Origin of the sequence: Clostridium oceanicum (assembly GCF_039521385.1) — a bacterium.
GTDB classification, from domain to species: Bacteria; Bacillota; Clostridia; order Clostridiales; family Clostridiaceae; genus Clostridium_F; species Clostridium_F oceanicum.
The window spans coordinates 576715-664213 of the sequence record NZ_BAAACG010000019.1; the positions used below are offsets into that span (position 1 = coordinate 576715).

General features: G+C 26.6%; 78 protein-coding genes, 3 tRNA genes and 1 riboswitch (1 of these 82 cut by a window edge). Of the genes, 16 read left to right on the forward strand and 65 right to left on the reverse strand.

Annotation, left to right across the window (positions count from 1 at the left end; genetic code table 11):
- The 4 genes from ABDZ71_RS19210 to ABDZ71_RS19225 all read right to left on the reverse strand — a co-directional run.
- Nucleotides 1-195: the 5' portion of a hypothetical protein gene (locus tag ABDZ71_RS19210; RefSeq protein WP_343764416.1), read on the reverse strand. 132 nt of this gene lie to the left of the window's left edge; the window shows 195 of its 327 coding nt (coding positions 1-195); the start codon lies at nucleotides 193-195; its stop codon lies beyond the left edge, outside the window.
- A gap of 211 nt (nucleotides 196-406) precedes the next feature.
- On the reverse strand, nucleotides 407-1162 hold the full coding sequence (locus tag ABDZ71_RS19215; protein ID WP_343764417.1) for an ABC transporter ATP-binding protein: 756 nt from the start codon (nucleotides 1160-1162) through the stop codon (nucleotides 407-409).
- A 2-nt stretch (nucleotides 1163-1164) separates the two neighbouring features.
- A complete protein-coding gene (locus tag ABDZ71_RS19220) occupies nucleotides 1165-3660 on the reverse strand; it encodes an FtsX-like permease family protein (RefSeq protein WP_343764419.1) in 2496 nt (831 codons plus the stop codon).
- Between the two features lie 284 nt (nucleotides 3661-3944).
- A complete protein-coding gene (locus ABDZ71_RS19225; RefSeq protein ID WP_343764420.1) occupies nucleotides 3945-5507 on the reverse strand; it encodes a P-loop NTPase family protein in 1563 nt (520 codons plus the stop codon).
- A 176-nt stretch (nucleotides 5508-5683) separates the two neighbouring features.
- Between ABDZ71_RS19225 and ABDZ71_RS19230 the strand changes: the two genes are divergently transcribed.
- Entirely contained in the window at nucleotides 5684-6706 is a 1023-nt protein-coding gene (locus tag ABDZ71_RS19230; RefSeq protein ID WP_343764421.1) for an ABC transporter substrate-binding protein, read from the forward strand.
- 70 nt (nucleotides 6707-6776) lie between these two features.
- On the opposite strand, the gene ABDZ71_RS19235 is transcribed toward ABDZ71_RS19230, so the two are convergent.
- The 3 genes from ABDZ71_RS19235 to ABDZ71_RS19245 form a co-directional block, all read right to left on the reverse strand.
- Nucleotides 6777-6995, reverse strand: a complete 219-nt coding sequence (locus ABDZ71_RS19235; RefSeq protein ID WP_343764422.1) for a helix-turn-helix domain-containing protein — start codon at nucleotides 6993-6995, stop codon at nucleotides 6777-6779.
- A gap of 10 nt (nucleotides 6996-7005) precedes the next feature.
- Nucleotides 7006-7470, reverse strand: a complete 465-nt coding sequence (locus ABDZ71_RS19240; RefSeq protein ID WP_343764424.1) for a DUF2975 domain-containing protein — start codon at nucleotides 7468-7470, stop codon at nucleotides 7006-7008.
- Nucleotides 7471-7778: 308 nt separating this feature from the next.
- Complete coding sequence (locus tag ABDZ71_RS19245; protein WP_343764425.1) at nucleotides 7779-12062, reverse strand: acyl-CoA dehydratase activase-related protein; 4284 nt, start codon at nucleotides 12060-12062, stop codon at nucleotides 7779-7781.
- A gap of 774 nt (nucleotides 12063-12836) precedes the next feature.
- Between ABDZ71_RS19245 and ABDZ71_RS19250 the strand changes: the two genes are divergently transcribed.
- The 3 genes from ABDZ71_RS19250 (at nucleotide 12837) to ABDZ71_RS19260 (ending at nucleotide 15150) form a co-directional block, all read left to right on the forward strand.
- Nucleotides 12837-13601, forward strand: a complete 765-nt coding sequence (locus ABDZ71_RS19250; protein WP_343764426.1) for an ABC transporter ATP-binding protein — start codon at nucleotides 12837-12839, stop codon at nucleotides 13599-13601.
- Nucleotides 13595-14404 carry an ABC transporter permease gene (locus ABDZ71_RS19255; RefSeq protein ID WP_343764428.1) on the forward strand — a complete coding sequence of 270 codons (810 nt, stop codon included), beginning with the start codon at nucleotides 13595-13597 and terminating at the stop codon, nucleotides 14402-14404. The genes ABDZ71_RS19250 and ABDZ71_RS19255 overlap by 7 nt, the downstream gene beginning before the upstream one ends.
- Before the next feature lie 386 nt (nucleotides 14405-14790).
- Entirely contained in the window at nucleotides 14791-15150 is a 360-nt protein-coding gene (locus tag ABDZ71_RS19260) for a tetratricopeptide repeat protein (protein ID WP_343764429.1), read from the forward strand.
- A gap of 121 nt (nucleotides 15151-15271) precedes the next feature.
- Here ABDZ71_RS19260 and ABDZ71_RS19265 read toward each other — a convergent pair whose 3' ends face one another.
- The 3 genes from ABDZ71_RS19265 to ABDZ71_RS19275 are packed head-to-tail and all read right to left on the reverse strand — an operon-like array spanning nucleotide 15272 to nucleotide 18600.
- Nucleotides 15272-16477, reverse strand: coding sequence for a transglutaminase-like domain-containing protein (locus tag ABDZ71_RS19265; protein ID WP_343764430.1), 1206 nt, complete (start codon nucleotides 16475-16477; stop codon nucleotides 15272-15274).
- Between the two features lie 29 nt (nucleotides 16478-16506).
- Nucleotides 16507-17340, reverse strand: a complete 834-nt coding sequence (gene recX / locus ABDZ71_RS19270) for a recombination regulator RecX (protein ID WP_343764432.1) — start codon at nucleotides 17338-17340, stop codon at nucleotides 16507-16509.
- A 30-nt stretch (nucleotides 17341-17370) separates the two neighbouring features.
- Nucleotides 17371-18600 carry a M16 family metallopeptidase gene (locus ABDZ71_RS19275; RefSeq protein WP_343764433.1) on the reverse strand — a complete coding sequence of 410 codons (1230 nt, stop codon included), beginning with the start codon at nucleotides 18598-18600 and terminating at the stop codon, nucleotides 17371-17373.
- A 268-nt stretch (nucleotides 18601-18868) separates the two neighbouring features.
- Here ABDZ71_RS19275 and ABDZ71_RS19280 point away from each other — a divergent pair, with 268 nt between their 5' ends.
- From ABDZ71_RS19280 to ABDZ71_RS19295, 4 genes are all read left to right on the forward strand, one after another.
- Nucleotides 18869-19375 carry a QueT transporter family protein gene (locus ABDZ71_RS19280; protein ID WP_343764434.1) on the forward strand — a complete coding sequence of 169 codons (507 nt, stop codon included), beginning with the start codon at nucleotides 18869-18871 and terminating at the stop codon, nucleotides 19373-19375.
- 18 nt (nucleotides 19376-19393) lie between these two features.
- Nucleotides 19394-19978: a flavin reductase family protein gene (locus ABDZ71_RS19285; RefSeq protein ID WP_343764436.1), complete on the forward strand. Its 585-nt coding sequence runs from the start codon at nucleotides 19394-19396 to the stop codon at nucleotides 19976-19978.
- Between the two features lie 125 nt (nucleotides 19979-20103).
- On the forward strand, nucleotides 20104-20904 hold the full coding sequence (locus ABDZ71_RS19290; RefSeq protein WP_343764438.1) for a CAP domain-containing protein: 801 nt from the start codon (nucleotides 20104-20106) through the stop codon (nucleotides 20902-20904).
- A gap of 150 nt (nucleotides 20905-21054) precedes the next feature.
- A complete protein-coding gene (locus ABDZ71_RS19295; RefSeq protein ID WP_343764440.1) occupies nucleotides 21055-21765 on the forward strand; it encodes a L,D-transpeptidase family protein in 711 nt (236 codons plus the stop codon).
- A gap of 135 nt (nucleotides 21766-21900) precedes the next feature.
- Here the strand turns inward: ABDZ71_RS19295 and proC are convergent, their stop codons facing one another.
- The 7 genes from proC to ABDZ71_RS19330 all read right to left on the reverse strand — a co-directional run bounded on the left by proC (nucleotide 21901) and on the right by ABDZ71_RS19330 (nucleotide 31325).
- Complete coding sequence (gene proC, locus ABDZ71_RS19300; protein WP_343764441.1) at nucleotides 21901-22707, reverse strand: pyrroline-5-carboxylate reductase; 807 nt, start codon at nucleotides 22705-22707, stop codon at nucleotides 21901-21903.
- A gap of 254 nt (nucleotides 22708-22961) precedes the next feature.
- The gene (hypD, locus tag ABDZ71_RS19305) at nucleotides 22962-25325 is read right to left on the reverse strand and encodes a trans-4-hydroxy-L-proline dehydratase (RefSeq protein WP_343764443.1); all 2364 of its coding nucleotides are present in this window, start codon (nucleotides 25323-25325) and stop codon (nucleotides 22962-22964) included.
- A gap of 5 nt (nucleotides 25326-25330) precedes the next feature.
- The gene (locus tag ABDZ71_RS19310; protein ID WP_343764445.1) at nucleotides 25331-26233 is read right to left on the reverse strand and encodes a trans-4-hydroxy-L-proline dehydratase activase; all 903 of its coding nucleotides are present in this window, start codon (nucleotides 26231-26233) and stop codon (nucleotides 25331-25333) included.
- An 80-nt stretch (nucleotides 26234-26313) separates the two neighbouring features.
- Complete coding sequence (locus ABDZ71_RS19315) at nucleotides 26314-26874, reverse strand: helix-turn-helix domain-containing protein (protein ID WP_343764447.1); 561 nt, start codon at nucleotides 26872-26874, stop codon at nucleotides 26314-26316.
- Between the two features lie 583 nt (nucleotides 26875-27457).
- Nucleotides 27458-28162, reverse strand: a complete 705-nt coding sequence (locus ABDZ71_RS19320) for a BRCT domain-containing protein (RefSeq protein ID WP_343764449.1) — start codon at nucleotides 28160-28162, stop codon at nucleotides 27458-27460.
- A gap of 117 nt (nucleotides 28163-28279) precedes the next feature.
- Nucleotides 28280-30022, reverse strand: coding sequence for a VWA domain-containing protein (locus ABDZ71_RS19325; protein WP_343764451.1), 1743 nt, complete (start codon nucleotides 30020-30022; stop codon nucleotides 28280-28282).
- A 46-nt stretch (nucleotides 30023-30068) separates the two neighbouring features.
- On the reverse strand, nucleotides 30069-31325 hold the full coding sequence (locus ABDZ71_RS19330; protein ID WP_343764453.1) for an AAA family ATPase: 1257 nt from the start codon (nucleotides 31323-31325) through the stop codon (nucleotides 30069-30071).
- Nucleotides 31326-32070: 745 nt separating this feature from the next.
- Here ABDZ71_RS19330 and ABDZ71_RS19335 point away from each other — a divergent pair.
- A complete protein-coding gene (locus ABDZ71_RS19335) occupies nucleotides 32071-33150 on the forward strand; it encodes a putative NPN-dependent ornithine cyclodeaminase (RefSeq protein ID WP_343764455.1) in 1080 nt (359 codons plus the stop codon).
- 49 nt (nucleotides 33151-33199) lie between these two features.
- Nucleotides 33200-34285, forward strand: a complete 1086-nt coding sequence (locus ABDZ71_RS19340) for a putative NPN-dependent ornithine cyclodeaminase (RefSeq protein WP_343764457.1) — start codon at nucleotides 33200-33202, stop codon at nucleotides 34283-34285.
- A gap of 93 nt (nucleotides 34286-34378) precedes the next feature.
- On the opposite strand, the gene ABDZ71_RS19345 is transcribed toward ABDZ71_RS19340, so the two are convergent.
- Nucleotides 34379-34567: a ferredoxin gene (locus ABDZ71_RS19345; RefSeq protein ID WP_343764458.1), complete on the reverse strand. Its 189-nt coding sequence runs from the start codon at nucleotides 34565-34567 to the stop codon at nucleotides 34379-34381.
- Between the two features lie 253 nt (nucleotides 34568-34820).
- Between ABDZ71_RS19345 and ABDZ71_RS19350 the strand changes: the two genes are divergently transcribed.
- The 3 genes from ABDZ71_RS19350 to ABDZ71_RS19360 are packed head-to-tail and all read left to right on the forward strand — an operon-like array spanning nucleotide 34821 to nucleotide 37773.
- The gene (locus tag ABDZ71_RS19350; RefSeq protein WP_343764460.1) at nucleotides 34821-35714 is read left to right on the forward strand and encodes an acyl-CoA dehydratase activase-related protein; all 894 of its coding nucleotides are present in this window, start codon (nucleotides 34821-34823) and stop codon (nucleotides 35712-35714) included.
- A 3-nt stretch (nucleotides 35715-35717) separates the two neighbouring features.
- Nucleotides 35718-36818 (forward strand): acyl-CoA dehydratase activase-related protein, encoded by a 1101-nt coding sequence (locus tag ABDZ71_RS19355; protein WP_343764462.1) that lies wholly within the window; start codon nucleotides 35718-35720, stop codon nucleotides 36816-36818.
- Nucleotides 36799-37773, forward strand: coding sequence for an acyl-CoA dehydratase activase (locus ABDZ71_RS19360; protein ID WP_343764464.1), 975 nt, complete (start codon nucleotides 36799-36801; stop codon nucleotides 37771-37773). Before ABDZ71_RS19355 ends, ABDZ71_RS19360 begins: the two co-directional genes overlap by 20 nt.
- Before the next feature lie 79 nt (nucleotides 37774-37852).
- On the opposite strand, the gene ABDZ71_RS19365 is transcribed toward ABDZ71_RS19360, so the two are convergent.
- The 15 genes from ABDZ71_RS19365 to ABDZ71_RS19435 all read right to left on the reverse strand — a co-directional run bounded on the left by ABDZ71_RS19365 (nucleotide 37853) and on the right by ABDZ71_RS19435 (nucleotide 52821).
- Nucleotides 37853-39490 carry a sigma-54 interaction domain-containing protein gene (locus ABDZ71_RS19365; protein ID WP_343764466.1) on the reverse strand — a complete coding sequence of 546 codons (1638 nt, stop codon included), beginning with the start codon at nucleotides 39488-39490 and terminating at the stop codon, nucleotides 37853-37855.
- Nucleotides 39491-39781: 291 nt separating this feature from the next.
- Nucleotides 39782-40789, reverse strand: coding sequence for an electron transfer flavoprotein subunit alpha/FixB family protein (locus ABDZ71_RS19370; protein ID WP_343764468.1), 1008 nt, complete (start codon nucleotides 40787-40789; stop codon nucleotides 39782-39784).
- 12 nt (nucleotides 40790-40801) lie between these two features.
- Nucleotides 40802-41581, reverse strand: coding sequence for an electron transfer flavoprotein subunit beta/FixA family protein (locus ABDZ71_RS19375; RefSeq protein WP_343764470.1), 780 nt, complete (start codon nucleotides 41579-41581; stop codon nucleotides 40802-40804).
- A gap of 12 nt (nucleotides 41582-41593) precedes the next feature.
- The gene (locus ABDZ71_RS19380) at nucleotides 41594-42733 is read right to left on the reverse strand and encodes an acyl-CoA dehydrogenase (protein ID WP_343764472.1); all 1140 of its coding nucleotides are present in this window, start codon (nucleotides 42731-42733) and stop codon (nucleotides 41594-41596) included.
- Nucleotides 42734-43096: 363 nt separating this feature from the next.
- Nucleotides 43097-44275 carry an acetyl-CoA C-acetyltransferase gene (locus ABDZ71_RS19385; RefSeq protein WP_343764474.1) on the reverse strand — a complete coding sequence of 393 codons (1179 nt, stop codon included), beginning with the start codon at nucleotides 44273-44275 and terminating at the stop codon, nucleotides 43097-43099.
- 67 nt (nucleotides 44276-44342) lie between these two features.
- Nucleotides 44343-45176: a 3-hydroxybutyryl-CoA dehydrogenase gene (locus tag ABDZ71_RS19390; RefSeq protein WP_343764476.1), complete on the reverse strand. Its 834-nt coding sequence runs from the start codon at nucleotides 45174-45176 to the stop codon at nucleotides 44343-44345.
- Between the two features lie 19 nt (nucleotides 45177-45195).
- Complete coding sequence (locus tag ABDZ71_RS19395) at nucleotides 45196-45978, reverse strand: short-chain-enoyl-CoA hydratase (RefSeq protein ID WP_343764478.1); 783 nt, start codon at nucleotides 45976-45978, stop codon at nucleotides 45196-45198.
- A gap of 553 nt (nucleotides 45979-46531) precedes the next feature.
- Nucleotides 46532-46750 carry a hypothetical protein gene (locus tag ABDZ71_RS19400; RefSeq protein ID WP_343764480.1) on the reverse strand — a complete coding sequence of 73 codons (219 nt, stop codon included), beginning with the start codon at nucleotides 46748-46750 and terminating at the stop codon, nucleotides 46532-46534.
- Nucleotides 46751-47138: 388 nt separating this feature from the next.
- Nucleotides 47139-48431 carry an NCS2 family permease gene (locus tag ABDZ71_RS19405; RefSeq protein ID WP_343764482.1) on the reverse strand — a complete coding sequence of 431 codons (1293 nt, stop codon included), beginning with the start codon at nucleotides 48429-48431 and terminating at the stop codon, nucleotides 47139-47141.
- Between the two features lie 123 nt (nucleotides 48432-48554).
- The gene (locus tag ABDZ71_RS19410; RefSeq protein ID WP_343764484.1) at nucleotides 48555-49469 is read right to left on the reverse strand and encodes a DMT family transporter; all 915 of its coding nucleotides are present in this window, start codon (nucleotides 49467-49469) and stop codon (nucleotides 48555-48557) included.
- 142 nt (nucleotides 49470-49611) lie between these two features.
- Nucleotides 49612-50502: an HD domain-containing protein gene (locus tag ABDZ71_RS19415; RefSeq protein WP_343764486.1), complete on the reverse strand. Its 891-nt coding sequence runs from the start codon at nucleotides 50500-50502 to the stop codon at nucleotides 49612-49614.
- 188 nt (nucleotides 50503-50690) lie between these two features.
- Complete coding sequence (locus ABDZ71_RS19420; RefSeq protein ID WP_343764488.1) at nucleotides 50691-50849, reverse strand: small, acid-soluble spore protein, alpha/beta type; 159 nt, start codon at nucleotides 50847-50849, stop codon at nucleotides 50691-50693.
- A gap of 140 nt (nucleotides 50850-50989) precedes the next feature.
- Nucleotides 50990-51748, reverse strand: coding sequence for a prolipoprotein diacylglyceryl transferase (lgt, locus tag ABDZ71_RS19425; RefSeq protein ID WP_343764490.1), 759 nt, complete (start codon nucleotides 51746-51748; stop codon nucleotides 50990-50992).
- 187 nt (nucleotides 51749-51935) lie between these two features.
- A complete protein-coding gene (locus ABDZ71_RS19430) occupies nucleotides 51936-52442 on the reverse strand; it encodes a metallophosphoesterase family protein (protein WP_425544731.1) in 507 nt (168 codons plus the stop codon).
- Between the two features lie 13 nt (nucleotides 52443-52455).
- On the reverse strand, nucleotides 52456-52821 hold the full coding sequence (locus ABDZ71_RS19435; protein ID WP_343764492.1) for a zinc-ribbon domain-containing protein: 366 nt from the start codon (nucleotides 52819-52821) through the stop codon (nucleotides 52456-52458).
- Nucleotides 52822-52938: 117 nt separating this feature from the next.
- Between ABDZ71_RS19435 and ABDZ71_RS19440 the strand changes: the two genes are divergently transcribed.
- Complete coding sequence (locus ABDZ71_RS19440; protein ID WP_343764494.1) at nucleotides 52939-53709, forward strand: glycerophosphodiester phosphodiesterase; 771 nt, start codon at nucleotides 52939-52941, stop codon at nucleotides 53707-53709.
- A gap of 196 nt (nucleotides 53710-53905) precedes the next feature.
- On the opposite strand, the gene ABDZ71_RS19445 is transcribed toward ABDZ71_RS19440, so the two are convergent.
- From ABDZ71_RS19445 to ABDZ71_RS19475, 7 genes are all read right to left on the reverse strand, one after another.
- Nucleotides 53906-55912, reverse strand: a complete 2007-nt coding sequence (locus ABDZ71_RS19445; RefSeq protein ID WP_343764496.1) for a methyl-accepting chemotaxis protein — start codon at nucleotides 55910-55912, stop codon at nucleotides 53906-53908.
- A 300-nt stretch (nucleotides 55913-56212) separates the two neighbouring features.
- Entirely contained in the window at nucleotides 56213-56758 is a 546-nt protein-coding gene (locus ABDZ71_RS19450; RefSeq protein WP_343764498.1) for an NADH peroxidase, read from the reverse strand.
- 489 nt (nucleotides 56759-57247) lie between these two features.
- Nucleotides 57248-57946, reverse strand: coding sequence for a pyruvate formate-lyase-activating protein (gene pflA / locus ABDZ71_RS19455; RefSeq protein WP_343764500.1), 699 nt, complete (start codon nucleotides 57944-57946; stop codon nucleotides 57248-57250).
- A 12-nt stretch (nucleotides 57947-57958) separates the two neighbouring features.
- On the reverse strand, nucleotides 57959-60184 hold the full coding sequence (gene pflB / locus ABDZ71_RS19460; RefSeq protein WP_343764501.1) for a formate C-acetyltransferase: 2226 nt from the start codon (nucleotides 60182-60184) through the stop codon (nucleotides 57959-57961).
- 45 nt (nucleotides 60185-60229) lie between these two features.
- Nucleotides 60230-60308: riboswitch (ZMP/ZTP riboswitch) on the reverse strand.
- Nucleotides 60309-60429: 121 nt separating this feature from the next.
- Nucleotides 60430-60675 carry a hypothetical protein gene (locus ABDZ71_RS19465; protein WP_343764502.1) on the reverse strand — a complete coding sequence of 82 codons (246 nt, stop codon included), beginning with the start codon at nucleotides 60673-60675 and terminating at the stop codon, nucleotides 60430-60432.
- 155 nt (nucleotides 60676-60830) lie between these two features.
- Nucleotides 60831-61406: a 50S ribosomal protein L25 gene (locus ABDZ71_RS19470; RefSeq protein ID WP_343764504.1), complete on the reverse strand. Its 576-nt coding sequence runs from the start codon at nucleotides 61404-61406 to the stop codon at nucleotides 60831-60833.
- Nucleotides 61407-61700: 294 nt separating this feature from the next.
- The gene (locus ABDZ71_RS19475) at nucleotides 61701-62315 is read right to left on the reverse strand and encodes a hypothetical protein (RefSeq protein WP_343764506.1); all 615 of its coding nucleotides are present in this window, start codon (nucleotides 62313-62315) and stop codon (nucleotides 61701-61703) included.
- A gap of 213 nt (nucleotides 62316-62528) precedes the next feature.
- On the opposite strand from ABDZ71_RS19475, the gene perR reads away from it, so the two are divergent.
- Nucleotides 62529-62951, forward strand: coding sequence for a transcriptional regulator PerR (perR, locus tag ABDZ71_RS19480; RefSeq protein ID WP_343764508.1), 423 nt, complete (start codon nucleotides 62529-62531; stop codon nucleotides 62949-62951).
- Between the two features lie 34 nt (nucleotides 62952-62985).
- Here the strand turns inward: perR and ABDZ71_RS19485 are convergent, their stop codons facing one another.
- Nucleotides 62986-64215, reverse strand: a complete 1230-nt coding sequence (locus ABDZ71_RS19485; protein WP_343764510.1) for an ABC transporter substrate-binding protein — start codon at nucleotides 64213-64215, stop codon at nucleotides 62986-62988.
- 102 nt (nucleotides 64216-64317) lie between these two features.
- Here ABDZ71_RS19485 and ABDZ71_RS19490 point away from each other — a divergent pair, with 102 nt between their 5' ends.
- Nucleotides 64318-65259, forward strand: a complete 942-nt coding sequence (locus ABDZ71_RS19490; protein ID WP_343764512.1) for a hypothetical protein — start codon at nucleotides 64318-64320, stop codon at nucleotides 65257-65259.
- 302 nt (nucleotides 65260-65561) lie between these two features.
- Here the strand turns inward: ABDZ71_RS19490 and ABDZ71_RS19495 are convergent, their stop codons facing one another.
- From ABDZ71_RS19495 to ABDZ71_RS19610, 24 genes are all read right to left on the reverse strand, one after another.
- Entirely contained in the window at nucleotides 65562-66083 is a 522-nt protein-coding gene (locus ABDZ71_RS19495; protein WP_343764513.1) for a hypothetical protein, read from the reverse strand.
- A gap of 402 nt (nucleotides 66084-66485) precedes the next feature.
- Nucleotides 66486-67133: a hypothetical protein gene (locus tag ABDZ71_RS19500; protein ID WP_343764515.1), complete on the reverse strand. Its 648-nt coding sequence runs from the start codon at nucleotides 67131-67133 to the stop codon at nucleotides 66486-66488.
- 152 nt (nucleotides 67134-67285) lie between these two features.
- Nucleotides 67286-68011, reverse strand: a complete 726-nt coding sequence (locus ABDZ71_RS19505; RefSeq protein WP_343764516.1) for a CPBP family intramembrane glutamic endopeptidase — start codon at nucleotides 68009-68011, stop codon at nucleotides 67286-67288.
- A 24-nt stretch (nucleotides 68012-68035) separates the two neighbouring features.
- Nucleotides 68036-68608 carry a ribosome biogenesis GTP-binding protein YihA/YsxC gene (yihA, locus tag ABDZ71_RS19510; RefSeq protein WP_343764518.1) on the reverse strand — a complete coding sequence of 191 codons (573 nt, stop codon included), beginning with the start codon at nucleotides 68606-68608 and terminating at the stop codon, nucleotides 68036-68038.
- Nucleotides 68609-68632: 24 nt separating this feature from the next.
- The gene (lon, locus tag ABDZ71_RS19515) at nucleotides 68633-70951 is read right to left on the reverse strand and encodes an endopeptidase La (protein WP_343764520.1); all 2319 of its coding nucleotides are present in this window, start codon (nucleotides 70949-70951) and stop codon (nucleotides 68633-68635) included.
- 205 nt (nucleotides 70952-71156) lie between these two features.
- A complete protein-coding gene (gene lonB, locus ABDZ71_RS19520) occupies nucleotides 71157-72833 on the reverse strand; it encodes an ATP-dependent protease LonB (protein ID WP_343764522.1) in 1677 nt (558 codons plus the stop codon).
- A 272-nt stretch (nucleotides 72834-73105) separates the two neighbouring features.
- Complete coding sequence (clpX, locus tag ABDZ71_RS19525; protein WP_343764523.1) at nucleotides 73106-74395, reverse strand: ATP-dependent Clp protease ATP-binding subunit ClpX; 1290 nt, start codon at nucleotides 74393-74395, stop codon at nucleotides 73106-73108.
- A 19-nt stretch (nucleotides 74396-74414) separates the two neighbouring features.
- A complete protein-coding gene (gene clpP, locus ABDZ71_RS19530; RefSeq protein WP_343764525.1) occupies nucleotides 74415-74999 on the reverse strand; it encodes an ATP-dependent Clp endopeptidase proteolytic subunit ClpP in 585 nt (194 codons plus the stop codon).
- Between the two features lie 119 nt (nucleotides 75000-75118).
- Complete coding sequence (gene tig / locus ABDZ71_RS19535; RefSeq protein ID WP_343764526.1) at nucleotides 75119-76411, reverse strand: trigger factor; 1293 nt, start codon at nucleotides 76409-76411, stop codon at nucleotides 75119-75121.
- Nucleotides 76412-76595: 184 nt separating this feature from the next.
- On the reverse strand, nucleotides 76596-77381 hold the full coding sequence (locus ABDZ71_RS19540) for a sugar phosphate isomerase/epimerase family protein (RefSeq protein WP_343764528.1): 786 nt from the start codon (nucleotides 77379-77381) through the stop codon (nucleotides 76596-76598).
- A gap of 52 nt (nucleotides 77382-77433) precedes the next feature.
- Nucleotides 77434-78231 carry a tRNA (guanine-N1)-methyltransferase gene (locus ABDZ71_RS19545; protein WP_343764530.1) on the reverse strand — a complete coding sequence of 266 codons (798 nt, stop codon included), beginning with the start codon at nucleotides 78229-78231 and terminating at the stop codon, nucleotides 77434-77436.
- Between the two features lie 282 nt (nucleotides 78232-78513).
- Nucleotides 78514-79089: an orotate phosphoribosyltransferase gene (gene pyrE / locus ABDZ71_RS19550; protein ID WP_343764532.1), complete on the reverse strand. Its 576-nt coding sequence runs from the start codon at nucleotides 79087-79089 to the stop codon at nucleotides 78514-78516.
- Between the two features lie 22 nt (nucleotides 79090-79111).
- Nucleotides 79112-80008, reverse strand: a complete 897-nt coding sequence (locus tag ABDZ71_RS19555) for a dihydroorotate dehydrogenase (protein ID WP_343764534.1) — start codon at nucleotides 80006-80008, stop codon at nucleotides 79112-79114.
- Between the two features lie 2 nt (nucleotides 80009-80010).
- On the reverse strand, nucleotides 80011-80766 hold the full coding sequence (locus ABDZ71_RS19560; RefSeq protein ID WP_425544732.1) for a dihydroorotate dehydrogenase electron transfer subunit: 756 nt from the start codon (nucleotides 80764-80766) through the stop codon (nucleotides 80011-80013).
- 16 nt (nucleotides 80767-80782) lie between these two features.
- Nucleotides 80783-81637 carry an orotidine-5'-phosphate decarboxylase gene (pyrF, locus tag ABDZ71_RS19565; protein WP_343764536.1) on the reverse strand — a complete coding sequence of 285 codons (855 nt, stop codon included), beginning with the start codon at nucleotides 81635-81637 and terminating at the stop codon, nucleotides 80783-80785.
- A gap of 26 nt (nucleotides 81638-81663) precedes the next feature.
- A complete protein-coding gene (locus ABDZ71_RS19570; RefSeq protein ID WP_343764538.1) occupies nucleotides 81664-82860 on the reverse strand; it encodes a dihydroorotase in 1197 nt (398 codons plus the stop codon).
- A 37-nt stretch (nucleotides 82861-82897) separates the two neighbouring features.
- Nucleotides 82898-83326 carry an aspartate carbamoyltransferase regulatory subunit gene (locus tag ABDZ71_RS19575; protein WP_343764540.1) on the reverse strand — a complete coding sequence of 143 codons (429 nt, stop codon included), beginning with the start codon at nucleotides 83324-83326 and terminating at the stop codon, nucleotides 82898-82900.
- Entirely contained in the window at nucleotides 83326-84249 is a 924-nt protein-coding gene (pyrB, locus tag ABDZ71_RS19580; protein WP_343764542.1) for an aspartate carbamoyltransferase, read from the reverse strand. The genes ABDZ71_RS19575 and pyrB overlap by 1 nt, the downstream gene beginning before the upstream one ends.
- Nucleotides 84250-84507: 258 nt before the next feature.
- On the reverse strand, nucleotides 84508-85266 hold the full coding sequence (locus ABDZ71_RS19585) for an acyl-CoA dehydratase activase (protein ID WP_343764544.1): 759 nt from the start codon (nucleotides 85264-85266) through the stop codon (nucleotides 84508-84510).
- A gap of 11 nt (nucleotides 85267-85277) precedes the next feature.
- Nucleotides 85278-85529, reverse strand: coding sequence for a putative Se/S carrier protein (locus tag ABDZ71_RS19590; RefSeq protein WP_343764545.1), 252 nt, complete (start codon nucleotides 85527-85529; stop codon nucleotides 85278-85280).
- Nucleotides 85530-85600: 71 nt separating this feature from the next.
- Nucleotides 85601-86860 (reverse strand): double-cubane-cluster-containing anaerobic reductase, encoded by a 1260-nt coding sequence (locus ABDZ71_RS19595; RefSeq protein ID WP_343764547.1) that lies wholly within the window; start codon nucleotides 86858-86860, stop codon nucleotides 85601-85603.
- A gap of 298 nt (nucleotides 86861-87158) precedes the next feature.
- Nucleotides 87159-87235: transfer RNA gene (locus ABDZ71_RS19600), tRNA-Arg, on the reverse strand.
- A gap of 27 nt (nucleotides 87236-87262) precedes the next feature.
- Nucleotides 87263-87336, reverse strand: a tRNA-Gly gene (locus tag ABDZ71_RS19605).
- 6 nt (nucleotides 87337-87342) lie between these two features.
- Nucleotides 87343-87417: transfer RNA gene (locus ABDZ71_RS19610), tRNA-Gly, on the reverse strand.
- Nucleotides 87418-87499 lie beyond the last annotated feature (82 nt).

Below are 87499 nucleotides of genomic sequence, written 5' to 3' on the forward strand. Positions count from 1 at the left end.
ATATATCAATGTTGGAATCGTTAATATTGCGGTAATCATTAATTTATCTATTTTCTTATCTAATATTCTTATAATTAACCATCCAGCTGGTCCAATGCATATAATAGTTGTTATTATTAAATTTATAAGTGATAACCTTTTTTGCAACTTTAAATATTTTTCAATAAATTCATCTTGATTCTGTTCATCATACATACATGTAATATATTCCTCCATGAAATTCCATCAATTAAATTTAATTTCATATTTTCTCCCTATTAATAAACAATAATTAATCTATTTAAAAGCTAAAAATCTTATACAATAATTTATTATAATTTGTACAGTCAAAACAATAACTAACAGACTACAACCATAATTAGCATTTTGAAAATATAAAATAACACATGAAATTAAAGCCAAAATTTTATAACTTTTTCATCATTCCAATAATTTTATTATAAAAATCTTCCCTTTTACCCTCTTTATTAATTTCCCCTATAATATTTCCGTCTTTTAAAAATATTACTTTTTTACAATAGCTAGCAATTTCTCCATCATGAGTTACAAGTACTATAGTCTTTTTCATATCTTTGTTAATATCAATAAAACTATCTATTACAATTTGTGCAGATTTAGAATCTAAATTTCCTGTAGGCTCATCTGCTAATATTAAATCTGGTTCATTAATTAAAGCTCTACATATTGCTACTCTCTGTTTTTCTCCACCAGACAATTCATAAACATTTTTATCTAATAGATAACTGATTTCAAAGTGGTTAGCTAATCTTTGTGCTGCACTTAACATTTTATTAGTTTCTTCTCCTTCTAAAATCATTGGAACCATAATATTTTCTTTTACAGTTAAACTATCCATCAAATAAAAATCCTGAAACACAAATCCAATTTCTTTTCTTCTAATATCTGCAATTTTATCTTTACTAAACTCTTTTGAACTATTGCCTTTAAAAATAATATCACCAGATGTAGGGTCATCAATAAATCCAAGCATTTTCATAAGTGTTGTCTTTCCACAACCGGACTTACCCATAATTGCAATAAAATCTCCCTCTTCAACCGAAAAGTCTAGTTCTTTTATCACCTTTATTTCAGTTTCTTTCTTTAGATGATCTCCAGTTAATTTATAATTACGAACCAATTTTTTTGTTTCTATCACTGCCATAATTAATCCTCCTTATCTCCAATTAAGATCATTATTCTACTCATTATAAACGCTACAATTAAATTTATAAGGATATATATTCCTATAAATAATATTTCATATTTCCAAAATTGCTGCTGTTCTATTTTTATAAAATATCTAAGCTTTAAAGTAATAAAAATATATGGAATACTTATTACTACTCCTAATAGCAATGGCATAATTGTCATAATATTATTTTCAAAACTTAAAATTTTTCTATGCATTTTTCTCTTTATGCCTAAATATTTTAGTTGCTTCATTCTAGCTTGTGTATATTTTAGTTCTGAAACTACTTTTACAATAAAAGCATATAATATGCTAATCAAAAGTAGTACCACCACAAATGTATATTCCAACAAGTTTAACATATGAGCCAATAAGGTGTTATTTTCTAATGGCTCTTTTTCATATACCGGTTGTATAATAGAATCATATTGACTGTACTGTTTATGAGCTTTTGCATAATTTGAAAACTGAGTAGCAGCTTCTTTTTCTTTACTTTTATTTATATTAAATAATCCTAATACGCTTGGACCATTACCAGTAGAATATATTGATTTAAAATACTCATCAGAAAAAACCACAATATTTTCTTGCATTCCTCCTGCAAAGTTTCCAATTATAATTCTACGTTCTTTTCCTATAACTTTATAATCTGACTCAAAAACATCATCTCTCTTAAAAAACATATAAAATTCTGGCATTCCAAATCTCATTCTTGGGCTACCACTTAACACTGAGAAATCTAGCAAATGGGCTTTTTCTGATTCATCCTGTTGAAAAGAAATATAAATCTCTTTATTCTTAAGCCCTAATTTTCTTCCAGTTAACTTATTGTAACTACTTTCTGAAATACCTATATTTTGTCCTTGATAACGTACATCTTTTGTACTACCAGTATTTTCTTTACTTGCACTAGGAACTGTTATTCTAACCATAGGAATTATTTCACTTTTTTTAGAAAGCTCTTCTCCAAACTCCTTAAAAGTTTTTTGATCCTCTTCTTGTCCTAAACACACATAATCGTAAGGAAATAAAGCATCTCCTCTATCAAGTGGAAGATTTGCTGATATTCTTACTGAAAAATATGTAATCAATAGAAAATGAAGAATATACACTATAAACAAACTACGTCTTTGTGTCTTAAATCTACTATAAAACTCCTGTAAAAATAAAAGTTTTTTATAATAAGTCTTTCCTTTCTTTCTATATCTTTTTAAAAGCAAAGCTCCGCCTGCATTGATTGCCATATAACATCCAACTAAAAAGAAAAGAATAATATAAATAGATTCTAACCATACCCTTTTAGAAAAAATATAGCTTGAAAGCACCATTATTAGTATTCCTATAATGCATCTTACTTCTAACCATGTTCTTGGCATTTTTTCTCTTGATATAGGTATCTTACTTGAAGCTCCTAATCTTTTTTCAACATAAAATTCCTGATTTACAACTGCTGAAAGTAAAAATACTAAAATAATACAAAAACATGTTATAAAATAAGTTTTAATACTTGGAATTTCTATGAAAATTAAATATGGGTACATAGAATGTAAAATTCCTTGAAATCCTATTGTCAAAAGCGTTCCAACTAAAATCCCAATTAATAATCCTACTAATAAAGTACCACTATATTCAATTGCAATAAAAAAGCGTAAAACCCTATCTCTCATTCCTAAAGTAACTAATAATCCATAATCTTTTATTCTACTTTTTACATATATTTTTAAAGAAAGAGCTAATATAAAGATAGATATAAGACCAATTAGTATAATTGAATCTTTTAACAAAAGAGACAACTCATCTCCTACTACAGGAATATTTCCTTTTTGTAAATCAGAAAACATTTCATATACTGCAATAGTAGTAAACAAAAATGCACTAGAAATAACAGCTCCTGCAATTAACAATACAGAATTTCTCATATTACTCTTATAAATCTTCCAAATAACCTTTTTAAGATATGCACTTTTCTTTATTCGTTTCATATGCCTAGCACTTTCTAATCGCTTTACCTTGCTTATTTCTCTTTCCCTCTTGTCTTTTAGTTTTTGTTCTTTCTCAGTTTTCTTAAAATCATGAAATGATTCATAAACCCTAATAGAAGAATAAGCAATAAAAATAGTAAGCATTCTAATCCATACCCATATGGCAAATGACCCCTTTGTTCCTATTCCAGATAAAATAATAAAAATGATTGCTAATACTGTAGTTAATAAACTTAAATATACAGCAAAATCCTCATATCTATCAGTATAATCTTTCACAAGAAAAACCAAATGTATTAAATAAAATATTGGTGTCATAAAAAATAAAATTCCAGGAACTTGGATTGGCATAATAGGATTAGGCATTTTAACATTCCCTAAAATTAGTTGAACCATTGTATAACTTTGTCTATCAATTATAATAACAGGCAAAAAAGAAATTAATATAATAAAAATAGCAAATAGTATTTGCATTTTTGACTTTTTCATAATATCTCCCCCAAACATTATAACTATCATAATTTCTATATAAAACTTTTAAATATTTTTTTAATATTTATATTCTTTAAAATGTTACATATTTAAATATTATACATTGCTTTTAAGATACCATTTTTTTCATTTTTTCTCAAGGAACTCTGTTAAAATATTCATAAAATTCTACAAAATATTATTACATTTTTTAAATCTCAATCCTAAAATATTATTTAAAATTAAAAAGTCTAATAGATTAATATCTATTAGACCTTTAGTATTTTAAAATTTTTATATTTTTAAACGTAAACTCCAAACATATCTTTTCCTTGAGCATTAATTTTTTCTTCTTTAAATTCCTTATTTTTATTAAAATTAAATATAACTAAATATCCTTTATCCAAAGAATGAATATCTAAATAATCACAAAGTTGATTAATTCCTTCTTTATGGTATTTAGCTCCTCTCCATATCTTCATTTCAATAATATATTTAAAATTATTATAAGTTATAACTACATCTAATCTTTTCTCTTCTGAAACTTGAACTTCTTTAAAATCAAAGCCTACTCCACTTATTATAGGTTTAATGAATGCTAAAAATAATAACCTTCCATGATGTTCTATAAATTCTTCATCTTTAGAAGAATATTGTTCTTTCATGAATTGCATGAATCTTTGAAGAATTTTTTGTATATTAAGTCCTCCACTTGGTTCTATAAAATTTGATTTAATATTATATAAACTCATATTTTTAGCTGAGGTTCTTATTTTAGATATCATATAATTGTATATTATTTCTTCAAATATTTTATTTGTTATCTCTAATCCATCATCACCTTTTTTAAATATACCATAGGTTACTCCTATACTTATTATAGGATCTAGTGGATTAAAAACTATTTGTTCTCCATCTATTAAAATTCTCTTTGTTAACTCATATAAATCATCATTATTTTCTAAATTTTTAACTATACTCTCAAACAAAGTATTAACTTCTTCATTAATCATTTTTACTGATTTTTGGATATCATTTATACTCCAAGTTTTTTTTACAGATTCATAAATTCTCTCATCAATAATTTGACATATCCTACTAACTAAAAATGGGTACCCTTCTGTAAAAAAATATATTTCTTTGCTAAGTTTTTTTATATTCATAGAAACATTATTATCATCACAATATTCTTTTAACATAGTGCCAATTTCTATTGGTGAAAAACTCATATCTACATTAAAATCTGTTGCTATATTCCATGGAGAATTATATTTAGCTTCATCTTGTGACCTAAGTTTTAATTTCAAACTTTTTACATCATATACCCCAGCTAATATAACAGATTTAAAGGTATAATCTTTTTCAACTTCTCTTAATAAGTATTTATTTCTAAGCATTCCTATAAAACTTAAAAATAGTTGGTTATCTGAACTTTTATCTACTTCATCTATAATTAATACAACATCCTTGTTAGCATTCTCCACAAAACTTGTTATCACTTCTGATAACTCCTGAATATCATTAATATCATCTGTTAAATTATTTAATCGTTCACTCTCTTTTTTATCATTAAATTTTAAAGAGTTAACCATCAACTTTAAAAACTTATTACAAAAACTTTTTTCTTTCTCAAATACAGAATCTCCAATACCTTCAAAACTAATATCTATAACTAAATATTTTTGTTTTAAGTAATTAGCTATTAAATTTAAAGTAGTAGTTTTACCATATTGTCTTGGTCTATTTATAGTAAAATAGAATTCATTTTCTATTAATTTTTCTATTTCTTTTAGCTTACTTGTTATATCAACCATATAATGTTTTCTACTAACACAAACTCCAGTAGTGTTAAATCTTTTTTTCATAAATAAATTTTCACCACCTAGTATAGTATTTATTTAAATCATTATAACATAACCCCAATATATTTAGTGTAATTCATAAAATTAAAGTATATGCATTAAAAGACATAAAACATTTAACATAACATTAATCAGATTCATATTATAAACTGATATAAAATTTAATTTGGAGGTTTATTATGAAAATAAAAAAGTTAACTTTATTTTCTCTAGCTGCCATACTTATTTTTACTGCATCCATATTTGCTGGCTGTAATAATGATAAAAAAACTTCTAACAAATCTCTTGAAACAGTTAGACTAAATGAAGTTGTTCGTTCTGTTTTCTATGCTCCTATGTATGTTGGTATAAATGAGGGAATATTTGAAGAAGAAGGTATAGATATAAATTTAAGCACTGGACAAGGTGCTGATAAAACTATGCAACAAGTTTTGAGTAAAAATGCTGACATAGGTTTTTGTGGCCCTGAACAAGTAATATATATAAATAATCAAAAAAGAGAAGATTATCCTGTATTATTTGCTCAGTTAACTCAAACTGATGGTTCATTTTTAGTAGGTAGAAATGAGGAAAAAGATTTTAATTGGGATTCTTTAAAAGGTAAAAAAGTAATAGGTGGTAGACCTGGTGGAGTACCTGAAATGTCTTTAGAATATGTTCTTAAAAACCATGGACTAACTCCTAAAAAAGACGTTGAACTTATAACTAACTTAGACTTTACTGCAACAGCTGGTGCTTTTAAATCTGGAACTTCCGATTATGTAGCATTATTTGAACCTACCGCAAGTATTCTAGAAAAAGATAAAGCAGGACATATAGTATCTTCTATTGGTGAATCCATTGGAACTTTACCTTATACTTGTTATTTTTCAACTAAATCTTATATGGATAAACATCCAGAAACTATTCAAAAATTCACAAATGCTATATATAAGTCTCAAAAATGGGTAAAAGATCATAGTGATGAAGAAGTAGCTTCTTCTATAAAATCATTTTTCCCTGGTGCAGATGAAAAAATATTAGCTAACGTTATAAAAAATTACAGAAGTATAGATGCCTTTGCTTCTAAACCTACACTTAAAGAAGAAGGTTTAAATAAACTAATGGATATAATTCAATCCTATGATAAAAAATTAATACCTGAAAGACCAAGCTTTAATAAAATAGTAAACAATAAATTTGCTGAAAAATCTATGAAATAAAATTTAAATGTATTTATAAAAAAGAACTCTCTTTTTATATTTAAGAGTTCTTTTTTATGTTAAAACTATATTATTCTATCTCTTCATCCTCTACATATTCAAGTATATCCACGGGCTGACAATCTAAGGCTTTACACAATTTGTTTAGTGTTGAAAATCTTATAGCTTTTGCTTTATTATTTTTTAAAATAGATAAATTTGCATTAGTTATATCTACTTTTTCTGCTAAATCCTTAAGAGATATTTTTCTTTTAGCCATTATTACATCTAAATTAACCACTATAGCCATATTTGTCCTCCTATATGGTCCAATCATTTTCTTCTTTTATTTTTATTGCTTTGTTAAATACTTCAGCTACTACAAAACATAATAATGCTAATATAAAATAAGTAAATGTTGGATTTCCTTCAAAAGTATACCCATCTGTTAATGGACCTATAATATATTGAATCAAACGTGTAATCCATTCAAAAATTACATTTGCTATCAAATAATATCCCATCTTTTTTAATCTAGTTACATTTTCACGTACAAAGGGTGAATAGTAAGTAGTTTCAACTATTTCTGTTAAATATTTAATAATCATAAACCATATATACATAGATACTACAACAAAACCTGAATATATAAAACTTTTAACTTGAAAATCACTAATAATTTTATAAATTGCAAATACTACTGACCCAATAATCCCCATGAAGGAAAAGATCAAAATAATATACAAAATCTCTAATAAAATTGACTTGGCACGACCTTTACCCAAAAATATCATCTCCTTGGTATATTTTACATTTTAATTATAATACACCAATTATTGTTTTTCAAGTATAAATTATCGTTTTTCAATAATATATTTTTACAAAACGATAATTTATTCATTTTGCAATTAAGGGAATTAGGTTAAAAAAAGAAAGTTGTCATTTTTCAATTCAAAATTTAAATTTATAATCAAAAGTAAATTTTAAAAATTATTTATTTCAATATTTCTTATACAAAGATAAAGAAATAAAATAAAAAGCGACCCTTTCAAATAAAATCATAATTTTATTTGAAAGAGTCGCTTTTGAATATTTATTTTACTTTTTTATTTTTAATTAAAACTTTATCCTGAGAAACTTTATTTTCTTCTTTTAATGCAGTAAATGCTACTGATAACATAAGTTTTATTCTATTTAATTGATTTACATCACTAGCACCAGGATCGTAGTCTATAGCCGCTATATTAGCACCTTTATATTTTCTTTTTAATTCTTTTATCATACCTTTTCCTGTTACATGATTAGGTAGACATGCGAAAGGTTGCATACAAACTATATTCTTAACTCCACTTTCTATAAGTTCTACCATTTCAGCAGTTAAGAACCATCCTTCTCCTGTTTGGTTTCCTATAGATAATATTGGTTTTGCACCTTTTGCAAGCTCTTCTATAGGCTCTGGTGCAGAAAATCTTTTACTTTTATTTAAAGCTTTTTTCATTTCTTTTCTATAAAATTCTATTAGTTTAATTCCTATGTTGCTAAATATTTTATTTTTCTTTGTTCCTGATAAATATCTATTTTTAAAACTAGCATTATAACAAGAATATAATAAGAAATCTATTAAGTCAGGGACTACAGCTTCTCCCCCTTCTTTTTCTATAATGCCTACTATATCATTGTTAGCTGTAGGATGGAATTTAACTAATATTTCTCCTACCACGCCTACTTTTGGCTTTTTAATATCTTTAAGCTCTAAACTATCAAATTCTTCTACTATTTTATTTACATTATTTTTAAATTCTTTTAAACTACCATTTTTAACATTTGTCTTACCTTTTTCTACCCACTTATTATAAAGAGCTTCTGCAGAACCTTCTACTTTTTCATAAGGTCTAACCTTATATAAAACTCTCATAAGTAAATCACCATAAACTAAACCTATAAAAGATTTATTAACTAAAGAAGGAGTTATTTTAAATCCAGAATTTTTTTCTAATCCAACTACATTTAAAGATATAACTGGTATATTAGAAAATCCAGCTTCCTTTATTGCTTTTCTTAAAAATCCTATATAGTTTGTAGCTCTGCATCCTCCCCCTGTTTGACTTATTATAACAGAGGTATTGTTAAGGTCATATTTATTAGATTTTAAAGCTTCAATAATTTGACCTACTACAATAATTGATGGGTAACAAGCATCATTATTTACATATTTTAATCCTTCATCTATAGCAGATTTATCTACTGAAGGTAATACTTGTAGATTGTATCCTGCTTCTCCAAAAGAATCTTTCAAAAATTGAAAATGAATTGGAGACATTTGAGGACATAATATTGTATGATTTTTTTTCATTTCTTTAGTAAATTCTATTCTTTTTGGAATATCATACAACTTAACTGGTGTAAAATTCTTTTTATCTCTTTCATATATAGCTGCATTAAGTGATCTTAATCTTATCCTAACTGCACCTAAATTGCTACCTTCATCTATTTTTATAGTAGTATAAATCTTACCATATCTTTCTAATATTTCTTGAACTTGATCTGTAGTTACTGCATCAAGTCCACAACCAAAAGAATTTAATTGTATAAGTTCTAAATTCTTTTGTTTTGCTACAAAACTAGCTGCTGCATATAATCTAGAATGATATACCCATTGATCTACAACTCTTAGTGGCCTTTCTATTTCTCCTAAATGAGCTATAGAATCTTCTGTTAAAACAGCCATACCTAATGAAGTTATAAGATCTGGTATCCCATGATTTATTTCTGGATCTATATGATACGGTCTTCCAGATAAAACTATTCCTTTTTTACCTGTTCTTCTTAAATAATCTAATACTTCTTCACCTTTTTTTCTTATATCATATTTTACTTTTTCATCTTCTTCATATCCTAAATTTACAGCTTTTCTTATCTCACCTATACTAATATTAAAATGCTTATTTAATTCTTCATGTAATCTCTTTATAAGCTTATTTTTATCATCTATAGGTAAAAATGGATTAATAAATTTTATATTTTTTTCTTTAAGTATATCCATATTATTTTTTATTACTTCTGAATAGGATGTAACTATAGGACAATTATAATGATTATTAGCTTCCTTTTGTTCTTTTTGTTCATAGGGTATACATGGATAGAAGATAGAATCTACTCCCATATCTATAAGTTTCTTTATATGACCATGAACAATTTTAGCAGGGTAACATACAGATTCAGAAGGTATTGTTTCAATACCAAGATCGTATATTTTTTTAGTTGATCTTGGAGATAGTTGAACTCTAAATCCTAAATCATTTAAAATAGTAAACCAAAATGGATAATTTTCATGCATATTTAAAACTCTAGGTAATCCTATAACCCCTCGAGTACATTCTTCCTTTTTTAAAGGTATATATTTATTAAATACTCTTTTATATTTATAATCATATAAATTAGGTAAATCCTTATTTAATTTTTCTTTTCCAGCTCCTCTTTCACATCTATTTCCTGATATAAAGACAGTATTATCAGAAAATCTATTTATAGTAAGAAGACAGTTGTTAGCACATTTACCACAACGTTTCATATCTACTTTAAAAGAAAAGCTTTCTAATTTTTTATCATCTGCTAAAGTACTTTCATACCCTTTTTTATATCTTTCTTTAGATATAATAGCTGCACCAAAAGCTCCCATAAGGCCAGCTATATTAGGTCTTATAGCCTCTCTTTCTGATATCATCTCAAAAGCTCTTAATACAGCGTCATTGTAAAAAGTTCCACCTTGAACTATAATCTTTTTACCCATATCTTTAGGATCTCTTATTTTTATAACTTTAAACAAAGCATTTTTAATAACAGAATAAGAAAGTCCTGCAGATATATCTCCTACTGTTGCACCTTCCTTTTGAGCCTGCTTTACTCTTGAATTCATAAAAACAGTACATCTTGATCCTAGATCCACTGGATTTTTAGAAGTTATTGCAGCTTTAGCAAAATCTTTAACTTCCATGTTTAAAGAATGAGCAAATGTTTCTATGAAAGATCCACATCCTGAAGAACAAGCTTCATTTAACATGATACTTTCAATTACTCCGTCTTTAACTTTGAGGCATTTCATATCTTGTCCACCAATATCTAATATAAAATCTACTCCAGGGCTAAAAAATTCTGCCGCTTTATAATGGGCTATAGTCTCTACTTCACCTATATCCACTTTCATGGCAGACTTTATCAAATTCTCTCCATACCCTGTAACTGCAGAATTGATTATCTTAGCTTCTTTTGGCATCTTTGAGTATAATTTTTTAAGCATATTTATTACTGAATTTAAAGGACTTCCTTCATTACTCCTATAATCTGAATATAGAAGCTGACCTTCTTTATCTATTAGTACAATTTTTGTAGTTGTAGAACCTGCATCTATTCCTAAATAACAATCTCCTCTAAATTCAGATATATCTTTTTCTATAATTTTAGCTCTATCATGTCTATTTTTAAATTCATAGTATTCTTCGTCAGTTTTAAAAAGTGCTCTTAAAGTCTGTACCTTTTCATCTTTAACTTTATCTAAATCATTCACTTTTTGAATTAAAGATTTAAACTGTATAGGCGCTTCTTCTTTAGATGACAAAGCTGCTCCCATGGCAACAAATAATTGAGGCTTATCTGGGAAAATAACTTCATTTTCCGTTAATTTTAAAGTTTCTATAAACCTATTTCTAAGCTCTGATAGAAAATAAAGAGGGCCTCCTAAAAAAGCTATATTTCCTTTTATAGTCTTTCCACAAGCAAGTCCACTTATAGTTTGATTTACCACTGCTTGAAATATAGAAGCTGCTATATCTTCTTTAGATGCTCCTTCATTTAAAAGTGGTTGAATATCTGTTTTAGCAAATACACCACATCTAGCTGCTATTGGATAAATAATTTTATGATTTTTAGCTAATTCATTTAATCCCATAGCATCTGTTTTTAAAAGAGAAGCCATTTGGTCTATAAAAGCTCCTGTTCCTCCAGCACATGTACCATTCATTCTTTGATCTATAGATCCATCAAAGAATGTAATTTTAGCATCTTCTCCACCTAGCTCTATTGCTACATCAGTTCTAGGTATAAATCTTTTTATAGTAGTAGTACATGCAATAACCTCTTGTACAAAAGGAACATCTAACCATTTAGAAACTGATAGTCCTCCAGACCCTGTTACCATCATAGTTATTTTGTCTTCTTTAAACTTATTACAAGCATCTTTTACTATTCCTTTTATAGTACTTTTTATATCAGAAAAATGTCTTTTATATATACTGTGTAAAATTTTATCATTTTTATCTAATACAACAATTTTTACTGTAGTTGAGCCTACATCTAAACCCATACGCAATAAATTTTTCATAATCACATCACCTTTTCAACTCTAATATTAATCATAATATTTTGAAGGCCTGCTCAAAATTCAATGTTATTATATACCTATAGATTATACACCTCAGTATAACATATCGTTATTATATACTTTTCATTCCTATTATTCAACTAGACATTAAGGGATATATTATACCATTTAGCTCTTATTCCTTTTATATTTATATATATCTTACATTTATCAAATATTACAATATATGTAATAATTTTTTTTGATTATTACTCCCCTATAATATTGTTACTATAATAAAACTATTGATATTTTATACTATATAGATGGTATAAATTGTTTTATATATACTTAATTTATTATTATTGGTAATTTTAATATATATTTAAATACTTATCTGGTTATTTTTATATAATTTAAAATTTATTTCATTATATTATTTAAAATTATAAATTTTATGTTTATATACCAAAATCAATATTAGTTAACTATTAATAATTAGCTATTTATACTTTAAATATATTTTTTTACAATTATATATACTAATTTATCATAATAAATTAATTTTAAATTAAGATAAATTTAATTCAAATTTAAGCTTATTCATTTCAAAAATTAATCTTTAAATATATAATATTAACTTTTGTAATTATAACTTACATATAAAATAATTATTTTCCCGATTTTGAATTTTAATAATTATTATATATCAAATACTTCTGTGCTTTCATATAATAAAGCAAGACATTGTATGTTTTTATACACTACTATTTATACTTATCGGGAGATGATATCGTGGAGAAAGTTGTAGTTAAAAATGTTTATATGAATTATCATTCCTTAAAAGGTACAACTCCAGCACTTAAAAATGTATCTTTTTCTATAAAAGAAGGAGAATTTGTAAGTATAGTTGGACCTTCTGGTTGTGGAAAATCTACTTTATTAAATATAATAGCTGGTTTATTACCTTCATCTAATGGTGAAATTTATATAGATAATGAAAAACGTAATTCAATATCCCCTAAAATAGGGTATATGTTTCAAAAGGATCAACTTTTTGGATGGCTTAACGTGTGGGATAATATTGCTTTAGGTCTTAAAATACAGAAAAAATATAATAAAGAAAAAAAAGAATTAATAGAAAACTTACTGACAAGCTATGGTTTAAAAGATTTTAAAAAGCATCATCCAGATGAACTATCTGGTGGAATGAGACAAAAGGTAGCTTTAATAAGAACTTTAGCTTTAAGTCCTGAAGTCCTTCTTTTAGATGAACCCTTTTCAGCTTTAGATTATCAAACAAGATTAAACATTAGTGATGAAATATACAAAATTATTAAAAATGAAGGTAAAACTGCCCTAATGGTTACTCATGATATATCTGAAGCAGTAGCTATGTCTGACAGAGTACTAATACTATCTAATAGACCTGCTGAATTAAAAAGAGATATAAAAATTGATATATCCTTAAAAGATAAATCACCATTAAAATGCAGAGAGCATCCAAATTTCAGAATGTACTTTAATGACATATGGAAGGAGTTGAATGCTTTATGTTAGATCAAAAAAGAGAACATGAACTTTATATAAAAAGTGTAAAAAGGACAAACCGTAAAGTAATCATAACTAGGCTAATAATATTAGTTGCAATCTTTGTTTTATGGGAAATATCCGGTAGAATGAAATGGATTGATCCTTTCTTAACAAGTATGCCTTCTAGAATGTGGAAAAGTCTTGTGAAAATTTATCACGAAGGTACCCTTTTTAAACATATAGGGGTTACCTGTTATGAAACGATATTAGGTTTTATCTATAGCACATTAATTGGTACCTTTGTTGCCATACTGCTTTGGTGGTCAAATTTTGCTTGTAGAGTTTTAGACCCATACCTTGTAGTTTTAAATGCACTTCCTAAAGTAGCTTTAGCACCTATTATTATATTTTGGGTTGGTAATGGAACTAATGCTATAGTATTAGTTGCTATTTTAATCGCAGTAGTAGTAACAACTATAAATGTTTTAAATGGTTTTAAAGAAGTAGATAAAGATAAGATTAAACTTATGAGAACCTTTGGTGCTAATAAATTTCAAATTTTAATTCATCTTATGATACCTTCAAATATCCCTACTTTAATTTCAACATTAAAAATAAATGTAGGATTATCATGGGTTGGAGTTATAATGGGAGAATTTTTAGTAGCAAAAGAAGGTTTAGGATTTTTAATTATTTATGGTGGTCAAATTTCTCAGTTAGACATTGTAATGTTTAGTATAATAATACTTGCCATACTTGCCTATTTAATGTATCTTGTTGTAGATTTAATAGAAAAGAAAATTTCTAAAAAATTAAAGCATTATAATTAGATTAAAATAATAATTAATTAAAAAATATTAATTCATATAAAAATAAATAATAATCATTTCTAAGACTCTTTAGACTCTTTTAAAAAGGAGTCTTTATTTTTATATAAAAAAGCTTCTTTAATTTATATTGTCCCTTTAAAGCAAAAGGGGAAGATAAAATAATATAACCTCTATTATAAAGAAACTTTCATCTTCTAATAATATATTAATAAAAACTCTTTAAATAAAATTGTAAAATTTGAATATAATACTCATATATGGATATTCTTATTAATAGAAATTATTGTATCAGAATAAATTTAAAATGTATCTAATATATTTTACTATAAACAATTTATTTCTGAACAATTTAAAACTAATTATATTTAAACATAAGGAGGATACTTATGGGTTACTTTCAAAAAGCCAATAGTTATTACAATACCAAAGATTATAAAAAAGCTATTGATTTATATAAAAAGGCAGCTAATATAAAAGAAAATGAAGCCTCTTCCTTGTATAATGCTTCTGTATGTTTTATTAAATTAAAACAATATTCAAGAGCTATACCTTTTTTAAAGTCGGCTATAGATTTTAAAAAAGATAGTAAATATTTCTTTAATTTAGGTTATTGTTATGCAATGCTTAAAAACAATAAAAAAGCTCTTATATATTTTAATACAGCCTGGTCTTTAAATAACAATGATTATGACTGTGAACGTGCTATAAATATAATAAATAAAAGTCTTAGAACACAAACTAATTAAGCCAATACAATTAAATTAATATAATTTACATAATTTAAAATTACACTTTCCTATTAAAAAGCTACCTATAAATTATTTTATAGATAGCTTTTTTTATTTATATTTATTTTTTAAATGTACCTTACCATTCTCCTGCAATTTGAGCATTTCTATGATCTATTTTAAATCTTCTACTATCAAAATAGTCTCCACCTTTATAAAAAGTTGGATCAACATTTATCCATCTATTTTCATCCGGTAAATATACTTGATTCCAAGAGTGACTTATCCAGCTTACTCCATTAAAGCCTTCTCCTGTGATTAATCTAACTTTCATATTATTAGCTTTGCTCATAGAAACATATAAAGCAGCATAATCAAAACATATTCCTGTTCTTGTATTAAAAGTTGGAATAGCTCCTGATTTTACATTAAAATCATCTTTTAAAACTCTATCTGCTTTATCATGATCATACTCAATATTTGTTCCTATCCAATTATATATAAGTTTTGCCTTTTCTTTTACACTACTTTCTCCTCTTACTAAATTTCTAGAAAATGAGTTTATTTTATTATTTGATCTAACTCCCTCATCTAAAGTTACACCATTATAATAAACTATTGTTCTACCATTAGAAGAATTAGCATCTTTTAAAGGTATAGTAATATCTTTATTCTTTTGATCTTTTACTACTATTCTAAAAGAATTATTAACAATTTTCGGAAGCCTATTTGCTATTTTAGAATTAGTTATAGGAATTACTGCCTTTTCACAAACATATTTATAAGGCTTTGATGAATTCAAATAAGCATTTAAGTTAGTGTTTTTAGTAAATATTGATACAAAATTTAATACAAAAGCTATTATTAAAACATATGCAATAGACTTAGGTACATTAAACAAAGCTCCTAATATACGTTTAAATCCATTACTACGATTTTTAAGACTTCTTTCAAGGCCATCTAGTAAAGGATATATTGTAATAGAATTAACTAATCTTAATAAAGTAGTTATTATTTTATATAAAATTAAAATCAATATAGGAACTACAACTACATACACTATAAATATATCTTTATTTATATAACTTAATATTTTTTTAGGTATAAGTTGATATATTTTAGCATATATCCCACTGCTATGTTCTATAAATATTTTTTTACCAAAGTAAACCCCTAAAAATAAAGATACTATAAACATAATAGTTTTATTTGTATCTTCTATATCCATCTTTAAATCTGTTGATGAATATTTCATTAAAAATCCTTTTAGTATAGGGAAAATAAAAAATAAAAGCATAACAATAGTAACTGGATTAAACTTTAAAATAGTAGAAGTTAAATTCATAATACACTCACCCACCCTGTTATCTAATGTTAATAAATCAATTCATTAACTACTTTCTTTATATCATCAAAACTGTATCCTTTTCTCAAAAGATAATTGCTAAGTCTTCTATATATCTTAACATTGTTACTTTCAGATTTTATTATAATATTATATCTTTTTTCAGCTATATTATATATATCTTCTAATTCTTTATGATGTTCTTGTTTTTCCTGTTCTTCTTTTTTTATAGGATTATTTATATTTAAATTAGTTACAACAAAGTTAGCTATTTCATAACTATAGCCTCTTCCTAATAAATAAGTTATAATTTTCTTATTTATTTTTGGTAGACTACTTTCTTTCTTTATAGCTATTTTATATTTTTTTTCTGCAAGCTTATAAGCTGCATTTTTTTCTTTTTCACAATCTATATTATATATCTTTTCTTTTACTATTTCTTCTTCAATTCCTTTATTTAAAAGTAAATATTTTATTTTTTTCCTACCATATGTGTTAATTTTTTCTCTTATAAACATATCAGCATATTTAAAATCATCTACAAATTTATATTCTCTTAAAAAAATCAAAACTCTTTCAATACATTCTTTATCAAATTCTTTTTCAGTTAATTTGTCTTTTATATATTTTTCTGTTTTAAAATTTCTTTCTAATAATTTTATAGCATAACTTTTACCTTTAATATAATTATCTTCTTTAACTATTTCTTGTAATTTCTCTTTTTCTATCTTTCCACCTTTTTTCAATGAATGATAATAAACAAGTTCTGCACTACAAGAAAATCCATACTCTTCATTAATATATATGTTTACTCTATCTTTATTTCTTTTTTGTGATTCTATTTTAGTAACAATACTACTCATACTAGCATCCTCTCTATATTAATTAGTTAATCAATCATTTAAAAGAATATGTATAGAAGGATTATTAAAAACTTTTTTAGAGACATTATATATATCTTTTTTTTCTACACTACTTAATTCTTTTATATCTTCATAAAACTGAAATAAATTTTCCCCGTCAATAGACTGATGAAGAACATAATTTCCAAGATCTGATGCATCTTCTAAAGTAAAAGCTATAGCAGTTTTTAAAACTTTCTTCATAAGTTTTGTAGTATCTTCATTAAATTGTATTTTTTCTTTTTTTACATCATCTACACATTTATCTATTACTTTTAAAGTATCCTCTAAATTTTCCTTAGAAATAGATGCATATATGCACAAAGTTTTAACATTTGGTGATAAATCTAAATCTGTATACACATCATATGCAAAACCTCTTTTTTCTCTAAGTTCTCTAAAAAGTACAGAATTTGTACTCTCCCCTAACCTATGATTTAGTATCTTAAGAGCTAACTCCTCTTTTTTACTTAAACCATAAAATGTATACAAATAAATCACTGTACTTTGTTCTATATCTTTTTTGTAAGAAACCTTTTTAATTTCAATATTTTCTTCATTTAATATATCTTTTTTATAAAGTTTTTTTCTTTCCCAGTTTTTAAAATATTTATCTACTATTTCTTGTACATATTCATGAGAAAATGGTGAAACTATAGATATATAACAATTATTAGGAATGTAATATTTATTATAAAATTCAGTTAAAAGTTTTTCATCATATTTTTTTACATCTTTTTCACTACCTAAGATGTCGTATTTTAAAGGACTATTTTTAAAAGCTATTTCACTTACTTTAGTGAAAGAAAAATCTTCTATATCATCCCTATTATTTCTTATTTCTGCTAAAATCACATCTTTTTCTTTTTTTATTTCACTTTTAGGAAAAATAGAATTTTGAAGCATGTCTGATAATATCTCTATAGAACTATTTAGTTCTTCACTAAGAGACGTTACAGTTAAAACTGTAGAATTATTGTCTGTATAAGCATTATACTCTCCTCCTAAATTTTCAAGTTCCAAGTTAAGAGTATAATTATCTCTTTTTTTAGTTCCTTTAAATAACATGTGTTCAACAAAATGAGATATTCCTTTTTCCTTTATATCTTCATAAAGTGAACCTACATTTACTCCAATATTAACACAAGATAAAGCTGTGTCTTTTTTTATTGAAATTAAAGTTATTCCATTTTCTAAAACTTTTTTGTTAGCATCAAACAATCATATCACCTTTCATTATAACCTTTCAATTATTATATATTAAAATTCCTAGTCTATTAATTATAAACTTAATTAACCCATAATACCAAATCTTTCAGAACTTTTATTTGTTATTTATTACCATGAATTCAATAACTACAAACTTAATCATAAAGATAGTTTGACTATAACTTCCAAAAGTATTAAACTATATTATGCTATTAATCAAAAAAACTTAAGACAGTTCGTAACCATCCTGTCTATAATTAAAACTAGGAGGAGTATTAAAATGAATTATAATCCAAAAACAAAAATTAATAAAATAGTATTCGCTGCATTAATTGCCGCTATTTATTCTATTCTTACAATTTCTCTAGCACCTATAAGTTATGGTCAACTACAAGTTAGAGTATCTGAATCTCTAACATTATTACCTTTTTTCTCATCATATTCTATACTAGGAGTTTTTGTAGGATGTATTATTTCTAATATTATAGGGGGAAATGGTATAATAGACATTGTATTTGGTTCTTTGACTACTTTAATTGCAGCTATTTTAACATATTATATAGGCAAAAGTAATTTAAGATTCAAGAAAATTTTAGCTCCACTACCACCAATAATATTAAATGCTATAGTCATAGGATTTATATTAAATTATACATTAAAATTACCTTTATTTCTATCTATGATATGGGTTGGAATTGGTGAAGCTATTTCTTGTTACATTTTAGGACTATTACTTGTATCTATTATTGAAAAAAATAAAATACTAAATAAATACTTTAATAATTAAATTTTAAGGAGATGAGTTATGAAAAAAGTACAATTTAAAGGAAGTGCTATGTTAAACCCAGTACCAGTGGTTTTAGTAACATCTAAAGATAATGAAGCTAAGGTTAATGCCTTTACAGTAGGCTGGATAGGCACTGCCTGTACAAGACCTCCTATTGTAAGCATCGCAATAAGACCTGAAAGAACATCTTATAAATACATATGTGAAACTAAAGAACTTGTAATAAACTTACCTAATAAATCTATGGTAAAAAAAGTTGACTATTGTGGAGTTAGGTCTGGTAAAAATACTGATAAAATAAAAGATTGCAATTTTACTTTGAAAAATTCAGATAAAGTAAATGTTCCTATGATAGAAGAATGTCCTATAAATTTAGAATGTAAAGTTGTTGATATAATACCTTTAGGAACTCATCATCTTTTTTTATGCGAAATATTATGTTCTAATATTGATGAAAATCTAATAGATAAAAATGGCAAGATTTGCTTTGAAAAAGCTAATCTAATCTGCTATTCACATGGTGAATATTATCCTGTTTCTAGAAATGTTTTAGGAACATTTGGTTATTCCGTTAAGAAAAAAAAGAAAAGAAAAAAAGACTAACTTTAAAAGTAGTCTTTTTTTAATATATTCCTTATTTATTTAATTTATGGCAAATTACTCTTTTATACTATTTTATAAATTATTTATGCTATAATTCTTTCTAAGGGAAGGGAGGAATTTTTTCTTTGAAAAAATCAAATTTATTTACTTTATTTTTAGCAATGATACCTATAACTTTTGGTACATCAGTAAAAGCTTATAGTTGTCATTCATTTAGAAAGTCTTACAATATTTACACAATAACAAATAACTATAATAAAATAATGCACAATAAACTTATACCTACTAGTATTAGCAAAGACCTCACTGTATCTTTGAAAAATTTTGATTATTACATACCTGAAATTGCTACAGACTCTAATAATCAAAATGTCCAAGCTAACTCTTTAAATAACAGCAGTAACACTACTCAAAATAATTCATCAAACAATTCATATAATGCTAATACTTCACCAAATACTAACTCAAATACTACCTCAAATAGAGGCTCTAATACTTCAAATCAAGTTTCTAATGAAAGTACTCCAAAAAACTCTCCAGCTAATACATCAAACTCTAGTTCTTATGAACAAAAGGTAGTTGATTTAGTAAATGTAGAAAGAACTAAAAGAAGTTTAAAACCATTAAGTATGAATTCAGAACTGTCTAGACTAGCAAGAATGAAATCTAAGGATATGTCTGATAAAGGATATTTTTCTCACACTTCACCAACTTATGGTTCTCCATTTGATATGATGAAACAATTTGGTGTAAGCTATAGATCTGCTGGTGAAAATATAGCTCAAGGTTACAGTTCACCAGAATCAGTTGTTACAGGATGGATGAACTCTCCTGGCCATAGAAAAAATATACTTAGTCCTAATTTCACAGATATTGGTGTAGGACTTTATAATAATTATTGGACACAAATATTTATAGGCAAATAACCCCCTATATTAAATATAATAAAAATTGCTTAAATTCTCTATTAGATTCATATACTCTAATAAAGGTTTAAGCAATTTTTTTGTAATTTTAAAAATTTTTATTATGTTATGGAGTTATACATCATAGTTTATATTAGGGGGGCTGATTTTATGTTGAAAAATAAAAAACTATCTAAATTCAAAAAAATCTTATATGTTTTGTTAATAATACTTATTATAGAAGCTATACTAATATATTTTAATCATAAAAATAATACTAAAACTAGTACTAATAAGAATCCTAAAAACATGTTGGTATTAGTTGATGCTACTTCAAATATATTAAGTGTTTTTGAAAACGATAAGCTTTTAAAAAGTTATGTAGTAGCTGCTGGCAAACCCTCCACACCATCTCCTATAGGCACTTGGAAAATAATTAGTAAAGGAACCTGGGGAGAAGGCTTTGGTGGAAGGTGGATGGGATTTAATGTACCTTGGGGCAAATATGGTATACACGGTACAAACAAACCTTATTCTATAGGATGGAATTCTTCTAAAGGTTGCATAAGAATGAGAAATAAAGATGTTGCTAGTTTATATAAACTGCTTCCCTATGGAACTCCAGTTATAATTTGGAGTGGTCCTTATGGTAACTTTGGAAGTAACTTAAGAACATTAAAACCTGGCATGACTGGTGCTGATATGTATGAAATTCAAAAAATATTAAAAGATAAAGGATACTATAAAGGTAATCCTAATGGCATGTATTCTCAAAATATGAAATCAGTATTTCATAAATTCCAAAGAGATAATAAAATCCCTGTAACAGATACTATTGGAAATGCATTTTATAAAAAACTAGGTATAGAACTTTTAGACTAGCTAAAGGTTCTACCCCTAGTTTTCTTTTATTAACAAAGCTACAATACAAGTTATTTTAATATTGATAAAGATAGAAATTAAATAGACCTATAATATCTATACTTATGAAATTCAAATTAAAATAGCTAATATTTATTATTTAGACATTTCCTGAGATTTTTTAGTACAATCTCTCATAGCTTTTATAACTGCACTTCTAAGTCCTTTTTCTTCAAGAGTAGCTACTGCTTCTATAGTTGTTCCTCCTGGTGAACAAACCATATCTTTAAGAGCTCCTGGATGCATTCCTGTTTCTAATACCATTTTAGCAGAACCTAAAACTGCTTGAGCTGCAAACTTATAAGCTTTAGCTCTTGGCATACCATCTAATACAGCAGCATCTGCCATAGCTTCTATAAACATATATACATAAGCTGGAGATGATCCACTTACTGATGTTACTACATCCATTAATTTTTCCTCTACCATTTCTGCTTTACCAAAACTTTCAAAAATACTAACAACATCTTTAACTTCTTCTTTTGATACTAAATCATTAGGACATATTGCTGCCATTCCTTCTCCTACTAATGCTGGAGTATTAGGCATAACTCTAACTATTTTTATTCTTTTTCCAAACATTTCTTCAGTAGCTTTCAAAGCTTTTCCTGCAGCTATAGTAACTATTATTCCGCCTTCTTTAACTTTATCTTTTATTCCCTTTATAACAATTGGATATAAGTTAGGTTTAACTGATAAAACTAATATATCTGCACTTTTAGCTGCTTCATTGTTATCAGTAGTAACTTTAATACCGTATTTTTCTTTAGCTTTTTCTAAAGAACCTTCATTCAAATCTGCCATTATTATATTCTCTTTAGAAACTAAATTTGAATTTACTATTCCTCCTGCCATGGCTTGTCCCATGTTTCCTGCTCCAATAAAACCTATTACTTTGTTCATTAAATTTCCTCCCCTATTAAACATAATTATTAAGTAGTTATACTATTTATAAAAATATTTCTAATTTCATATATTTTATCTGAAACTAAAAATCTCTTTTAAATATTTAAATGGATCTTAACATATTAACTAGCCACTCTATAATTTTACTCATAGAATATATAAATCTAGTAATCTTAGAGTGGCTAGTTACAATATAAATCTAATTTTATAATTCTATTATAGTACTATTTTAAAATTAATATAAACTAATATTAAAATCCTGTTTGTTCAGTTCTTTCTATTATTTCATTTTGTAATACTTTATCTAAGTTATTAAAATAATCACTATATCCAGCAACACGTACTATAAGATCTTTATATTCATCTGGATTCTTTTGAGCTTTAAGTAATGTATCCTTACTTACAATATTAAATTGTATATGATGTCCATCCATTCTAAAGTATGATCTTACTACACTATACATTCCTTCTAAACCATTATCCCCTTCTACTACAGATGGAGTGAATTTTTGATTTAAAAGTGTTCCTCCAGTTCTTAAATGATCCATTTTTCCAGCTGATTTAATAACTCCTGTTGGGCCATTTATGTCTGCACCTTTTGATGGTGAAATACCTTCTGAAACTGGAAGATTTGCTTTTCTTCCATCTGGTGTAGCTCCTATTACTGAACCAAAGTAAACATGACAAGTAGTTGGTAACATATCTATTCTATGAACTCCACCTCTACCATTTTTTCTTCCATTTACTTCATTATAATAAGCATCAAATATTTCTTGCATTATATCATCTGCGTAATCATCATCATTTCCGTATTTTGGAGTTTTCTTTTTAACTAATTTTAATATATCTTCATGTCCTTCAAAATTAGATTTCATTGCATCTAATAATTCTTTCATTGTTATATTTTCATTATCAAATACATTATATTTTACAGCAGCTACACTATCTGTAACTGTTCCTATTCCAACACCTTGTATATAACTAGTATTATATCTTGCTCCACCGGCATTATAGTCTTTACCCTTCTTTATACAATCACTAGTTACAACAGAAAGGAAAGGTACTGGTAATAAAGTTGCATACAATCTTTCTATTATTCTATTTCCTTTTACTTTTATATCTATAAAATGTTTAATCTGTTTTTTAAATGCTTCAAACAATTCTTCAAAGGATTTAAATTCGCATGGATCTCCAGTTTCAAGTCCTATTCTCTTTCCTGTATTTGAATCAACACCATTTAGTAATGTTATTTCAAATATCTTTGGAATATTAAAATATCCTGTTAATATATAAGCTTCTTTACCAAAAGCACCAGCTTCAACACATCCACTAGTTCCTCCGCATCTTGCATCTTTTATATCTTTTCCTGCTCTTACAAGTTCTTGAACAACAGAATCAGCATTAAATATTGATGGTTGACCCCATCCTTTTCTTATTACTTTACAAGCATTTTTTAAAAATCTTTTAGGAGTTTTTTTACTTATTTGAACATTAGAGCTTGGTTGTAATAGTCTCATTTCATCTATTACTTCAAGAAGAAGATAACTTACATCATTAACTCCATCTCTTCCATCTTCTTTTAGTCCCCCAAGATTTATATTAGCAAAATCAGTATATGTTCCACTTTCTTTTAAAGTTACCCCTACTTTAGGTGGTGCCGGTTGATTATTAAATTTAACCCAGAAACATTGTAAAAGTTCTCTTGCTTTTTCTTTATCTAAAGTTCCCTCTTCTACTTCTTTTTTATAAAATGGATATAAATGTTGATCTAATCTTCCTGGATTATATGCATCCCATGGGTTTAATTCTGAAATTACACATAAGTGAACAAACCAATACATTTGAAGAGCTTCTTCAAAAGTTCTTGGAGCATGAGCTGGTACAGAGCTACATATTTCTGATATATGAACTAATTCTTTTTTTCTTTCTGGATCTTTTTCTTTTTTAGCCATTTCTAGAGCATACTGAGAGTATCTTTTACCATAATTTATGATAGCATCACAGGCTAAACTCATACCTTGAAGTTGTTCTTTTTTATCAAGAGCTTCATCATCTTCATAAAAATCTAAGTTTTCTATAGCTTCTTCTATATCTTTTTTAAAATCTAAAAACCCTTTTTTAAATATTTTGTTATCTCCAACAGTATGTCCTGGACCTCTTTGTTCCATAAATTCAGTAAATATTCCATCGCCATAACATTCTTTCCATTCTGGAGTAACTCTACTTAATATTTTATGTCTCATAGATCTTTTTTCCCAATAAGGAATTATAACTTCTTTTTGTATTTTTTTCGCTTCATCATTTACTTTGAAACATATTTTTTCACGTCTATCCATTATGTCAAAGTCTTCAAGAGTATGACAGCATAATTCTGGATATGTTGGTGTAGCTGCTGGTTTTTCTCCTCTTTCACCTACTATAAGTTCTCCATCATTAATACAAATTGTTTTTTTGTCTAATATTTCTTTTAAAGCCAATCCTCTGATTACAGGAATAGAAACGGTGCCTTCATATTCTTTATATACTTCTGTTATAATCTTTGCTCTTTCCATAGAAATACAAGGTACTGCATTTACACTTTGTTCCCTTAATTTTTTTACTCTTTCTGTCATCATAATAATCAACCCCCTATTTTAACTTTTATACCTGCTCTTTCAAATTTCTCCTTAAGCTTATTCATATATTCATCACTAGGCTTTTCATCACCTGTAAGTTTATATTCCATATCTAACCTTTTATACTTTTCCATACCCATTTTATGATAAGGTAATAAGTTTACCTGTAATACATTTAATTTTGATATAAACTCTATAGAATCATCTATATTTTTATCATCATCATTTACTCCAACTACTATAGGCATTCTTAAAAATATATTATGTCCATGCTTTGAAAGTTTTTTTAGGTTACTAAGTATTAAAGTATTATCTACTCCTATATATTTCTTATGTTTTTCTTTATCCATAACTTTCAAATCATATAAAAATAAATCTATTCTATCTCTTATTTTGTCAAAACTCTCCCATGATGCATATCCACTAGTGTCTAGTGTTGTATGAACTTCTTTTTCCCTGCATTCATCTAGTATTTCATCTATAAAATCTACATGAAGCATAGGTTCTCCCCCAGAAAAAGTAACTCCACCACCGGAATCTTCATAAAACATTTCATCTTTCATTACTTCATCCATAACTTCTTTTGAAGTTAAATCTTTTCCAACATATTCTCTTGCATCATTTGGGCAAAAATCTGCACATTTACTGCAAAGAGTACATTTATTATTATCAATTATAGGATATCCATCTATAATTTTTATTGCATTTTCTGGGCATCTTTTAATACATATCCCACAACCTTTACATCTTTCTTTAAAAAACATTATTTGATGCCTTTTATTTTGAGTTTCAGGATTATGACACCACCAACAATTTAAAGGACAGCCTTTGAAAAAAACTGTAGTTCTTATTCCAGGGCCATCATGTACCGAATATTTTTGTATGTTTATAATAGTCCCCTTTTTCAAATTAATCATCCCCTATATATAACTTTACTCATTATATTAAAAACATTAATTCTGTTTTTAATTTTCAATCAATTTATTGTTTACTCTTTAAAAAAATTTGGAGTATGAACAGCTATTAATTTAACAGGCTTATTAGTAAAATTAGCCCAATTATGATCTTGATTTGAGTCATAATGTCCACTGTCTCCTGGATATAATTGATATTCTTGATCCTCTATAAATAAAGTTAATATTCCTTCTTTAACATACACAAATTCTTCTCCTTGATGCTTATAACAAACTACATCTTCATCACTAGATGTAGGAAGTATTTCTATTAATCTTGGAATAAAAGATTTATTTTCTAAATCATTACTTAAATTATATTTAATAAATCTATTGTTCTCTATTTCAAATACTTCTTTTTCATAACTTCTAACTATAACCTTATTTTTGTTTTTTGTAACTTTAAAAAAATAAGTTAAATCTACATCTAAAGCCTCTGCTATTTTACTTAAAGAATCTATTGCTACAGTAGTTAATCCTCTTTCTAACTGTGATAAAAATCCTGTAGATAGATTTGTTTTTTCACTTAATTCTTTTAAAGTTAACTTTTTATCATTTCTTAAACTTTTAACCTTCTTACCTATATCTTCTATCATATTTATCTCCTCAACTTATATTTATAAATTTAATTATTATATTATCTGCTATTTTCACATTTAATTATAATACATACTCTTGATATAGATAAATTAATTTAAATTTACTTTATTTATATATTTTGTATTTAAATATAATACACTATTACAAATCTGTTTGTTAAAATATTATTAATGTTTCCGATTTCATTATAATATAAAAGTAAAATAAAATCTATACATTTTTTAATTAATTTCAATATAATTTTCACCACAATGAATTTTATATGGTATTTTAAATAAAATTATTTTATTTTTTCTACATTTTTATATGTTTTTTTACTTATACTAAAATAAATCACTTCTTAACAATTCTGTTTCAAAAGCTATATTCCTACCATATTTAGTCTTTAAATTAACAATTTCATATTTATAAAAGCATAAAATTAAACATTACCCTAAAATTTAATATTTTTTTCATGCCCTTTTCCATTTATCTTTCATTATTAATATTTTATTTTAATCTAACTTATAAATTATTATAAAAAAATAGAAGAATGATTTTACACCCTTCTATTTCTTATATATATTAATTTTATAATACTTATTTTATATCTTGTAATAGCTCTGATAACTTTTGTTCTGATATTAATTTTGTATTATGCTTTTTAGCATCCATCATTTTTGAAGGATTAGCTAAATCTCCTACTAATAAATAATCAACATCCTCTGTAACATCTTCTCTTAAAATACAATTACATTCTTTTAATAAATTTTCATAATAACTTATATCTTTATTTAAAAAGCCTGTAATAGATATTTTATATTTACTTTTATCTTCTTCATCTTTAACTATAGACTCTGGGTGGACATAAATAAATAAATTTAATAACATTTGTTTATGTTTTTTTAAATTTTCTATTGTTTCTTTTTTTATATTAGAAATCTTTTCTAATCTTTTAAAATTATTATTATTCATATCTATAACTAAATTAGCAAAATCTCCAAATTCATTTGCTACTTTATAGGCTTCTTCATAAGTAATATTAGGTATTGCTGAGGCACAAATAAATTTATCTAACTTACAGTTTTTAGATTTTTGTATATCATTATAAATTTTAATTGTCTGTTCTTTAGATAGGTTACAACTTAATAATTCTTTTTTTGTTATTTTAAATAAGCTATATATATTTTTTAATATTCCATCATCATATAATGTAGATAATTTTTCTCTATCTAATTCTTTTATATTTAATCCATCTTCATTTATCATCTTTTCTATTTTTTCTAGCAGTTCATTTTTATTCATAATATACCACCAACTTTTTTTATTATAAAAACTCTTTATCTCTTCTAGTTTTTAAATTTTTTATTATTAAATAAATTATTTTTATTTATTCTAACCTCTTGATCATAAAAAGGAGATTTAAACACTTTTAAATATCCTATGTATTATTTTTGAATCCTGAGATTCTAACTCTGCTAATTCTTCTATTGTCATTATATCATCTGAAAAAGAACTTAGACTATCTATATTTCCTATTTTTGAACTAGTATATATAAGAACACTTAAAACTTTAAATTCTTTTTCATCTTTTAAATTATTAAATTTATTAATAAAATCTGGATGAGTATAACTATGTCCATCTGTAATAAATACTATATCTGCTTTTTTAAATTTAGATTCACGTATAACATCTAAAGCTTTATTTAAAGGAGTTTCAAATAAAGTTCCTCCCCCATCAAATCTTTCAGCTATATCTAAAATTTTTTCTGGATCTTTTTTGTCTTTTTCTATTATTATTGGATCTAAAGCTTCTTCATTAAAAAGTATAGCTCCGTAATTTCTTTTTTCCTTTTGAGCTATTTCAAGAAGTGCAATAGCTACAGCTTTAGACCATTTTTCCTTTACACCTTTCATACTACTAGACATATCTATACATACAATCATAGGACCTCTTGATTTTAGTTTATCTGATTCCAAATCATATTCTAACAGTTGTTTTTCGCTATATTTTCTATAAAACTCTTTCTTAGTAGATTTATTTGAAAGTAGCATTTTTTCACTAGGCAAAGTATGTATTATATCATTTCCCCTTTTAACAGATTTAATAGAAACTGCCCCCTCTTCATATCTTCTTTTTTGATCTCTTAATGCACTTTCTTTAAATCTTCCTATAATATTTGAAAGTTCTTTAAGTTTTTTAGATTTTCTTATTCTGTTTAGGGCTCCTATTTTATCTTTAAATTTAATTCTAGAACTTTTATTAGGCTTATCTCCTAATCCCCAATCTTTAACATAAGCCATAGATTCTTTAACTTGTTTTTCTACATCGTTAAACCCCTCAGTCATTTCTTTAGATAAATCATTTATTTCTTTTTCACTTTCTTTAAGTCTATCATCTATATCTTGCTCAAATTTATCAATATCCTCTTCTATATTTTCTATATCAGAATCTATGTTTTTAATTTTATTATTTATTTCTTCTTCAGTTGAATCTGAAAAATTTTGAAGGTCACTATCTATATCTTTATTAGTATCTTTTTTTATTTCCTCTAACTTTTGTTTTTCATCTAATAATTCCTTTTTATTTTCAAAGGCCTCTTTCATTGCTGAAATCATCTGAGATAAAGTCTTATCCTCTCCTTTTTTATTATCATTAGATGGATTTTTCATATTCTCTAGCTTCTTATTTTCTAAATCATTAAATTTTTCAACTGCTTTTAAAGCCTTTTTTCCTATTATTTCACAGGCTGTAGCTGAATTCATTTCATCTAAACTACAAAATTTTCTCAAGTTTTTAAATTCACTAGACTTTACTAGTTTTCTTATTACTTTATTATTTATTTTATATATAGATTCCATATTTTTTTCATCATATATTAATGGTTGATATTTATACAAACTTAAAAAAATATCCTTATGTAAATTATCAAAAACCGGTAAAATACTTTTACCTTTTGATACTAATTTCTGCATAGTATTAGATACAAAATATATATCTTCATAAATATCTAAATCAAATTCATAATGTTTAACTGAATACTCTCTTTTATATGAAGCTTTTTTTATACCTAATATAGAATCTAAATCTTCATCCTTTTTTTCTTTTTTTATTTTTAAATTTTTATCTTCTTCAAAGATTACATCATAATAATTTACATTCATTAAAAAGCTCCCTTCAATAAAACATATAAAGATAAATAATTAGAAACTAAAATTCATGATTAAAATCTATTCCTAAAACTTCTTTCATTATTTTTTTATTATAATCTTTAATATAATTTTTCTTTTCTATCATAGAATCAGTATTTTTTCTTTTACTTTCTGCTTCTTTTATAAGAAAATCTAGTTTTTTTAATATATTTTCTATACTTACTTTTCCTTCTATGGTAGATCTAATTTTTTCGTCTTTATTTTGAATAGAATCTATTTCTTCTTTTATTTCATTAAATTTTCTCATATAGTCATTAACTTTGTCATCATATGGATTTATAACCTTAGTTATTTGAGTTTCAATAATGGCTACATCTTCTAGTTCTGTCCATAAAACATTTGTCAAAGCTTCAAAATCTTCTACAACAACATAATTTCTTTCTTCTAATATTGCTGCTCCTTGAAGTACTTTAAGGCATTCATTTTTTCTTCTATCAGATATTATAATACCTTCTCTTTTTAACCCTTCCATAAGTTTTATAAAATCTAAATATATATGATCTGATATTTCAACATCTTTTACTTTATTTTGGATAGTGTATATCTCTTCTAGAGATATTTTTGTCTCTAAAGAAGCTTCTTCATCTCTTCTTCCTTTTACATAATTTTTAAGCATCTTTATTTTATTATCTGTATCCTTTATATAATCTAAATGCTCCCTAAAAATTATTCTATCATATAATGCATTTAAACTATCATCATCTGGTATTTCATTACTAGCACAAAACATACTAATTAATGGTACCTCTATAATTTTAGAATCATTATAAAATATTTTTTCATTTAAAATAGGTAATAATATATTTAATGTAGGTTCATTACTTTTCCATATTTCATCTAAAAATACTATATTAGCTTCTGGAAGCTTACCTTGAGTTTTTCTTAAAAATCTATCCTTTTCAATAGCTTTAATGCTATATGGTCCTAATATTTCTGATGGGTCTGAAGTTTTATTTAAAAGCCATTGAAAATATTTAGAAGCTTTTATTCTCTTACATAAATTACTTATAAGCAAACTTTTCCCAGTTCCTGGAGGTCCATATAAGAACATATGCTGGCCTATTACTAAAGCTCTCATACAATCTTTTATTACATCTTCACGCTCAATAAATTTATCATTCAATTCTTTTTCAATCTTTTTTAATTTTGTTATTCCTTCTTCTAATAACTTATTTATTTCACATTCTTCTACTTTAATATTCAAATCTTTCTTTTTTTCTTGTAATCCTTCAATAAAATCATTATAATCTTTCATTTAATGTACCTCCTGTTAAATCAATAGTAAGATTAATATACAGTATATTACATATTGCCCATTATACATATTTAAATAAACAACTAAGATATTTAATAATTATTTATTTAAATGGGCCTTAAATCATCATAAATCTATTATAACAGAATTATTGTTAAAGTTTTCATATATATATGTTGGTTTTATATAACACATATTATATTTTTATACTTTTTTTGTAAATTTTTAATGTAATATAAATATCTCCTTCTTTCTCTTTACTGCTTTTAATATTTTAATTTTTTATTAAATTTAAAGAGGAATTTTGTAAAATTTGTAGAAGAATATATAATATAAGAGAAAAAATTCAACTTATTAACTATTATAATTTTAAATTTAGATTTAATTAAAAATTATGATAAATGAAAGATAAGCGTCACATGTAAAGGTTGTAATTAGTCATTTTATGTTTAATCTAGTTAAATTTTTAACTTCAAAATAACATATTTTGTTATTACTTGTTAAAAACCTTGTATAAGTTTAAAATATTTAAAAGAGCAAACTTATATATTTCTAATAAACAACTTCTTATGAGTATACACTTTTAAAATTAGGAAATAATAAAACTCATTCTTTTATAATAGGATGAGTAAATAATTGCTGCAATTTTAAAATTAGTTTTCTGCTTTATGATAAAAAATCTATTATTATATAGATATATTTTATAAATACATTACATTAATCATATTTAAGGAGGAAATTTAAAATGAGTTTTGAATTACCAAAGTTTACACCACCAGATTTCACACAAGATTTTCTTGCTTCAGCTCCTCATGCTAAAACTGCTGAAGTAACAAAAGATGGAGTTGCTCCTAAAAATTTTCACTTAACATCTGTGTTCCCAGAATATTATAATGTTGAAGGAAAATGGGTTTTACCTATACAAACATCTTTAGATTGTGCAGCTGTTGTTAGAAATGCAAACACTGTAGAAGTAGTTGAACTTAGAAGTTTAAAAGTTGGTGATAAAGTAGTTTTAGGTAAATCATCAGATGCTAGCGAAGGTATTTATAAACATATTAAAGGTTTTGATAATATATCAAAAGTACGCCAAGGTAGATCTGTTGAATCATCATTCTCTAAAGACTACAAAAAATTGTATGAACTTTTAAAATATGAAAAAGAAAATAACGGTCACATAGTTTGGGTTCTAGGACCTGCTGTTGTATTTGACCATGATACTAGAATAGCTTTATCAGAGCTTGCTGAAAACGGATATGTTAATGCTCTTATGGCTGGTAACGCTATGGCTACACATGATCTTGAAGGTGGATTACTTGGAACTGCTTTAGGACAAAACATCTACACTCAAGAATCAGTACCTCTAGGTCACTATAACCACTTAGATTTAATAAATGAAGCTAGAAGAGCTGGATCTTTAGAAGCTTTACTTTCAGAAGGAAATGTTAAAAATGGATTTATAAAAACTTGTATGGAAAGAAATATTCCTATAGTACTTGCAGGTTCAATAAGAGATGACGGTCCACTTCCTCCAGTATATCATAATGTTACAGGTGGATTAGACGCTATGAAAGAACAAACTGATAAAGCTACAGTTATAATCTGTCTTGCAACTGTTCTTCATTCAGTATCTACATCTGATTTAGCATCATCTTATAGAGTAGTTGATGGTAAAGTTAGACCTGTATATGTATATTCTATAGATATATCTGAATATGCAGTTAACCAAGTTGCTGCTGCTAGAGAATATGTAGGCGTTAATACAATAGTTACTAACGTTCAAGACTTTGTTGTTAACGTTAAAAAGAATTTACTTGAAAAATAATTTTAAGAAATTTATGACACATTAATATGTTTTTAGGAGGAGATTTTAAATGAGTTTTGAATTACCAAAGTTTACACCACCAGACTTTACACAAGATTTTCTTGTTTCAGCACCTAACTGTAAAACTGTTGAAGTTATTAAAGAAGGAGTAGCACCTAGACATTATCACGCTATGTCTATATATCCTGAATATTTTAAAATAAATGGAAAATGGGTTATTGCTAATGAAAGCCGTATGGATACTGTTGCAGTAGTTACAGATGACGACGACATTGATGTAGTTGAATTTAGAAATTTACATGTTGGAGATAAAGTAGTTGTTGGAAGAACTGAAGATGCTAGTGAAGGTGTTTATATGTACGCTGGCGGATTTGTAGCTAAAGATGGAAACAGCGATACTTTTGCATTTAGAAGTGGTAGATCTAGAGAAACTGCTTTCTCTAAAGATTATGATGACTTATATGAAATAATGAAATATGAAAAAGAACATAATGGTAATATAGTTTGGGTTCTAGGACCTTCTCTTGCTTTAGATGATGAAGCTAGAAAATCATTTTCAAACCTTATAGAAAATGGATATGTTAATGCTCTACTTTCAGGAAATGCTCTTGGAAGTTATGATATAGAAAAAGGAATGTTTGGAACAGTTTTAGGTCAAGAAGATTTTGAAGCTGATGAAAATGCTCATTACAACTATGTTGAAGCTATAAACGAAGCTAGAAATGCTGGTTCTCTTGAAGAACTTATGGCTCAAGGAAAAGTTAAAGATGGTATATTAAAAGCTTGCGTAGAAAAAGATGTTCCTGTAGTATTAGCAGGTACTATAAGAGATAGATTTACTCTACCTAATGTTTATGATAATGTATATGAAGCTCAAGATGCTATGAGAAAACATACAAGAAAAGCAACTATGCTTATTTGTTTATCTACAGTTCTTCATACTATAGCTTCTGGAAACATGACACCATCTTACACTGTTAGAGATGGCGTTGTTAGACCTGTATATATATATTCTATAGATATTCAAGAATTCTCTGTTAACAAATTGTCTGATAGAGGAACTTTAGAAGTTAAAACAATCGTTACTAATGTTCAAGACTTTATAAACAATGTAGCTAAAGGATTACTTAAATAATTTCAAATAAAAAATATAATACCAATACTTAAACTAAAAATAGCATTTTCTAATATTAGGAAATGCTATTTTTTAATTTTATCTAAATATACCTTATTCTATTATTATTGCTGCAACAGGACAAGAACTTTCAGCTTCTTTAGCAGTATCTTTAACATCCTCTGGAACTTCATTTCCTATGACATGAGCTTTACCGTCATTACCCATTTCAAAAACTTCTGAGCAAATATTTGGACATAATCCACATCCTACACATGTATCATTATCAACTACAGCTTTCATTTAAGTATTCCTCCTATTTTAAATATATTTATTCTATATCTAGTATCTTCAAATTCATAAGATATTATTAGTCTATATATAATAAAGGATATTTAGTTTTAGATAAATTTTCACTTTAACTTAAAACCCTTAGTAATATGGAAATAATAAAATGATCATGAATACTTTTTACTTATATGGAAATAATTACACAATGTATGTGAAAACAATTAAAGCACATAAAAATAAATAATAAGTAAAAGGAGTAAATTTCATGAAAATAGGAATACCAAAAGGTCTACTCTCTTTTAAATACAATGTATTTTTTAATACTTTTTTTAAAGAATTAGGAGTTGAAGTTATAAATTCTACAGATACTAATAAATCTATTTTAAATAAAGGAACTAAATATTGCGTAGATGACGCTTGCCTTCCTATTAAAATATTTCATGGTCATGTAGATTCAATAAAAAATCAATGTGATTTAATGTTAATCCCTAGAATAATGGAAATAAAAAATAAACATATATGTCCTAAATTTTGCGGATTACCAGAAATGATTGAAAATAGTATACCTGACATGCCAAAATGTATAACTTATCCTCTTTATTTAAACTCATATAAAACTTTAAATAGATGGTCAATTAAAGCTGGTCTTTGTATTACTAAAAATTTATTTAAAATACAAAAAGCTTTCAAAATAGCCTACGAGGCTCAAAATAATTTTTCTACAGGTATAAACACCTTGGGAAAGTCTAAGCTTAATATAGCTTTATTAGGTCATCCTTACAATGTTTATGATACATATGTAAACATGAATATATCTAAAGTATTAGACAAATTTAATATAGGAATAGCTACTGAAGAAGTAGTTAATAGAAAAGATATTTCTATAGAATGTAATAGTTTATTTAAAAAACCATTTTGGATATTTGCTCAAAATTCTTATGGTGCAGCAGTAAATCTTGCTAGAAACAAAAAAGTAGATGGAATAATTTATGTATCATCTTTTGCTTGTGGTATTGATTCTATAGTAATAGAACTTATTAAAAACAAACTTACAAACTTCCCTATTTTGATTCTTAAAATAGATGAACAAACTGGTGAAGCTGGATTCCACACAAGAATTGAAGCTTTTGTGGATATGTTAGAAAGGAGATGTGGATAAATCTTGAAAGTTACTTTTCCTCATTTAGGTAATACCTGTTACGCTTTTAAAGCAACTTTTGATGCACTAGGAATAGACTATGTAATACCTGATTTTAGTAATAAAAAGGCTTTAGAAATTGGCTCTTTATATTCTCCAGATGAAATATGCCTTCCTTTTAAAATAATGATAGGAAACTATGTTCAAAGTATAAAAAAAGGTGCAGATACTATAGTAATTGTAGGAAGTTGTGGTCCTTGTAGATTTGGAGAATACTGTGAATTACAAATTAATATATTAAAAAAATTAGGATACGATCTAAATTTTATAGTTATAGATTATCCTAAAGATATAGGTACAAAAGAATTTTTAAATAGAATCTCTATTATTTCTAAAGAAAGCCCTAAAAAAACAAGTGAAAAATTAAAGGCTTTAAGTTACGGACTAAAAGTAATTAACATAATAGATGACCTAGAAAAAAGAGCTCGACTAAAGGCAGGATATGAATTAAATAAAGGTGATTGCAAAAAACTTCTTACAACTTGTAAAAAAGAAGCATTACAATGTAATACATCTAAAGAAATGATAAATTTATTAAAATCATACGATTATAAATTAGATAAAATACCTGTTGATAAAAATAAAAGACCTCTTAAAATCGCTATAATTGGAGAAATTTATACTATAATTGAACCTTTTTCTAATCTTTATATTGAAGATAAACTTATGGATTATGGTGTATCTACTAAAAGAGGACTATATCCTAGTTGGTGGGTAAAAAATGCTATCCTCTCTCCATTAAAACTTAATTCTTTAAAAATAAGAAAAGCTTCAAAAAAATATCTACCACTTTATATAGGTGGTCATGGACGAGAATGTATTGGAGAAGCAATTTTAGCAAAAAAACATGGATGTGATGGAGCTATTCAAATATTTCCTTTAGGATGTATGCCAGAAATAGTTTCAAAATCTATATTACCTACTATATCAAAGGATGAAGATTTTCCTATTATGACTTTAGTTGTAGATGAAATGACTGGAGAAGGTGGATATGTAACTCGTATAGAAGCTTTTTTAGATTTACTAGAAAGGAGAAAAGAACAACATGTATTATATGGGAGTTGATGTCGGCTCTGTAAGTACTGATATAGTCATAGCTGACAGTAATATGAACGTAATTGATTCTTTATATTTAAGAACTAGAGGTAATCCAATTTCAGCAATTCAAGAAGGATTTAAAACTTTAGGAAAAAAATTTGATACAAAACAAATTAAAGCAGTAGGAACTACTGGTAGTGGAAGAGTTATAGCCTCTTTTTTAGTTGGTGCTGACGTTGTAAAAAACGAAATAACATCTCATGCTGTAGCTTCATTATATCAGGATAAAGATGTTAAAACCATAATAGAAATTGGTGGTCAAGACTCTAAAATAATTATACTAAGAAATGGTATAGTAACAGATTTTGCAATGAATACAGTATGCGCAGCAGGAACTGGTTCTTTCTTAGATAGGCAAGCTGAAAGATTAGGTATACCTATAGAAGATTTAGGCGATTATGCCCTTAATGCAACTACCTCTGTAAGAATTGCTGGTAGATGTGCAGTTTTTGCTGAATCTGATATGATTCATAAACAACAATTAGGTTATAAACAAGAAGATATAATAAAAGGTTTATCTGACGCTTTAGTAAGAAATTATTTAACTAACGTTGGAAAAGGAAAGGAAATTATTCCAAAAGTCTTTTTCCAAGGTGGAGTAGCTTCTAATAAAGGCATAAAATCTTCTTTTGAAAATGCCTTAGGTTGTAATGTAATTATACCTAAAAATCACAAAGTAATGGGTGCTATAGGTGCTGCTTTAATGGCTAAAAACAAATTAGAAAAAACTAATTCTAAAACCTGCTTTAAGGGATTTGATATAGCTAATACTAACTTTGTTTCAAAAAGCTTTGAATGTAGCGGTTGCGGAAACAAATGTGAAGTAGTAAGAATACTAGCTAACGAGGAAATAATCGGTTCTTTTGGAGATAGATGTGGTAAATGGAGTAATAATTTAGAATACTCTAAATCATCTTCTTAAAAATATAAAATTAATATAAAAATAACAGAATGTTGTTTATTCAAAATTCTGTTATTTTTATATTTTATCTTTTATCAAACTATATATTATATTCTGATATTTTTTTATATAAATTAGCTCTACTTATTCCTAATATTTTAGATGTTTTATTTTTATTCCAATTATTTTTTTCTAAGCAATTAATAATAACTTCTCTTTCAACTTCTGAAACTATATCTTTTAAATATTTATTTTTTTCTATATTCATTCTTACAATATGTGTTTTTAGTATTTTTTTCGGTAAATGGTGAGGTTTTATTATAAAATCTGAGTCTAGTAAATTAGCGGATCTTTCTATAACATTTTCTAGTTCTCTAATATTTCCTGGCCAATCATAATTGCATAAACACTCTTTAGCTTCATTAGAAATTCCTTTTATATAAACTCCTAATCTAGCAGATACTTTTTTTATTAATGAATCTGATATTAATAATATATCTTCTTTTCTTTCTCTTAATGGTGGAACATTAATTCTTATAACATTAAGTCTATAGTATAAATCTTCTCTAAATTTATTTTCCTTAACTAACTTTTCAAGATTTTTATTTGTAGCTGCAATTATTCTAACATCAATTTTTTTTAATACATTGCCTCCTACCCTTTCTACTTCCCTTTCCTGAATTACTCTTAAAAGTTTTACCTGCATACTCATTGGCATATCGCCAATTTCATCTAAAAATATACTACCACCATTAGCTAATTCAAATTTTCCTTTTTTTCCACCTTTTTTAGCACCTGTAAATGCACCATCTTCATATCCAAACAATTCTGATTCCAATAAATCCGATGGTATAGCTCCACAATTAATTTTTACAAAAGGATCTAACCTTCTGTTACTAGCATTATGAACTGAATGAGCATATAATTCTTTACCTGTTCCACTTTCTCCTACAATTAAAATATTAGAATTTGTATTTGCAGCTCTTTTAGCAAGAATTTTGACTTTTTTATTCTTAGAAGATGCTCCTGCAATATCATTAAAAAAATATTTAGCTTTCCTATTTTTTTCTAATTTATTTCTGGATTTTTCATTGTTTGTTAAACTATCTAGCTTTCGAGATAAAAAATAAAAATCATTTATGTCCTTAAACATTATTTTACCTATGGCTCCAATAATTTTTTCTTCTTTTTTTATTGGAATCCTCATTGAAATAGTTTTATTGTGATTTATTTTTTGAACTTCTCCAATTTCCACATTACCACTTTTTAAAACTCTATGTAACTTTGTGTTTTTTATAACATCTTCTACATATTTACCTTCAGGGTTTTTACAATTTATAAATCTTTTATAACATTCGCTCATCAATACGATTTTACCATTTTCATCTATTACTACTATGCATTCATTTATAGTATCTAAAACTTTATTAACAACATCTAGAGTTGATTTATAATATTTTATTCTCTCTTCCATATCAATATATTTGCTATAATCTATAGATTCTGCTGATTTTAAGTCCTTTACTTTATTATAATCTTCTAATTCAATATGTTTATTATCTTTTAAATAGTCTTCCTCATTTCTTAATATATCTACATGTTTTTTATCAAAAATACCATTTTTATTTTTTAATAATTTTTTATTTTTATCGGATAGTACTTTATTTTTATTACTTATAGTTATTAAATCTTTGTTAATATTTTCACTTATAATTTTAAAGTCTTCCTCTATAAACATAAAATATACCTCCTAAGGAACTACCTTTAGTTTGATTATATATCTTATTACATTTTTTTTCAATTATTCATATATAATACATTAAGATTTTAAGCATCCTTTACTATTTTAAAAGTATAGCTTTATATATTTAATATCAAATATATAAAGGCTTAAAACAACTTATTTTTAATATTCAATTATAATAATATAAAAAAAATGAGATATATTTATATATCCCATTCTTTTTTATATGATTTATATATTTTCAAACTTAGATTTATACTTATTACTTATGTTTAACTATTAATTTTAACTATTAGCTTGCTTTATTTCTTCTATCATAGGAGGTAGTATTTTTTTATAATCTCCTACTATTGACATATCAGCTACTTTCATTATTGGTGCTGATTCATCTTTATTTATAGCTACAATATAATCACTTTCTTGCATTCCTGCTAAATGTTGAATAGCTCCTGATATTCCACAAGCAATATAAAGATTAGGTCTAACAGTTTTTCCTGTTTGTCCTACTTGATAAGCTTTATCTATCCAGCCATTATCAATAGCAGCACGGGAACCTGATATTGCACCACCCATTAAATCTGCTAATTGTTTTAATAAATCAAAACCTTCTGGACCTCCAAGTCCTCTTCCACCTGAAACAAGTATTTTTGCTTCACTTATGTCTTCAATTTGTTTAGCTAATTTAACAACATCTTTTATCTTTACTCTTATATCTGATTCTTTTAAACTTACTTTTACATTTTCAATAGTACCTTTTCTATTGCTATCTTTTTCTAATTTTGCAAAAACTCCTGGTCTTACTGTAGACATTTGTGGCCTATTATTTTCACAAGCTATTGTAGCCATTAAATTTCCACCAAAAGCAGGTCTTGTCATTAAAAGATTTTTCTTTTCATCATCTATATCTAAACCTGTACAATCTGCTGTAAGTCCTGTTCCTAATCTTGAAGAAATTCTTGGTCCTAAATCTCTTCCTATATAAGTTGCTCCAACTAGTAATACTTCTGGTTTTCTTTCTTCTATCAAATCATATATAACTTTTGTATATCCATCTGTTGTATAATTTTTTAATAATGGATTATTTACATATAGTACTTTATCAGCACCATGTTCTACTAACTGTTTTGGTATATCATCAATATTATGACCTAGTAAAACAGCTGTTAATTCTACTCCTAATTTTTTAGCTAATTCTTTACCTTTACCTACTAATTCTAAAGCTACCTTTTGTAGTTTTCCATCTCTTTGTTCTGCAAAAACCCATATGCCTTTAAAATCTGATATATTCATCATATCGCCCCCAACTTAAACATAATGTTTTTCTTTTAATTTTCCTACTGCAAACTGTGCCGCTTCTTTAAAAGGCTTATCTACTAAAACCCCTTCTCTTTTTGTTTCCTTTGTAACAGACTTCATAACTCTAGTTGGTGAACCTGAAAGACCTAATAGTGATTTATCAGCACCTATATCTTCTGCATTCCATATTTTTATTTCTTTATCAAAGCATTCGAATATATTTCTCATATGCATATATCTTGGAGTATTCAAATCTTTTATAGCAGTTAATAATACTGGCATTTTTACAGATATTATTTCGTAACCATCTTCTAATGCCTTTTTAACTTCTAAACCATCATTACATAAATCTACATCTTCTACATAAGTAACTTGAGGTATATTTAAATGTTCAGCCATCTCTGGTCCTACTTGAGCTGTATCCCCATCTATTGCTTGTCTACCAGCAAAAATTATATCATAATCTAATTTTTTAACAGCAGTAGCTAGTGCATATGAAGTTGCTAATGTATCTGCTCCTGCAAATGCTCTATCAGATATAAGTACTGCTTCATCGGCACCCATAGCTAAAGCTTCTCTTAATGCATCTTTAGCTTGTGGAGGTCCCATACTTATTACAGTAACTTTTGCACCATGATTTTCTTTTAATATTAATGCTTCTTCTAAAGCATTCTTATCATCTGGATTAATAATAGATGGAACTCCTTCTCTTATTAAAGTTCCTTTTACTGGATCTATTTTAACTTCATTTGTATCCGGTACTTGTTTTAAACAAACAACTATATTCATATAAAACTCCTCCTAGTGTAGTAGGTTATTAGCTATAACCATTTTTTGAACTTCTGAAGTTCCTTCATAAATTTCAGTTATTTTTGCATCTCTCATCATTCTTTCCATTGGATAATCTTTGGTATATCCATATCCTCCAAAGATTTGAACAGCCTTAGTTGTTACATACATTGCTGTTTCTGATGCATATAATTTAGCTTCTGCTGCATCTGCTGTAAATTTATATCCATTAGCTTTTTTCCAAGCTGCTTTATAAACAAGATGTTTAGCTGCATCTACTCTTACTTTCATATCAGCTATATACCATTGTAATCCTTGAAATTTAGCTATTTTTCTACCAAATTGTTTTCTTTCTTTCATATATTGAATAGCTCTTTCTAAAGCACCTTCTGCAATTCCTAGAGCTTGAGATGCTACCCCAATTCTTCCACCATCTAGGGTTTTCATAGCCATGTTAAATCCTTTTCCTTCTTTTCCAAGTAGATTTTCTTTTGGAACTTTTACATCTTCAAATATAAGTTCAGTAGTTGATGATGCTCTTATTCCCATTTTTTCCTCTGTCTTTCCTATACTAAATCCTGGCATTCCTTTTTCTAATATAAATGCTGAAATTCCTCTAGTTCCTTTACTTCTATCTGTCATAGCAATTACAACAAATACGTCTGCTACGCCACCATTTGTTATAAATATTTTTGAACCATTTAATACATAATGATCTCCTTCTAAAACAGCTACACTTTGTTGACCTGAAGCATCTGTACCTGCATTAGGTTCTGTTAAAGCAAAAGCTCCTAGTTTTTTACCACTTAAAAGATCAGGTAAATACTTTCTCTTTTGCTCTTCTGTACCAAACTCAAATATTGGCCAACAACATAAAGAAACATGTCCTGATAAAATTACAGAAGTAGTTCCACAGGATTTAGCTAACTCTTCAACTGCCATAATATAGCTTAAATAGTCTGTTCCTGCTCCACCATATTCTTTTGGATATGGCATTCCAAACATACCATACTTGGCCATTTTTTTTACTGTTTCCATTGGATATCTTTCTGTTTCATCTATTTCTGCAGCTAATGGTTCTACTTCATTTTCTACGAATTCGCTTAGCATTTGCTTAACAAGTTTTTGTTCTTTTGATAAACCAAATTCCATATTTAGTCCCCCTATTATTTCTGAAACTTTATTTTAACTATAATATTTTAGTATTAGGCATTCTAAAATAAATAATAAATAAAATATGCCACAGATATTTTGTAAAATACACCACTTAGCCTTGCTGATACTTGTTATATCAGTAGGTTCCAAGAAAAAAGCACTTGGCAAATTAGACTAGTTTACTAACTAATTTTTTATTTATTTAAATATGCCTTAATTTAATGCTGAAAATTTACTACACATTTAATTGCATCATTAAAATAAAATATATTTTAATGATGCAATTATAATCTTATTTTTAAGAAGCTTTAAGTCCACGGCCTTTAAAGGTCCACAGCTATTAACCTCTTATAAAACTTACTAATATCTTTCAACAATAACAGCAGTTCCCATTCCACCACCTATACATAAAGTAGCTAATCCACGTTTTGAATCTCTTTTTTCCATTTCATATAATAGAGTAGTTAAAATTCTTGCTCCTGAACATCCAATTGGATGACCTAAAGCTATAGCACCACCATTTACGTTTACTTTATCCATATCAAATCCTAAATCTTTAGCTACAGCTAAACTTTGAGCTGCAAAAGCTTCATTTGCTTCTATTAAATCTAAATCTTCTATTTTTAAATTTGCTCTTTCTAAAGTCTTTTTAGTTGCATGGAATGGTCCATATCCCATTATGCTTGGATCTACACCACTAGAACCATAAGAAACTATTTTAGCTAAAGGTTTAATTCCTAATTCTTTTGCTTTTTCTTCACTCATAATAACTAAAGCAGCAGCACCATCATTTATTCCTGAAGCATTACCTGCTGTAACTGTTCCATCTTTTTTAAATGCTGGTCTTAATTTAGAAAGACTTTCTTTAGTAGTTCCAAATCTAGGGAATTCATCAGTATCAAATACTGTTTCACCTTTTCTGCTTTTGATAACTACTGGTACTATTTCATCTTTAAATCTTCCTTCTTTTATAGCTTTTTCTGCTTTTTGTTGTGATTTAGCTGAAAATTCATCCTGTGCTTCTCTTGTTATTCCCCATTGTTCTGCTATATTTTCAGCTGTAATTCCCATATGATAATTATTAAAAGCTTCCCATAAACCATCTTTTATCATTTCATCTACAACTTTTCCATCACCCATTCTATGTCCCCATCTTGCTTTTTGTAAAAGATAAGGTGCTGTAGACATACTTTCTGTACCACCTGCTACTACTATGTCGTCGTCTCCTAATTTTATTAGTTGAGTTGCTAAACTTACTGATCTAAGGCCTGATCCACAAACTTTATTAATTGTAAAGCTTGGTACTTCTATTGGTATTCCTGCTTTTACAGCAGCTTGTCTTGTTGAGTTTTGACCAAGTCCTGCTTGAAGTACATTTCCCATTATAACTTCATCAACTTTTTCAGGTGCTACATTAGCTCTCTTTAAAGCTTCTTTTATAACTAAAGTTTCCAATTCTATAGCTGAAACATTTTTTAATGCTCCCCCAAACTTTCCTACTGGTGTTCTAACTGCACTAGCGATAACAACATTTTTCATTTTCAATACCTCCAAGATTAATTATTTTATTATGTTAAAACCTTTTCCCTATTTTCATTCTTAGTAATTATCTTTTATAATCATAAAATCCTTTTCCAGTTTTTCTTCCAAGCATTTTTCCTCTAACCATCTTTGTTAGTAATGGATGAGGTCTATATTTTGAATCTCCAAATTCAGAGTATAATACATTCATTATTGCTAAACATACATCATTACCAATTAAATCAGCTAAAGCTAAAGGTCCCATAGGATGATTAGCTCCTAATTTCATAGCTGTATCAATATCTTCTGCACTAGCAATTCCTTCTGCATATATGCCTATAGCTTCATTTATCATAGGTATAAGCATTCTATTAACTATAAATCCTGGTGCTTCTTCTACTTCTACTGGTTGTTTACCAAGTTCTTTTGCCATTTCAATTACAGCATTTTTAGTTTCTTCTGAAGTTGCTATTCCTTTTATAACTTCTACTAATTTCATTACAGGTACTGGATTAAAGAAATGCATTCCTATTACTTTATCTGGTCTGTTTGTACTACTTGCAATTTCTGTTATTGATAAAGAAGATGTATTAGTTGTTAATATAGCTTCTGGTTTACAAATCTTATCTAGCTGACCAAATATATCTTTTTTTATTTCTATATTTTCTAGAGATGCTTCAACTATAAAATCAGCATCTTTAGCTAAATTCATATCTGTGGTAACAGTTATTCTGCTAAGGATTTCATCTTTTTGATCTTCTGTAATTTTGCCTTTTTTAACTTGTTTTTCAAAGCTTTTTACTATTTTGTCCATTCCTTTGCCAACAAATCTTTTTAAAATAACTTCATGTCCAGCTTTTGCAAAAGTTTGAACAATGCCAGTTCCCATTGTTCCTCCACCTAATATAAATACTTTCATATTTATGCCTCCTTGAAATTTAATATTTATTAATAAAGTTTGGCTTCCTTTTTTCTAAAAAAGCTTCCATCCCTTCTTTTTGGTCTTTAGTTGCAAAACATAAGCCAAATATATCTTTTTCAATTGCCATTCCTGTTTCAATATCTGTTTCTATTCCTCTATTTATAGCTGTCTTTGCATATCTAACAGCACCTTGAGGTTTACAAGCTATTTTCTCCCCTAACTTTAATGCTTCTTCTAATAAATTTTCTTTAGGTACTACTTTATTAACAAGTCCTATTTTTAGGGCTTCATCAGCCTTTATAATATCTGTTGTAAGTATTAGTTCTTTTGCTTTACCTAATCCTACTAAGCGTGAAAGTCTTTGTGTTCCTCCAAATCCTGGAGTTATTCCTAATCCTACTTCTGGTTGACCAAATTTAGCTCTTTCTGAAGCTATTCTTATATCACAACACATTGCTAATTCACATCCGCCACCTAAAGCAAATCCATTTACAGCTGCTATAGTTGGTTTTTCCATTTTCTCTATTCTTCTAAATAATCCTCCACCTAAATCTCCAAAGATTCTTCCTTCTCTAGGTGTTTTATCTTTCATCTCTGAAATATCAGCTCCAGCTACAAAAGCTTTACCTTTTCCTGTTATTATAACTACATAAACATCTTCATCATTTTCTATATTATCTAAAATTGTATTAAATTCTCTTAACACTTGAGTGTTTAAAGCATTAAGTACAGATTCTCTATTTAAACTCAAAATAGCAATATGATTTTTTTTCTCTATTAAAATATTTTCACTATCCACTTAAGCAACCCCCTCACTTTTATATAAAGCAACTTCTATGCCAACATTTAAAATATGATTTTTTTTCACAAATAAAAGCTATTATTTTAACAATAATAGCTTGTTTATAGGATTATCTTGATAAAAATTTATTTATCTATTTTTCACTTTTTATATTTGAAATTGTATATATAATATACATTAATTTAAATTTATTATTAAAATTACAGTTGAAACCCTTTATGTAGCAAATATAGATAAAATTATGTCTATATTTTATACATGTTTATTCTTTTTACACATGCTATGCAATTTTATAACAAAAAAATAAAACATATTTATAAATTAACTCTATAAATATGTTTAAAAAATAACTAACTTTATATTATATTAATTTTAGATAAGCCCACCTAAAACTTTTTTGTCCCACTTATCTTTATTAATATATTCCCTATTAAAATAAAAAATCCTCTATAATATATCAAATTAAGCCTATGAAAATAAATAAGGAATGAAATTGTACTTTAAAAAAATACTTAGAATAAATAAACTATTCTAAGTTATTTTAAAACCATTATATTAAAGATGCATCTAGCATCACTTCTTCATCATAAAATGCTAAAACTATTCTATCTATAGTTTCTTTCGTATTTGGAACACTAAAGCTTTTATTTTTGTAACTCCATTTGTTACCTTGTATTTTTTTTATTCTTCTTATTCTGTCTTCTGTATAATTAAAACTAACATACAGCCTATCATCATCATCTTTCTCTTTACTAATAAGTATTGGCATTTTCTTCTCTCCTAATAAAAATTTTAATTTATATTATTATCATTTTACAAAACTTTCTTTACTTTATCAATGATATAATTAGACCATTTCAAAGATTCTTCCTTTAAAAGTTAAAGACTATTATATATTTATACAATACTTTATACTATATCTTCTTTTTTCATATTTATATATGAAAATATTATATGTATATATTATATAATTTTTGTTTATAATACTTCTTATTTATTAAAGAAAACTTCAAAAACAAATTCTTAAAATAATGATAAATAATTTAGAAATTCTAACTTTTACAATTAAGCTATATTTTCTTACAAAAAAATAAAGCTATTAACTAGTAAAATTAATAGCTTTATTTATATGAAAATAAATAACAAATTAAAATATTCTATATGAAAAATTTAAGTACAAATAATATGCCTACTATAAAAGTAGTTAAACTTACATCTTTACCTTTTCCTGATACAACTTTTATAACGATATATGATACTATACCAAATACTATTCCATCAGATATACTATAAGATAAAGGCATCATTATTATTGTAAGAAAAGCTGGTATTGCTTCTGTAAAATTCTCTAATTCTATATCTTTTATTGGAGATATCATAAATAATCCAACTAGTACTAGTGAAGGTGCTGTTGCAGGTGATGGTATCATTATAAATAATGGTGATAAAAATAATGCAATAAAAAACATCATCGCTGTAGATACTGCAGTTAGCCCTGTTCTTCCGCCTTCTGCAACTCCTGAAGCACTTTCTACAAAAGTACTTACAGTACTAGTTCCTAAACAAGCACCTATTGTAGTTCCTATAGAATCTGAAAACAAGGCTTGTTTAGCTCTTGGAACATTACCTTTTTCATCTAACATATTAGCTTTAGTAGCTACACCAACTAATGTACCTACAGTATCAAACATGTCCATAAATAATAATGTAAATAACGCAATTGCCATATTAGGCGTAAATATACTTTTCCACTCAAATTTTAAAAATATAGGACTTATTGAAGGAGGCATACTAAATAAACTACTTGGCATCTTTGTTATCCCCATAGGTATTCCTATTAAAGTTGTAACAACTATTCCTATAAGTAGTGATCCTCTAACATTTTTAGCTAATAAAATTCCAGTTATAAGTATTCCTATAATAGCTAATAATCCATCTCCACTTGTAACATTTCCTAAAGCTAAAATAGTACCTCCATCTTTTGGATGAAGCACTATATGTGCATTATCTAATCCTATGAATGCTATTAAAAGTCCTATACCTACTGATATAGATTTTTTTATATTATTAGGTATAGAATTAACTATAGCCTCACGAACATTAAATATAGTCAGTAAAATAAATATAATACCTTCTAAAAATACAGCAGTTAAAGCAAACTGCCATGAATATCCCATTTGTTTTACTATGGTAAAAGCGAAAAAAGCATTTAATCCCATTCCTGGAGCTTGAGCAAATGGCAACTTAGCATATAATCCCATAAGTAATGTAGCAATAACTGCAGATAGGGCTGTTGCTGTAAAAACCGCTCCAAAATTCATTCCTGTTTGAGACAATATACTTGGATTAACTACTAATATATATGCCATAGTCATAAAAGTAGTTATACCTGCTAAAATTTCTGTTTTAACATTTGTGTTATTTTCTTTTAATTTGAAAAAATGTTCCATAATTCTCCACCTTCTGTTCTTTTTTGACACCAATAAATATTATCAAATACAAACATTAAAGTCAATGAGATTTACGAACATTTTTCCCCATATATACATTATATTTTGTAATATAACTAAATATTATAATACATTACACTTTTTTATATCTTTATTCTTTTTCTTATACTGAACTAATATTACTGAAGCAATTATAAGTACCATTCCTAGTATCTGTAATATTTCTAGATACTCTTTAAAAAATATCAATCCTAAAATAGCAGCTACTATAGGTTCTACACTTGATACTATACTAACTGTACTAGAATCTATGTATTGAAGCGCTTTCATAAAACATCCGTTCGGTATAACCGTTGCTATAAAGCCTATTCCTAACACAAAAATCACAGATTTTATACTAGTTATTTTACCTAATAATAAAAATGGTGGTTTAAACATCCATAAGAATATAGCCGCAAATAAAAAGGAATATAATAATGTGGTTTTATAAGAGCCTCTCTTTACTGCAACTTTACCTAAAACATTTTGTAGAGCTACTGTAAAGCCTGATACTACTCCCCATATGATACCTGGTAAATTTACTTTAAATGATGCAGGATCATATCCTTTTACTATTAAAAAACATCCACCTACAGCTAAAAATAATGCTATAACCTTTTGAACTGTAAACTTATCTTTAAAAATAAAATATGACATTATCATTACCATTATAGGATTAGTAAATAATAGTACCGATGCTGTAGCAATGCTTGTATATTCTATAGCATAAGTAAAAGCTACAAACATACCATCTAAAGCTACTAACCCATAAATCATGTAAAATAATAAACTTTTTATATCTGTTTTAAAGGCGCTTCTATCTTTTATTAAATTAATTATTAAATAAAAGATAACTGCAACTGACGGCCTTAAAGCAGCTATTTCAATAGAATCAAACCCTAATATGTTTAACTCTCTAGTTAATACTCCCATCATACCCCAAGAAGTTCCTGCTAAAAGTACAAGGGCATAACCTTCTTTTATTTTTTTGTCTTCCAAAATATCAACCTCCCTAAGCATATGAATATATAATATAACGTTATCATATAAAATTCAATAGATTTTACGAAAAAATGTAAGGGCTTTCACATTTTTTTAAAATACTACTCTTTTTATACAAAGTAGTATTTTAAAATTGCATTTATATGTACAATTTTCCTTCTATTCTTCTATCATATTGTGTCCATGTTCCTTCTTTACCATTTTTCTTTACTTGATGTATCTTATTCATGTTTGCATCCACATAATCTGCATAATGGACTATAAATGCTTCTTCTGTATTAGGTTTTCTAGGGGACCCATATTCTATTTTACCATGATGTTGAACCAAGCATCCTTTTATTCTTTGTTTAAACTCTTCTGAATAAGTATCAAGGCTAAAAGCTTTCTCAAGCATACTTACTCCTATAACTATATGACTTTCCATTTCTCCTCTTAGTGTATAAGTAAAAGGACCTTTTGTGGATAACTCTTCTATTTTACCTATATCATGAAGTTTTGCAGCTAAAATAGCAATTTCTTTATTTTTACAATCATATCTATAACTTAAAATTTTAGCTAAATACATTACATTCAAAGTATGTTCTGCCAGTCCTCCTATATAGTTATGGTGTTGACTTATTCCCCCAATACCTTTTTTGAATTCAGCTAAAAATTCTTCATTTTTAAAAAAATAATCATTAAGCTTTATACAATCTTTACTTTTAAATTCTTCTTTAGATATTTTTTTTATTTCATCCATTATTTCTTCTATAGGCCTATCTATAGTTGGAAGATAATCTTCTATTTTAAATTCTTCTATTCTTTTAAAATTCTGTACTTCTGTAATATTATTAAATGTACTTTTAAAATGTATAACATCTCCTAAATTAATTGTATCCTCCTTATCTATAACAGAACATTTAAAATCTCCTGTTTTATCTCCAATATACATAATATTTTTATTTTTTTCTCTTCTCAATTTTTTAAATACCATAAAACTAGAGTTTATCTTTTCACCATATTTCATATCCTCAACATAAGTTTTTTTCATATTTACATCTCCTTGATATAAAATCTCTTAAAAACATTTTGTTATTAATAAAATATTTTTACTTTATCTAAAGTTTTAAAAATTTTTATCTTTAATACTTTTATTTACTATTTATAGAATTTATCTATTCTTAAATTTAATAGTTGTAAGATAAAAAAATAAAGGTAATAAATTACCTTTATAATATATTACTTTTTTTCTCTTGGCTTATCTTTGCCAAGTTTTTTTGATTCATTTGAATATCCTATTTCATTAGATGTTTCCATTTTCATTTCAGCTAATTCTTTTTTTGTCTTTTGTCCTGCTTTTTTATTATTTTTACTATTTTTATTATTCTTATGTGACATATAAGTATCCTCCATAAATCCTGTATTATATATAACTTATTGTCCCCATTTATGAAAAATATATTTATATGTAGATTTATAAAAGATATTATATAGATATTTTTTTATTTACAAAAGATAAATTACTTATAAAATATAAACTACTTAGTTTTTTTTAAAATTCTATGTATAAAATATATTGATATTAGTATTCCTACTATACTTATAAGCTGAGCAACTCTTATACTTCCTAAATATAAACTGTCTGTTCTTAGTCCTTCTATAAAAAATCTTCCAAAAGAATATAATCCTATATAGGACATAAAAACTATTCCTCTTTCATTAACTTTTTTCAATAAATAAACTAAAAATATACATATTAATATATTCCAAATAGATTCATATAAAAATGTTGGATGATAATATGTACCATCTATAAACATACCCTTTTGTACAAATTTAGGAAACTTACTTATAAACTCAAAGGATACTGGTCCTCCATGAGCTTCTCCGTTAAAAAAGTTTCCCCATCTTCCTATTGCCTGGCCTAATATTATAGAGGGAGCTGCAATGTCTGCATATTCTAAAAAACTTTCTTTTTTATGTCTTACATATAAATACACTGCTAAAACACCAAAAATTATTCCTCCATGAATAGCTAATCCACCTAGCCTTATATTAAATATATTAATTAAATTATTTCTATAACTATCAAACTCAAAAATAACATAGTATAATCTTGCTCCTATAACTGCTGAAGGAAATGCTACTAAGAAAATATTAGTAAATTCATCAAAACTAGTTTTCCTTACCTTACAATTGTACATAGCTAATAATAATGCTAATACTGCCCCTATAGAAATTATTACACCATACCATCTAATTTCAAAACTTCCTACATGAAATGCTACTGGATTCATTATATCCCACCTTTATGTTTATTTAATATTTAATCTAGTTACTACTCCTACTAACTCATTATAAACCACTCACTAAAAATTATTACTTATTTTATATTAAAATTCAATGAATATTTATATAAGGCATATTAAAATAAAAAAGCATATACTTTATTTAAGCATACACTTTATTAAAATTAAAAAACTATTATTTTTTTTCATAAAAACATATATTAGCTTCTATTTTTTCTCTTTCTAAATTTAAAACAACATAAGAAAACCATCTTTCTTTTAATTTTCTCATAGGGGATCCTGGATTTATAATTAAAATTTTGTTTTTTGTTTTTACAATAGGTTGATGACTATGTCCAAATATTATTATATCTACTTTATCATTTTTAAAAGTTTCATAAGCTCTATCCATAGTATTTTTACCTTTACCATGTCCATGAAAGAGTCCAATCCTATAACCACATAATTTAATTATTTCCTTTTCTTTTAAATTTTTTTTTATTTCATTTCTATCGTTATTTCCCCATACTCCAATAAATTTTTTACTTCTTTTTAATTTTTCAACTACTTTAAAAGAAGTAAAATCTCCTAAATGTATTATCATATCTACGTTTTTTAAAGATTTATCTATAAATTTATCAAGTTTATGAGTATTTTTATCTATATGAGTATCAGATATTACTCCTATTTTAATAAGTATCACCACCTAAATTCTTCTATTGTTTACTTCCACAATTGCTACAATACATAGCATCTGAATCTAATTCTTCTCCACAATTTTTACATAATTTTTTATTCTTATTTTTACTTATTCCCTTTTTTAAATATATTATATCTTTTTTTAACTTTTCTATTTGTTTACAATGCTTAACATAATAATCACTAACCTTTTCATTATTTTTATAATCTTTATATAATCTTCTACCTATTTTCTCATATAAATCTTCTACTTCTCTTTCTAAGGAGCTGACTTTAGCTGATGACTTAGATATTTCTAAAAGATTCTGAGATTTATCTACTAAATTATTTCCACCTTTTTGAATAGAATCTTTTACTTTATCAATAGTATATTTTATATCCATATTCATACCTCCTTTAATATATGGTATGAATATACCAATATTAATGTACAAAATTATTCATATTAAATAAACTTTTCTTATACTATATAATAAACAATTTATTTTATGGAGGGTTTTATGAAAAAGTTCCCTTTAAATATAGCTCATAGAGGTGCTAGTACCTCTGCTCCTGAAAACACTATGCCTGCTTTTGAAAGGGCTATTAAAGATCACTGTGATTGTATAGAACTAGATGTTCATTTAAGTCATGATAACATTCCAGTAGTAATACATGATGAAACTTTAAACAGAACTACTAATGGCTATGGTAGAGTTAGTGATTTTACTGTATGTGAATTGAAAAAATTAGATGCTGGAAAATATTTTTCTAAAGAATTTATAAATACTAAAATCCCTACTTTAGAAGAAGTTTTTAAATTAGTAGTTAAATATAATACTTCATTAGACATAGAAATAAAACAAAGCACTGGTGACATAGAAAAAAAAGTTATAGATCTTATTTTTAAATATAATTACGAAAATAAAGTTATAATAACATCTTTTAATCCAAAATCATTAGTAACAACAAAAAAATTATGTCCTAATATAGAAACCGGTCTTCTATTTTTCCTATTACAAAGAGATCCTATTGATTCAGCAAAAAAAATAAATGCTAATGCTCTATGTGCCAATTTTAATTTTGTAAATACACTAAATAAAGAATATATAAAAAAAATATCCGATAATAATTTAAAATTATTCACTTTTACTGTTAATAAAAAAAGTGATATGGTACATATGATTAAAAAAAATGTAGATGGTATAATCACTAATAACCCTTATGAACTTTATAAATTAAAAACTAATCCTTTTAAAAGATTATTTTATTCTCTTAATTTTAAAAAATGATAAAAGAAATTCCTAAAACTACAAATACGAAATCCTAAATTAAATAAGTAAGAGTTAAAATTATAATTTTAACTCTTACTTATTAACCTTATAATTAACATATAATTAAAAACACATACAAAATAAAATCCACATCTTTAACTTATTATTTATTTTCATATTCCTTATATATTACAAAATAATATGATTTATTGTTTTATAATTTAAACTTATTTATTATGTTATCTAAATCTATAGTAACATTTTTAAGTTTTTCTGCTGTTTCAGATACATTTTCCATAGAACTTGTTTGTTCTTGAACTGAAGCTGAAACTTCTTCTGTAGAAGCTGCTGATTCTTCTGCTATAACTGATATCCCTTGGATTGATTGTAAAACTTTTTCTTTATCTTTATATACTTTTTTAATATTATTTGCTAAATGGTTGATTTGATCTACTATATTATTTACAGAAGATGTTATTTCATTAAATGCGTTACTTGAATCTAACATAGCACTATCAACTTCACAAACAACTTTTTTAGATAAATCCATATTCTCTTTAGTCTTCTCTATTTCTGCTCGTATATTATTTACGATATCTTCTATCTCTTTAGTTGACTTTGTAGTTTGTTCTGCCAATTTTCTTATTTCATCTGCTACAACGGAGAACCCTTTGCCTGCCTCTCCAGCTCTTGCGGCTTCAATAGCCGCATTTAAAGCTAACAGGTTAGTCTGCTCTGCTATTGATTTTATAGAGCTTACAATCTCTCCTACAGCACCTGATTTATTTGCTAAAGTATTTATGTTATCTCCTAAACTATTATTAATTTTATTATTATTTTTAAATTTTTCTATAGTTTTTTCCATAGAAATTATACTATCTTTACTTATATCTTTTGTTTCTAATGCTATCTCTTTAACTTTATCTGCCCCATCATTTGTAACTTTAATCTCATCTGCTAAACTTTTTAATTTTTCCGATCCATTTTGAGCATCTGCTGCCTGGTCCATAGATCCTTTAGCAAGCTCATCAACTGTTGTTGCTACCGCTTCTATAGATTCTGTCATTTCACTAGTAGTACCATCTACCTCTTTTGAATAATTTAAAACATTTAAAGAGCTTGTTTTTAGTTCTTCTACTATAAATTTCAATTCTTCTCTAAGACTTATTACAGCTTCACCTATAACTCCTATTTCATCTTTATATTTTTTAAACTCTTCTCTTTCTTTGTTATCACTTAAATCTAATTTTTTTATCTTTTTCACTAAATCAGTAACTTTTAAAATTGGTGTTGATATTTTATTAGCTAAATACAAAGATAATATTATTGATACTACTAAAACTGCTATTATGACCCATATAAAGGTTACCATCATATTACTTAGTGGCTTTTTAAATTCTTTAAGTGACACCGCAAATCCTACTGACCAATCAGAAGAAGGTATTTTAGTCCTAGTAAATACTTTATTTTCCTTATCATAGTCTTTTAAAATTTTTATCTCTTTATCTTTTGAATTTATAGAATTTATATCCTTTAATCTTCCATCTAAAACTTTCTCTATATTGCAATAATTTTCTTCTTTAGGTTTAAAATCTTTATTTTTATGAACTAATATATTATTACTACTATCTAACAAAAAACCATAACTATTTTTTACCGGTGTGGCATCTTTAACTAATTTAGTTAAATAATCTAATACTACATCCATTCCTATTACTCCTATTGTTTTTCCTGAACGTTTTACAGGCTTTGCAATAGTTATAACCATTTTATTAAATTTTTTATCTATATAAGGAGATGAATATATTACTTTATCCTTTTCTATAGCTTCTTTATACCAGCTTCTATCTCTACAATCATAATCTTTAGTAGGTATCCAACCATTCCCTGATATAAATTTTTTATCTTCAAATCCTATATACATTCCTATTATATCCTTATTTTCTTTTAATTGATTTTTAAAATATGTATATACATATTTAGTATCATATTTATTATTATACTGAAGATCTACTGCCATAGAATCTATTACCTTAGATTTTGAAACCATCCACCCATCTATAATTGATCCATATTTTTCTGAAGCAACACTTATATTATTAGAACATTCTTTCATAACTGTTTTATAAAAAAAATAATAACTTACAGAAGAACAAATAGTTATAATCAATATACTTAATAAAGAAATCATAACTACTATCCTTGATTTTATACTCTTCATTCTCTCCCCCTCTTTCAAAATATTTATAAAATAATAACATTAATTAATTATTCGTTATATAATTGCAAAAATTAATATTTTTTCTTTTATTGTAACTTTTTTGAATTTAGAATAGAAAAAAGTCATTTGTATTTCAAAATGACTTTTTATTTTCCAATATTCTATTTTATTTTCAAAGAGAAGGAAATCATAAATTACTTAACTTCACTTACTTTTAATTTACTAAAAAATATATAATTTCTAAATAATAAAAAGCAGCTACTTAATTTAAGTAACTGCTTCTTTATCCTATATTTCATCTTATTTAAAATATCTGTTTAATAATCCTTTAAATGCTGAACCATGTCTTGCTTCATCTTTACACATTTCATGTACTGTATCATGTATAGCATCGTAATTTAATTTTTTAGCTAAAGTAGCTAGATCTTTTTTACCTTGGCAAGCACCATGTTCTGCATCTACTCTCATTTGTAAGTTCTTTTCTGTACTATCTGTAACAACCTCTCCAAGTAATTCTGCAAATTTAGCAGCATGTTCTGCTTCTTCAAAAGCTATTCTTTTATAAGCTTCAGCTACTTCTGGGAATCCTTCTCTATCAGCTTGACGACTCATTGCTAAATACATCCCAACTTCTGTACATTCTCCTGTAAAGTTAGCTCTTAATCCTTCTATAACTTCTGGATCAACATCCTTTGCTATACCTATTTTATGTTCATCTGCCCAAACCATTTCTATATCTGATTTTTCTGTAAATTTATCGCTTCCTACTCCACACTGAGGACATCTTTCTGGTGCCTCATTTCCTTCATGAATATAACCACATACTGTACATACAAATTTTTTCATATTTAATTCCTCCAATTTAATTTTTTATTTATATTAATCATTTTATTTTCTCGTTGTTGACAATTATTATTATATAATAACTATTATATTTTATCAAGACCTTTTTTAAAATTTTTTATGATTTTAAGTATTTTTTTTATTTATATATAATTCCTTTTAAATAGTTAGAATCCTCTAAAAATTCTAACTATTTAATACAATCTTAATAAAGTTAATAAAAACATCAAAATTCATCACAACTACCTCCTTATTGGAATACTATATAGTTATATATAATATATACTGGGGGGTCTTTATATGAATAACTCAGAACCTTTTGAAATAACTGAAGATGTAATAGAAGAATGTCTCTCTGAGTGTTTAGATAAATAATGATTATAATCTTATACCTGTATAAATATTTATCGTATATTTACGTAAGATTCATTACAAAAATATAAGTGTAGATTTGTCTTTAAACAAATCTACACTTATATAGGCTGCCAAATTCTATTGTTTTAAAATATTATTTAATTTTTTTAATTTATTTTTATCTAAGGAATCCACATCTTGAAGCTTATATGGAATTTTCATTTCTTTATATTTATTTACTCCTAATGTATGATAAGGTAATAATTCTACTTTCTCCACATTATTAAAAGTTTTTATATAATCTCTTAATTTTCCTATATGCTTTTCATCATCAGTTACCCCAGGAACTACTACATGTCTTATCCAAAGTTTTTTGTTTAACTTATTAACAGCATTTTTAAATTTAATAAACTCTTTCATATCTCTACCACAAATATTAAAATAATTTTTATCATCTATATGTTTAATATCTAACATAACTAAATCTGTATATTTTAATATTTCTTCATAATTTCCAAGTCCTACTCCTGCAGTATCTAAAACTGTATTTAAGTTATTTTCTTTACATAACTTAAAAAATCTCAAAAGAAACTCTGGCTGCATAAGTGGCTCTCCTCCAGAACAAGTTACTCCACCATTGTTTTTAAAGTAAGGTTTATACCTTTTAACTTTCTTTATTAAATCCTCAGCTTCTATCTCTTCTCCACCTTTTAAATCCCAAGTGTCTGGATTATGGCAATATAAGCATCTTAAAGTACACCCTTGGAAAAAAACTACAAATCTTATACCTGGTCCATCTACTAATCCTAAAGTCTCTATAGAATGTATTTTTCCCATTAAATCATCCCTTTACATGTTTTTATGGAAAGTTCTGCTTATAACTTCAAGTTGTTGTTCTCTTGTTAATCTATTAAAATTAACTGCATATCCAGATACTCTTATAGTAAGTGTAGGATATTTCTCTGGATTCTCCATTGCATCTACTAATACTTCTCTATTTAACACATTTACATTTAAATGATGAGCTTTTTGAACAAAGTACCCATCCAATATTGAAGTTAAATTATCTACTCTATCTTCAAAACTCTTTCCTAAAGCTTCTGGAACTATAGAAAATGTATTAGATACTCCATCTTGGCATACATCTTTATAAGGAATTTTAGCAACAGAATTTAAAGATGCTAAAGCTCCATTTTCATCTCTTCCATGCATTGGGTTTGCTCCAGGAGCAAAAGCTTCTCCAAGTTTTCTTCCATCTGGTGTAGAACCAGTCTTTTTACCATACACCACATTTGATGTTATAGTAAGTACAGATAAAGTATGCTCTGCATCTCTATATGTTTTGTGTTTCTTTAATTCACTAATAAAGTTTTCAACTATTTCTACTGCTATAGTATCTACTTTATCATCATCATTACCATACTTAGGGAACTCCCCTTCTATGTCAAAATCTATAGCTATTCCATTTTCCCTTATAGGTTTTACCTTAGCAAAATTTATAGCACTTAATGAATCTGCAGCTACTGAAAGACCTGCTACTCCAAAAGCCATAAATCTATGAACATCTGAATCATGAAGAGCCATCATTCCAGCTTCGTAAGCATATTTATCATGCATATAATGTATTATATTCATTGTATTTACATACATACCTGCTACATACTCTAATACTTTTAAATAATTTTCTTTAACTTTATCATAATCTAATACTTCATCTTCAATAGGATCTATATTAGGTACAACTTTTATTCCTTTTTTCTCATCTATTCCACCATTTATAGCATATAACAACGCTTTAGCTAGATTGCATCTTGCTCCGAAAAATTGCATATCTTTTCCTATCCTCATTGCTGATACACAACAAGCTATTCCATAATCATCTCCATATATAGGTCTCATAACATCATCATTTTCATATTGTATAGAATCTGTTTTTATAGATATTTTAGCACAATATTTTTTAAAGTTTTCTGGTAATTGTTGTGACCAAAGTATTGTAATATTAGGTTCTGGTGCTGCTCCTAAGTTAATTAAAGTATGTAAAAATCTAAAAGATGTTTTAGTTACTAAAGTTTTACCATCATATCCCATTCCACCTATAGATTCTGTTACCCAGTTTGGATCTCCTGAAAATAACTCATTATATTCTGGTGTTCTAAGATGCCTAACTAATCTTAGCTTTATTACAAATTGATCTATAATTTCTTGTGCTTCTTTTTCTGTTATAATTCCTTCTTTTAAATCTTTTTCTATATATATGTCAATAAAAGTACTAACTCTTCCAAGGGACATTGCCGCTCCATTATTTTCTTTAACTGCAGCTAAATATCCAAAATATAAAGCTTGAACTGCTTCCTTTGCAGTATTAGAAGGATTACTTATATCTAAGTTATAACTTAAAGCCATACTTTTCATTTCTTCTAAAGCTCTAATTTGATCTTTTATTTCTTCCCTTTTTCTCATATTAAATTCGTTCATTTCTAAAGTCATATTTTTTAAGTCATTCTTCTTTTCTTCTATTAAATAATCCATTCCATAAAGTGCAATTCTTCTATAATCACCTATTATTCTTCCTCTTCCATAGGCATCTGGAAGTCCTGTTAATAATCCTACTGTTCTAGCTTTTCTTATTTCTTCTGTATAAACATCAAATACCCCTTGATTATGAGTTTTTCTGTATTTATTAAATATCTTATTTAACTCTTCATCTAGTTTATAGTCATAAGCTTCTAGTGCTTGCTTTACCATTCTTATTCCACCAAAAGGATTTATTATTCTTTTAAGTGGAGCATCTGTTTGTAATCCTACTATAACTTCATTTTCCCTATCTATATATCCTGGAGCAAAAGAATTAATTCCAGAGATATTATCTAAATCTACTCCTAATATTCCTTCTTTTAATTCTTTTTTTAATAATTCTTCACATTTATTCCAAAGTTTTTTTGTTTTATCTGTAATTGGTTTTAAAAAACTTTCATCTCCATCATAAGGACTATAATTTTTTTGTATAAAATCTCTTACATTAACTTCTTCACTCCATAAACCTTCATTAAATTTCTCCCATTGTTTTATCATATATATACCTCCAATAAAATGTATTCAAAAAACCGCCTGGACTTTTAAATTAGCCCAGGCGGTCGGCAATTTAAAGTCATACTCCCTGTGGTTAATTCCACTTCCGCCAGTCGTATAACTCATAACTTAATTGATAATCTATCTTAATTAGAGTTTATCAGCACCTAAAGATTTTGTCAATATGTTTTATTATAGTTCCTATTCTTTTATTTTTTGGTAAAATATTAAATATATATATATTTATCTTAAATTTGCTTCATTATTCTACTAGCTATTTCCTCTTCATCTATTTTAGTATCTACCTCAATATTTATATTCTGACTATTCCCTTTAGCATTTCCACTTATATATATAATTTCCCCCATATTTTCATTTATCTTTTTTACCACCATAGCTTTATCTCCAGGATTAACTTGTACTTTTTTCCCATTAGCTATATTTAGAAAAAATTTATTTGTAATCTCTATTTCTTGCCCTATTTTATACTTCATACTAATCCTCCTTATAAAATAAAAAACATTAAAACTAAAAAGTAATTTAAATCTACAATATTATTATATAACATTGAACTATTATGTATATTTAAAATAAAAACTCATATGTTTTTTAAACATATGAGTTTCCTATATTAAAATATATTACCAGCTTATACTACCTCATCTTCTAAATCATTATTTAGATTTTTACTATCTGATATTGAAGCTAAATTTTCATCTATATCATTACAAATTTTCACATTGTCATCTACTTTTATATCAGAAACATTTATTCTATTTCCTGGATTCATATGAGATACATCTATGTTTATACTTTCAGGTAAATATTTTACTTTACCTGAAACTTTAATTTCTGAAGCAAATGTTTCTAATAAAAATCCATTATGTTCTAATTCTTCTTTTCCTGTGAAAAATAGTGGTATATTATGTTTAATAACTTCATCCTTAGATACAGCTTGCATATCTACATGGATAATATGTCCAGTTACAATATCTCTTTGAACTTCCTTTAATAAAACATATTCTTTTTTATCTTGTATTTTTACCCATAATCCTGAATTCATACCATATTTTTTAAAGCATCTTATTAATTCAGTTTTATCAAATTTAACAGACATAGTTTTTTCTACATCTACACCATATAATACTCCTGGTACAAATCCATCTCTTCTGCACTTTTTACTTTTTTCATTTCTAATTAATCCATTTATAATATTTTTATTCATAAGATTGCCTCCTCAATTTTTATTAATAAATAATTACTAAATGAAAATAATATACCATTATTTTATTAGTATGTAATTTAAAAACCGATCTCAAAATCATATGACAAAAATAAATTTTTATTATAATCATTTATATATAAGTATAAATCACTTATTGTAAAATTTAGTTATATAATTAAAAATTTACCATTTATTAAGGCATTAGTAACACCTTTTTCACATTATAAACACTTAGTTTAAATTTTTGCCACTATAAGAGGTTATTATGAAAATTTCAAAAATATATTATATGAATTAATTTTTTATTATATTTTCTAACTTAATAAGAACATTTCTATATTCTTCATTTATAATATCGTTATCTATTAAATCTATATATGAACATTCATCAATGTTCACTTCTAATATTTTATATAAACCATCTTTATATATTTTTTTTAATAATATTTTATAATTTATTAGTATATGAGAAAAATTTTTCTTGTTATAATCTAATTTTCTAACATCATAGTTTATTTTTTCTATTATTCCATATATTTGATTTATTAAACTTATTTCTTTTAAATCAAAGGTATTATATAATCTAGATATATCTTTCCAGTAATGCTTATTTATAGGGATACAAGTAGGATAGTATACATTATAATCTCTATTTATATACTTTATAGTCCTTATACTTTGAAAAATACAAGTACATATATCTAATCTTATAATACTGGCACTTTCTTTTATTTTTAAATTGTCATAACCATCTTCTATTTTTTTATTTTCTTCTAAAACTTTTCTTTGTATTTCTTCATTTTTTATATTAGACTTCTTACTTGTGTATGAAGTCCAAAGTCCTCCTATTATTGCTCCTATTATTATTGCACATGCAGAAATCATAGAGCATAATAAAGTTTGAGACATTTATATTTCATCCTTTCCTTATTAGGCTATATAAATATTTTTTACAAGAAAAAATATTTTATTAGTATTAAATAAATATAAACTTATGGTAAAATATTTATGTAATGTATTAACTTTGTAAACTATTAATGATAATATAATATGTATTGATTTTTGACAACAGAAAATTTTTATTATATAATTACTTATATTGTTTAATAGAGGATGGTGAATATGAATACAATTTCTACTATTTTTAGAGAAAAAAATCTAAAACTTACTCCTCAACGTATAGCAGTATATAAATATCTTCAGTCAACTAAAGAACATCCATCTGCAGAAACAATATATAAAGCTATACAACCTAATTATCCAACTATGAGTTTAGCTACAGTATATAAGGCTTTAAAAACTCTAGTTGAAGTTAATTTAGTACAGGAGTTAAACGTTGGAGAAGGTAACTTTAGATACGATGGTAACGTTTCTTGTCACCCACACATTCAATGTGTTTCTTGTGGTAGAGTAGATGACATTAATGGAATATCATTTACAAATCTAAATGATAAAGTTAAAGATTATACTGATTATGATGTTCTTGCTAACAAACTTTATTTTTATGGAATATGTAAAGATTGCAAAGATAAAAATGATGATTAGATATTAAATAAAAAAGCACTAATTTAGTGCTTTTTTATTTAATATATTTTACTATTTCTTCCCATTCTTTTCCTGTATATTTACCAGCTAATATATCATCTAATTTACTAGAAAGCTCTGGTTTTATCTTAGAATTTATATTATATAAAAACATTATGCTATCCTCATTTGCATCCTTTAAACTTTTAACTGTATTTTTATTTATAGGTGACAAAGACTTACCCTGTTTTTTGTTAACTTCCTTATTTGCTGTAACTACTCCCTTTTTTATAATAGCTTCTTGATTTTTATTACTTAACATAAAATCTAAAAATTTACTAACTTCTTCAGAATTTTTACCTTTTAAAGGTACACTAGCCAAACAATTTACTAGTACAGGAGTATTGTCATTTAATTTATCAACATTATATGGAGATTTTAACACATCTATATTTTTACCTTTAAATTCTTGGTTGTAATAAGACATAGCTATTATAAAAGGAATATCTCCTTGTTTAAACTTATCTAGGCTTATTTCATTTGCATTTTCAAAAGTATCTTTAGTTATTATTCCTTCCTTAACTAAATTATTATAAGTATCAAAAGATTCTTTAACTCCATCTAATTTTAAATATTCCTCTTTCCCTTTATCATAGGCTTTTTCTAAATCAATAGAATTTATTTTATTGTTAGCTATAATAGAAAATATAATAGTATTTATATCAATATCATCTGGAAGTAATACTGGTATTTTTTTATCTTTATTAACTTTCTTCATTATAGTTTTCATATCTTTTATATTTTTAGGTTCTTTTACATCTAATTTTTTTAAAGCTTCTTTGTTATATAAAATTTCAATAGTATAGGGAACTACGCCTATTCCATAGTATTTATCTCCATATCTTCCATAACTATTAAAAACACTATAATATCTATTATTTATTTTATCTTTATCATAACAACATTTCATTTCATCTAATAATCCTTTTTTGCCTAAATTCATCATTTCATTTCTAGAAATAAAAACTAAATCTGGACTATTTTCTTTAGATATATCCTTTTCTATATCATCTACTAATGAATTAGTTATATTTAATTTAACATCATGAGTATTTTTATATCCATCTGTAATAGTTTTTAGTACATTTAAAGTATGCTTATCTTTTATGTCTATATATACATTTAGTTCTTTACTGTCTTTTGAAGAATCTTTCTTATTACATCCACATATATTAAACAAAATAAAAAATATAATAAAAAACAAAAAGTACCTTTTTTGTTTCAATATCTATCACTCCTTAAGATTTTTAAATAATCGTTTATATTTATTGTTTGCAAATTAATTAAATATATATCTTTTTCATATAATTAATTAGAGGTGAAGTGTATGAAAATAAAGGTACTTTTTTTAAAGAAAAAACATATTATTTATTTTTTATTATTTATAGCAGTTTTAGTTACTTTTACAATTATCAAGAAACATAAAACTGTTTCATCATTTAATATTATAAATACTAAAAGAGTATTAAAAAAAGATTTAACTGGTGACGGACAAAAAGATTCCGTAGACATATCAATTTCTAATCACAAATATAACATAAATATAAAAAGCAAAAACAATAATCATGAACTATTAGACAATAAAAGTGATAAGTTTATAGGAGATTCAAATAAATTCTGGCCTTTAAACTTAAATTTTATTGATATATCTAGAGATAAGGTTCCTGAAATCTTTATACAATGTTCAAAATATAAGCTTCCTGCTCAATATGTATATTTTTGGGAAAACAATAAATTTACAAAGCTATACTCTTCTAATAATAATATCTTAGGTATAATTGATTATAACAATAATAAAACCCCAAAAGTTATATCTGGAAATTTAAAAAACAACAAAATATTTTATGATTCATTTATTTTTATAGAAAATAAATTAAAACGATTTGATTATAATTTTCAAGAAAGCTTTATGGGAAGCAATACTATATTAAATCTAATAGACTATATACATGGTTTACCTACTACAGAAGAAAATAGACCTAAGGATATCTTTGATAAATCAATGAAAGAAAATTCATTTGAATCTATAGGAACTCTTTGCAGTAAAAATAATATATACACTTTTGAAGATGGTTCCTTTAAAGACATAAAAACTGATAATAACGGAAATATAACAGAAGTTCAATGGGATTTAAATTTCAAAGGTATTTCTAAAGCTGATAATAACAGTGATGATATAGGAAATTATAACTTATCTGTCTTTCTTAAATTAGATAACAACTCTGATGAAACTTATAAATTCAAAATATATTCAATAAAATTAAATTAAAAAAGGGACCGCTTCACGGTCCCAAGGGGGATGGGGGGTTGTTACATCGAAAATTTTTAAATCGATGCTTATAGGGAGATTTCATCTCCGAACTACATTTATAATATTTCCCAATTATTAAAAAAATATTCAAATTTTATATTTTATTTTGTACTTTATAGTTAAAAATTATAATTATAAAATATTTTAGTACAATTTAATACTATTATAAAAGATAATAATCCTATATGTATTATTTACAATATAAATTTAAAAAATACCAAAAAATTATAGAAAGACTCTAGCCTTTCTATATATTTCACCTATATTTTTATTAATTTTGTTATACTATATATTTGAATCAATCTCTCTAGTAACTGTATCCTATTTGGACTAACCATAGGTCTTAGAGCATTTAATAATTGTAGTGTACTATCATTTGCTAGTGCAGGATTATTGGCGAAAGTGTTTGGATTTTGATTTGGATTTTGATTCATATTTAGATTTGGATTCATATTAGGATTTTGATTAGTATTTCCATTTGGATTATTACCTGAATTTGAATTTTGGCCAAAATTTGTATTTCCTGAATTTATATTATTAATCATTTCATTAATTTGATCTTTGCTCATGTTTCCTCCTAAAGAAGAAACTATACTAGATAGCTGGTTTACATCTACATTAGATAACATATTTTGTAATTCATTTAAATTAGCATTATTAATATTATTTAAATTAGGATTATTATTAATGTTATTATTTTGATTATTATTTCTACTTCTGCTATTTTTATAATCCTTTGAACGGTCATAGTCTCTATGTTTATGCTTTTTATGTTTAGACATTATATACCTCCGCAATCATTACTTATTATTAAGGAGGGCAAAATGCCCTCCTATAATGCTAATTAGCAGCCTGAGCAACATAATGAGAAGTTATTACAGCAAGACAAGTAATACAATGCTATGATAAATAATACGCTGTTATCTACCTCGCAAGCTGAGCTTCTGCAATAATCATGGTCTCCATCACCGCAATGATGATGTGCTCCACGGCATCTAAATTGTAATAGTATTAATATTAATATTAATAACCCGTTGCTTGATTTTCTTCCTCCATAATTTCCTCCGCATCCATAATTCCTACCTGGATAATTGGAGTAGCAGTTACAACAACAACATTTATTTTTATGCTTTGACATGCTAAACCCCCCTTTCTTGGGCTATGGTTCTATATTTTGTTATCTATTATTCTTCATTTGCATCTAAATTAACTATATTATTTTTTGTTCCTCCTGATGGCACTGAACATACTGGTGGACGTCTTCTACAGAAGAAGAAGGCTAAAAGTATTAATAGTAATATATAACCTCCTCCTCCACATCCGCAGCCAAATCCGCCGCCGAATAGGCCTCCGCCTCCGCAGCCACCGCCGCATCCTCCGTATCCTCCGCCACAGCCGCTTCCGCAGCCACAGCCACATCCTTGGTTTCCTCCGCCGCAAGGATTGCAGCAGTTAGAACAGCAGTCACAACATGAATTACAGCAATCACAACAATCGCAGCAATCAGAACAACAATCGCAGCAATCGCAGCAGTCACAACATGAATTACAGCAATCACATGGGTAACAGCAGTAATAGTATTTATCATCTTTCTTTTTCTTCTTTTTCTTTTTAGTGCAGCAATAGGTAGGCGGATAACAACAGTTGGTGTTCCCTCCACAGCCACCATATCCACCACTTCCGAATCCGCATCCACTGAACAATATCAGTAATAATATTAAAAATATTATTCCTCCACCACCAAAATCATTTGGTGGTACAGGACAAGATCCTGATCCGCCTTTATCATTAGTAAACCCATTTAATAAACTCATCATATTATTCAAATCCACTTTACATCCTCCTTTCCGAAGGTCTTCCTTTATCTTTTGTTCTTAGTATATATTATTCTTACATCCTATTTTTGACACAAAAAATTATATTTACAAAAAATAAAAGAGCTAAATACTAGCTTTTAGTTAGCATTTAGCTCTAATTTTTTATATTAAATTTTACCTACAAACATAACAATAGCGTTTATTAAATTGAACACAGAATGATTAAAAACTGCATACCAATATCCTTCTTTTTTTATAAGATAGCAATTAAATAAACCAATCCATACTAATACAGGAAATGCCCTTAAATTATAATGTATTAATCCAAATAAAATACTACTGAAAATCATACCTAATATATTTCCTAACCTATTTTTTAATAATTTTTCTGAAATAAACCATCTAAACACAAACTCTTCAACAATAGGAGCAAATATTACTACTACTGGTATCATTATTAAAAATTGATAAGCAGGCATTTTTGACATTATATTTACTATTTCCTGTTCTTTTAAGTTAAATTTCATTAAATAAAATATTGTTCCAAATATAGCAGAAACAATGATCATTCCAATATAAGAATAAACACTATATTTTAATCCTTTTAGTACCTTAAATCTTTTTAAATTAAATCCATAATTATAATAATCATAACTATATAATTCTGGCAAAATATCTTTGTTCTTTTTTAAATACAAAATATCAATAATAGTAAAAATAAAAGGTATAAAATTTTGTGTAAATAAAACTGAAACTAATATATAAACAAAGCTTATTAAAAAAATAATAAATTTGTTTATATGTTTATATGATAGTTTAAAAAATAGTACTAATGGAGGTATATAAACTATTAAAATGATTAAAATATCTTTTATAAGATTTACTACACCCATCAATTAGCCCTTTCCTTAAATTGATTAATAAATTTTAGATAATAATTCTTCTTTTCCTTCTTTACTTAAAGCTGAAAATAGTAAAACATCATCTTCTTTTTTCATATTTAAAGTTTCTTTTATTATTTTAATATTTTTACTTCTTTCATTTCTTTTAAGTTTATCTAATTTAGTACCTACAACTAAAACATTATAATCATAATATTTTATCCAGTTATACATATCTATGTCATCTTTAGTAGGTTTATGCCTACTATCTACTAATAAAACTATTTTATTTAATGGCTTTCTATCAGTTAAATATCTTTCTATTATTTTGCCCCAGTTTTCTTTTTCTTTTTTAGATACTTTTGCATATCCATATCCTGGTAAATCAACAAAATAAATATCTTCATTTATAAGAAAAAAGTTAATTAGTCTAGTTTTACCTGGTGTTGAACTAACTTTAACTAACTTTCTTCTATTAGTTAAAGAATTTATTAAGGAAGATTTTCCAACATTAGATCTTCCAACAAAAGCTATTTCTACTCTATCATCCTTTGGGTATTGATCTTTTTTTACTGCTGATATTATAAATTCTGCTTTCTTTATATTCATATTATATATCTCTCCATTATTAAATTATACTAAAGCATTTTCTAATACATTCTCAATCTTTTCTGCTGGTATAAAATTAATTTTATTCTTTATAGTTTTAGGAATGTTTATTAAATCTTTTTCATTTGCTTTTGGGAAAATTATAGTATCAACTCCAGCTCTATAAGCAGCTAAACTTTTTTCTTTTAATCCACCTATTGGAAGTACTCTTCCTGTTAAAGTTATTTCTCCGGTCATAGCAACATTGTGTTTTACTTTAGCATTAGATAAGGCTGATACTAGTGCTGTTATCATAGTAACTCCTGCAGAAGGACCATCTTTAGGTACTGCTCCTTCTGGAACATGTATATGGACATCTTTATTTTTATAAAAATCATCTTTAATTTTATATTCTTTAGAATTTGATCTAACATAACTATATGCAGCTTTAGCAGATTCTATCATAACATCCCCTAATTTACCTGTTAATTGTAATTTGCCAGTACCAGGCATAGTACTAACTTCTATAGGTAATGTATCTCCACCGTAAGCAGTCCAAGCTAGTCCCGTTACTACTCCAACTTTATCCTGTTTATCTACTTTATCATAAGAAAATACTTCCGGTCCTAAATATTTTTTTATATGATTTATAGTTATATTAACAGATTCCTTATCTTTTTCTATCATATAAGTTATAGCTTTTCTTATAACTGAAGAAATTTTTCTTTCTAAACTTCTAACTCCTGATTCTCTAGTATAGTTATCTATTATATAATAAATAGAATGATTAGAAAATTTTATTTTATCCTCATCCATATTATGTTCTTTTAATTTTTTAGGAATTAAATGATTTTTAGCTATATTAAATTTTTCTTCTGATGTATATCCTGAAACCTCAATAATTTCCATTCTATCTAAAAGAGGACCTGGTATAGTGTTTAAAGTATTTGCAGTAGTTATGAATAATACTTTAGATAAATCAAAATCTGTTTCTAAATAATGATCTCTAAATGTGTTATTTTGCTCTCCATCTAACACTTCAAGTAACGCCCCTGCTGGATCTCCTTTAAAATCATTACTCATTTTATCTATTTCATCTAATAAAAATAATGGATTTTTAGATTTTGCTTGTTTCATTCCATAAATTATTCTTCCTGGTATAGCTCCTACATAAGTTTTTCTATGACCTCTTATCTCCGCTTCATCTCTTACTCCGCCTAAAGACATTCTAACAAAATTTCTGTTTAAAGAATGAGCTATAGATTTAGCTATAGATGTTTTTCCAACTCCTGGAGGTCCTACTAAACATAATATAGGTCCTTTTAACGATTTACTAACTTTCTTAACTGCTAGATATTCAATTATTCTATCTTTCACATCTTTTAGACCATAATGTTCATTATCTAATATTTTTCTAGCTTTTTTTATGTCTAGGTTATCTTTAGTTTGTTTGTTCCAAGGCAAATCTAAAATCCAGTCTAAATAAGTTCTTATAACATTACTTTCTGCTGAATAATTGCCACTATTTTTTAATCTTTCTAATTCATATAAAGCTTTTTCTTTTACCTCTTTAGGTAATTTGCTTTTATCTATTTTCTTTTTATATGTACTTATTTCTTTCTTGCCTTCATCATCTTCACCAAGTTCTTCTCTTATAGCTTTTAACTGCTCTCTTAGATAATATTCCTTTTGAACTTTGTCTATTTTTTTCTTTACTTTTATTCCTATTTTTCTTTCTACTTTTAATATATCTATTTCTTCACTTAACATAGCTATTATTTTTTCTAATCTAGTATAAATATCTAAACATTCTATAAGTTCTTGTTTTTCTTCTTGTTTTATATTTAAATAAGACCCTATAGTATCTGCTAGTCTTCCTGGTATTTTAGTATCATCTAATCCTACTAATACATCTGTAGAAATAGTTCCAGAAAGTTTTATATATTCATCAAAATTATCTTTAACAACTCTTAAAAGTCCTTTTATATTTTTGTCATCTTCTTCTAATTCTTTATCTTCAATCACTTCTATAGATGCTTTAAAAAATGAATCATTACTTATATATTCTTTTATTCTTCCTCTAGTTTCCCCTTCTACTAGTACCCTAACAGTATCTCCAGGCAACTTTAATATCTGTTTTATATTACAAACTGTTCCTATTTCATATATATCGCTTTCTTCTGGCTCTTCTATTTTAGCTTCTTTTTGAGACACTAGAAATATTCTTTGGTCTTTTACCATAGCTTCTTCTAAAGCAGCAATAGACATTTCTCTACCCACATCAAAATGTAAAACCATATGTGGAAATACAGTTATACCTCTCAACGGGATTAAAGGAAGAACTTCCATAGTATGTTCTTTCATATATCTCCCTCACTTTGATAAATTTAGTTCTATATACAGATAGACTAGTATATTATAACTATAAAATCATTTTTTTTCAAATATTTAAATAACAGATTATATAAAAACATAATTCTATAAAATTCAACTTATTGTAAAATAATTTTATAGTAGATAACTTTAAAAGCCATCTACTATAATATAAACTGTATTCAAAATAAAAGTATTAATTTTTAATGGAACCTGCTGATAAAACTCCCAATTCCTTATCTACCACTATAGATTCTTTACTATCTTCTTTAACTATAGCATTATCAATAACTTCTTTTATATTAGTTACAGGAATAACTTTTACATCAGAAAGTTCCCCATATTTTTCTTGCCAATTTTCTTTAGGTATTATTACTTTTTTAGCTCCTGCTTTACTTGCTGCATCTATTTTAGCATTAACTCCACCTACAGGTTTAACATCTCCATGTATAGATATTTCTCCAGTCATTGCTACTTTATTATTAACAGATTTACCTACAAGAGCACTATATACTGCCGTAGTCATACTTACCCCTGCTGATGGACCATCTACTGGAACTCCTCCTGGAAAATTAATATGTATATCATATTGTTCACAGTCTAATCCAAATACTTGCTTCATTATAGTAATAACATTTTTAGCTGAACACCATGCAGTACTTTTTCTTATCATTTTTTTATTTGAAGAACTTATTTCCTCTTGTTCTACTAATCCTGTTATATTAAGACTACCTTTTCTTAAATTAACTTTTTTAGCGGTAGCTTCTATCTCCATTAGTATACCTATATTAGCTCCATAAACTGCTAATCCATTTACATATCCAATTCTAGACTTTTTAGGAATAACCTTTTGTATTCTTGGTGAATATTGTCCGTTTTCTAGGGCCCACTCAACATCTTTAGATAATATATTACTTCTTCCATTATTTAAAGCTAATCCTGCAGATAACTGTATTAAATTTACTGTTTCTCTTCCATTACTACAATACTTAGCTACTAAATTACAAGCGTCATCTTCCATAGAAAAATTTATCTTTTTTATAGCATTTAAAGCAATCTTTTTAATTTCTTCTGGCAAAAGACCTCTAAAAAATATTTCTACACATCTAGATCTTAAGGCTGGAGTTAGTTCTTCTGGACTTCTAGTAGTAGCCCCTATAAGCCTGAAATCTGCTGGTAATCCATTTTCAAAAATATCTTTTATATATGAAGGAATATTATCATCTGAAGAATTATAGTATGAACTATCTAAAAAAACTTTTCTATCTTCTAAAACTTTTAATAATTTGTTCATTTCATTAGGATGTAATTCTCCAATTTCATCAATAAATAATATTCCACCATGGGCTTTTGTTACAGCTCCTGGTTTAGGTTGTGGAATACCTGCTATTCCAAGTGCTCCTGCCCCTTGATATATAGGATCATGTACTGAACCAATCAAAGGATCTGCTATTCCTCTATCATCGGATCTTATAGTAGTAGCATCTATTTCTATAAATTTAGAGTTTTGTATAAATGGTGAGAATTCTTTTTTCTTTGCATATTCTAAAACTAACCTTGCTGCTGCTGTTTTTCCTGTTCCTGGTGGTCCATAAATTATTACATGTTGAGGATTTGTACTACATATAGCTGCTTGTAGTGCCTTTATTCCATTTTCCTGCCCTATTATCTCTTCAAAAGAAGAGGGCCTACTTCTTTCTGTAAGTGGTTCTGTAAGTTTTATTGCTCTTAATTTTTTTAACTTATCTATTTCCTTTTTATTTTCTTTTTCAACTACAACTTTACTAGACCTTTGACTTTTTAAAGCATTCATGAAGTATAACCCCATAACTACAGTAAAAAATATTTCAATAAGTAGTAATGTTTGAGTCATATAAAAACCCCCTTAGCATAATATTCCTTATTATTATGCTCTTAATACAATTACTATATACAACTTAAACATATGAAAATATATAATAAGTTAAAGATTTTAAATATATTCTGTAAAATCCAATAACCTAGGTTCTAGTTGTAATTTTTCTATCCTTAGGTTATAAGAAAAAGTATATTATAAAAAACTTTATACTAACTAGTTTTTAACTTAAAATACCTTAATTTTAAAAAATAAAAAAAAGCATTAAGCAATACTGCTTAATGCATTCTTTATGCTGTTTCTGAATCTTTTCTTTTCTTAGTTTTTTTAACCTTTAGAGGAAGTCTTTTTCCTCCTTCTGCTTCAACAAGAATAGGTTCTTTATCCTTTAAGCAGTTCTTATCTATTATAACTTTTCCAATGCTCTCTTTTGAAGGAACATCAAACATTATATCTTTCATCATATCTTCTATTATAGATCTAAGACCTCTAGCTCCAGTATTTCTATCAATAGCTTCATCTGCTATTTCTTTTAGAGCTTCTTCCTTAAAGTCTAATTTAACATTATCTAGTTCAAATAACTTCTTGTATTGTTTAACAAGAGCATTTTTAGGTTCTGTTAATATTTTTACTAAAGCATCTCTATCCAATTTCTCTAAAGTTACAACTATAGGTAATCTACCAATAAATTCAGGTATTAAACCAAATTTCAATAAATCTCCTGGCATTATTTCTTTTAATAACTTACCTATATCTTTTTCTTTTTTAGATTGGATTTCAGCTCCAAAACCTAAAGAACTAGTTCTTGTTCTTTTTTCTATTATTCTTCCTATTCCGTCAAAAGCTCCACCACAAACAAATAATATATTACTAGTATTTATTTGTATGAATTCTTGATGAGGATGTTTTCTACCACCTTGTGGAGGTACAGAAGCTACTGTTCCTTCTAAGATTTTCAAAAGTGCCTGCTGAACTCCTTCACCAGATACATCTCTTGTTATAGATGGATTTTCTGATTTTCTAGCTATCTTATCTATTTCATCTATATATACTATACCTCTTTCAGCTCTTTCAACATCATAATCTGCATTTTGTATAAGCTTTAAAAGAATATTTTCTACATCTTCGCCTACATATCCAGCTTCTGTAAGAGTTGTTGCATCAGCTATAGCAAATGGAACATTTAAAAATTTAGCTAAAGTTTGAGCAAGTAAAGTCTTTCCTGATCCTGTTGGTCCTAATAAAAGAATATTACTCTTTTGAAGTTCAACATCATCTTCACTACTATTAGCATTTATTCTTTTATAATGGTTATAAACAGATACTGCTAAAGATTTTTTAGCACTTTCTTGACCTATAACATATTGATCAAGATAATTCTTTATTTCTATAGGCTTAGGTAATGAACTTAAGTCTACTTGAACATCTTCTTCAAACTCATCGCTTATAATCTCTGAACAAAGTTCTATACATTCATCACATATATAAACTCCTGGTCCTGCTATTAGTCTTCTTACTTGGTCTTGAGTTTTACCACAAAATGAACATTTTAATTGTTTTTTATCTTCTATTTTGGACATTTTTACACCTCACTAAAGGTTATTTCTTTTTATCTATGACTTCATCTATTAGTCCATACTCTTTAGCTTCTTCAGCAGTTAAGAAATTGTCTCTTTCTGTATCTTGCTGTATTTGTTCTAAAGTTTTTCCAGTTCTTTCACTCAATATAGTATTTAATTTTTTCTTAATTGTTAGTATTCTATCAGCATGTATGCCTATGTCTGTAGCCTGACCTTGAAATCCCCCAAGTGGTTGATGTATCATAACTTCACTATTTGGAAGTGCATATCTCTTACCTTTTGCACCAGCTGTAAGTAAGAATGCTCCCATTGAAGCCGCCATTCCTACACATATTGTAGAAACATCCGGTTTTATATATTGCATTGTATCATATATAGCCATACCAGAAGTTATAGATCCTCCTGGACTGTTTATATATAGATATATGTCTTTATCTGGATCTTCTGCTTCTAAAAATAATAACTGTGCTACTATTAAACTTGCAGATGCATCATTAACCTCTTCGCTTAACATAACTATTCTATCTTTTAATAATCTAGAGTAGATATCATAAGACCTTTCTCCCCTATTAGTTTGCTCTACTACCATAGGAACTAAACCCATATAACATTCCTCCTTCTTAAACGATAATCAGTTTAAATATATTTAAACTGATTTTTATTAAAACTTAGTTGCCAGAAAATTTTCTGGCAACTATATTATTATCTATTACAATGAAATAATTATGCAATTTCTTTGCTACTGTCAATTAACATATCAATAACTTTTTCGTTAGAAACCATATTTTCTATAGTTGGTTTTTGAGATTTTAAAACTAAATCAGCAGTTTTTTCTAAATCTTTACCACCATATTGTTTAGCAATTTCTAAAGATTTTTCTTTTAATTCTTCTTCTGTTGCTTTAACATCTTCTTTTTTAATGATTTCTTGTAATACTAAATCTGTTTTAACTCTTTTAGCAGCATTTTCTTTCATGTATTCTCTAACTTTTTCTTCTGAACTGTTAGTAAATTGATAATATGATTTAAGATCTAATCCTTGATATTTTAATCTCATTTCTAAATCTTTTACCATGTTATCTATTTCTTTTTCTACCATAACTTCTGGAATATCAATTTCTGCATTTTCACAAACTGCGTTTAATACAGCTTCTTCATATTCTTTTTTAGTTCTTTCTTCATTTGTTTTTTCCATTTTTGATTTAATATCATTTTTTACTTCTTCTATAGTATCAAATTCAGATACTTCTTTTGCAAACTCATCATCAAGTTCTGGAAGTTCTTTCATTTTGATATCTTTAACTGTTACTTCAAATTTAGCATCTTTTCCGTTTAATTCTTCTCTTCCGTATTTTTCTGGGAAAGTAACATTTATATCTTTTTCTTCATCTTTTTTTAGTCCTACTAATTGGTCTTCAAAGTTATCTATAAATGAACCTGAACCAATTTCTAATTCATAATCTTTTGCTTCTCCGCCTTCAAATGCTTCTTCTCCAACATATCCTTTAAAATCAATTACAGCGATATCGCCTTTTTCGATTTTTCCATCTTCTTTTGTTTGAACTCTTGCATTTTTTTCTTGCATTGCTTTTAGTTCTTCTTCTACTTTTTCATCTTCTACTTTATATTCTACTTTTTTAACTTCTAAACCTTTATATTCTCCTAATTTAACTTCTGGAGTAACTGTAACTTCTGCTGTATAAACAAAATCTTTTCCTTCTCCAATTTCTACTACATCTATTTTAGGATAATCAACAGGTTTTATGTCATTTTCTTCTATAGCTTTAGGATATGTATTTTCACAACAAATATTTATAGCATCTTCATAAAGTACTCCTTCTCCATAGTATCTTTTTACTATATTCATAGGAGCTTTTCCTTTTCTGAATCCTGGAATATTAAATTTTCTTGCATTTTTCTTGAAAGCTTTTCTTAGTGCTTCATTGAATTTTGCACCTTCTACTGTTATTTCTAATTTCACAACATTTTTTTCTATATTTTCCACTTTAACGTTCATTTCATTTATTCCTCCCAATATATTAAATCCTCAATTCAACCATATTATTATATCATACATCTTATACTATTAACATATTTTAAGATACTTTTCAAGTAAATATGTCTATCTACACTAATTTAAAACAGGTTGTAATAGTTATTATATACATTAAATTCATTTTTTACAATATTTAAACTAGTTATTATATAAAAATATTAGCTAGAAAATCCTTAGATTTTTTTAATTCTGAATAATCAACATAATTTTCTTTATAAACTTCTATATTACAAACATTATTATACCCTATATCTTTTAATTTACCATATATATCTTCATATTTTATATTACCATTACCTGGCAAAAGACATATATTTTTTTCATCTCTATCATTTATATGAACATTCATCAAATCTTCTTTCATAATATCAATGTACTTAAGAGGGCTCCCCCCTGATTTATAAGCTTGTTTAATATCTAAAGTATATCCTAACGGATATTTACAGTTTTCTTTTAAAATTTTCAAAAAAGTAGTATTTGAAGACATACACCATGAAACATTCTCCTGGAGTAATGTCATTTCATTTTCTGATGCTATATAACATAGCTCATTATAAACATCAATAACATGTTTTATATCTAAATTTAAAAGATTTGATAGCCTCATACCATGAAAATTATAGTATTTGGCATCTAATTTTTTAACACCTTTGCACACCATTTCAAAAATTTTCAACATATCCCTTTGTCTTCTTTTATATTTATCAAACAAATTTGGCTCAAAAGCTGCTGAAAAAGCATGTATAGAATTTATATAAAAATTATTCTTATCCTTTTCTTCTTTTAATTTTTCTATAAAATCATCTTTATACTCACTATAAGTATTTAAAAACACTTCACCTACATCAAATCCTATATTCTTCATTAGCTTTATAGAATCCTCTGTAAGAACATCTGGATAAAAACATGCTGAGGATATACCAATTTTCATTTTTCCCTCCTAGAACGTCTATCTATGTATATTTAGTCTTTAACTAAATATTCTACTGAGTAACACTTCCATCTGCTTTTAAATATACACTTTTACCATCTGCTGCTACTGTAAGTCCTTTATCTGTTATTTTATCAAATTTTATATTTTCCCCTTGTATAGATTGTAAATATAAATGGCTATTATTTTTAACATCATACTTCCAAACATATTTAGTTGTTTTATTAAACCATGGAAGCTGAGATACATAAGCTATATTATTATCATCTATAAACTTTGGATCACCGCACCATATATATCCTGGTTTAGAACCTAATATAGCATCTTTTTGAAATGCTGTTCCTGAAGTAGAGGTATAATTTTTATTTGTTAAATCTTTTTTACTACCATCTACTCCTATTAAAAACATATTTTGTGTAGCTTTATTATAAGCTATTAATTTGTTTTTACCTGGATTTATATCTGTTAATATATTTTTATTTTTATTTGAATCAATTGATTTTATTTTTTTACTATCATCATAAAAAACTTTAATTTTCACATTTTTATCTAATTCAATTTCGAAGGATTTATCAACTACTTTTTTTTCTTCTTTTACTGTGGCCTTTTTAGTTTGTTTTTCGTCACTTTTTTTGCTTGCTTCTTGTTTTTGTTCTTTTTTAATTTCTTCTTGTTTTGTCTCTTCTTTTATTTGAGTAAGCTTAGCTACTATTTTATCTTTTATTCCAGTACCAAATAATATCAGCATACCTCCTAATATTATAAGCAATACAATGATAAAAACTTTATTTCTCTTTCTTCTTTTCATTCTTCTATCATAGTCTTTACTAAATATACTTGGTTTTGCCACAATAAATTCCTCCTATTTATATTTTATAAAAAATATTATGCTTTCGCCTAATATTAATAATTCTATATGATATCCTTATTTATTATAACTCAAAAATTATAAAATTAATAACAAAATTAAGACAAAATCCTTCAAGATTAATTTAATTTTTAAAAATTATTTACTAGATATTAAAACTTTCTGCAAAATAGGTAATAAAATATCACTAAAAAAAACATTTAACTAAAAATTCTATTTAGTTAAATGTTTATAAATATTTTTTTATTCTATATAATTTTAAGCTTATTTAAATTTTCTACTACCTGGTTTAACACAAGGTATATTTTTCTTACATAATTCACAGTCTTCTTTATCATATGTTTCAATATGAAGTTTACACGCTCCATATATTGGATAATCCACTTTTACCCCTTCACTTCTTCTATCTACTATACAGGCTATTCCTACAACTTCTCCACCTAATTCTTCTATAACCTTAGCTACTTCTGTTGAAGACTTTCCTGTAGTTACAACATCTTCAGATATTATAACTTTATCCCCTTTATTTATTTCAAACCCTCTTCTTATACACATAGTTCCGTCTTTTCTTTCTGCAAATATACCTGGTTTTTTTGTTTGTCTTGCTAGTTCATAAGATACTACAACTCCACCCATTGCAGGTCCAACTATTATATCAAAATCTACATCTTGTAATTTATCTTTTATAACTGAAATAACTTCTGCTGCTTTATCTGGATATTGTAAAAGTTTTGCACATTGACAATATCTTTTGCTATGCTTACCTGATGATAGTAAAAAATGTCCTTCCATTAAAGCATCTACTTCTTTTAATTTATCTATAACATTTATATTACTCATATTATCGCTCCTTAATTATTAATTATTTTATAATTCCTCTTATCTCCTCTAAACTTTTAATGTTTTCTTTTTCCATATATTTTTCTATACCATTTATTATATCTAAAGAAGTGGTTGGTCTAACAAAATTTCCTGTTCCAACTTGAACTGCGGTAGCTCCTGCCATTATAAACTCTATAGCATCTTCAAAAGTCGTTATTCCGCCCATTCCTACAACAGGTATATTAACATTTTTACAAACTTCATATACCATACGAAGAGCTATAGGTTTTATACAAGGCCCTGAAAGACCTGCTGTTATATTATTAAAGACTGCTTTTTTACTTTTTATATCTATAGCTATTGCTTTAAAAGTATTAACTAGAGAAATTCCGTCAGCTCCAGCTTCTTCGCATTTTGAAGCCATATCTATAATATCTTCTGCATTAGGAGAAAGCTTTACTATAAGAGGCTTTTTACAAATTTCTTTGCTCTTTTTAACTACTTCATAAGCAACATCTGATTTAATTCCAAATGCCATTCCTCCATGTTTTACATTAGGACAGGATATATTAAGCTCTATTATGTCTACAGGAGTATCATTTAACTTATCTATAGCTTTTATATAATCTTCTATAGATCCTCCTCCTACATTAGCTAATATAGCAGTATCATAGTTTTTCATATTTTGAAGTTCCTGTTTTATAAATTTATCTACCCCTGGGTTTTGAAGCCCTACACTGTTCATTATTCCTGAAGAAGTTTCGTATATTCTTATGCCGTCATTTCCTTCTTTAGGGTTTAATGTAAGTCCTTTTGTAGATATTCCACCTAATTTTGAAACATCATAAAATTGGTTGTATTCTTCTCCAAATCCAAAGGTTCCTGAAGCTGCTATAACAGGATTTTTTAATTTTACTCCACATAGATTGGTAAGCAAGGTTATATATCCCCTTTCAATATAATATCTTCTCCATTAAATACTGGTCCGTCTTTACAAGTTCTTTTATTTCCAAATCTAGTTTTACAAGTACATACAAGGCAAGCACCTACTCCACAGGCCATCCTTTTTTCCATAGAAACATATATAGGTACTTTTTTATCTCTTGCCATTTTTATGATTTTTTCCATCATAATTTCTGGTCCACAACATAATACTAAATCGTATTTTTCAGGTTTAAATATTTCCGTTACATATCCTTTATGTCCCTTTGATCCATCTTCAGTTGCAATATATATGTTGTCTACTTTATCTTCTATTACATCTACACCATAAACCTCATCTCTAAAGCCTAGGTAAGCATCTAAAGTATCTACCTTAAGACTTTCTAAAAGATATCTCATAGGGGCAACGCCTATACCTCCAGCTACAATAGCAACTTTTCCTTTTATCTTATCTAAATGGAATCCATTTCCTAAAGGGCCCATTATTTCTACACTGTCCCCTTCTTTTAAATAACTTAGGATTTTTGTACCTTTTCCTTCTGCCTTATAAAGAAACTCTAAGGTATTTTCATTTAAACTATGGATACTTATAGGTCTTCCTAATAATAGCTCATTATCCCAGCCTTTTAACATATAAAATTGACCTGGTTTTCCGCTAAAATTTCCTTCTAAAGTTAGATTAAATATATTTGATGTTACCTTTACATTCTTTAAAACATTAGCATTTAAATATTCTGGTTTTATTTTAAACACCACTCTTTCTACATTATTACATACTTAAATTATTTCTCATATTTATAGCTTCTAATCTAGCATATTCTTCAAAGTTTTTCCCTTCTTCATCATGGTTTTTATAAGCTAGAAGTATTCCTCTTGAAGAATTAACTACACCGCCGTTACCTTTATTTAAATATGCTCTTGCAGTTTCAGCTTTTCCACCTTGAGCTCCGTATCCTGGGATTAAGAAAAATGTTTTATCATATTTTTCTCTTAGCATTTTAGCTTCTTCATTAGAAGTACAACCTACAACTGCTCCTATAGAACTGTATCCTGATTTACCTAAAATCTTATCTCCTGTAGCTTTTATTTTCTCTCCTACTGAGTCATAAACTTTTTTCTTATCTTCTAATATTAAATGTTGTATATCTTTTGATCCTTTATTTGAAGTTCTAAGAAGCAAAAATACCCCTTTATTTTTCTTCTCTATGTAAGGCATATATGGCTCTAACGAATCCATTCCCATATAAGGATTAAGTGTTATTATGTCACTTTCAAAATCACCTTCAAAATGGGCTTTAGCATACATTTTAGCAGTATTTGCTATATCTCCTCTTTTTATATCTGCTATAGATACTATTCCTTTTTCTTTTATATAATCTAATGTCTTTTTATAAACTAATAATCCATTGATTCCTAAGGCTTCATAATATGCTATTTGTACTTTATAACAAGAAGCAATGTCAGATGTGGCATCTATTATTCTTTGATTAAATCTAAATATAGCATCCTCTACATAATTAAATTTTTGCAAAAATTTTTTAGGTATATAGCTTATATCTGTATCTAATCCTACACAAACGTTACCTTTTGATTTTACATCTTCGTACAATTTATCTATAATCATAAACCCATCTCCTCAAAATAATTAATTTAAAAGTCCATATCTTTATATACTATATTTCCTTTTTTTAATGTACATTTAATTTTCCCGTATACTTCCATTTCATCAAAAGGTGAATTTTTACCTTTTGAAATAAATTTATCTGCTTCTATTTTATATTTCTTATCTAGATCTATTAAAACCAAGTCAGCTTCTTTTCCGATCTTTATTTCACCTTTATTTATTCCCATAATATCTGCTGGATTCTTGGACATGATTTTAGATAACATATTTAAGCTTAAACTATTTTTTCTCACTAATTCTGTATAACATATAGGGAAAGATGTCTCTATACCAGATATTCCTGGACTACCATTTAATTTATCTTCTTTTGTATGAGGTGCATGATCTGTAGCTATACAATCTACTAATCCTTTTTTTATTGATTCTACTAGAAATTCTCTATCTTCTTCTTTTCTAAGTGGTGGATTAACTCTATATTTTATATCATCAGTTAAAGCTATATGATGTGGTGCAACTTCACAAGTTATATTTATACCTTTGCTTTTAGCATCTATTATATATTCCATAGCTTCTTTAGTACTAACATGAGCTATATGGGTTTTACATTTTGTAAACTGTGCTAAAGTTATATTTCTCCAAGTCATCATATTTTCTGATAACCTAGTATCATCTATAGTAAGATCATGGTTTTCTGAATGACACATTACAATCATATCTTTCTCTTTAGCTTTCATCATAGCTTCCATCATAACTTTGCTATTCATTACATCTTTTCCATCTTCTGATATAACCTTAACCTTATTGTCTAATTTATCTATATGGGAAGTATCTTTTCCATCAAAGTTTTTTGTTATAGATACGGTTTGATGAATATCAACTAACCCTTCTTTTTCACCTTTTTCTAGTACATAATTTACTTCCTTCATGGTACTACATACAGGCTTTGTGTTTGCCATTAGATTAACTGTAGTATACCCTCCACTTACTGCAGCCCTGCTTCCAGTTTTAATGTCTTCTTTATAAGTAAGACCTGGATCACGAAAGTGTACATGCATATCTATAAAGGATGGAAGAAGTGTTAACCCTCTTCCATTAATAACTTTACAATCTTTTCTTAAATCCATACCTATTTCATTTATTATTCCATCTTCTATATAAATATCTCCACAAAAATTTTGAGAACAATCTATTAAGTTAACATTTTTAATAAGAAGATTTTCCATATTTATTCACCTCAATTTATTTAACTAGTACTCTGAATTATTTATCATTTTCATATATTTCATCACAATACTTACATCTGTATTCGCCTTTTTCAGCATCTACTAGGTAAAATTCATGAGTAACATAATCTTCTACAGAAGTTATACATCTAGGATTTTTACATTTTATTATGTTTTCAATAGTTTGAGGCAATTGTAATTTTATTTTTTTATCAATTTTTTCATTTCTTATTACATCTATTGTTATATCAGGATCTATAAATCCTAATACTGTAAAATCTATATCTATAGTATTTTCTATTTTAATAATATCTTTTTTACCTAACTTTTCACTCTCAGCATTCATAATTAGAGCAACTCTATAATCTACACTATCTAGCCCTAAATATTTAAATATTCTTATTCCATGTCCTGATTTTATATGATCAATAACTACTCCGTTTTTTATACTATTTATTGTTAACATTATCTTACCCCCAATAACTTAGCTATTAATGCCATTCTTACATACATTCCAAATTTCGCTTGTTTAAAATAACATCCTCTTGGATCTTCATCTATTTCGTAAGATATTTCATTAACTCTTGGAAGTGGATGGAGTACCATCATATCATCTTTAGCATACTTCATTTTTTCTTTATCTAATATATAACTATCTTTTAATCTTACATAGTCATCTTCATTAAAAAATCTTTCTCTTTGAACTCTTGTCATATAAAGTATGTCTAATTCTCCTAAAACATCTTCCATTTTAGAAGCTTCTCTAAACTCTATATTATTTTTTTCTAAAATTTCTTTTCTCACATAATCTGGTATATTAAGTTCTTCTGGGGATATAAATATGAATTTATTATTATTATATCTAGATAAAGCTTTTACTAAAGAATGTACTGTTCTTCCAAATTTTAAATCTCCACAACATCCTATAGTTAAGTTAGACAAATGTCCTTTAAGCTTTCTTATAGTTAAAAGATCTGTAAGTGTTTGAGTTGGGTGTTGGTGACTACCATCACCTGCATTAATAACTGGAATATTAGAATACATAGATGCTATTGTAGGAGCCCCTTCTTTTGGATGTCTCATAGCAGCTATATCTGCATAACAACCTATTGTTCTAATTGTGTCTGCAACGCTTTCTCCTTTTGATACTGAGCTTGCATTAGGTTCTGAAAATCCTATTATACTTCCACCTAATCTAAGCATAGCAGCTTCAAAACTACATCTTGTTCTTGTACTTGGCTCATAAAATAATGTAGCTAAAATTTTACCATCACATACATGTAAAAATTTCTTTGGATCTTCTATAATTTCATCTGCTAGACTAAAAACCTCTTCTAATTCCTCTAGTGAAAAATCTCTTGGATCTAATAAGTGTCTTCCTTTTAACATTTTAACGACTCCTCCTTTTTAACCTCACTGGATTAAATTTAAAGGTATAAAAAATGCCTTCCCTATCTAGGGAAGGCATGTTTATACTCTTAGTTAAAATTATACATATCTGATTCAATCTATAACTTAATTAGATGTAAAACAAAACTCACTTTGTTTGCTTTCTTCCCTTTCTAGCCTCTCTGGACCAGCATTAAAGGTACCATATTAAATTTATTATTCACATGATAACATATTTTTTTTACTTAGTCAATTAAATCATTTTATTTTTTTAGACATTATAGCTGCACCAATTGCTCCTGCATATCTTCCTAATTCATTACTTTTTACAGTGCTTTCTAATTTACAAGATAACCTATCTACTATATCATTATTATGACTTAATCCTCCAGTTAAAAAGTAATTATTAACTTCAGAATGTTTTTGACATAAAGACTTAACTTTCCCTGTTATAGATTCTAAAATTCCAAAAGCTATATCTTCTCTTTTTTTGCCACTACCTATTAAACTTATAACTTCAGATTCTGCAAATACAGTACACATAGAACTTATAGATACACCACTACCCTTTTGAGCTAAAGAACACATTTCATTTATATCTAATGCTAAAGTATTCGCCATAAGTTCTAAAAATCTTCCTGTTCCAGCTGCACATTTATCATTCATCGTAAAATTAGTAACATTTCCATCTTCTATAGTTATTATTTTTGTATCCTGTCCACCTATGTCTATAACTGTACAATCTTCTCCTAATAAATAATAAGCTCCCTTTCCATGGCAAGTTATTTCTGTTATAGTTTTATCTGCATATGGAACTGATATTCTTCCATAACCTGTAGCTACTATCTTACTATTTTCTTTTGTTACTCCCATTTTATTTAATTTTTTTAATACATCTTTAGATGTCTCTACACTACTCCATCCTGTAGGTTCCACAAAAGTTTTTTTTAAATCTTCATCTTGAAAAACACAAACTTTCGTTGCAGTAGAACCTATATCTATTCCTATATAATACATTCTATCTCTCCTTATATATAGTAATTTTTATGTTTTTTTGTTAAAGATTTCATACCACTTATTCTTACATTATTAGTTTCTATTAAATCTTTTATAAAATCTTCATCTTTCTTTTCATAAGTCATACATATACCACAAGATTTAGATAACTCTCTTGGAGTAGGAACTATAGTATGTTTTATTTTATTTTTCTTTAATAAGCTATTTAATTTCATTCCTTCTGTATGTGAAGGGAAAATTATATAATACTTTGTTTTTTCCATAATATGCACTCCTAAATTGTAAAACTATAATTAAAGGAGTCCTCATATAAGTAATATGAGGACTATAGACTTTATATCATTTCTAAGAAAGCTTCTACTCTTGTTTTTATTTGTCCAGAATCTTCAGTAGAATAATCTGTTTCTATGTGCATTATAGGAATATTATTTTCTTTTAAACTTTTTTCTACATCTTTGTGTTCTATAGCATATGTATGACAAAAAGATAAATTACAATCTATAACTCCATCTACATTGTACTCTTTAGAATATTTTATAATATCATCTATCCTTCCTGTATTTGGAGTAAAACAGGCACAATTAATGTTTAAATATCTATCTCCTAAATTTTTTACTAATTCATCTATAGTATCCCCTTTAGGTGATACTTCATTTTCAAAATATCTTGTACCAGTACAAGTTTCTTCAACAACTACTTCAGCATCTAAACTTTCTATTATTGAATGTAATTTCCAGTTAGGTAATGCCATTGGAGTTCCTGTTATAAGAATTCTTTTCTTATCATTTTCTCTTGAATTTTTAACTCTTTCTTCTAACTCATCACATAATTCATTTAGTTTTTCTGTAAATCTTTTAGGATCATCATAGAAAGCTATTTGACTTATTAATAATGAATCTAATCCACTTATAGGACTTGGACTATTTTTTCTTAAATCATATAATCTTTTAAGTGCTTTTCTTTTTTCATTAGATACTCTAATTCCTTCTTTAAGTCCTTCTACAGTTATCTTATTTCCTGTTATTTCTTCCATTTTTTCTATGAAAAATTTCATTTCTTCTGACCATTTTATGTAATCTTTATATCTTTTCATTTGAGGAAGATCCATTACATGTACAGGAAGATAATTTTCTAATACTTCCCATGCCTTTTTCTTTCCATCACAAGTAGTCTCCCCTACAACCATATCGCAAGATTGAAAATAAGGACATGTTCCTCCTATTTTTGCTCCCATAAAAGCTTTTATAAGTGGGCATAAATTTCTTGGTAAAACCTTTTCTCCATCTTCTACCCAAAACTGTGATCCTGCACATAATCCAACACTTATAGCATTAGCTGCAAGTATTATTTCTTCTGGTACAAAAACACAAAATGTCCCTACTACTTTTCGACCTTCTTTTCTTGCTTCATCTAATTCTTGAATTCTAAGACCATGAACTTCTGATACAACAAAATTAAAATAATTCATGCCTTCCGGTCTATTTTCTTGTGATAAATATGTAGCACCATATAATTCTGGTAAAACAGCACATAATTTATCGTGCTTTTCTAAATCTACCCCTAAATCTGTCCATAATTTTCTATAATCACCCATAATATTCCCTCCAAAACCTTATTTCAACCTTATTTTAACACATAATTATGCCATCAGTTATTTGAATGTAGAATACACTATAGGCCATTTATAAGTATATCTTATAAATTTTATTTTTATTAATTAGGAAGTTATTAAAAGATATAGCCTTAAACAAAAATATTAGCTCTCTACAGCTAAAAATATTTAGAAAAGTTATATATGAAATGAATATATTATTAAAATATAAAAAAATTAAAAGGAAGTTTATTAAAAACTTCCCTTTAACTCTCTACGTAACACTATAAATAAGTTCCTATGGCGCGCTCAGCAGGAGTCGAACCTGCGGCCTACGGATTCGAAGTCCGTCACTCTATCCAACTGAGCTATGAGCGCTTTAAGATTTAATTTAAAACATAAAAATGGAGCGGGTGAAGGGAATCGAACCCTCGTAACCAGCTTGGAAGGCTGGGGCTCTACCATTGAGCTACACCCGCGTATTTTGGAGCGGAAGACGAGATTCGAACTCGCGACGTTCACCTTGGCAAGGTGACGCTCTACCACTGAGCCACTCCCGCATACCTATATATTTAATTAAAATGGTGCAGGTGAAGGGACTCGAACCCCCAAGCCTAAGGCGCTAGATCCTAAGTCTAGTGC

Bases quoted from the DNA above. Each gene is read 5' to 3' on its own strand.
- ABDZ71_RS19215 (WP_343764417.1), bottom strand. From the start codon at position 1,162: ATGGCAGTGATAGAAACAAAAAAATTGGTTCGTAATTATAAATTAACT.
- ABDZ71_RS19220 (WP_343764419.1), bottom strand. From the start codon at position 3,660: ATGAAAAAGTCAAAAATGCAAATACTATTTGCTATTTTTATTATATTA.
- ABDZ71_RS19225 (WP_343764420.1), bottom strand. From the start codon at position 5,507: ATGAAAAAAAGATTTAACACTACTGGAGTTTGTGTTAGTAGAAAACAT.
- ABDZ71_RS19230 (WP_343764421.1), top strand. From the start codon at position 5,684: ATGAAAATAAAAAAGTTAACTTTATTTTCTCTAGCTGCCATACTTATT.
- ABDZ71_RS19235 (WP_343764422.1), bottom strand. From the start codon at position 6,995: ATGGCTATAGTGGTTAATTTAGATGTAATAATGGCTAAAAGAAAAATA.
- ABDZ71_RS19245 (WP_343764425.1), bottom strand. From the start codon at position 12,062: ATGAAAAATTTATTGCGTATGGGTTTAGATGTAGGCTCAACTACAGTA.
- ABDZ71_RS19255 (WP_343764428.1), top strand. From the start codon at position 13,595: ATGTTAGATCAAAAAAGAGAACATGAACTTTATATAAAAAGTGTAAAA.
- ABDZ71_RS19260 (WP_343764429.1), top strand. From the start codon at position 14,791: ATGGGTTACTTTCAAAAAGCCAATAGTTATTACAATACCAAAGATTAT.
- ABDZ71_RS19265 (WP_343764430.1), bottom strand. From the start codon at position 16,477: ATGAATTTAACTTCTACTATTTTAAAGTTTAATCCAGTTACTATTGTT.
- recX (WP_343764432.1), bottom strand. From the start codon at position 17,340: ATGAGTAGTATTGTTACTAAAATAGAATCACAAAAAAGAAATAAAGAT.
- ABDZ71_RS19280 (WP_343764434.1), top strand. From the start codon at position 18,869: ATGAATTATAATCCAAAAACAAAAATTAATAAAATAGTATTCGCTGCA.
- ABDZ71_RS19285 (WP_343764436.1), top strand. From the start codon at position 19,394: ATGAAAAAAGTACAATTTAAAGGAAGTGCTATGTTAAACCCAGTACCA.
- ABDZ71_RS19295 (WP_343764440.1), top strand. From the start codon at position 21,055: ATGTTGAAAAATAAAAAACTATCTAAATTCAAAAAAATCTTATATGTT.
- proC (WP_343764441.1), bottom strand. From the start codon at position 22,707: ATGAACAAAGTAATAGGTTTTATTGGAGCAGGAAACATGGGACAAGCC.
- hypD (WP_343764443.1), bottom strand. From the start codon at position 25,325: ATGATGACAGAAAGAGTAAAAAAATTAAGGGAACAAAGTGTAAATGCA.
- ABDZ71_RS19315 (WP_343764447.1), bottom strand. From the start codon at position 26,874: ATGATAGAAGATATAGGTAAGAAGGTTAAAAGTTTAAGAAATGATAAA.
- ABDZ71_RS19320 (WP_343764449.1), bottom strand. From the start codon at position 28,162: ATGAATAAAAATGAACTGCTAGAAAAAATAGAAAAGATGATAAATGAA.
- ABDZ71_RS19325 (WP_343764451.1), bottom strand. From the start codon at position 30,022: ATGAATGTAAATTATTATGATGTAATCTTTGAAGAAGATAAAAATTTA.
- ABDZ71_RS19330 (WP_343764453.1), bottom strand. From the start codon at position 31,325: ATGAAAGATTATAATGATTTTATTGAAGGATTACAAGAAAAAAAGAAA.
- ABDZ71_RS19335 (WP_343764455.1), top strand. From the start codon at position 32,071: ATGAGTTTTGAATTACCAAAGTTTACACCACCAGATTTCACACAAGAT.
- ABDZ71_RS19340 (WP_343764457.1), top strand. From the start codon at position 33,200: ATGAGTTTTGAATTACCAAAGTTTACACCACCAGACTTTACACAAGAT.
- ABDZ71_RS19345 (WP_343764458.1), bottom strand. From the start codon at position 34,567: ATGAAAGCTGTAGTTGATAATGATACATGTGTAGGATGTGGATTATGT.
- ABDZ71_RS19350 (WP_343764460.1), top strand. From the start codon at position 34,821: ATGAAAATAGGAATACCAAAAGGTCTACTCTCTTTTAAATACAATGTA.
- ABDZ71_RS19360 (WP_343764464.1), top strand. From the start codon at position 36,799: ATGTATTATATGGGAGTTGATGTCGGCTCTGTAAGTACTGATATAGTC.
- ABDZ71_RS19365 (WP_343764466.1), bottom strand. From the start codon at position 39,490: ATGTTTATAGAGGAAGACTTTAAAATTATAAGTGAAAATATTAACAAA.
- ABDZ71_RS19370 (WP_343764468.1), bottom strand. From the start codon at position 40,789: ATGATGAATATATCAGATTTTAAAGGCATATGGGTTTTTGCAGAACAA.
- ABDZ71_RS19375 (WP_343764470.1), bottom strand. From the start codon at position 41,581: ATGAATATAGTTGTTTGTTTAAAACAAGTACCGGATACAAATGAAGTT.
- ABDZ71_RS19380 (WP_343764472.1), bottom strand. From the start codon at position 42,733: ATGGAATTTGGTTTATCAAAAGAACAAAAACTTGTTAAGCAAATGCTA.
- ABDZ71_RS19385 (WP_343764474.1), bottom strand. From the start codon at position 44,275: ATGAAAAATGTTGTTATCGCTAGTGCAGTTAGAACACCAGTAGGAAAG.
- ABDZ71_RS19390 (WP_343764476.1), bottom strand. From the start codon at position 45,176: ATGAAAGTATTTATATTAGGTGGAGGAACAATGGGAACTGGCATTGTT.
- ABDZ71_RS19400 (WP_343764480.1), bottom strand. From the start codon at position 46,750: ATGCCAATACTTATTAGTAAAGAGAAAGATGATGATGATAGGCTGTAT.
- ABDZ71_RS19405 (WP_343764482.1), bottom strand. From the start codon at position 48,431: ATGGAACATTTTTTCAAATTAAAAGAAAATAACACAAATGTTAAAACA.
- ABDZ71_RS19415 (WP_343764486.1), bottom strand. From the start codon at position 50,502: ATGAAAAAAACTTATGTTGAGGATATGAAATATGGTGAAAAGATAAAC.
- ABDZ71_RS19420 (WP_343764488.1), bottom strand. From the start codon at position 50,849: ATGTCACATAAGAATAATAAAAATAGTAAAAATAATAAAAAAGCAGGA.
- lgt (WP_343764490.1), bottom strand. From the start codon at position 51,748: ATGAATCCAGTAGCATTTCATGTAGGAAGTTTTGAAATTAGATGGTAT.
- ABDZ71_RS19435 (WP_343764492.1), bottom strand. From the start codon at position 52,821: ATGGATATAAAATATACTATTGATAAAGTAAAAGATTCTATTCAAAAA.
- ABDZ71_RS19440 (WP_343764494.1), top strand. From the start codon at position 52,939: ATGAAAAAGTTCCCTTTAAATATAGCTCATAGAGGTGCTAGTACCTCT.
- ABDZ71_RS19445 (WP_343764496.1), bottom strand. From the start codon at position 55,912: ATGAAGAGTATAAAATCAAGGATAGTAGTTATGATTTCTTTATTAAGT.
- ABDZ71_RS19450 (WP_343764498.1), bottom strand. From the start codon at position 56,758: ATGAAAAAATTTGTATGTACAGTATGTGGTTATATTCATGAAGGAAAT.
- pflA (WP_343764500.1), bottom strand. From the start codon at position 57,946: ATGGGAAAAATACATTCTATAGAGACTTTAGGATTAGTAGATGGACCA.
- pflB (WP_343764501.1), bottom strand. From the start codon at position 60,184: ATGATAAAACAATGGGAGAAATTTAATGAAGGTTTATGGAGTGAAGAA.
- ABDZ71_RS19465 (WP_343764502.1), bottom strand. From the start codon at position 60,675: ATGAAGTATAAAATAGGGCAAGAAATAGAGATTACAAATAAATTTTTT.
- ABDZ71_RS19470 (WP_343764504.1), bottom strand. From the start codon at position 61,406: ATGAATAAAAATATTATAAATGGATTAATTAGAAATGAAAAAAGTAAA.
- ABDZ71_RS19475 (WP_343764506.1), bottom strand. From the start codon at position 62,315: ATGTCTCAAACTTTATTATGCTCTATGATTTCTGCATGTGCAATAATA.
- perR (WP_343764508.1), top strand. From the start codon at position 62,529: ATGAATACAATTTCTACTATTTTTAGAGAAAAAAATCTAAAACTTACT.
- ABDZ71_RS19490 (WP_343764512.1), top strand. From the start codon at position 64,318: ATGAAAATAAAGGTACTTTTTTTAAAGAAAAAACATATTATTTATTTT.
- ABDZ71_RS19495 (WP_343764513.1), bottom strand. From the start codon at position 66,083: ATGTCTAAACATAAAAAGCATAAACATAGAGACTATGACCGTTCAAAG.
- ABDZ71_RS19505 (WP_343764516.1), bottom strand. From the start codon at position 68,011: ATGGGTGTAGTAAATCTTATAAAAGATATTTTAATCATTTTAATAGTT.
- yihA (WP_343764518.1), bottom strand. From the start codon at position 68,608: ATGAATATAAAGAAAGCAGAATTTATAATATCAGCAGTAAAAAAAGAT.
- lon (WP_343764520.1), bottom strand. From the start codon at position 70,951: ATGAAAGAACATACTATGGAAGTTCTTCCTTTAATCCCGTTGAGAGGT.
- lonB (WP_343764522.1), bottom strand. From the start codon at position 72,833: ATGACTCAAACATTACTACTTATTGAAATATTTTTTACTGTAGTTATG.
- clpX (WP_343764523.1), bottom strand. From the start codon at position 74,395: ATGTCCAAAATAGAAGATAAAAAACAATTAAAATGTTCATTTTGTGGT.
- clpP (WP_343764525.1), bottom strand. From the start codon at position 74,999: ATGGGTTTAGTTCCTATGGTAGTAGAGCAAACTAATAGGGGAGAAAGG.
- tig (WP_343764526.1), bottom strand. From the start codon at position 76,411: ATGAACGTTAAAGTGGAAAATATAGAAAAAAATGTTGTGAAATTAGAA.
- ABDZ71_RS19540 (WP_343764528.1), bottom strand. From the start codon at position 77,381: ATGAAAATTGGTATATCCTCAGCATGTTTTTATCCAGATGTTCTTACA.
- pyrE (WP_343764532.1), bottom strand. From the start codon at position 79,089: ATGAGTAATATAAATGTTATAGATAAATTAAAAGAAGTAGATGCTTTA.
- pyrF (WP_343764536.1), bottom strand. From the start codon at position 81,637: ATGATTATAGATAAATTGTACGAAGATGTAAAATCAAAAGGTAACGTT.
- ABDZ71_RS19570 (WP_343764538.1), bottom strand. From the start codon at position 82,860: ATGGAAAATCTTCTTATTAAAAATGTTAACTTAATAGATTGTTCTCAA.
- ABDZ71_RS19575 (WP_343764540.1), bottom strand. From the start codon at position 83,326: ATGTTAACAATAAATAGTATAAAAAACGGAGTAGTTATTGATCATATA.
- pyrB (WP_343764542.1), bottom strand. From the start codon at position 84,249: ATGTTAAAAGGAAGACACTTATTAGATCCAAGAGATTTTTCACTAGAG.
- ABDZ71_RS19585 (WP_343764544.1), bottom strand. From the start codon at position 85,266: ATGTATTATATAGGAATAGATATAGGTTCTACTGCAACGAAAGTTTGT.
- ABDZ71_RS19590 (WP_343764545.1), bottom strand. From the start codon at position 85,529: ATGGAAAAAACAAAGTATTATATAATTTTCCCTTCACATACAGAAGGA.
- ABDZ71_RS19595 (WP_343764547.1), bottom strand. From the start codon at position 86,860: ATGGGTGATTATAGAAAATTATGGACAGATTTAGGGGTAGATTTAGAA.